Raw genomic sequence first — 115,343 nt, forward strand, 5'->3', positions numbered from 1 at the left:
AGGGCGTGTGCAACAAGAACGGCGAGCTGCTGATCCTGGTCGAGCTGGACAAGATGATGACCGAGGAAGAGTGGTCCGAGCTGGAGAACATCTGAGTTGATCTTCGAGGTTGCTGTCATCTTCCTGGCGCTGCTGTGGGCGCTGAGCCTGTGGTTCTTCCTCAACTACAGCAAGCGCCAGCGCGAGCTGGCCGCCCAGCAGGCCCAGGGCGATGCGCTGCGTGACCAGCGCATCAAGGACCTCGCCAAACGCCTGGATGACTACCAGAACGGCACCGTGCGCATGGGCGAAGCGATCCATGAACTGCGCGCAGTGGTGGCGCCGCTGCCCGAGAAGCTCCAGCAACTCGAGCAGCGCGACCCCAACAGCGTCACTTTCGCCCAGGCCGCCAAGCTGGTGGGCATGGGCGCCAGCGTCGAGGAGCTGACCCAGACCTGCGGGTTGACCCAGGCCGAGGCGCAGTTGATGAGCAAGCTGCACCGCGGGGAATGATGAACCGGGCGACGTAAGTCGCCCGGCTTGTATCAGGGTTTCGCCCACGAGTTGTTGTTGCCTACAGTTACAAGGTCTCTCAGTGTCTGGTCGCTGCGCAGCGCCTCGGAAATGGCGGCGCGGGCCGGGCTTGTGAGGAATGTGAAGTCTTTCTGAGGAACTGACTCCAGTTTGGTGATTTGTCGCAAGATGCGCAGCCTGGATAGATCCTCGTAGTCTTCATCGTCAATCACGTCGTTGAGGACGCCAGGTCCGGTCATATCGTTCAGTTTCTTGGCGTAGATCTCATGGTCGGGGGCGCCATACAACGGTCTGGTGTCATAAAAGTTCGGGTTGTCTTCGAAGCGTTTGAGTATCTCATCGGAGATAGCGTCCAGCGTATCGTTCCCCGCATGGCTGCCAATCAAGCTGTTCGAGTAGGCGCAATGCATGCCCAGGCGCGAATTGTCCATCGGGGCGCCCAGCACAAGGCCATTTTGCGTCGCTTTCAATGGAGTCGACGCGATCATTGCATCGGCATCCGGATGATTACCCAGTGTGCGTAGGGTGTCGTCGATGTCTATGTAAACGCCGCCTTCGCTGTTGAGTAATTGGTAGCGGAGTACGTCGCAGGCCGAAGCATAATTTCCACCTTTGATGGCCTTCTCGTATTGTTCGAAGTAAGGACTGCTCTGGAAGTCATCGTAGAACGCCTGATCTTCCAGCGGCAGTATCTGCAGATTTTCAGCATGCTTGAGTAGCGCGGCATGGTTGGTGCGGTATACATCCGAATCGGCATTGGATAGATATAGCCGGTAAGGGATTCTGGAGCGCAGCAAACCCCTGGCGTTGGCTTCCACGGTCTTCAGCAGATTGTCGGGGATGACTTTGTCACCGACCCAGATATTCAGGATCTGCTTGGGAAGTTCGAACATTTCGCTGGTGGGCGTGGGAATTTCGATGGGTAGTTGCAGGTCGACGCCAAGCCCACGCAATGTCCTCATGCGCAAGCCGTCAGTGACTGTGCGGTTGCTGACATCGATGATTTCCAGGCCGTTGCTTTGGTCGGAAACCTGATAGTACGTTGGCGATGCATCCTTGCTATTCGGCCTGACGAATGCATCGTGTTCACTGTCATAGCGTACTTCGAACCTCGCGTCTTCCAGGGTTGCCTCCATATGCTTCACGCCATTGCTATCAATGAATCGGGCGATCCAGTTGACTAGATGGCTATCTTGCGCAAGTGCTATTGGCTCTGGGGGTGGGGCGAAGAATTGCGCGACCCCCTCTTCGGGGAGCTTGGGCGGATCCATGGGGCTCAAGGGATAGCCCAACTGATCGTTCACTCGCGTTGGCATGATGAAGCGTGGGTCTTTGCCAGGGAACAGGACTTTCATGCGAATCGCTGCCCGCAGGAGCAGGGGGGCGGCATTTAGCAGGCCGAACTCGATGTTGCCCACACCGTTGGCCTTGTCCTCCAGCGTCTTGCCGTTGATTGCCTGGTCGATCCCCAGGCCAAACTGCGCGATGCCACCAACTGCCAGCAGTGGTATGAGTTCAGGAACCACCAGCGCCAAGGGCGCCAGCAGATTGATCGAAGTCACCAGGTAGTCACGCCAGCGGGCCTTGGTCACTTGCGTCTTGCTGGTGATGAGGAAGTCGGCGTCGGCATAACTGCGTTTGCGCTGGCGCAAGGTGAGGGCTTCGAACAAGTCGCCTTCTATCAACGCGCTGTACTTGTGAGCCTTGTAGTTGACGTAGTCCCTGGGCGGCCAGGGACCATCGACGGTAAAGCCAGGTCGATTGGGCGACCGGGTATGGAAGCGCGGGTAGGTGCCAAGGCCGTCCAGCGCGGTATCCAGCCCGCTGAAGTCCAGGCCGTCGGGAGTGTCGGCCAGTTTGAAATACTGACGCAGGCGCTGGCGTTTTTCGCTGTCGCTGCACTGTTCGCCGAACCAGTCCTTCATTGCCTCCATGCCGTCGAACTCATGGAAGGGGGATGAATTGCCCGGTAGGTACAGCAGTACTTGCTGATGTGCTGGGTCAGTAACTTGGATGATATCGGTGGCGGCATAGCCATAGACGTTCAAGGGCCTGATTTCCAGGCCGGAAGCTCTCTGCATGAGACCCGCCGCTTGCCAGGCTAACTGACGGCCAGTGTCGCTCAACGAGCCTTCCTGGACCTGTTTGTTGCAGGCGGCGATGTAGCTGATTTGCTGGGACTGGCAATGAGTGTCTTGGGCCTTGCTCCAGTAATCGTCCAGCATGGCGGTGAAGCGCGTGTGGAAGTCCAGGCCCCAGATGAACCGCTGCATGGCCTCGACATCGATTGGCAGATGTGTGGTGCTGTCGTAGCGGGCTGGAGTAGATCTGCGGAACAGGCCGTTGAACACGGAGAAACGGGCGCTGTTGTCGAACACACCAGGTTCAGGCAGATGTTCGACGATAGTCAGCGGGCCATTTGGCAACGTGCCTGCCCAATGCCCGGGGAGCAACTGGCCGATCAGATTCTTGTTGGTTTCGCCTTGCCAGTTCGAGAGTACCGCCTGGGAGAGTGGAAGGCGTTGGACGATGACTGCCTCATTGCCACGGTAATGCAGGGTGACGACGTCGGTCTGGTCGGGATCGAGGTCATGCCCTTGTCGTTGGACCCATTTGCGAATGGCGCCGCAGGCATATCGGTCAGGACGGGGAATTTGTTGCAGGTGGCCGCGGATGAACTGTTCGCCCGCCTCGTTCACGAAAGTGGAAGCCATGGAGTTCTACCTGTTTGTACAAATGAGACGTCAAAGTAGCGAGGTAGATCGCGCTCGAGGCTGTATAGGGTTACTACCTTGCGCGGTTCATTCGCGATACAAGGCCGCTGAATGACCGCGCAAGGTTTATTGCTGCACGGTGGGGTTACTTATTTGCTCCATGAGTGATTGCCGCCGACCTTGGCGAAGCGATTGAGCGGCAGCAGGGTGCGCACGGCGTCCTTGCCACGCTGCAGGTCGAGGAATCGGTAGGCGTTGATCCGCGGTATGGCGTACAGGTTGATGATCTGGCGCAAGGTGCGCAGCGCCGGCAGGTGGCGGTCGACCACATCGCTGAGCAAGGCTGGGCCGGTCATGCGGCTGAGGCGGTTGGCATAGCGATAGAAGTTGGCCGGATCTTCGGCCAGGCTGGGCTTGCTGTCGTAGAAGTCCGGATTGGTCTGGAAGCGGGCATGCATTTCTTCGGAAATGGCCTCGAGGGTGGGGTTGCCGGCGTGGCTGCCAATCAGGCTGGTGTTGTAAAGGCAGTTCATGCCCATCTTTTCGTTGGACATCGGCGGCGCCAGCAGCAGGCCATCGGATGTAGTGCTCAGTTCAACCTGGTCGATGGCTTCGGTGGGACTATTTGCCGGTTGCCCATCAATAAGCTGCGGATGTTCCCCTTGGCTCAGCAGGGTATCGTCCACATCCATGTACAAGCCCCCTTCGTGATGCAGCATAGGGTAGCGCAACACGTCGGATGCCGAGGCGTAGTTGCTGGCGACACCGCCATTGCCATCCAGCGCTGCATCATATTGGGCGTAGTATCTGCTCTGCCGAAATACTCTGAAGAAGGCCTGCTCTTCCAGCGGAAGAACCTGCAGGCCTGGTGCCTGCGCAGCGAGCAGCCACTGGTTTTCGGCATAGACGTCGGGGTTGGCGCGCGAAAGGAACAGGCGCAGAGAATAGTCGCTGTCCTTGAGCCGCGCAGCATTCTTGCCCAGGTTGGTCAGCAGTTCAGGGTTGATCACCTTGTCGCCTACCCAGAGGCAATTGACCGTCTTGGGGATGGGGTAGCTGTCAGCGGCTTGCGTGGGCACTTCCACCGGCAATGGAAGATCGACCCCTAGCGCACGCAGGCTCCGGGTGCGCATGGCGTTGGTGACTAGGCGGGTGGTGGGTGCTGGCACCAGGTCCCTTCTTCCAGCCTGGGCTATGTAGCCGACTGGATTTACTTCGTTGAGGTCCTCCTCACGAATAAACACATCGCGCTCTACGTCATAAACGACATGATCGTTGTAGCCAGCGATGCTCACCCCTAGGTGGTCGGGATCGCCATTGTAGAGCGGCACTCGAACAACGGAATCGGCGATGGCCTGGTCGCCATCCGGTAGGGGATGGATCGACTCGGGCGTGTGGAAATAGCGCGCACCCTCAGGTTCCGGAAAGCGGGGTGGGGTGCTCGGGCTCAATGGGTAACCGATCTGTTCATTCAGACGCGTGGGCGGTACGAAACCCTCGCTTTTGAACTCGAACAGCACCTTGGCTCCACGGGCGCCAGCGATTGCCAATGGCACGGCATTGAGCAGACCCCAGGTGATGTTTCCGACTCCGGCTTCCTTTTCTTCAAGTGTTCGACCGTTGATCGCCTGGTCGAGCCCCAGCCCCAGCTGTACGACGCCGCCCAGGGCCAGCAAGGGGGCAAGTCCCGGTACCACGAGACACAGCGGTGCCAGCAGGTTGAGTGTGGTGGTCAGGTAGCCGATCCAGCGGGCTTTGCTGACCTGGCTGTCGCGGGTGATGAGAAAGTCGGCATCGTCATAACTGCGTTGGCGCTGACGCTCGGCCAGTGCCTGGAAAAGGTCGCCTTCAAGCCTTGGGTTGTATTCGCCGGGCCGATAGTCGACATAGGTTCGTGGTGGCCAGGTACCGTCATCATTGAAGTAGCCGTGCTCAGGGGGCAGCGGGTGGCGGGCCGGGTAGTCGGCCAGGCCGTCGAGGGCTGTTTCCAGGCCGCTGAAGTCGACACCTTGCGGGCGGTCGGCCAGTCGGAAGTACTGTTTCAAGTCGCGGCGCTTTGCCGGGTCCTGGCACTGGCGGCCAACCCAGTCCTGCATAAGCGTCTTGCTGTTGAACTCCAGCAATGGCGAGCTGTTACCGGGCATATAGAGTACGGTCAGGTCGTTGGCAGGGTCGTTCAGATACAACAGGTCGGTAGCGGCGTAGCCGTAGATGTTCAGCGTACTCCTGTGCAACTGTCTGCCGCAGGGCATCAACCCGGCGGCTTGCCAGATGAGCCGCCTGGCCGCCTCACTGAGGCTGCCTTCACTGACCTGTTTGTTACAGGCCGCTATGAAATTGAGCTTGCAGGCAAGTCTGTGGTCTTGCAGGTGTTCGCTCCAGTAGTGGTCCAGCTGGGCTTTGAAGGGTGTATGGAAGTCCAGGTCTTCTATGAAGCGTTGGAAGGCATCTGCGGCTATCGGCAGAAGAGTAGAGCTGTCATAGCGTTGTGGCGTGGTACGACGGAACAAACCGTTGAACACCTCGAAGGCGGCACCGTTGTGATTGAAGCCGGGGGCTGGCAGTGTTTCCACCAGGCGTAGCGGGCGATCAGGCATGGTGCCGGCCCAGGGGGTGCGAAACAGGCTGCCGAACAGGTTGTTGTTGGATTCACCTTGCCAGTTGCTCAGTACCGCCTGGGGCAGACTCATGCGCTGGGTAACCGCGGCAAGATAGCGATTCGGTCCATCGGGGCGGTAGTGCAGGGTGACGACGTCGATCTGCTCAGCGGCCAGGTCATGGCCCTGTTGTGCCAGCCATTGCTGGATTGCCCGGCTGGCTTCGAGATCCGGGCGCGGTATGTGGCTCAGGTGGTCGACGACGTACTGAACGCCGGCGGTATTGATGCGGCTTGTAGACATGTTGTTCACCTTGCTCATTTGTGGGAATGGCAAGGCTGAATGGCTTTTGCAGGCTGGGGGCGGTAGCTAATTACCCGTTGCCGCCCGGTGGCAGTAGTGCGGCTACCGGTGTCACGTCCCGTGGTGCGCTGGGCTCATCGCTGAACCCCGCCGGTACCTTGCCACGTAGCTGCCAGGCAAAGGCGATGATTTCGGCGATGGTCAGGTACAGCGCTTCGGGGATCTGCTCGCCCAGTTCCAGGCGCGCCAGCAGGCGCACCAGCTCGGCGTTCTCGTAGATCGGCACTTCGTGCTCGCGGGCCAGGGCGAGGATGGCTTCGGCCAGTTCGTCGTCACCTTTGGCGCTCAGGGTTGGAGCCTGCTGGCCATCGTAGCTCAGGGCAATGGCCTGGCGCGGTTGCTTGCTGCTCATGCGTTCTCGTCCACCCAGCGTTGTTCCAGGCGCGTGCGCGGGCCTTGGGGCGGCGTGCCGGGGTGGCATTCCAGGTCGCCGACGTCGAGGCCGCGGGCCACCAGGCGTTCGCGCAAGGCACCCAACTGGCTGTCGATCAGGCGCGCGGTTTGTTCCTGCTGTGCCCACAGCTGGCCGGACAGTCGGCCCTGAGCCAGTTGCGCCTGGACCTGCAGCGGGCCGAGCGGCGACAGGTCGAAAGCCAGCTCGATGCGCCACAAAGCTTTCATCGGATCATCCTGTTCGCGTTCACGGTCGGCCTGTTGTTCAGGGAGTTCTTCGCGTTGCAGCTTCACTTGCAGGGGAATGAACTCCTGGCCATGGCGAACAGGGATCTCGGTCTGCCAGGTAGTCTGCTGGTTACCGTTGTCGAGTGTGCCGCTCTGCTGCAGGCTGGACAGCGAATGGCTCTGCAGCCGGGAGATCGCCGCGGCGGCCAGGCGCAGCAGTTGCTGCAGGTCGCCTTCGCTTTCCAGCTTCTGCAGCAGCCGCGAGGGCAGGGGGAAAGCGCTCGGCAGCGGTCGTGGGCTGACCTGGCCGAGCATGCCCAGAGCGCTGCGCGCCAGGCCTGGCAGGGCCTGGGCGAGGGTGCCGGTGGCCAGCGCGGTGGCCAGCGGTGGATGGCCGGGCACGCTGGGCAGCGCCTGGGCCACCAGCTTGACCAGTTGTGCCTTGAGGTCGGGTGCGATGCCGCTGGCCAGCCCGCCCAGCAGCTTGGATTCGAAGAACGTGCCGCTGTTGTTCAGTGCCTGGGCCAGGCTCTTCGCATCGCCTAGTTGCCGTGCTTCCGGCAGGCTGGCGAGCAGACGCTCGGCACTGGCGCGCAGCTCCGGGGCTGCATCGGGGCTGCTGGCGATCTGCTGCAGGCTGTTGAGCACACCCGGCAAGGAGGCCTGGAGGCTTTGCTGGGTCGACAGGTGCTGGGTAACGGCCAACTGGTCCTGACGGCCGCTCAGGGGCACGAAGCGCAGCGCCTGTTCGCCCTGCACCAGCGCGCTGAGCAGGCTGCCCACGGGAAGCCTGCGCGGGCTGTCGATGGCCAGGGTGGCGCCCGCCTGGCTGCTGTTGAGCAGGCTCACCAGCGAGCGGAAGGTGACGGCTGAGCCAGGGCTTTGCGGCAGTGCCTGGCTGGTCAGCACCTTGGCCTGCAGCAGGGTGCCGACCGGGAGCTGCCGGGTATCCAGTTGAGTCAAGGTGGCGATGTTGCCGGCACTGGCCTGCTGCACCATCACCGCCAGGCGGCTGCTCTCGGGCTGGGTGACGGTGATCAAACTGCCGGGGGGCATCGGCTGGCTGGCGGTGGTCAATACCTGGATCTGGTTGCCATTGGCCTGGGTGAGCCGCAGCAGCATCTGGAATTCCTGGCCGATCTGGCGCAGGGTGACGACCTCGGCTTCGGCGGTTTCTCCAGGCGGCAGCAGACCGGGCTGGGCCTGCAGCAGGCGCAGCAGCTCGCCGGTCATCGCAACCCTTGTCGCTTGGGCGCTTACCGCGGTTTGTGTGCTGAGACTATTGATTTCAGTCATGATTGTATACAACCTGTCGAACCAGCCCTCTTGGCAGCGCCGTGGCGCGTGCAATAATGCCGCTCGCTCGCCATTGCCAGTATAACGGCAGGGGTTGGAGCGACTTGAGACACAGACTGCATAAGGCGATACCGTGACCCTTCACCTCCAAGCCGCGGGCCTGGCCTGCGAGCGCGACTGGCGGCTGCTGTTCGAGCACCTGCACTTCGAGCTGCACCCCGGTGACATGCTGCAGATCGCCGGCCCCAACGGTAGTGGCAAGACCAGCCTGCTGCGCCTGCTGGCCGGGCTCATGCAACCCACCGCCGGGCAGATCCTGCTGGGGGGCCAGCCGTTGGCCGAACAACGCCATGCCCTGGCCAGCATCCTGCTGTGGATCGGCCATGCCGCCGGGATCAAGGACCTGCTCACCGCCGAAGAGAACCTTGCCTGGCTCTGCGCGTTGCACCGCCCGGCCAACCGCGAGGCGATCTGGAAGGCGCTGGAGGCTGTCGGCCTGCGCGGTTTCGAGGACGTGCCCTGCCATACCCTGTCCGCAGGCCAGCAGCGCCGAGTGGCCCTGGCCCGGCTGTACCTGGACAGCCCGCCGCTGTGGATCCTCGACGAGCCTTTCACCGCCCTCGACAAGCAGGGCGTGGCGCAACTCGAAGCGCATCTTGCAGCACACTGCGAGCAGGGTGGTACCGTGGTGCTGACCACCCACCATACGCTCGAACGCAAGCCATCCGGCTATCGCGAGCTGAACCTGGGGCAATGGGCGGCATGAGCGTATTCCTCCTTCTGTTGCGTCGCGAGGCGCGGCTGTTGTTCCGCCGCCCGGCGGAGCTCGCCAACCCGCTGGTGTTCTTCGCCATCGTCGTCGCCCTGTTCCCGCTGGCAGTAGGGCCAGAGACGCAATTGTTGCAAACCTTGTCGCCAGGACTGGTCTGGGTCGCGGCCTTGCTGGCGGTATTGTTGTCGCTGGACGGGTTGTTCCGCAGTGATTTCGAGGATGGCTCGCTCGAGCAGTGGGTGCTTTCGCCGCATCCGCTGGCCATGCTGGTGCTGGCCAAGGTGCTGGCGCACTGGATCTTTTCCGGTTTGGCGCTGGTATTGTTGGCACCATTGCTGGCGCTGATGCTGGGCCTGCCGCCCAGTTGCCTGCCGGTGCTGCTCGCCTCCTTGCTGCTGGGTACGCCGGTGCTGAGCCTGCTGGGCGCGGTGGGGGCGGCGCTGACGGTCGGTCTCAAGCGCGGTGGCCTGCTGCTGGCGTTGCTGATTCTGCCGTTGTATATCCCTGTATTGATCCTGGGCAGTGGTGCGTTGCAGGCGGCGTTGCAGAATATGCCCGCCACTGGCCATCTGCTCTGGCTTGCCAGCCTGACGGCGCTGGCGGTGACACTGGCACCCTTTGCGATCGCGGCCGGGCTGAAGATCAGCGTCGGCGAATAACGAGTGCCGGGCATTGCAGCCCGGCCAACACCCTGGATGTACCCTGATGAAAATAAGCTGGACGTGGTTCCACAAGCTGGGCTCCCCAAAATGGTTCTATGCCATCAGCGGCCGCATGCTGCCGTGGCTGACCGTTTGCGCCATCGTGCTGTTGCTGGTCGGCATCACCTGGGGCCTGGCCTTCGCCCCCCAGGACTACCAGCAGGGCAACAGCTTCCGCATCATCTATATCCATGTGCCGACCGCCATGCTGGCGCAGTCGTGCTATGTGATGCTCGCCGTGGCGGGCGTGGTGGGGCTGGTGTGGAAGATGAAACTGGCCGATGTCGCGCTGCAGTGCGCGGCGCCCATCGGCGCCTGGATGACCGCGGTGGCGCTGGTCACCGGGGCGATCTGGGGCAAGCCCACCTGGGGCAGTTGGTGGGTCTGGGATGCGCGCCTGACGTCCATGCTTATCCTGCTGTTCCTGTACTTCGGCATCATTGCCCTGGGCCAGGCCATCAGCAACCGTGACAGCGCGGCCAAGGCCTGCGCGGTACTGGCGATCGTTGGCGTGATCAACATCCCGATCATCAAGTACTCGGTGGAGTGGTGGAACACCCTGCACCAGGGCGCCACCTTCACCCTCACCGAAAAGCCGGCAATGCCGGTGGAAATGTGGGCGCCGCTGCTGATCACCGCGTTGGGCTTCTATTGTTTCTTCGGCGCTGTGCTGCTGCTGCGCATGCGTCTGGAAGTGCTCAAGCGCGAGGCGCGGGCCAGTTGGGTCAAGGATGAAGTGCTGAGCCAGCTTGGCCGGGAGGCGGCACGATGAGCTTTGCCTCCTTCAGTGATTTCCTCGCCATGGGCCACCATGGCCTGTACGTCTGGTCGGCCTACGGCATCTGCCTGGCGGTGCTGGCGCTGAATGTCGCCGCGCCCCTGCTGGCCCGCCGTCGCTACCTGCAAGAAGAGGCGCGTCGTCTGCGCCGGGAGAACAAACCGTGAATCCGCAGCGCAAGAAACGCCTGTTCATCATCCTCGGCCTGCTTGCCGGTGTCGGCGTCGCCGTGGGCTTTGCCCTGAGCGCGCTGCAGCAGAACATCAACCTGTTCTACACCCCGACGCAGATCGCCAACGGCGAGGCGCCGCTGGACACCCGCATCCGCGCTGGCGGCATGGTCGAGAAAGGCTCGGTGCAGCGCTCGGCCGACTCGCTCGACGTGCGCTTCGTGGTCACCGACTACAGCAAGTCGGTACCGATCACCTATCGCGGCATCCTCCCCGACCTGTTCCGCGAAGGGCAGGGCATTGTCGCCCTCGGCAAGCTCAATGCCGACGGCGTGGTGGTGGCCGATGAGGTATTGGCCAAGCACGATGAGAAATACATGCCGCCGGAAGTCACCAAAGCCCTGAAGGAAAGCGGCCAGGCCGCCAGCGATGCGGGGGCCAAGCCATGAACGCGGCCCTGGTGATCCCCGAACTGGGCCAATTGGCGATGATCCTGGCCATCTGCTTCGCCGCCGTGCAGGCCAGCGTGCCGCTGCTCGGCGCCTGGCGCGGCGACAGCCTGTGGATGGGCCTGGCGCGGCCGGCGGCCTGGGGGCAGTTCGCCTTCCTGGCCTTCGCCTTTGCCTGTCTCACCCACGCCTTCATGACCGACAACTTCTCGGTCGCCTATGTGGCCAGCAACTCCAACAGCGCCTTGCCCTGGTACTACAAGTTCAGTGCGGTGTGGGGCGCCCACGAAGGCTCGCTGCTGCTGTGGGCGTTGATCCTCGGCGGCTGGACCTTCGCCGTGTCGATCTTCTCGCGCCAGTTGCCCCAGGTGATGCTGGCCCGGGTACTGGCGGTCATGGGCATGATCAGCGTGGGCTTCCTGAGTTTCCTGATCATCACCTCCAACCCGTTCCAGCGTCTGCTGCCGCAGGTGCCGGGCGACGGTCGCGACCTCAACCCGTTGCTGCAGGACTTCGGCCTGATCGTCCACCCGCCGATGCTGTACATGGGCTACGTGGGCTTCTCGGTGGCTTTCGCCTTCGCCATCGCCGCGTTGCTCGGCGGGCGTCTTGACGCGGCCTGGGCGCGCTGGTCGCGGCCCTGGACCATCGTCGCCTGGGCCTTCCTCGGCGTCGGCATCACCCTCGGCTCGTGGTGGGCCTACTATGAACTGGGCTGGGGCGGCTGGTGGTTCTGGGACCCGGTCGAAAACGCTTCGTTCATGCCCTGGCTGGTGGGTACGGCGCTGATCCACTCGCTGGCGGTCACCGAAAAGCGCGGGGTGTTCAAGAGCTGGACCGTGCTGCTGGCCATCGCCGCGTTCTCCCTGAGCCTGCTGGGTACATTCCTGGTGCGTTCCGGTGTACTGACCTCGGTGCACGCGTTCGCCGCCGACCCTTCGCGCGGCATCTTCATCCTGTTCTTCCTGCTGTTCGTGGTCGGCGGCTCGCTGACCCTGTTCGCCCTGCGCGCCCCGGTGGTCAAGAGCCAGGTGGGCTTTGCCCTGTGGTCCCGTGAAACCCTGTTGCTGGCCAACAACCTGGTGCTGGTGGTGGCGGCGTCGATGATCCTGCTCGGCACGCTGTACCCGCTGGTGCTCGATGCCCTGACCGGGGCCAAGCTGTCGGTCGGCCCGCCGTACTTCGACGCCTTGTTCCTGCCGCTGATGGCGCTGCTGATGGTGGTGCTGGGTATCGGTGTGGTGGTGCGCTGGAAGGACACCCCCGGCAAGTGGCTGGCCGGCATGCTGACCCCGGTGCTGATCGGCAGCGCGGTGCTGGCGCCGGTCGCCGGGCTGATCGTCGATGATTTCGACTGGCCGGCCCTCAGCGTGTTCGCCCTGGCCGCCTGGGTGGTGCTGGCTGGCGTGCGCGACATCCTCGACAAGACCCGTCACAAGGGGCTGGTCAAAGGCCTGGCTGGGCTCAACCGCAGCTATTGGGGCATGCACCTGGCGCACCTGGGGCTGGTGGTCTGCGCCCTGGGCGTGGTGCTGTCGAGCAACAACAGCGCCGAGCGCGACCTGCGCATGGCGCCGGGCGAGAGCGTCGAGCTGGGCGGTTACCACTTCCTGTTCGAGGGCGCCAAGCACTTCGAAGGCCCGAACTTCATTTCTGACAAGGGCACTATTCGCGTTTCGCGCGACGGCCGCGAAGTGTCCGTGCTGCACCCGGAAAAACGCCTGTACACCGTGCAGCAGTCGATGATGACCGAGGCCGGCATCGACGCCGGTTTCACCCGCGACCTGTATGTCGCCTTGGGCGAGCCGCTGGAAAACGGCGCCTGGGCGGTGCGGGTGCATATCAAACCCTATGTTCGCTGGATCTGGCTGGGCGGTCTGCTGACCGGCCTGGGCGGCTTGCTGGCGGCCTTCGACCGGCGCTACCGCGTCAAGGTCAAGACCCGGGTGCGTGAGGCCCTGGGCGTGTCTGGAGCAACTGCATGAAGCGTTGGATCATGGTGGTGCCCCTGGCGGTGTTCCTGCTGGTGGCGGTCTTTCTCTACAAGGGGTTGTTCCTCAAGCCCGACGAACTGCCTTCGGCAATGATTGGCAAGCCATTCCCGGCGTTCTCCCTGGCGTCGGTGCAGAATGACCGCACCCTGACCCAGGCCGACCTGCTCGGGCACCCGGCGCTGGTCAACGTGTGGGGCACCTGGTGTCCGTCCTGCAAGGTCGAGCACCCCTACCTGAACCAGCTGGCCGAGCAGGGCGTGGTGATCCACGGGGTCAACTACAAGGACGACAATGCCGCCGCGCTGAAGTGGCTGGCCGAGTTCCACAACCCTTACCAGCTGAACATCGCCGACCAGCAAGGCACACTGGGCCTGGACCTGGGCGTGTATGGCGCGCCGGAAACCTTCCTGATCGACGCCAAGGGCATCATCCGCTACAAGCATGTCGGTGTGGTCGATGCCACGGTGTGGCGCGAGCAGCTGGCGCCGCTGTACCAGGGCCTGGTCGACGAGGCCAGGCCATGAAGCGCTGGCTTACTGCTGCCGTGCTTGGCCTGAGCCTGGCCGGGGTGGCCAAGGCCGCCATCGACACCTACCAGTTCCGCGACGACGCCGAGCGCGAACGCTACCAGCAACTGACCAAGGAACTGCGCTGCCCCAAGTGCCAGAACCAGGACATCGCTGATTCCAACGCACCGATCGCCGCCGACCTGCGCCGCGAGATCTTCCGCATGCTGGGTGAAGGCAAGAACAACCAGCAGATCGTCGATTTCATGGTCGATCGCTACGGCGACTTCGTGCGCTACAAACCGGCGCTCAGCGGGCGCACCTGGCTGCTCTGGTTCGGCCCGGGGATCCTCCTGGCCGGTGGTTTCGTGGTGTTGGCGGTGATCGTCCGCCGTCGCCGCGGGCAGGCTGTGGCCGGCAACACCGAACTGTCCGCCGACGAACGCGAGCGTCTGGCCAAACTGCTGGATAAAGAACGTACCCATGACTGAATTCTGGCTTAGCGCGGGCCTGCTGCTGCTCGCCGCCCTGGCTTTCCTGCTGCTGCCGATCCTGCGTGGCCACCGCCGCCAGCAGGCCGAACAAGACCGTACCGCCCTCAATGTGGCGCTCTACGAGGAGCGCGTCGCCGAACTGGCCGCCCAGCAGGCGGCCGGGGTGCTCGACGACCGGCAATTGGCCACGGGCCGTGACGAAGCCGCCCGCGAGCTGCTGGCCGACACCGAACGCGACGATGCGGTGCGCCAGGGCCGGCTGGGCAAGGCCATCCCACTGCTGGCAGCGGTGCTGGTACCGGTGATGGCCCTGGGGCTCTACCTGCACTTCGGCGCAGCCGACAAAGTCGAGTTGACCCAGGAGTTCGCCAGCGCGCCGCAGTCGATGAGCGAAATGACCACACGCCTGGAGCGCGCGGTGCAGGCCCAGCCGGATTCGGCCGAGGGCCTGTACTTCCTTGGCCGGGCCTATATGGCCGAGCAACGGCCGGCCGACGCGGCCAAGGCCTTCGAGCGTGCCGTGGCCCTTGCCGGGCGCCAACCCGAGCTGCTCGGGCAATGGGCCCAGGCGCTGTACTTCGCCGCCGACAAACAATGGTCGGCGCAACTGCAAGCGCTCACCGATGAAGCGCTGAAAGCGGACCCACGGGAAGTCACCAGCCTTGGCCTGCGTGGCATCGCTGCATTCGAGGGCGAACGCTTCCAGGAAGCCATCGACTTCTGGCAGCGCCTGTTGGCGCAACTGCCGGAGGGCGATGCCTCCCGTGCCGCGTTGCAGGGTGGCATCGATCGTGCCGCCGACAAGCTCAAGGCCGGCGGCGGCAAGGTCGCCGAGGCTGCGCGCCTGAAAGTGCGGGTCGAGCTGGGCGCGGCGCTCAAGGACAAGGTGCGCCCGGATGACACCGTGTTCATCTTCGCCCGCGCCAGCAATGGCCCGCCCATGCCGCTGGCGGCCAAGCGGGTGACGGTGGCGCAGTTGCCGATCGAAGTGGAGCTGTCGGATGCCGACGCGATGATGCCGCAGATGAAACTGTCGGACTTCACCGAAGTCCAACTGGTTGCCCGAGTCTCGCGCGCCGGCGTGCCGACCCGTGGCGAGTGGAAGGGCCAGAGTGCGCCACTGGCCACCACCACCCAGGCCACCCAGCACCTGACCATCGACAGCCCCGATTCGTAAGAGAGCAACCGTCATGAACAGCACCGTCCGCCTGACCCTGATCACCCTGGCCCTGGGTCTTTCCGCGTGTACGGTGCACCAGCCGGGCGAGCGTGAACCGCTGCCGCCGATCGAGACCACGCCGCCACCGCACCAGGGGCCGGTGGTCAAGCCACTGCCAGGTGGCCAGCCCGGTACCCAGCCGAACAAGCCGGCGGCGATTCCCAAGCCCATGCCCCGCACTTCTGCCAGCTTCGCGCCGCCGCCTGGTGGCGCCAGCCATTGGGATCCGAAGCTGGGGGTCTATGTGCTGGAGAAACAACCCAACACCTTCTACCGTCAGCGCACCTATTATCGCTGGAACAATGGCTGGAGCTGGTCGCTCAGCCCTAGCGGGCCTTGGCAGGAAACCGACAGCAGTGGCGTGCCGGGCGGCCTGGGCAGAGCGTTCGCGCAGTAGCGATTGTCTGGCGGGCTGGCATAATCCCCCTTCGCATACAACCGGAGGGTGGCATGAGCAAGACAGTCCTGGTGCTGGTGGAAACCGTCGATGACTACCTGCCGCTATTGGAGCAGGCGGGCTACCGCCTGATTCGCGCACCGTCGCCGCAGATGCGCGCCGACGCCATCGCCCGCCATGCCGGCGAGATCGACGCCGTGCTCACCCGCGGCCCGTTGGGCCTCACGGCCGACGAAATTGCCACTTTGACCCAACTCCAGATCATCTGCGTGATTGGCGCCGGCTACGAGCAGGTCGATCTCGAGGCCGCCGCAGCGCGCGGTATTACCGTTACCAATGGCGCTGGGGCAAACGCCGGTGCCGTCGCCGACCACGCCATGGCGCTGCTGCTGGCGCTGTTGCGCGATATCCCGCGTGCCGATGCCAGTACCCGGCGCGGCGAATGGAACCGGGTGATCAGCCCCTCGGTCAGCGGCAAGCGCCTGGGCATCATCGGCTTGGGCGCGGTCGGCCAGGCCATCGCCCGCCGTGCGAGCCAGGGGTTCGACATGAATGTCAGCTACCACAGCCGCACACCCCGCCGTGACCAAACGTACACCTGGTACGACAGCCCGTTGCACCTGGCCGCTGCCGTGGACATTCTGGTGGTCGCCACGCCCGGCGGCGCTGCTACCCGGCATCTGGTCGATGCTCCGGTGCTGGCGGCCCTGGGCGCCGACGGCTACCTGGTGAATATCGCGCGCGCCAGCGTCGTGGACACCCCGGCATTGGTCGCGGCGTTGGAGCAGCGCGTGATCGCGGGGGCCGCGCTGGATGTGTTCGATGATGAACCGGCAGTGCCCGCTGCGCTGAAGGCGCTGGGCAACACGGTGCTGACCCCGCATGTGGCCGGGCAGTCGCCGGAAGCCGCGCGCGACACCGTGACCCTGGTGCTGCGCAACCTGCAGGCGTTCTTTGCCGGCGAGCCGGTGCTGACCCCGGTTCGCGGTTGAATCCTTTTCGAGTCCGCCCGGCACTGCGCCGGGCTTGAGGAGCCTTTGCATGCAACTAGAGATCTTCCAGGTCGATGCCTTTTCGTCCACGCCTTTTGGCGGCAACCCTGCGGCGGTGATTCCCCTGCAACAGTGGCTGGCCGACGACGTTCTGCAGCGCATCGCCGAAGAGAACAACCTGTCCGAAACGGCTTACTTCGTGCGAAATGGCGAAGCGTTCGACCTGCGCTGGTTCACCCCTGCGGTGGAAGTCGACCTGTGTGGGCATGCGACATTGGCCGCGGCCTGGGTGCTGTTCGAGCAACTGGGGGAGCAGGCCGAGGTGCTGCGCTTCAATACCCGCAGCGGGGAGTTGCGGGTGAGCCGCAATGCCGATGGTCTGCTGGCGATGGATTTCCCGGCCAAGCAGCCGGTTGCCGTCGAGATTGCGCCGGGGTTGCTCGAGGCGTTGGGGTTGAGTGAGGCCCGGGCGTTGTACCGGACGGACGATTATGTGCTGGTGATCGACGATGCTTCGTTGATCGAAGGGCTCAAGCCGGATTTCGTTGCCTTGTCGTCATTCGATGTGCGGGGGATTGCAGTGACGGCGGCGGGACGGGGGTTCGATTTCGTCACGCGGTGGTTCGGGCCCAGGGTGGGCGTCAATGAGGACCCGGTGACCGGGTCGGCCCACACTTCGCTGGCGCCTTATTGGGCTGAGCGGCTGGGCAAAAACAGCTTGCGCTGCGAACAGGGTGGGGCGCGCAAGGGGCAGTTGCAGTGTGATGTGCCGGGGAATGGGCGAGTGATCATCAGTGGGCGAGGGGCGCTGTATCTGCGGGGTGTGATTTTTATTTGAGTGCCGCTGGCGGGCGGCCAATCGGCCTCCCGCTTTTTCCGCGAATTGGCCGTTTGCCCTTGGTGAGTCCGGGCTTAACCTGCAGGCAGATCCCTACAGGAGAAGCCCCATGCGATTTGTCCATTTCCCCGCGGCCCTGCTGACGCTCGGCCTGCTCGCCCCACTGTCGCTGGCCTGGGCCCATGGCGAAAAGCCTGATCAGGTCAGGATCCTCCAGGAGCAGCTCCCCACCAATTCCCCCGGCAACAAAGCCGTGATGCTCACGGTGAGCTATGCCCCTGGCGAGGCATCGCCCGGCCACTGGCATCCGGGTGCGGTCATGGCCTATGTGCTGGAAGGCGCGGTGACATCCAAGCTCAATGACGAACCGGAGAAGACCTACAAGGCTGGCGAATTCTGGTACGAGGCCCCGGGGACGGTGCACAGCGTCTCACGCAATGCCAGTAAAAACGCGCCAGCCAAGCTTCTGGTATGGAGCCTGGTAGAGGAGGGCAAACCGGTGACCGAGCCGTTGCCCAAGCGCTGAATCGCAGACAATAAAAAACCTCCACTGCTTGCGCATCTGGAGGTTTTCAGTGTTTGGCTCCGCGACCTGGACTCGAACCAGGGACCCAATGATTAACAGTCATTTGCTCTACCGACTGAGCTATCGCGGAATCTGCGCGTATCTTACTGCGTGTCTCGGGGAAGTCAAGCTTCCCCTAGACAATCAAGCAGTTACAGCACTTCTACGATGGCCTTGGTGACCACGTGGATGTTGCTCTGGTTCAGCGCGGCGACCGCGATGCGGCCAGTGTCCAGCGCGTAGATGCCGAACTCGTTCTTCAGGCGTGCCACTTGCTCAACGGTCAGGCCCGAGTAGGAGAACATGCCGCACTGGCGGCCGACAAAGCTGAAGTCACGCTTGGCGCCGTACTCGGCCAGCAGCTCGACCATCTGCTTGCGCATGCCGTGGATACGCTCGCGCATCTCGGCCAGCTCGGTTTCCCACATCTGGCGCAGCTCGGGGCTGTTGAGCACCGCGGCAACGATGCTGGCGCCGTGGGTCGGCGGGTTGGAGTAGGTGGTGCGGATAACCCGCTTGACCTGCGACAGCACGCGGGTGCTTTCGTCCTTCGAGGCGGTGACGATCGACAGCGCGCCGACACGCTCGCCGTACAGCGAGAACGACTTGGAGAACGAGCTGGAGACGAAGAACTCCAGGCCCGATTCGGCGAACAGGCGCACGGCGAAGGCGTCTTCGTCGATGCCGGCACCGAAGCCTTGGTAGGCCATGTCGAGGAACGGGATGTGGCCTTTGGCCTTGACCACTTCCAGCACGTTCTTCCAGTCGTCCAGCGACAGGTCGACGCCGGTCGGGTTGTGGCAACAGGCGTGCAGCACGATGACCGAGCCCGATGGCAGGCTGTTCAGGTCTTCGAGCATGCCGGCGCGGTTGACGTCTTGGCTGGCGGCATCGTAGTAGCGGTAGGTCTGTACCGGGAAACCGGCGCTCTCGAACAGGGCGCGGTGGTTTTCCCAGCTCGGGTCGCTGATGGCGACCACGGCACCCGGCTGCAGGCGCTTGAGGAAGTCAGCGCCGATCTTCAGCGCGCCGGTACCGCCGACGGCCTGCACGGTGACCACGCGGCCTGCGGCCAGCAACGGCGATTCGGCGCCGAAGATCAGCTTCTGCACGGCCTGGTCGTACTGGGCGATGCCGTCGATCGGCAGGTAGCCGCGGGAGGCGTGCTGGGCGGCACGGGCGGTCTCGGCCTCGATAACCGCGCGCAGCAGCGGGATGCGGCCTTCCTCATTGCAGTAGACGCCCACGCCCAGGTTCACCTTGTCGGTGCGTGGGTCGGCGTTGAATGCTTCGTTGAGGCCCAGGATAGGGTCGCGGGGTGCCAGCTCGACAGCGGAAAACAGGCTCATTGTTACCTTGGCTCTGAATAGGAGAGTGATAGGGTCGCCACGCTCCAGCCGAAGGCACTGAAGCGGTGCGCAAACGGGGAGTCAGTATAGTGATACCCACCGGTCACTGCGACAGTCTGGCGCAGCTTTTCCGGCTGTTTGCGCAAATATTTTTCGACCATTGGTCGAATTGCCCGGTCCATTGCCTTGAAGGGGCGAGGGTAGCACTTGAATCTGGCGCCCCGGGGGCGCATTTGGGTATAGACTACTGGCTAAATTTACAGTTGCCGCGACATCCACGAGGTCCGTCATGTCCGAGTTCCAGCTCGTCACCCGCTTCCAGCCGGCCGGCGATCAGCCCGAGGCCATCCGCCAGATGGTCGAGGGCATCGACGCCGGCCTTTCGCACCAGACCCTGCTCGGGGTGACCGGCTCGGGCAAGACCTTCAGTATCGCCAACGTCATCCAGCAGGTGCAGCGCCCGACCATGGTGCTGGCGCCGAACAAGACCCTGGCCGCGCAGCTGTACGGCGAGTTCAAGGCATTCTTCCCGAACAACGCCGTCGAATACTTCGTCTCCTATTACGACTACTACCAGCCGGAAGCCTACGTGCCGTCGTCGGACACCTTCATCGAGAAGGACGCCTCGATCAACGACCATATCGAACAGATGCGCCTGTCGGCGACCAAGGCGCTGCTGGAACGGCGCGACGCGATCATCGTCACCACCGTGTCGTGCATCTACGGCCTGGGCAGCCCCGAGACATACCTGAAGATGGTCCTGCACGTCGATCGTGGCGACAAGCTCGACCAGCGCGCCCTGTTGCGCCGCCTGGCCGACCTGCAATACACCCGCAACGAGATGGATTTTGCCCGCGCCACCTTCCGTGTGCGCGGCGACGTGATCGACATCTTCCCGGCCGAATCGGACCTCGAGGCCATCCGCATCGAGCTGTTCGACGACGAAGTGGAGAACATCGCCGCCTTCGACCCCCTCACCGGCGAGGTCATCCGCAAGCTGCCGCGTTTCACCTTCTACCCCAAGAGCCACTACGTGACCCCGCGGGAAACCCTGGTCGAGGCAGTGGACGGCATCAAGGAAGAGCTCAAGCAGCGCCTCGAGTACCTGCACGCGAGCAACAAGCTGGTCGAGGCCCAACGCCTGGAGCAGCGCACCCGCTTCGATCTGGAGATGATCCTCGAGCTGGGCTACTGCAACGGCATCGAGAACTACTCGCGCTACCTCTCCGGCCGTCCGGCCGGCGCGCCGCCGCCCACGCTCTACGACTACCTGCCGGATGACGCGCTGCTGGTGATCGACGAATCCCACGTCAGCGTTCCGCAGGTCGGCGCCATGTACAAGGGCGACCGTTCGCGCAAGGAAACCCTGGTGGAGTACGGCTTCCGCCTGCCGTCGGCACTCGACAACCGGCCCATGCGTTTCGATGAATGGGAGGCGGTCAGCCCGCAGACCATCTTCGTCTCGGCTACCCCCGGCCCCTACGAGGCCGAGCACGCCGGGCGGGTGGTGGAGCAGGTGGTGCGGCCGACCGGCCTGGTCGACCCGCAGGTCGAGGTGCGCCCGGCACTGACCCAGGTCGACGACCTGCTGTCGGAGATCGGCAAGCGCGTCGCCCTGGGCGAGCGGGTGCTGGCCACCACGCTGACCAAGCGCATGGCCGAGGACCTCACCGACTACCTGGCCGACCACGATGTGCGGGTGCGCTACCTGCACTCGGACATCGACACCGTCGAGCGCGTGGAGATCATCCGCGACCTGCGCCTGGGTACCTTCGACGTGCTGGTGGGGATCAACCTGCTGCGCGAGGGCCTGGACATGCCCGAGGTGTCGCTGGTGGCGATCCTCGACGCCGACAAGGAAGGCTTCCTGCGCTCGGAGCGCTCGCTGATCCAGACCATCGGCCGCGCCGCGCGTAACCTCAACGGCAGGGCGATTCTCTACGCCGACAACATCACCGGCTCCATGCAGCGCGCCATCGACGAGACCGAGCGGCGCCGCGAGAAGCAGGTCGCCTTCAACCAGGCCAACGGCATCGTGCCCAAGGGCGTGGTCAAGGACATCACCGATATCCTCGAAGGCGCCACCGTGCCTGGAGCCCGCAGCAAGAAGCGCAAGGGCATGGCCAAGGCGGCGGAGGAGGCCGGGCGCTACGAGGTCGAGCTGCAGACCCCGGCGCAGATCACCAAGCGCATCAAGCAACTGGAAGAGAAGATGTTCCAGTTCGCCCGCGACCTGGAGTTCGAAGCCGCGGCGCAATTGCGCGACGAGATCGGACAGTTGCGCGAGCGCTTGCTGGCCAGTTGATGGATCAGGGTGTTACTTCTGTGGGAGACAGGGGCCGCTTCGCAGCCCATTCGCCGGCAAGCCGGCTCCCACAGGGTTTGCGCAAGTTTGGGTAAATACCTTGAAATCGACGCGGTCGGTGTGGGAACCGGCTTGCCGACGATGGGGCGGGTAGCGCCCCCTCAATGTGCTTCGCCGGCCTTCAACCCCTGCGGCAGCTTGCGCGTCAACAGCACCGCCAGCATGCTCACCACCAGGCCGATGCCGACGAAGTGGAAGGCATCGTTGTAGGCCATGATCAGGGCCTGCTGGTGGGTGATCTCCGACAGCTTGCCCAGTGCCGCATTGTCGCTGCCCAAGCGTTCGGCCAGTTGCGCCAGGCGTTCGGCGACCTGCGGATTGTTCGGCACCACCGCCTCGCGCAAATAGTCGAAATACACTTTGGTCCGCGCATCCAGCAGCGTCGCCAGCAGGGCGATGCCGATGGCGCCGCCAAGGTTGCGCAGGATATTGAACAGGCTCGACGCCGACCCCGCGTCCTGCGGCTGGATATAAGCGGTGGCGATCAGCGAGATGGTCACCATGATCATCGGCTGGCCGAGGGCGCGGATTACCTGGATCTGGTTGAACTGCGGGCCGGCAAAATCCGGGTTGAGCACGCCGGAGCCGAAACTGGCGGCGCCGAACAGGCAGAAGCCCAGGGCGCACAGCACCTTGGGCGGGATCACCTTCATCAGCTGCGGCACCAGCGGGATCAGGAACAGCTGCGGTACGCCCATCCACATGATCACCTTGCCGATCTGCAGGGCGTTGTAGCCCTGCACCTGCGCCAGATAGAGCGGCAGCAGGTAGATCGAACCATACAGGCCGACGCCCATGCCCAGGCTGGCGATGCTCGACAGGCCGAAGTTACGGTTGCCGAGGATGCGCAGGTTGATCAACGGGTGCGGCCGGGAGAACTGCAGGATCACGAACAGGATCAGGGCGAGCAGGGCGACGGTGCCCAGACTGACGATCAGGCTCGACTCCAGCCAGTCCTTGCGATGGCCTTCCTCGAGAAACACCTGCAGGCAGCCCAGGCCCAGGCCGAGGGTGACGATGCCGGCGTAGTCGGTGCTCTTGAGCAGTTCCCAGTGCGCTTCCTTCTTCTCCAGCCCGTAGAGCAGCCCGGCGATCATCAGCAGCCCCGGCGGGATGTTGATGTAGAAGATGTATTCCCAGCCCCAGTTCTCGGTCAGCCAGCCGCCCAGAGCCGGGCCGATGGATGGGGCAAAGGTGGCGGTCATGGCGAACATGGCCATGCCCTTGGCGCGGTGGTGCTCGGGTAGCTTGATGAGCGTCAGGGTGAAGGCCAGCGGGATCAGCGCGCCGCCGGTGAAACCCTGCAGGGCGCGGAACACGATCATGCTCTCGAGGTTCCAGGCCATCGAGCACAACAGCGACGACAACAGGAAGCCCAGCGACACCCACACCGCCAGGCGTCGGGCCGAGAGCAACTGCACCAGCCAGGCGGTCAGCGGGATCATGATGATCTCGGCCACCAGGTAGGAGGTGGAGATCCACGAGCCTTCCTCCAGGGTCGCCGACAGCGCGCCCTGGATGTCCTTGAGCGAGGAATTGGTGATCTGGATGTCCAGCACCGCCATGAACGCGCCGAGCATCACGCTCATCACCGCGATCCAGTCGCGGCGGGTCGGCTCGGCGGTGGGGCGCAGCAGCGCGTCACCGGCCATGCTGGTCGTCGTCTTCGCCACGCAGGTCGACGGTAACGGTAACCGACATGCCTGGGCGGATGCGGCCGTGCAGCGGGTTGTCCGCGGCGAAGGTCAGCTTGACCGGCAGGCGCTGCACGACCTTGGTGAAGTTGCCGGTGGCGTTGTCCGGCGGCAGCAGGCTGAACTGCGCGCCGGAGGCGGCGAACAGGCTGTCGACACGGCCTTCGATCGGGGTGTCGGGGTAGCTGTCGAACACCAGCTCGGCGCGTTGGCCGGGGTGCATCCTGCCGATCTGGGTTTCCTTGAAGTTGGCCTGTACCCAGATGTCCTCGTCGGGGACGATCGACAGAAAGTAGGCACCGGCCTGCACCACCTGACCGTTGCGTGCGTTGCGCTGGCCGATGGTGCCGCTGATCGGCGCGTGGATCTCGCAGCGGGTCAGGTTCAGCTCGGCCTGGGCCAGGTCGGCGCGGGCATTGGCGATCTGCGCGTCGAGGCGCTTGAGTTCGGCGGCCAGGGCGTCGACCTGCTGGCGCTGGCCCTTGAGGTCGGCCTGGGCCTTGTCCACCTGGGAGCGGGCGACATGGCTTTCGGCCGACAGGGTTGTCACTCGCTCTTCGGAGACGAACCCAGGTTTGCGCAGGGCCTGGGCGCGGTTCAGGTCCAGTTGCGAGCGGTCGAGAGTGGCCTGGTTGGCGGCAACCTGGGCCTGGCCCGCCGCGATCAGGCTGCCTTGCTGGGTCAGGCGGCTGCGCGCCTGGGCGAGTTCGGCTTCCCGGCTGGCCAGGGCGGCGCGGGCACGTTCGACGGCCAGCTCGAAGTCGGCGGCTTCCAGGCGCACCAGCACGTCGCCTTTGCTCACGTGCTGGTTGTCCTCGACCCGCACCTCGTCGATACGCGCCCCCAGCTGGCTGGAGATACGCGTGATCTCGCCCTGCACATAGGCGTTGTCGGTGCTTTCGTAGAAGCGTCCCTTGAAGTACCAGTGGGCCAGGAAGGCGAGGCCGACCAGCAGCACCAGGGTGATGAAGATCAGCAAGCGACGTTTGAGTGGGCTAGGCATGGGGGCATTCGTTGCAAAAGTGTAAGCAAATTTAACAGCGGCCGACGGCAAGGTCACAAGTGACGATAGCGCCATTGCTGGAGCCCGATGCCCGCTCCCTGCTAACATCGCGCCTTTGTTTCTCTTCGTTCGAGACTCTCAATGACCACCGTTCGCACGCGTATTGCGCCATCGCCCACCGGCGACCCCCATGTCGGCACCGCCTACATCGCCCTGTTCAACTACTGCTTCGCCAAGCAGCACGGCGGTGAGTTCATCCTGCGTATCGAAGACACCGACCAGTTGCGCTCCACCCGCGAGTCGGAGCAGCAGATCTTCGACGCACTGCGCTGGCTCGGCATCGAATGGAACGAGGGCCCGGACGTCGGCGGCCCGCACGGCCCGTACCGGCAGAGCGAGCGCGGCGAGATCTACGCCAGATATGCCAAGGAACTGGTTGATGCCGGCCACGCCTTCTACTGCTTCTGCACCGCCGAAGAGCTGGAACAGATGCGTGCCGAGCAGATGGCCCGCGGCGAAACCCCGCGCTATGACGGCCGCGCCCTGTTGCTGAGCGACGAGGAAGTGCAGCGCCGCCTGGCCGCTGGCGAGCCCCACGTGATCCGCATGAAGGTGCCGAGCGAAGGCATCTGCGTGGTCCCGGACATGCTGCGTGGCGATGTCGAGATTCCATGGGATCGCATGGACATGCAGGTGCTGATGAAGAACGACGGCCTGCCGACGTACTTCCTGGCCAACGTGGTCGACGACCACCTGATGGGCATCACCCATGTGCTGCGTGGTGAAGAGTGGCTGCCATCGGCGCCCAAGCTGATCAAGCTGTACGAGTACTTCGGCTGGGAGCAGCCCAAGCTGTGCTACATGCCGCTGCTGCGCAACCCGGACAAGAGCAAGCTGTCCAAGCGCAAGAACCCGACCTCGGTGACCTTCTACGAGCGCATGGGTTTCATGCCCGAAGCCATGCTCAACTACCTGGGCCGCATGGGCTGGTCGATGCCGGACGAGCGCGAGAAGTTCTCGCTGGCCGAGATGGTCGAGCACTTCGACCTGTCGCGCATCTCCCTGGGCGGGCCGATTTTCGACATCGAGAAGCTGTCGTGGCTCAACGGCCAGTGGCTGCGTGAACTGCCGGTGCAAGAGTTCGCCGCGCGCGTGCAGAAGTGGGCGTTCAACAGCGACTACATGATGAAGATCGCCCCGCACGTCCAGGGCCGGGTCGAAACCTTCAGCCAGGTCGCCCCGCTGGGTGGCTTCTTCTTCGAAGGCGCGCTGAAGCTCGACGCCAAACTGTTCGAGAGCAAGAAACTGTCGGCCGACCAGGTGCGCCAGGTGATGCAGCTGATCCTGTGGAAGCTGGAAAGCCTGCGTCAGTGGGAAAAGGACCGCATCACCGCCTGCATCCAGGCCGTGGTCGAGTCGCTTGAGCTCAAGTTGCGCGACGCCATGCCGCTGATGTTCGCTGCCATCACCGGCCAGGCCAGCTCGGTGTCGGTGCTCGACGCCATGGAAATCCTCGGCCCCGACCTGACCCGCTACCGTCTGCGCCAGGCCATCGACCTGCTCGGCGGCGTGTCGAAGAAGGAAAACAAGGAGTGGGAAAAGCTGCTGGCGAACATCGCCTGATCCAGGCTTTTCCAGCCATGTGAGAGCGAGCTTGCCCCGCGATTGCGATGTCGGATTCATGACCGCCATCGCGGGACAAGCCCGCTCCCACGGGCCGCACTCCTCGCAGAGGGGCAGGGCAGGGCGGTAAGTGATTGTTATCTGTGAAAAAATTTTTGAATATTTTCGAAAATTCGTTTGACAGCCTTGCAATCCGATCTTAATATGCGCCCCGTCCACAGCGATGAACGAAAACGAAACGCCAGGCACCCAGCCAGCGCTTCGGTTCAAAGCGACATTGTGGGGCTATAGCTCAGCTGGGAGAGCGCCTGCATGGCATGCAGGAGGTCAGCGGTTCGATCCCGCTTAGCTCCACCAAATTCCGCTTGATGGCCAAGGCCGTCAGGCAAGACCGGTTCCAGCGAACGGGTCTTGAAGGTAAGAAGGTTCGTCCCCTTCGTCTAGTGGCCTAGGACACCGCCCTTTCACGGCGGTAACAGGGGTTCGAGTCCCCTAGGGGACGCCAGTTTTGCACAAGCGATGTTGCATGATGTCGCTGGGCCGAGAGGCTAGAAATCCGGGGCTATAGCTCAGCTGGGAGAGCGCCTGCATGGCATGCAGGAGGTCAGCGGTTCGATCCCGCTTAGCTCCACCAATTTTGCCGCGATTCGCGAAAGCGGGTCGGCACGAAGGTTACGTCCCCTTCGTCTAGTGGCCTAGGACACCGCCCTTTCACGGCGGTAACAGGGGTTCGAGTCCCCTAGGGGACGCCACTTTTACCCGCGTTTTGCGGGAGTTGAAAGGCTCATCATCCAGATCGGTGAGTCTTTTGTTTTACTCGGGGCTATAGCTCAGCTGGGAGAGCGCCTGCATGGCATGCAGGAGGTCAGCGGTTCGATCCCGCTTAGCTCCACCAATTCGCCACGATTCGCAACAGCGGGTCGGTACGAAGGTTAAAGTCCCCTTCGTCTAGTGGCCTAGGACACCGCCCTTTCACGGCGGTAACAGGGGTTCGAGTCCCCTAGGGGACGCCAATTTTTTACCTGCGTTTTGCAGGACTTATAAGGCTCATTCGCTTATTGAATGGGCCTTTTGTTTTTTCTGCCTTCCAAAAAATCCAGCTGTGCCGATCAATGGTCACAGATTCTGCTTGCCAGGAAATATTATGAGCATAATATGTCGATCATAATATTTAGAGGTGGGCCATGAGCGACAAGAAGAGCAAGACCCGCCAACGCATCCTCGATGCGGCGCGCAGCGCACTGGTCCAGCAGGGTCCGGCCGATCCGAGCGTAAGCCAGGTCATGGGCGCCGCGGGGCTGACGGTCGGCGGCTTCTATGCCCACTTCGACAGCAAGGACGAGCTCATGCTCGAAGCCTTCAGCCAGCTGCTCGCCGAACGCCGTGCCTTGCTCGCCCAGCTCGATCCAGCCCTTGACGGTGCCGAGCGTAGGGCCTTGGTCGCGGCCTTCTACCTGTCGCGCAAGCACCGCGATACCGAGGTGCAGGCCTGCCCGATTCCCAATGCGCTGAGCGAAATGCAGCGCTTGCCCGACGCCTTCCGTGACGTGCTGGCCGAACACATCGAGCTGATGACCGCGCAAATGGTCGATCGTCCCGAGGACATCGACAAGGCGCTCGCCGATTTCGCCCTGATGGTTGGCGGCCTCGCCGTGGCCCGCGCCCTGGGCGACGGCGAGTTGTCCGACCGGATACTGCGTGCCGCCAAGTCGGCGGTGATCTGAGCAACCTGACCCTGGAGCAAGGCGATGACTACCCTGAGCTGGATTCGTGGCGTCAATGGCACCCTCGGCCACCTGGCCCCTGAACATGTCGCCGGCAAGATGCGCCGCGCCTTCATGACCCCGCGCAACCTGCCGCCCAAACCGTGGGAGCTGCCGCTGCTGGCCAGGGCCGAGCGCATCACCTTGCGCTTCGGTTTGTCGGCGTTGCGCTGGGGGCAGGGGCCGACGGTATTGCTGATGCATGGCTGGGAAGGGCGCCCCACCCAGTTCGCGGCGCTGATCGAGCGGCTGGTGGACAGCGGCCTTACCGTGGTGTCGCTGGAAGGGCCAGCACACGGGCGCTCGCCCGGCGAGCAGGCGCATGTGGTGGCGTTTGCCCGCGCGTTGCTCGAGGCTGCCGCCGAACTGCCGCCGCTGCGCGCGGTGATCGGACACTCGATGGGCGGCGCCAGCCTGTTGCTGGCGCTGCAGTGGGGGCTGCGCACCGATGCGGCGGTGAGTATTGCCGCCCCGGCCCGTTTGCTCGGCGTGCTGCGGGGTTTTGCCCGGCGACTGGGCTTGCCGGCCCGGGCCCGGGCCGCGTTCATCCGCCAGGTGGAGCGCGATGTTGGCGTGCAGGTAGCGCGCCTGGATGTCAGTGCCTATCAACTGGATGTGCCGGGCCTGGTGGTGCATGCCGAGGACGATCCCGTAGTGCCTGCCAGCGAGGCACCGCTGATTCATCAGGCCTGGTTCGACAGCCGCCTGCTGCTGCTGGAGGAGGGCGGTCATCAGCGGGTGCTGGCCGATCCGCGCCTGGGCCAGGCGGTGATCGAGCTGCTCGCACGCTCCACCGAGCGGGCGCGGCAAAGCGCCTGAGCATCCGGTACACTCTGCCCGTTCACTGAAAACCAGGAGCAGGCATGAGCTGGGATCTGGCGGCACCATTCATCATCGACCTTCGCGTCGGCAGCGAGGATATCGACGGCCTCGGCCACGCCAACAACGCCGTCTACGTCACCTGGCTGGAGCGCTGCGCCTGGCGCCATTCCCAGCGTCTGGGGCTGGACCTGGCCGAGTATCGTCGGCTGGACCGGGCCATGGCGGTGGTCCGCCATGAAATCGACTACCTCGCCGCCGCCTATGAGGACGACGAGCTACAACTGGCCACCTGGATCATCGATTGGGACCAGCGCCTGCGCATGACCCGGCGCTTCCAGCTCAAGCGCCCGAGCGACGGCGTGACCTTGCTGCGGGCACAGACCACCTTTGCCTGCATCGAGCTGTCCAGCGGCAAGCCCAGGCGCATGCCGGCGGAATTCATCGACGGCTACGGCCCGGCGCTGACCGGCAGCTGACGGCTGGCGGAAGTTTGCTAGACTGCCGCCTTTTTCGTGGCGAGACCCTGAAATGCAAATTGCCCTGGCCCCCATGGAGGGGCTGGTCGACAACATCCTGCGCGACGTCCTGACCCGTGTGGGCGGTATCGATTGGTGCGTCACCGAGTTCATCCGCGTCTGCGACCGCCTGCTGCCGGCCTCTTCGTTCGACAAGCTGGCGCCGGAGTTGCGCCAGGGTGCCCGTACCGCCGCTGGCGTGCCGATGCGTGTGCAATTGCTCGGCTCCGACCCGGTATGCCTGGCTGAAAACGCGGCGCTGGCCTGCGAGCTGGGCGCGCCGGTGATCGACCTGAACTTCGGTTGCCCGGCCAAGACCGTCAACAAGTCGCGGGGCGGGGCGGTGCTGCTCAAGGAGCCGGAGCTGTTGCATGCCATCGTCCGTGAAGTGCGCCGGGCGGTGCCGGCACATATCCCGGTGACCGCGAAGATGCGCCTGGGCTACGACAGCCCCGATGGTGCCCTGGACTGCGCCACGGCGCTGGCCGAGGGCGGCTCGGCGCATCTGGTGGTGCATGCGCGGACCAAGGTCGAGGGCTACAAGCCGCCGGCCCACTGGGAATGGGTGGCGCGGGTGCAGGATGTGGTCAAGGTGCCGGTGTTCGCCAATGGCGAGATCTGGACTGTCGACGACTGGCGGCGTTGCCGCGAGGTCAGCGGTGCGCAAGACATCATGCTGGGGCGCGGGCTGGTGTCGCGCCCGGACCTGGCCCTGCAGATCGCAGCGGCCCGCGATGGCGTCGAGTACCAGCCGATGAACTGGGAGGAGCTGCTGCCGCTGCTGCGCGAGTTCTGGCGCCAGGCCCAGGACAAGCTGTCGCCACGCTACGCCCCGGGGCGGATGAAGCAGTGGCTGGCGATGCTGACCCGCGGTTATCCCGAGGCGGTGGCATTGTTCGCCGAGTTGCGTCGGGAGGATGACTGCCAGCGCATCAGCGGCTTGCTGGGGATGCAGTTGCAGGACGTGGAGGCCTGTGTCGCCTGAGCCGGCCCCGCGCTGAGACCCAGCGCAGCGCAAATTTTTTCATGCCAGCCCTTGAAAGCATTTCGCCCGGACATATCTCTTGAGTACGCGATGCCGAAGTCGGGTCGCGTAGTGACTTAACTTGCTGAATCTCAGGAGTTCATGACCATGACTACCGCTTTCTCTCTCGCACCACTTTTCCGCAACTCCGTCGGTTTCGACCGCTTCAACGACCTGTTCGAAGCCGCCGCCCGTAATGAGGCGGGTAGCAGCTACCCACCCTACAACGTGGAAAAGCATGGCGATGACCACTACCGCATCGTGGTCGCCGCCGCCGGCTTCCAGGAGCAGGACCTCGACCTGCAGGTCGAAAAAGGCGTCCTCACCGTGACCGGTGGCAAGCGCGACAATGCCAGCGAAGGCGTCACCTTCCTGCACCAGGGCATCGCCCAGCGCGCCTTCAAGCTGTCGTTCCGCCTCGCCGACCACATCGAGGTCAAGGGCGCGGGCCTGGCCAACGGCCTGCTCAGCATCGAACTGCTGCGCATCGTGCCGGAAGAAGCCAAGGCCAAGCGTATCCCGATCAACGGCGACAAGCCGGCGCTGAACTGACTTCAGCGCAGTGAAGAAAGGGCACCTTCGGGTGCCCTTTTTGCGTTCTGCGGCGCATCCAGCCCTCAGTAATCCGCCGGTGCCTCCAGCAGGATCTGACGAAACTCCGGCAGCGGCAGTGGTCGGCTGTGCAGGTAGCCCTGGTACAGATGGCAGCCCTGGCGCTCGAGGAACTCCAGCTGCTCGGTCAGTTCCACGCCCTCGGCAATCACCGCGAGCTCCAGGCTGCGGGCCATGGCGACGATCGCGCGGACGATCTCGGCGTCGTTGGGGTCGACCGGCGCGTCGCGTACGAAGGTCTGGTCGATCTTCAAGGCATCCACCGGCAGACGCTTGAGGTAGGTGAGCGACGAATAGCCCGTGCCAAAGTCGTCCATGGCGAAGCTCACGCCATGGTGCTTGAGTTCGCGCATCTTGCTGATGGTGTCCTCCAGGTTCTGGATGACGATGCCTTCTGTGATCTCCAGCGTGAGCATGCGCCGGGGCAGGCGGTAGTCGTCGAGGCTGCGCAGCACCCGCTCGACGAAATCGTTCTGGCGGAACTGCCGTGGGCTGATGTTGACGCACAGGCTGAAGTCGTCGGCGTCGATCAGGCCGTCGGCGAGCATGCGCGCGCAGGCGTCGCAGGCTTCGTCAAGGATCCAGCTGCCAACCTCGAGGATCAAGCCGCTTTCTTCGAGAACCTGGATGAACTGCGCCGGAGGCTGCTGGCCCAGTTGCGGGTGGTGCCAGCGCAGCAGTACCTCGGCACCGACGATACGGTTGTCGCGGGCATCGACCTGGGGCTGGAAGTGCAGGGCCAGTTCACCCCGGGCCAGGGCCAGGCGCAGGTCGCTCTCCATGCGCAGGCGCTCGCTGGCGGCCTTCTGCATGGTGGTGTGGAACAACTGCGTGGTATTGCGCCCGGAGTCCTTGGCGCGGTACAGGGCGATGTCGGCACGCTTGAGCAGGTCGGCGGGGGTGGCGCCATGGTCGGGGATCAGCGCCACGCCGATGCTCGGCGTGACCTGCAGGCGCTGGCCGTCCAGCGACATCGGTTCGGCCAGCAGTTCGCGCAGGGTGTCAGCCAGTTCGCGCACCTTGTTTTCCACCTGCTCGCGGCTGCCTTCCAGGCCGCTGAGCAGCACCACGAATTCGTCGCCGCCCAGCCGCGCCACGGTGTCTTCCAGACGCACGCTGGCCTCGAGACGGGCGGTGATGATCTTCAGCACCGTGTCGCCCACCGGATGGCCGAGGGAGTCGTTGATGTGCTTGAAGTGGTCGAGGTCGAGGAACAGCAGGGCGCCACGCAGGTTGTGGCGCTTGAGCAGGGCGATCTGCTGGCTCAGGCGGTCCATCAGCAGGGCGCGGTTGGGCAGGTTGGTCAGCGGGTCGTGGTAAGCCAGGTGGCGGATCTGCGCCTGGGCGTTCTTCAGCAGGCTGACGTCGCGGGCGTTGATCAGCAGGCAATCGGTCTCGTTGAGGCTGATCGGCTCCACCGACACTTCCACGGTGAGGATGTCGCCGCGCTTGTTGCGCCCGAGCATCTCCCGGTGGTGCACCCGGCCGCGCTCGCGCAGCTCGTTGAGCAGGGCGGCGCGCTGCTTCTCGTCGGCCCAGATGCCGATTTCGTAGACCGTGCGGCCCACCACCTCCTCGGGGCTGTAGCCGGTCAGCCGGCTGAAACCGTCGTTGACCTCCACATAGCGCCCGCTGTGGCGCTCGGTGATGGTGATGGCGTCGGGGCTGGAGTGAAATGCCTTGGCGAACTTCTCCTCGCTGGCCTTGAGCGCCGCCTCGGCGCGCTGCTGCTGGGTGATGTCGCGCAGGGTGGTGACGCTGCACGGCTGGCTGTCGACGCTGATCAGGCGGCTGGAGATGACGCAGGTCAGCGGCGTGCCGTTGCGGTGATTGACCACCACCGCCACATTGCTCAGGGCCTGGTCGCGGATCACCCGTTCGATGCGCTGGGCGCGTTCGGCCGACTCGGCCCACAGGCCGATTTCCTCGGCGGTGTGGCCGAGGATCTGCTCCGGGGCCCAGCCGAAGGTCTGGCTGAAGGCCGGGTTGATCTCGATGAACTGGCCACTGTCCTGGCGGGTCACGCAGATCGGGTCGGGGCTGACCTGGAACAGGCTGGCGAATTTTTCCTCCGAGGCCGTCAGGCGCTGTTCACGCTCCACCTGGTCGGTGATGTCGAGCAGGGTGCCGGCCATGCGCAACGGGTTGCCCTGGTCGTCGCGGTACAGGCGGGCGCGGCTTTCGATATAGCGCGAGCTACCGTTGTCGAGCTGTACGCGGTAGGTGATCTGGTAATTGCCGGCCGGCCCTTCGCGCAGGCTGCGATAGGCCTGGCGCATGACGCTGCGTTCGTGCTCGGGGACGCCTTCGAAGAAGGCCTCGAACGATTCGTGGAAGGGCACCGGGTCCAGCCCGTGCAGTTGTGCCGCGCGGGCCGAGCCGTAGAGCATGCCGCTGGGGATGTGCCAGTCCCAGGTGCCCAGCTGGGCCGAGTCCAGGGCCAGGTCGAGCCGCTCCTGGCTGTCCTTGAGCGCCTGTTCGGCGCGTTTGCGCTCGGTGGTGTCGACGAAGGTACTGATCAGGTAGGTGACACCTTCGAGTTCGATGCCCTGGGTGCAGAGAATGCCATCGTGAATCTTGCCGTTGGTGGCGCGGAACTGCACTTCGAGGGTCAACGGGCCGCTACCGGCGCGGGTGGCCTCCAGCACCTGGTGACGTTGCTCGGGGTTTACCCATAGGCCCAGTTCCACACTGGTCTTGCCGACCACCTGGGCGCCCGGCCAGCCGAACATGTGCTCGAAGTGCTGGTTGACCTCGATGATCAGGCCGTCGTGGCGGCGGGTCAGGAGAATGGCGTTGGGGCTGAGATGGAACAGGGTGGCGAAGCGCTTCTCCGAATTGATCAGCGCGGTTTCGCGCTCGCGCTGGCGGCTGATCTCGCGGATCACCCCGATCATCTGCGGGCGACCATGGGGGTCGTGGGTCAGGCTGCCGTTGATCTCCAGCCAGTGCACGCTGCCATCGGGCCAGCGGATGCGATGGCGCATGGCCTGCTCGACCGGTTCGCCGTTGACCACGGCCTGGAACGCCTGGCGCGTACGGGCTCGGTCCTCCTCGGGCAGCAGGTCGAGGTAGTCGACGTCGTTGGGCAGCGGGCGTTGCGGGTCGAAGCCGAACAGCGCCTGGGTCCCCCGCGACCAGCTCACCCGGCCACTCTCGATGTCCCACAGCCAGGCGCCCAGGCGCGCGGCATTGAGCGCGGCCAGCAACTGGGGAGCGTTCTGCCAGGCCTGTTCCGACTCCTGGGGGTCGGCCGCGGGAATACGGGGCAGGCGCGGAAAGCGGTTTGCTGATTTGGGCATCGATACCAGACCTTTGGCGGAAAACGCGTCCTTGTGGAGAGAAATGCCTTGCCTGCGACCGGTCAGGCAACCCCGGCGTGGCTGTCGAGCAGTGCCATGAAGGCCCTGGCCGCATTCGATAGCGTGCGCTCCGTGTGCAATATGTAGCCTAGCTGGCGTGACAGCTGTATGCCGGGCAGGGCGATGGGCGCAACCTGCTCATCGAGCATAGTACGTGGCAGCACACTCCAGGCCAGGCCGATCGACACCATCATCTTGATGGTTTCCAGGTAGTTGGTGCTCATGGCGATGTTCGGCACCAGGCCCTGGCTTTCGAACAGGCGCTGGACGATGTGGTGGGTGAAGGTGTTGCCGCCGGGGAACACCGCCGGGTGGCGCGCCACGTCGGCCAGGCTGACCATGCCGTTGCTGGCCAGTGGGTGCTCGGGCGAGGCGACGAAGTCCAGGGCGTCGTTCCACACCGGCACCGCCCGCACCAGGTGGTGCGGTTCGGGTGCCAGGGTGATCACGGCGATTTCGGCACGACCATGCAGGACCTCGTCGTAGGCCGCCTCCGAGTCGAGGAACTGGATATCCAGGGCAACCGCGGGGTACTGGCGGGTGAAGGCGCGCAGCAGCGGCGGCAGGCGGTGCAGGCCGATGTGATGGCTGGTGGCCAGGGTCAGACGACCGCTCACCGCCCCGGTGAGGTTGGTCAGCGCGCGGCGGGTATCATCCAGTACATTGAGGATCTGGTAGGCACGAGGCAACAGGGCGCGGCCGGCCTCGGTCAGGGTGACCTCCCGGCCCAGACGGTCGAATAGACGCACGTCCAGTTGCTGCTCCAGGCCGGCAATTCGCTTGCTGATGGCCGGCTGGGTCAGGTGCAGGCGTTCGCCGGCCCCGGAAAAACTGCCGGTTTCGGCGATGGCGATGAAGGCGCTGAGATTGGCGAGGTCCATTCAGTTCGAATTCCTGATGGTTATGCAAAGTATAAAAATTATGAATTTGAGTTATTCAATCTATCGCCATAGCATCGTCCGTACAAGCCAAGGGGTCTTTGGCATAGAAAGACGCTGATGAGGAACAGTCTGATGGCTGGCAAAACGCTCTACGACAAACTCTGGGAAGCTCATGAGGTCAAGCGCCGCGATGACGGCTCGTCCTTGATCTACATCGACCGCCATATCATCCACGAAGTGACCTCGCCCCAGGCTTTTGAAGGCCTGCGCCTGGCCAGCCGCAAGCCGTGGCGCATCGATGCCAACATTGCCACCCCTGACCACAACGTACCGACCACGCCGGAGCGCAAGGGCGGTATCGAGGCCATCGCCGACCAGGTGTCGCGCCTTCAGGTGCAGACCCTCGATGAGAACTGTGACGAATATGGCATCGTCGAATTCAAGATGAATGACGAGCGTCAGGGTATCGTGCACGTGATCAGCCCGGAGCAGGGCGCGACCTTGCCCGGCATGACCGTGGTCTGCGGCGACTCGCACACCTCCACCCATGGCGCATTCGGCGCCCTGGCCCATGGCATCGGCACTTCCGAGGTCGAGCACGTGCTCGCCACCCAGTGCCTGGTGGCCAAGAAGATGAAGAACATGCTGGTGCGCGTCGAAGGCCAATTGCCCGCTGGCGTCACTGCCAAGGACATCGTCCTCGCCGTGATCGGCAAGATCGGCACCGCCGGCGGTAACGGCCACGCCATGGAGTTCGCCGGCAGCGCCATCCGCGAGCTGTCGATGGAAGGCCGCATGACCATCTGCAACATGTCCATCGAAGCCGGTGCCCGTGTGGGGCTGGTGGCTGTCGACGGCACCACCGTCGCCTATGTCGAAGGCCGTCCGTACGCGCCGAAGGGCGAGCAGTGGACGCAGGCCGTCGAGGCCTGGAAAGGCCTGGTGTCCGACGCCGACGCCGTGTTCGACACCGTGGTCGAGCTCGACGCCGCGCAGATCAAGCCGCAGGTCAGCTGGGGCACTTCGCCGGAGATGGTCCTGGCCGTCGACCAGCGCGTGCCGGACCCGGCAGCCGAGCCCGACCTGATCAAGCGCGGCTCGATCGAGCGCGCCCTCAAGTACATGGGCCTGGCTGCCAACCAGGCGATCACCGACATCCAGCTCGACCGCGTGTTCATCGGCTCGTGTACCAACTCGCGCATCGAAGACCTGCGCGCCGCCGCCGAGATCGCCAAGGGTCGCAAGGTCGCCGCCAACGTCAAGCAGGCGCTGGTGGTGCCGGGCTCGGGCCTGGTCAAGGCCCAGGCCGAGCGCGAAGGGCTGGACAAGATTTTCCTCGAGGCCGGCTTCGAGTGGCGTGAACCGGGCTGCTCGATGTGCCTGGCGATGAACCCGGACCGCCTGGAAAGCGGCGAGCACTGCGCGTCCACCTCCAACCGCAACTTCGAAGGTCGCCAAGGCGCCGGTGGCCGTACCCACCTGGTCAGCCCGGCCATGGCCGCCGCCGCCGCGGTGACCGGCCACTTCATCGATGTCCGCGAGTTGATCCAAGGGAGCGCAGCATGAAAGCCTTTACCCAGCACACCGGCCTCGTCGCGCCATTGGATCGTGCCAACGTCGACACCGACCAGATCATCCCCAAGCAGTTTCTCAAGTCGATCAAGCGCACCGGCTTCGGCCCCAACCTGTTCGACGAGTGGCGCTACCTGGACGTCGGCCAGCCTTACCAGGACAACAGCAAGCGCCCGTTGAACCAGGACTTCGTGCTCAACCATGCGCGCTACCAAGGTGCCAGCGTGCTGCTGGCGCGGGAGAACTTCGGTTGCGGCTCGAGCCGCGAGCATGCCCCGTGGGCACTCGACGAGTACGGTTTCCGCAGCGTGATCGCGCCGAGCTTCGCCGACATCTTCTTCAACAACAGCTTCAAGAATGGCCTGTTGCCGATCATTCTCGACGCCGCCGAGGTCGACGAGCTGTTCAAGCAGGTCGAGGCCAACCCGGGCTACCAGTTGACCATCGACCTCGACGCCCAGGCCGTGACCCGTCCGGACGGCAAAGTGCTGAAGTTCGAGATCGACGCGTTCCGCAAGCACTGCCTGCTCAACGGCCTGGACGATATCGGCCTGACCCTGCAGGACAGCGACGCGATCAAGGTGTTCGAGGGCAAGCACCGCGCCAGCCAGCCGTGGTTGTTCCGCGATTGATCGAAGGCCTCATCACCACGCGTGGAAGCGGGCTTGCCCCGCGATGAGGCCCGTTGGACACTGAGTTTATCGGCGCGCCGACAGGGCGCGCCGCTTGATTGGATAGAGGAAAGCATGAGCAAGCAGATTCTGATTCTCCCAGGTGATGGCATCGGTCCGGAAATCATGGCCGAGGCGGTCAAGGTGCTGGAACTGGCCAACGACAAGTTCCAGCTCGGCTTCAGCCTCACCCACGACGTGATCGGTGGCGCGGCCATCGACAAGCACGGCGTGCCGCTGGCCGACGAGACCCTGGAGCGTGCGCGCCAGGCTGACGCCGTGCTGCTGGGCGCCGTGGGTGGCCCGAAGTGGGACAAGATCGAGCGTGACATCCGCCCGGAGCGCGGCTTGCTGAAGATCCGTTCGCAACTGGGCCTGTTCGCCAACCTGCGTCCGGCCATCCTCTATCCGCAACTGGCCGATGCCTCGTCGCTCAAGCCAGAGATCGTCGCCGGCCTGGACATCCTTATCGTCCGCGAGCTGACCGGCGGCATCTACTTCGGCGCGCCACGCGGCCAGCGTGAGCTGGAAGGCGGCGAGCGCCAGGCGTACGACACCCTGCCGTACAGCGAAAGCGAAGTGCGCCGCATCGCCCGCGTCGGCTTCGACATGGCCCGTGTACGCGGCAAGAAACTGTGCTCGGTGGATAAGGCCAACGTCCTGGCCTCCAGCCAGCTGTGGCGTGAAGTGGTCGAGGAAGTGGCCAAGGACTACCCGGACGTCGAGCTGAGCCACATGTACGTCGACAACGCCGCCATGCAGCTGGTGCGCGCGCCCAAGCAGTTCGACGTGGTGGTGACCGACAACATGTTCGGCGACATCCTGTCGGATGAAGCTTCCATGCTCACCGGTTCCATCGGCATGCTGCCGTCGGCGTCGCTGGATGCCGACAACAAGGGCATGTACGAGCCGTGCCACGGTTCGGCGCCGGACATCGCCGGGCAGGGTATCGCCAACCCGCTGGCGACCATTCTCTCGGTGTCGATGATGCTGCGCTACAGCTTCAACCAGACGGCCGCTGCCGAGGCGATCGAGCAGGCGGTGAGCCTGGTGCTTGACCAGGGCCTGCGCACCGGTGACATCTTCTCCGAAGGTTGCCGCAAGGTCGGTACGCAGGAAATGGGCGACGCAGTAGTCGCAGCGCTGCGGAATCTGTAATCTCTCTGGCCCGCCACCCAAAACTCCCGGTGGCGGCCCACTTTTAGCAAAGGTGTAGTTGCGATGAAACGTGTAGGTCTGATCGGTTGGCGTGGAATGGTCGGTTCCGTGCTCATGCAGCGGATGCTCGAAGAGCAGGACTTCGACCTGATCGAGCCGGTGTTCTTCACCACCTCCAATGTCGGTGGCCAAGGCCCGGCGGTGGGCAAGGACATTGCGCCGCTCAAGGATGCCTACAACATCGAAGAGCTCAAGACCCTCGACGTCATCCTGACCTGCCAGGGCGGCGACTACACCAACGAAGTATTCCCCAAGCTGCGCGAAGCCGGCTGGCAGGGCTACTGGATCGACGCGGCCTCGTCCCTGCGCATGCAGGACGACGCGGTGATCATCCTTGATCCGGTCAACCGCAAGGTCATCGACCAGCAGCTGGATGCGGGCACCAAGAACTACATCGGCGGCAACTGCACCGTCAGCCTGATGCTGATGGGGCTGGGCGGCCTGTTCGAAGCCGGCCTGGTCGAGTGGATGAGTGCCATGACCTATCAGGCGGCTTCCGGTGCCGGCGCGCAGAACATGCGTGAGCTGATCAAGCAGATGGGCGGTATTCACGCGGCGGTCGCCGACGACCTGGCCAACCCGGCCAGCGCCATCCTCGACATCGACCGCAAGGTGGCCGAGGCCATGCGTGGCGAAGGCTTCCCGACCGACAACTTCGGCGTGCCGCTCGCCGGCAGCCTGATCCCGTGGATCGACAAGGAGCTGCCGAACGGCCAGAGCCGCGAAGAGTGGAAGGCCCAGGCCGAGACCAACAAGATCCTCGGTCGCTTCAAGAGCCCGATTCCGGTCGACGGCATCTGCGTGCGGATTGGCGCCATGCGTTGCCACAGCCAGGCGCTGACCATCAAGCTGAACAAAGACGTGCCGCTGGCGGATATCGAAGGCATGATCAGCCAGCACAATCCTTGGGTGAAGCTGGTGCCGAATCAGCGTGAGATCAGCATGCAGGAGCTGAGCCCTACCCAGGTGACCGGGACCCTGAACGTGCCGGTCGGGCGTTTGCGCAAGCTGAACATGGGGTCGCAGTATCTCGGGGCCTTTACCGTTGGTGACCAGTTGCTGTGGGGGGCTGCGGAGCCGCTGCGGCGGATGTTGCGGATTCTGCTGGAGCGGTGATCTGGGTGGTTTGAGTTTGGATTTTGAAGGACCCGTGTTGCGAGAGTGATGCGGGTTTTTTTATTGGTGCTAGATTGGTTGTTGGTTGTTGGTTGTTGGTTGTTGGTTGTTGGTTGTTGGTTGTTGGTTGTTGGTTGTTGGTTGTTGGTTGTTTTGATTTTTTTATGCGCATTCATTTGCGATGTCGACGCATAGTCACCTTTCCGCCCTTACGGCGGCTTACTTTGGTCGTGGTGTATGGACCGGACACATGGTGGACACGTGTGCGGAGACATGGTTGACACTTTTCGGCAAGCAATCTGCCGGGAATACGACCATGCCTTGGAACGCGAGAGATGCCATGAGCTTAAGAGAAGAGTTCGTTAGCCTGGCCAATCACCCGGACGCCAACATGAGGGAGCTATGCCGTCGGTTCGGCATTAGCCCTCAGACGGGTTACAAATGGCTCAATCGATTTCGACAGGACGGCTTGCTCGGCTTGCAGGAGCGCTCTCGAAAGCCGGCCGTCAGCCCTCGCAAGACTCAGCCTGGGCTAGAAGAGGAAGTGATTGCCATCCGTAAGGAGCACTCCACGTGGGGTGGTCGAAAGATTAGTCACCTGCTTGATCAGCGCATCTGTGCCAGTACCGTAACCAATGTCCTGCATCGGCATGGATTGATCACCGCGGAGGCTTCCGAGGCTGCTAAACCATGGACACGCTTTGAGCGCGAAGCCCCGAATGATCTGTGGCAGATCGATTTTAAAGGTTTCTTCCAAACGGCTCAGGGACCTTGTTATCCGCTGACGCTGATTGATGACCACTCACGCTTTAACCTTGTGATACAGGCCTGCGCACATCAGCGCACAGGGTTGGTCATGGAGCACCTGACCGATCTGTTCAGCCGGTATGGGCTGCCCGTGCAGATCAACGCGGATAATGGCTCGCCCTGGGGGGCGCCAAGAAATCCCGGAGAACTCACACCGCTAGGTATCTGGTTGGTTCGCCTGGGAATTCGACTGACTTTCAGCAGGCCAGGCCACCCACAAACCAATGGTAAGGATGAGCGATTCCACCGGACGCTCAAGGCCGAGGTACTAACCGGGCGCAGTTTTCGGGATCTGCGAGAAGCGCAGGAAGCTTTCGACCTCTGGCGGGGCATTTACAACTACAAGCGTCCTCATCAGCAACTGGGCTACAAAGTACCGGCAGATCGCTATCAGATGAGCAGGCGGGCTTTCCCAAGCCGTCTACCGTCCGTTGAATACGGTCCCGATGATATTTTGGTGAAACCCTACAGCAGTCAGTTCCGCTTCAAGAAACGCTCATTTCGGATAGCCAAGGCGCTAGCAGGCTATGTGTTGGCGCTCCGCCGCAGCGATCAAGGGCCTGACCATTTTGATGTTTACTTCTGCCAGCACAAGCTGCGAACCATCGACTTCAACAACCCCGACGGTAAGCGATAATGTGTCCACCATGTCCCCGCACATGTGTCAGCGATGTCTCAAGTCCATACACCACGAGAAAAGTAGGCCGCCGTAAGGGCGGAAGGGTGATAATGCGTCGACATCGCCAATGAATGCGCATAAATAAATCAAAACCCACACTCTTGAACCCGAACCCGAACCCGAACCCGAACCCGAACCCGAACCCGAACCCGAACCCGAACCCGAACCCGAACCCGAACCCGAACCCGAACCCGCCCCTACCTCCCACCCCACAATCCAAGTAAAGTGCCGCTCCCCCGCCGTACCCCTGGAAAAGGAACCGATCTCATGACCCCCAACGCCCTGGACATAGCCGTAATCGGCGCCACCGGCACAGTAGGTGAATCCCTCGTCCAGATCCTCGAGGAAGTGGCCTTCCCGGTCTCCACCCTGCACCTGCTGGCCAGCATGGAATCCGCCGGCAGCAGCGTCATGTTCGCGGGCAAGAAACTGAAGGTCCGCGAAGTGGACAGTTTCGATTTCTCCCAGGTCAGGCTGGTCTTCTTCGCCGCCAGCCCCGCCGTAAGCCGCAGTTTCGCGCCCAAGGCCATCGCCGCCGGTTGCGCGGTGATCGACCTGTCCGGCGCCCTGGACGGCACCACCGCGCTGGTCCCGGAAGCCAACGGCGAGCGCATTGCCGAACTGTCGCAGCCCGCCCTGATCACCAGCCCGAGCGCCGGCGCAGTGGCCCTGGCCGTGGCGCTGGCGCCGCTCAAGGGTTTGCTCGATATCGAGCGCGTGCAGGTCAATGCCTGCCTGGCAGTTTCGGAGCAGGGCAGGGAGGCCGTCAGCGAGCTTGCCCGGCAGACCGCCGAACTGCTCAACGCACGCCCCCTGGAGCCGCGCTTCTTCGATCGCCAGGTCGCCTTCAACCTGCTCCCCCAGGTCGGTACACCCGATGAACAGGGCCACACCAATGTAGAACGCCGCCTGGTCAATGAACTGCGTCAGGTATTGGACCTGCCGCAACTGAAGATTTCCGTGACCTGCATTCAAGTCCCGGTGTTTTTCGGCGATAGCTTCAGTGTCGCCGTGCAAAGCCGTAATCCGGTCGACCTGATGGCCGTCAACGCCGCGCTGGAGGCTGCCGACGGCATCGAGCTGGTCGAGCCGGGTGATTATCCGACGCCTGTAGGTGACGCGGTGGGCCAGGACGTGGTCTATGTTGGACGTGTACGCCACGGTGTCGATGAAGACCAGCAGCTCAACCTCTGGCTGACCACCGACAATGTGCGCAAGGGCGCGGCGCTCAACGCCGTGCAGGCGGCACAATTGTTGATAAAACACATGGCGTAAAAGATACTGCGAGCTATTTTGTCCTGCACCGCACCAGGGTTTTCGGGACGTTTCATACAAGGGAAGAGTTCATGCTTCGAATTCGCAAACTGGTTCTGGCCATCGCGGCAGCCTCGGCGCTGTCGTCCGGGGTGGCGAACGCTCTGGGGTTGGGTGAGCTGACCCTCAAGTCGGCGCAGAACCAGCCGCTGGATGCCGAGATCGAACTGCTCGACGTGCGCGACCTCTCCGCGGCGGAAATGGCGCCAAGCCTGGCGTCGCCGGAAGAGTTCGCCAAGGCCGGGGTGGCCTTCCCGCCTTACCTCGAAGACCTCACCTTCACGCCGGTGATCAACCCCAACGGCAAGAGCGTGCTGCGGGTTACTTCCAGCAAGGCGCTGCCGGAGCCGGTGGTCAAGTTCCTGGTCCAGGTCATGTGGCCCCAGGGCCGCCTGCTGCGCGACTACAGCGTGCTGCTCGACCAGGCCCAGGCCCAGGGTAGCCAACCGGCCCCGGCTGGCATCAACCCGGCTGTCAGTGCGGGCAGCTACACCACCAAGCGCCGTGACACCCTCTGGCAGATCGCCGCGCGCAACACCAATGGTGGCTCGATCCAGCAGACCATGCTGGCCATCCAGGCACTGAACCCGGATGCCTTCATCGGCAACAACATCAACCAGCTCAAGACCGGCCAGGTGCTGCGCCTGCCCGATCAGCAGCAGGTGCAGAGCATTCCCCAGGCCCAGGCCAACCGCGAAGTCGCCGAGCAGTACGCCGCCTGGCGCGAAGGCCGCCGCCTCGGCCCGCGTGCACGGCAGCTGGATGCCACCCGCCGTGGCGAGGCTGGCGCGGCCCCCGCGCGCATCGCCCAGGGCGACAACCTGCGCCTGGTGGCGCCGGGCGGCAAGGGCGCGGCCGGCGAGGCCAAGGCGCTGGGCGACAAGCTGGCCGTGGCCCAGGAAAGCCTCGACACCAGCCGCCGCGACAACGATGAACTCAAGAGCCGCATGGTCGACCTGCAGAGCCAGCTGGACAAGCTGCAGCGCCTGATCGAGCTGAAGAACGACCAGCTGGCGCGTCTGGAGGCCCAGGGCGCCGCGGCCCCACAGCCACCGGCAGCGGCGCTGCCGGGCGAGCCGGCTCCGGCGCAACCTGCGGTGAACGCGCAATTGACCCCTGCCGAGCCCGTGGTCGCCCCGGCGCCTGCCGCGGCCGACACCGCGCCACAGGACGCGGCAGCCGAGGCGCCGGCCAGCGAAGAGCCCGGCATGCTCGACCAGCTGCTGGGCAACCCGCTGCTGTTGGGCTTGATTGCCGGTTCCGCATTCCTGGTGCTGCTGTTGTTGTTGCTGCTTCTGGCCCGCAAGCGCAAGGCCCAGCAGGAAGCTGAAAAGCACCTGCGCATGGCCCGTGCCCTGGCCGAGGATGGCGAGCGTGGCCCGGACCTGGACCTGCCGCCGAGCAGTTTTGAAGGTCTGGATGTGTCGGCGCCAAGCGTGACCCTGTCGCCTGCGGTAGTCGCGGCTTCGGCCGCTGCGGCCGTTGCGGCGGAGAAGCCTGCGGTGCCTGCCGACGTCGTCGCCCCGGCGGCTGATCCGCGCGCGGCTTTGCTGGCCGAGGTGGATGAAAGCCTGGCCCGTGGTCGCCTCAACCACGCCGCCGACCTGCTCGAAGCGGCGGTGGCCTCCGAGCCGCAGCGCAGCGATCTGCGCCTTAAACTGATGGAAGTCTACGCACGTCAGGGCGACCAGGACGCGTTCGCTGGCCAGGAGCGCAAGCTGGCGGTCAACGACGCGAACCAGGCCGAGGTCGCCGCGCTCAAGGAGCGCTTCCCGGCCATGCTGGGTGTCGCGGCGGTGGCGGCAGGCGCTGCCGGGGCCGCGGCCCTGGCAGCCGAGCTGGATGAGCAGTATGTCCAGGACCTGCTGCAGGACAAGGAGCTGGAGCTGGGTGAAAGCGCGCCGGAGCTCGTCGTGGAGCCGGTCGTGGCGGCCGAGCCAGAACCTGAGCCAGAGCCTGTGGTCGAAGAGGCCGACCTGGACAGCGCCTTCGACCTGAGTCTGGGCGATGATCTGCCGGCAGATGACCACTTCGACATGGCCGGTCTCGAGGACCTGGTCGTCGAGGCGCCCGAGGTCGAGGCTGCGCCCGCCGTTGCCGAAACCGATGCCGACGACGACTTCGAGGCATTGCTCGCCCAGGCGCAGGCGACACCGCAAAATGTCGACGACTTGGCCGAATTCGACCTGGATGTCGCCGAAGACCCGGTGGCTCCGACCGGCAGCGAGGAAGCCCCGGTGGACGTGGCGGCCGAGCTGGCGGCCTTCGAGGCGATTCCGGAGTTCGATCCGATCTCCGAGCTGGAGCTGCCCGAGGACTTCGACCTGTCGCTGTCGCTGGACGACGACTCGCCGGCGGCGAAGAACTTCGCCTCGGAGCTGGACGACGTCAACGCCGAGCTCGACAAGCTGTCGCAGAACCTCGAGACCCCATCGGTTGCGCAGCCATCGTTCACCGCCGAGGATGCGGCGCTGGAGCCTGAGCCGCTGGACGACCTGGACTTCGACTTCTTCTCCGGCGCCGACGAGGTGGCCACCAAGCTCGACCTGGCCCGTGCCTACATCGACATGGGCGACCATCAGGGCGCCCGTGACATCCTCGACGAAGTGGTCAAGGACGGCGACGACAGCCAACGCCAGGAAGCCAACGAGATGCTCTCGCGCCTGGTCTGACGCAAAGCTGTACATCGCGGGGCAAGCCTGCCTTCACGCAAGACGTGGGGGCGGGCTTGCCCCGCGATCATTTCGGCCCCTGCACGGTTTGCCGGTATACTCCCGCCTTTCGTTTCATCATCAGGTTTGCCGCTCTTGGACATCATCGACACCGCCGCCGCCGAATCGGCTGCCGAAGGCTACACCCGCATCGCTTTGGGCGTGGAATACAAGGGCTCGCGCTATCGCGGCTGGCAACGCCAGGCCAGCGGCGTGCCGAGTGTCCAGCAGGCCCTGGAACAGGCGCTGTCGACGGTGGCCAACGAACCTATCTCGGTGATCTGCGCCGGGCGCACCGATGCCGGCGTCCATGGCTGCGGGCAGATCGTGCATTTCGACACCCGCGCCGTGCGCGACGAGCGCGCCTGGACCCTGGGCACCAACTTCAACCTGCCCCACGACATCAGTGTGGTCTGGTCGGCGCCCATGCCTGCGCATTTCCATGCCCGCTTCAAGGCCACCGCGCGGCGCTACCGCTACGTGATCTACAACGACCCGATCCGCCCGGCGCACCTGGCCGAGGAAGTCACCTGGAACCACCGCCCGCTGGATGTCGAGCGCATGGCCGAGGCTGCGCAGTACCTGCTGGGCACCCATGACTTCAGCGCCTTCCGCGCCAGCCAGTGCCAGGCCAAGTCGCCGATCAAGCACATCCATCACCTGCGTGTGACCCGGCATGGGCGGATGATCGTGCTGGATGTGCGTGCCACCGCGTTCCTGCACCACATGGTGCGCAACATTGCCGGCGTGCTGATGACCATCGGTGCCGGCGAGCGTCCGGTGGAGTGGGCCCGTGAGGTGCTGGAGGGGCGCAACCGCCGTGACGGCGGGGTGACCGCGCACCCTTACGGTCTTTACCTGGTGCAGGTGGAGTACCCGGAAGAATACGCGTTGCCGCAGCGTTACATCGGCCCACACTTTCTTACTGGCTACGAGGCGCTGGCGGACTGACGGAGCACAGGTCATTTGCTACCATCGGCGCTTTCCCGATCACTCAAGGTTCGCTGTCCATGAGCAATGTTCGCAGCAAGATCTGCGGGATTACCCGCATCGAGGATGCCCTGGCCGCGGTCGAGGCCGGCGCCGACGCCCTCGGTTTCGTCTTCTATGCGAAAAGCCCGCGGGCGGTGGATGTGCGTCAGGCGCGGGCGATCATCGACGCGCTGCCGCCGTTCGTGACCACCGTGGGGCTGTTCGTCAACGCCTCGCGCTGCGAGCTCAACGAGATCCTCGAAGTGGTTTCCCTGGACCTGCTACAGTTCCACGGCGATGAAACCCCGGCCGATTGCGAGGGCTACCACCGCCCCTGGATCAAGGCCCTGCGGGTGCGCCCGGGGGATGACCTGGAGGCCGCCTGCCGGCACTACGCTGGCGCTCGCGGCATCCTGCTGGATGCCTATGTACCAGGCGTGCCGGGAGGAACCGGCGAGGCGTTCGACTGGTCACTGATTCCGCAACGCCTGAGCAAGCCGATCATCCTTGCCGGTGGCCTGTCGGCCGACAACGTCGCCGAGGCCATTCGCCAGGTGCGCCCGTACGCGGTGGATGTCAGCGGCGGCGTGGAGCAGGCCAAGGGCATCAAGGATGCGGCGAAGATCGAAGCCTTCATGCAGGCGGTCAAGCACGCGTGAACGCGGATGTGACGGCTGGCCGCGCGCCATCGTCCATAGCTTTCGCAGCCCGGTGCTGCCAGGCCGCGCCAGAGCGCGGGGCATGCCGGGGAAGAATTGGAGGTGGGGCGGCCCGAGGTCGGCCCATCGTCGCTTTACAGAAGAATTTGAGCTCAAGGGCAGGGCGGGGCCGAGAAGGTCTCCCCGGCCAATACTGGAGAAAGCAAGCATGAGCAACTGGTTGGTAGACAAACTGATCCCTTCGATCATGCGTTCCGAGGTGAAGAAGAGCTCGGTGCCGGAAGGGCTGTGGCACAAGTGCCCGTCCTGCGAAGCCGTGCTGTATCGCCCGGAGCTGGAAAAGACCCTCGACGTCTGCCCTAAGTGCAACCACCACATGCGTATCGGCGCCCGCGCGCGCATCGATATCTTCCTCGATCCAGAAGGTCGCGCCGAACTGGGCGCCGACCTGGAGCCGGTCGACCGCCTGAAGTTCCGTGACGGCAAGAAGTACAAGGACCGCCTGACCGCCGCGCAGAAGCAGACCGGCGAGAAGGACGCGCTGATCTCCATGAGCGGCACCCTGATGGGCATGCCGATCGTGGTCAGTGCCTTCGAGTTCTCCTTCATGGGCGGCTCGATGGGCGCCATCGTCGGCGAGCGTTTCGTGCGCGCTGCCAACTACGCCCTGGAAAACCGCTGCCCGATGGTCTGCTTCTCCGCTTCCGGCGGCGCGCGCATGCAGGAAGCGCTGATCTCGCTGATGCAGATGGCCAAGACCTCCGCCGTGCTGGCGCGCCTGCGCGAAGAAGGCATCCCGTTCATCTCGGTGCTGACCGACCCGGTCTACGGCGGCGTTTCCGCCAGCCTGGCGATGCTTGGCGACGTGATCGTCGGCGAGCCGAAGGCGCTGATCGGCTTTGCCGGCCCGCGGGTTATCGAGCAGACCGTGCGCGAGAAGCTGCCGGAAGGCTTCCAGCGCAGCGAGTTCCTGCTGGAGCACGGTGCCATCGACCTGATCATTTCCCGTGACGAGCTGCGTCCGCGCCTGGCCCGCCTGCTGGCGCAGATGACCGGCCAGCCGACCCCGGAAGCGGCCAAAGAGGTCGCCGCGGTCGCGTGATGAACCAGCGCAGCCTGGGCGACTGGCTCGCCTACCTCGAACAGTTGCACCCCTCGGCCATCGACATGGGCCTGGAGCGCTCGCAACAGGTGCTTGCGCGCCTGGGGCTGGGCACGCTGGCGCCCCGTGTGGTCACGGTGACCGGCACCAACGGCAAGGGCTCGACCTGCGCCTTCATGGCCGCGTTGCTGCGCTCGCAGGGGCTAAGGGTCGGGGTGTACAGTTCGCCGCATCTGCTGCGTTACAACGAACGGGTGCTGATCGATGGCCAGGAGGTCAGCGATGAGCGCCTGTGTGAAGCGTTCGCTGCGGTGGAGGCGGCGCGTGGCGACATCTCGCTGACCTATTTCGAGATGGGCACCCTGGCGGCGTTCTGGTTGTTCAAGCACTCCGCGTTGGACGCGGTGGTGCTTGAGGTCGGCCTGGGTGGTCGGCTGGATGCAGTCAACCTGGTGGATGCCGACGTGTCGCTGGTCACCAGCATTGGCGTCGACCACGTCGATTACCTGGGCGATAGCCGCGAGTCGGTAGCCTTCGAGAAGGCGGGAATCTTCCGTCGGGGTAAACCGGCGCTGTGCGGTGACCTTGATCCGCCGCAGCCTTTGCTGGACAAGGTGCGCGAGCTGGATTGCCCGTTCTTCCTGCGTGGACGTGATTTCGACCTGGATAGCAGCGTTGATCACTGGCATTGGCGTGGTCGCCAGCTCGACGGTTCGCCCGTTGAACTGCGTGACCTGCCGTTGCTCGACCTGCCCATGGAGAATGCCGCCCTGGCCTTGCAGGCCTTCCTGCTGATGGGGCTGCCGTGGGATGCCGGCAAGGTTCGTCAGGCTTTGCTGGATACCCGTATCACCGGTCGCCTTGACCGGCGTGGGCTGTCATTCCAGGGTAAGCGTGTCGAGCTGTTGCTGGACGTCGGTCACAATCCGCACGCCGCCGAGTACCTGGCCCGCCGCCTGGCGGCGCGCCCGGTGAAGGGGCGACGCCTGGCGGTCTTCGGCCTGTTGGCCGACAAGGACCTGGCCGGCGTGCTTGCGCCGCTGCGCGGTCAGGTCGCCGACTGGGCGGTGGCGCCGCTGGACACGCCACGCAGCCGCCCGGCCGCGGAGCTGGCGGATGCCTTGACGAACCTCGGTGCGACGGTGAAGTCTTACGCCAGTGTTGCGGCTGCCCTCGAAGGGCAGTGCGCCCAGGCGACGGCGGATGACCAGATCCTGCTGTTCGGTTCGTTTTTCTGCGTCGGCGAGGCCCTGGCCTGGCTTGAGCGGCAGGTTTCCGAGGATGGAGTAGATGGCAGTGCTGGATAAAGGGATGAAGCAGCGCATGGTCGGTGCGCTGGTGCTGGTGGCGCTGGCGGTGATCTTCCTGCCGATGCTGTTCACTCGCGAGGACGAGATGCGCCAGGTGCGTGTCGAGGCGCCCGAAGCGCCGGCCATGCCCAATCTGCCCCAGGTGCAGGTGGAGCCTGTGCAGGTACCGGAGCCGCAACCGCTGCCGGAGCAGAACGACCAGCCGGTAGTGGTGGTCGACGAGTCCACGTCGCCGGTGACGGCGCCAAGCCAGCCCATCGCGCCGGTAACGACCGTGGCGCAGCCCAAGCCGCAGACGCCAGTGCCGACGCCGCCGGTCTCCAAGGTGGAGCCCCGTCCGGCGCCTGCACCGAGCGCGGCGCCTGCCGCTCCTGCGGCCAAGCCTGCTGCGCCTTCGAAGATCGACGTCAACGGCCTGCCGGTGAGCTGGTCGATCCAGCTGGCCAGCCTGTCCAACCGGGCCGGTGCCGAGAACCTGCAGAAGACCCTGCGCAGCCAGGGCTACAACGCCTATATCCGTTCGGCGGATGGCATGAACCGGGTATTCGTCGGGCCGTTGATCGAGCGGGCAGAAGCCGAGCGCCTGCGTGACGTGATCAATCGCCAGCAGAACCTGAAAGGTATCGTCGTGCGTTTCCAGCCGGAGCGTGGTTGACATCCGTCGCGGGGCAAACCGGCTCCCGCCTGTCGCGTGGGGTGGGCTTGCCCCGCGATGGTTTCAATCCTGTAAAGCTGTCCCCAGAGTCAGCCTGCAGCCCTTCAAACACCTGACATTCCGCTTACCTCAAGCCCCCTTGCTCTGGTAAAATGCGCCGCCTCAAACGTCGGCAGGCAACACCGTGGCATTTACCTGGGTTGATTGGGCGATCATCGCGATCATCGCCATTTCCTCACTGATCAGTCTCAAGCGCGGCTTCGTCAAGGAAGCCTTGTCCCTGCTCATCTGGATTGTCGCCGGCGCGGTGGCCTGGATGTTCGGCGGCTCGCTTGCGCAGTATCTTGAAAGCTATATCCAGATGCCGTCCGCACGGGTCATTGCCGGCTGCGCCATTCTTTTCGTCGCCACGCTGCTGGTCGGGGCGATGCTCAATTTCCTCATCGGCGAGCTGATCCGCGTGACCGGGTTGTCCGGCACCGATCGCTTCCTCGGCATGGCCTTCGGCGCCGCGCGCGGGGGCCTGCTGGTGGTGGTGGCGGTCGGGCTGTTGAGCCTGGGGCCGGTGCAACAGGATCCGTGGTGGCAGGAATCGCGCCTGATACCACAATTTCTATTGGTAGCCGATTGGTCGAAGAACCTCATACTCGGGTTCAGCGGCCAGTGGATGTCCAGTGGGGTCAGCGCACCCGTTGACCTTCCGTTCAAGGAGCAGTTGCTCGGGCCGACCAAGCCCTGAGCGCGCTTCACTCAAGTTTCATCAAAGTAGGGGTTGCGTCGCATGTGTGGCATCGTCGGTATCGTCGGTAAGTCGAACGTCAATCAGGCGCTGTATGACGCGCTAACCGTGCTTCAGCACCGCGGCCAGGACGCTGCCGGTATCGTGACCAGCCACGACGGCCGGTTGTTCCTGCGCAAGGATAACGGCCTGGTGCGCGACGTCTTCCAGCAGCGCCACATGCAGCGCCTGGTGGGCAGCATCGGTATCGGCCATGTGCGCTACCCGACCGCCGGCAGCTCCACCTCGGCCGAGGCCCAGCCGTTCTACGTCAACTCGCCGTACGGCATTACCCTGGCGCACAACGGCAACCTGACCAACGTCGAACAGTTGGCCAAGGAGATCTACGAGTCCGACCTGCGCCACGTCAACACCAACTCCGACTCCGAAGTGCTGCTGAACGTGTTCGCCCACGAGCTGGCCGTGCGCGGCAAGCTGCAGCCGACCGAGGAAGACGTGTTCGCCGCCGTTTCCCACGTGCACAGCCGCTGCGTCGGTGGCTACGCGGTGGTGGCGATGATCACCGGCTACGGCATCGTCGGCTTCCGTGACCCCAACGGCATCCGCCCGGTGGTGTTCGGCCAGCGCCACACCGACGAAGGCGTCGAGTACATGATCGCCTCGGAAAGCGTGGCCCTGGACGTGCTCGGCTTCACCCTGATACGCGACCTGGCGCCGGGCGAGGCGGTGTACATCACCGAAGGCGGCCAGATGTTCACCAAGCAGTGTGCCGAAAACCCGAAACTCCAGCCGTGCATCTTCGAGCACGTCTACCTGGCTCGTCCGGATTCGATCATCGACGGTGTCTCGGTGTACAAGGCGCGCCTGCGCATGGGCGAGAAGCTGGCCGAGAAGATCCAGCGCGAGCGCCCGGACCACGACATCGACGTGGTCATCCCGATCCCCGACACCAGCCGCACCGCAGCGCTGGAACTGGCCAACCACCTGGGCGTCAAGTTCCGCGAAGGCTTCGTCAAGAACCGCTACATCGGCCGTACCTTCATCATGCCCGGCCAGGCCGCGCGCAAGAAATCGGTGCGCCAGAAGCTCAACGCCATCGAGCTGGAATTCCGCGGCAAGAACGTGATGCTGGTGGACGACTCGATCGTGCGCGGCACCACCTGCAAGCAGATCATCCAGATGGCCCGCGAAGCCGGCGCCAAGAACGTCTACTTCTGCTCCGCAGCCCCTGCGGTACGCTACCCCAACGTCTACGGCATCGACATGCCGAGCGCTCACGAACTGATCGCCCACAACCGTACCACCGAACAGGTGGCCGAGTTGATCGGCGCCGACTGGCTGATCTATCAGGACCTGCCGGACCTGATCGAATCGGTCGGTGGCGGCAAGATCAAGATCGAGCATTTCGATTGCGCGGTGTTCAACGGTGAGTATGTCACCGGCGATATCGACGAAGCCTACCTCGACCGCATCGAGCAGGCCCGTAATGACCTGGCCAAGGTGAAGACCCAGGCTGTCAGCGCGATCATCGACCTGTACAACAACTGATTTGGGAGCGACGGCATGACCGAACAATGGGATGCCGGTCGACTGGACAGTGACCTCGAGGGTGTCGGTTTCGACACCCTGGCGGTGCGCGCCGGTCAGAACCGTACACCGGAGGCCGAGCACAGTGAAGCGCTGTTCCTGACCTCCAGCTATGTCTTCCGCACGGCCGCCGACGCTGCCGCGCGCTTTGCCGGCGAAACGCCGGGCAACGTCTATTCGCGCTACACCAACCCGACCGTGCGTGCCTTCGAGGAGCGCCTGGCGGCCATGGAAGGCGCCGAGCAGGCCGTGGCCACCTCCACCGGCATGGCGGCGATCCTCGCCGTGGTCATGTCGCTGTGCAGTGCCGGCGACCATGTGCTGGTGTCGCAGAGCGTGTTCGGCTCGACCATCAGCCTGTTCGAGAAGTACTTCAAGCGTTTCGGCGTGCAGGTGGACTACGTGCCGCTGGTCGACCTGAACGGCTGGGAAAAGGCCATCAAGGCCAACACCAAGCTGCTGGTCGTCGAGTCGCCGTCCAACCCGCTGGCCGAGCTGGTCGATATCAGCGCCCTGGCCGAAATCGCCCACGCCCGTGGCGCGCTGCTGGTGGTGGACAACTGCTTCAGCACCCCGGCCTTGCAGCAACCGCTCAAGCTCGGTGCCGATATCGTGTTCCACTCGGCGACCAAGTTCATCGACGGCCAGGGCCGTTGCATGGGCGGCGTGGTGGCCGGTCGCAGCGAGCAGATGAAGGAAGTCGTGGGCTTCCTGCGCACCGCCGGCCCGACCCTCAGCCCGTTCAACGCCTGGGTCTTCACCAAGGGCCTGGAGACCCTCAAGCTGCGCATGCGCGCCCACTGCGAGAGCGCCCAGGCGCTGGCCGAGTGGCTCGAGCAGCAGGACGGCATCGAGAAGGTCCACTACGCCGGCCTGCCGAGCCATCCGCAGCATGAACTGGCCAAGCGCCAGATGAGCGGCTTCGGCGCGGTGGTCAGTTTCGAGGTGAAGGGCGGCAAGGAAGGCGCCTGGCGCTTCATCGACGCCACCCGAGTGATCTCGATCACCACCAACCTCGGTGACAGCAAGACCACCATCGCCCACCCGGCCACCACCTCCCACGGCCGTCTGACGCCGCAGGAACGTGAAGCGGCGGGTATCCGCGACAGCCTGGTGCGCGTGGCGGTCGGGCTGGAAGATGTGGCTGACCTGCAAGCCGATCTGGCCCGCGGCCTGGCGGCGCTGTGATCGACTGGAAGGGTGGCGAGCCCGGCCATAATGGTCGGGTGGCCCTGGTGACCGGTGCCGCCCGCGGCATCGGCCTGGGCATCGCCGCCTGGTTGATCTGCGAAGGCTGGCAGGTGGTGCTCAGCGACCTGGACCGCCCGCGTGGCGCCAAGGTCGCCAAGGCTCTGGGTGACAATGCCTGGTTCATCACCATGGATGTGGCCGACGAGGCCCAGGTCAGTGCCGGAGTGTCCGAGGTGCTCGGGCAGTTTGGCCGGCTGGACGCGCTGGTGTGCAACGCGGCGATCGCCAACCCGCACAACCAGACCTTGGAGAGCCTGTCCCTGGCCCAATGGAACCGGGTGCTGGCGGTCAACCTCAATGGCCCGATGCTGCTGGCCAAGCATTGCGCACCTTACCTGCGCGCCCATGGTGGGGCGATCGTCAACCTGGCTTCCACCCGTGCCCGGCAATCCGAGCCGGACACCGAGGCCTATGCCGCCAGCAAAGGCGGGCTGGTCGCCTTGACCCATGCCTTGGCCATGAGCCTGGCGCCGGAGATCCGCGTGAATGCCGTGAGCCCGGGCTGGATCGATGCCCGTGATCCCTCGCAGCGACGTGCCGAGCCTCTGAGCGAGGCTGACCATGCCCAGCATCCGGCTGGCCGGGTAGGGACGGTGGAGGACGTCGCGGCGCTGGTGGCGTGGCTGCTTTCGCGCCAGGCGGGGTTCGTCACCGGCCAGGAGTTCGTGGTCGATGGCGGGATGACCCGCAAGATGATCTACGCCTGAGCGGCAAGCTATAAGCCTCAAGCTGCAAGAGGGGACCGTGAGGTCCCCTTTGTCTTTATCTGGGTCGAATACAGTAGTGAGGGCAGCTTCAAGCTTGCAGCTGCTTTTTTGCCCTTTTTGAAAAAAACTTCAATGGGGGTATTGACTTAGCATCGGTACCTGCGTAAATTTCGCGGCCTCAGCGAAGCAAACGCAACAAGCAACATCGCGGGGGTGATTAGCTCAGCCGGGAGAGCATCTGCCTTACAAGCAGAGGGTCGGCGGTTCGATCCCGTCATCACCCACCACTTCCTGAGAACGTTTCTGGTCCAAGGTGCTTTGCAAGAAGCGCTCTGGCAGAGAGAAACAGGACGCAAGTCCAGCACTGCGCGGCGGTAGTTCAGTCGGTTAGAATACCGGCCTGTCACGCCGGGGGTCGCGGGTTCGAGTCCCGTCCGCCGCGCCATTTTATTCCAGATGGGTGCTTGCACCGGTCTGAGGCCGAAAGGCCAGATCCCAGTTTCAATCAGGCGCAAGCCTGAACGATACGCAGCGGTAGTTCAGTCGGTTAGAATACCGGCCTGTCACGCCGGGGGTCGCGGGTTCGAGTCCCGTCCGCTGCGCCATCTTTCGCCAAGAGCCCCATGAACGCTCGAGGCAAGCAGAAAAGGCGATTATAAGTCGCCTTTTTTGTTCCTGGCTTTCGCGCTGTAGCGCTTGAAAGCTCAGATCCCAGTTTCAATCGGGTGCAAGCCCGAACGATACGCAGCGGTAGTTCAGTCGGTTAGAATACCGGCCTGTCACGCCGGGGGTCGCGGGTTCGAGTCCCGTCCGCTGCGCCATCTTCGCCTCGAGGCCCTTTGAACACCTCGAAGCAACGGAAAAGCGACCTTAGGGTCGCTTTTTTCGTTTCAGCAACTTGCCCGACCATGGGCAAGAATTTCCAACAAAGCTGACAGACTCTTCACCGATCAAAGGTTTCAGCCGCTGATCGATGTGATGCACAATACGCCCCATTCGTTTCTTCCCGGAATTGGCAATGTCTAGATCAACCGTCTATGGCGCGCTCGGGCTGGCCCTCGTGCTGGCGGGCGTGTCCGGCTGTTCCTCGAAAAAGGCCGCCGTCTACGAGCATGAGAACTTCGATGACTCGGGCACCTTTTCCCGCACCTTCGCCACCAGCGAGGCGGGCTCCTGCGAGGCGGCGCGTCGTGCGCTGCTCAGCCAGGGCTACATCATCACCAGCAGCGATGCCAACCAGGTGGCCGGCAACAAGAGCTTCCAGCAGAACGCCGAGAACCACCTGCAGATCAGCTTCAACATCACCTGCGTTTCGGACATGAGCGACAAACATCGCTCGACCATGTTCGCCAACGCCCTGCAGGACCGCTATGCCCTGAAAAAGTCCAACACTTCCGCCAGCCTCGGCGTGGGCGTGCTGGGCTCGGTGTCGATGCCGATCGGCTCAACCGACGACTCCATGGTCAAGGTAGCCAGCGAGACGGTCACCGCTGCGCAGTTCTACGATCGTTACTTCGCCCTGGTGGAGAGCTACCTGCCGAAACCGAAGAAGCCGGAGAAGTCCGAGCCTGCCGCCGAGCCGAAGGTGGAAAAACCTGCCGCTGACCTGGGCCTGCCGGAGCCTGCGCCCGCAGCCCTCGCGCCCGTACCGCAGTCGGCCACGCCGGTAGCCGAAAGCGTGGCAGAGACACCGGCCCCGGTTACGACACCGGTTGCTGCCGCAGCGTCTGCACCGGTTGCCGCCCCAGCGCCTCCCGTGCCGTCCAGCGAGGCCCCGGCCGCGCCGGTGGTGGATGACAGCAAGGGTTCGCAACCCATCGCGCCGCCTGTCGAGCCAGCGCCGATCCAGATCCAGCAGGAAGCCCCGGCGGCCGAGCAGGCGCCGGCACCACTCTGACTCGTCGATAACTTCCTGGGTGCCTGCTACGTTTATCGTTCATAGGGCTGTAATCATTCTGTCATTACGCTGGCTTAGGTTGGCGCAATGACAGAAGAACGACGAATGAGGGGCGTGAAGATGGACGATTACCAGGAAGAACTGCTTGAGTTCCAGGCCTATGAGCTGGACCTGCCGGAGCCGGCCGACGACGCCACCGAGCTCTAGCCGACTTGCCGCTGATGGCGGCGAAATTCCCCCGGGGTCAGCCCCGTCCAGCGCTTGAACGCGCGCTGGAACGCCTCTGCCGAGGCGAATCCCAACAGATAGGCGATCTCGCCGAAGGCCAGTTCCGTATCGCGGATATAGGTCTCGGCCAGGTCGCGCCGTGTGTCGTTGAGCAGGTTGCGAAAGCGCGTGCCTTCCTCGGCCAGCTTGCGGCGCAACGTCCAGGTCGGCAGTTGCAGGTGCCGCGCCACTTCCTCCAGGTCCGGTTCGTGCCCGCCATTGAGCAGTGGGCCCAGCAGATGGGTGATGCGCTCGCCCAGGCTGCGCACACGGGTGCGCTGGGCCAGTTCCGCTTCGCATAGCTGCAGCAGGTGCTGCCAGGTACTGGGGCAGTGCTGCGGGTTGGGTAGGTCCAGGGTGGCCCGGCTCAGGCGCAGTTGGTTGGCCGTGCCACCGAAATGCACGGTGCCCGTACACAGGCCTTGGTACTGCGCGGCGTAGGCGGGAGTGTCGAATTCGATTTCAAGACGTTCGGCATGCACCGGCCTGGCGGTGAGGGCGCCGAGCTGCGCCAGCCAGCCCGCGAGCATCGAGTCGACCACGAAGTGGTTGTAGCTGTTGTAGGGGCTGATGGAATAGAACCTCAGCCAAGCGCCCTGGGTGTCTTCGTGGAAACTCGACCGGCCCCGGTAGTTGGCGGCATACAACGGTTCGAAGCGCAGCAGGGTGCGGGCGGCTTCGCCGAGGGTGGGTGCCTGCGCGGCAGTCACCCCGGCCAGCCCGGCCTGGGCCAGGCGGCTCAGGCGCCCCATGTGCAGGCCCAGGGCAGGTTCGGCGGACAAGGCGATCGCCGCATGGCCCAGGTGCATGTAGCGCGGAATCGACAGGCGCGCGCCTGGCTCGGCCAGGCGCCTGGCGTCGAGGCCGTAGCGCAGCAGCAGCGGCTGCGGATCGTGGCCGAGCATGCTCAGTGCTTCGGCCAGAGGCTGGACGAAACCTACCGACAGATCACCCAGGCGCACGCGGGGGCGGGGCATGGTGTCACAGCCACAGGTTGAGCAGGCGCGCACCGTGGCTGTCGTTGCCGACCCACAGTGTGCCGCTTTGGCTGGCAAAGCCCTGGCCGTCGCTGCCCAGCTCCCAGAACTGGCCACGCATGAACACGCTTATGCTCGGGGTGCTGTCATTGGCGGCCAATGGTAGTTGCTGCCAGGCACGCTGCTCGCTGACCTCGCCGCGTTGCAGTGGCAGGTCGGCGGCCTGTGCCTGATGGCGGTTGCCGCGCCAGGGCGCCTGCCAGCTCTGTTTGCCGCTGAGGAACACCGGGTTGGCAATCAGCTGCACCGACTGCGCGGCCAGTTGTCGGTGGTTGGCCGGGTACCAGCTGTCGCTGCCGATCAGCACGCCCAGGCGCCCGGCGGGGGTCTCCAGCACTTGCAGGGGGTGTTGCTGGCCGCCCTGGATGTAGCGCCGGCTTTCGCTGTCGGGGTACTGCTGGTGCTGAGGCTGGCCGAGCACCGAGCCGTCGCTGGCGAACACCAGGCTGCTGTTGTAAAGCGGGCCGTTGCCGGTGCGCAGCACGCCGTTCTCGACGTAGGGTGCGGGCAGGACGATGGAGCCCGCCACCAGGGTGACGCCGAACTCGCGGGCCAGGTTGCCGAACAGCTGCTGGTAGTCGGCGGCCATCTGCGCGGCCTTCATGCGCAGGTGGGCGTCCGAGCGGCGGTCGTCGCCGCTGGCGGCGAGCATCGCCAGGCCGTAGCGCAGCGGGTTGCTCAACTCCAGCCACTGCCAGGCCTCGCTGCGCTGGGTCACCTGGTACAGCTCGCGCTTTTCGCCACGGGCCCACAGCCAGGTGCCGATATGCTCGGGCAGTACCACCACGGTGCGCGAGTTGACCAGCCCCTGGGCACGGGCCTGCTCCAGGTAGGCCGAGAGCTTGCGGTGCAGGCGCGTCAAGTTCTGGTAGTCGCCCGGATACAACAGCGGCTCGACCCCCAGCAGGTTGCCGTGCTCGCCTGGCACGCCCTGGTTGAGGGCCAGCTCGATGCGCAGGTCGGACAGGTAATGGCCTTCCGGACGCTGCAGGGTCCAGAAGCCGTAGCCACAGAGGGCGGCGAGGGTGACCAGCGCCAAGGCGCCGGCTAGCAGTTTGCGCATGGAACGGTCCAGCGTTGTGCGGTAGAGGTGCCTTAGGGTAGACCTGCTGTGCAGCAGGATCAATAAGTTGTCAGTTTCGATCATTGAGCGAGTTCAAACGCCTGTTTAATGTCGGCCTCAGACAACCGACGGGCCCCGCGAGCTTGTGTAGACAGCGGTAGAGGCGCCCGCATTCCGTGATCATGCCAACTGTGGAGTCCATCCATGGCTACCGACCGTTACCCGCACCTGCTGGCCCCCCTCGACCTGGGCTTCACCACCTTGCGCAACCGCACCCTGATGGGTTCGATGCACACAGGCCTCGAAGAGCGCCCCGGCGGCTTCGAACGCATGGCCGCGTACTTCGCCGAGCGTGCCCGTGGAGGCGTCGGCCTGATGGTCACCGGTGGCATCGCGCCCAACGATGAAGGCGGCGTGTACTCCGGCGCGGCCAAGCTCAGCACCGAGGAAGAGGCCGCCAAGCACCGGGTCGTCACCGAGGCGGTGCATGCCGCCGGTGGCAAGATCTGCCTGCAGATCCTCCACGCCGGGCGCTATGCCTACAGCCCGAAGCAAGTGGCGCCCAGCGCCATCCAGGCACCGATCAACCCGTTCAAGCCCAAGGAGCTGGACGAGGAAGGCATCGAGAAGCAGATCCGCGATTTCGTCACCTGCGCAAGCCTGGCCCAGCGCGCCGGCTACGACGGCGTCGAGATCATGGGTTCGGAAGGCTACTTCATCAACCAGTTCCTCGCCGCCCACACCAACCACCGCAACGACCGCTGGGGTGGTAGCTATGAGAACCGCATGCGCCTGGCCGTGGAAATCGTGCAGCGGGTGCGCGAGGCGGTGGGGCCGAACTTCATCATCATCTTCCGCCTGTCGATGCTCGACCTGGTCGAGGGCGGCAGCACCTGGGACGAGATCGAGCTGCTGGCCAAGGCCATCGAGCAGGCCGGCGCCACGCTGATCAACACTGGCATCGGCTGGCACGAGGCGCGCATCCCGACCATCGCCACCAAGGTGCCGCGCGCGGCGTTCAGCAAGGTCACCGCCAAGCTGCGTGGTGTGGTGAAGATCCCGTTGATCACCACCAACCGCATCAATACCCCGGAAGTGGCCGAGGCGGTGCTGGCCGAGGGTGATGCCGACATGGTCTCCATGGCCCGGCCGTTCCTGGCCGACCCCGATTTCGTCAACAAGGCCGCCGAAGGCCGTGGCGACGAGATCAACACCTGCATCGGCTGCAACCAGGCGTGCCTGGACCACACTTTCGGCGGCAAGCTGACCAGCTGCCTGGTCAACCCGCGTGCCTGCCATGAGACGGAGCTCAACTACCTGCCTGTGCAGGCGGTCAAGCGCATCGCCGTGGTCGGCGCCGGACCGGCGGGCCTGGCGGCCGCCACCGTGGCTGCCGAGCGCGGCCATGCAGTGACGCTGTTCGATGCTGCCGGCGAGATCGGCGGGCAGTTCAATGTGGCCAAGCGGGTGCCGGGCAAGGAGGAGTTCTACGAGACCCTGCGCTACTTCCGTAACAAGGTGAAGTCCACGGGGGTCGAACTGCGCCTGAATACCCGTGTCGACGTAGCTGCACTGGTGGCCGGCGAATACGACGAAGTCATCCTGGCCACCGGTATCGCACCGCGCACGCCGGCCATTCCCGGCATCGACAATGCCAAGGTGCTGAACTACCTGGACGTACTGCTCGAGCGCAAGCCGGTGGGCGAGCGGGTGGCGGTGATCGGTGCTGGTGGTATCGGTTTCGATGTGTCCGAGTACCTGGTGCACAAGGGCGTGGCCACCAGCCAGGACCGTGAGGCGTTCTGGAAGGAGTGGGGCATCGATACGCAGTTGGAAGCCCGTGGTGGTGTGGCCGGGGTGAAGGCAGAGCCTCATGCGCCGGCGCGCCAGGTGTACCTGTTGCAACGCAAGAAGACCAAGGTTGGCGACGGCCTGGGCAAGACCACCGGCTGGATTCATCGCACAGGGCTGAAGAACAAGCAGGTGCAGATGCTCAACAGCGTCGAGTACCTCGGCGTGGACGATGCCGGCCTGCATGTGCGCATCGGCGAGGGCGAGCCGCAGGTGCTGGCGGTGGACAACATCGTTGTCTGCGCGGGGCAGGAGCCGCTGCGCGAGTTGCATGATGGCCTTGTGGCGGCCGGGCAATCGGTGCACTTGATTGGTGGCGCTGATGTGGCGGCTGAGCTTGATGCCAAGCGGGCGATTAACCAAGGGTCGAGATTGGCGGCCGAGTTGTAATTGTGTGAACTGGTGATGAGCCAACTTTCACAGGTGAGGTGGTAATACACTTTTCCTTTGGGAGTTGGTTTGTCAGCGAGTAGTTGTAACTAGAAACGCTGCGTCTTCATATGCTCCATGCATCTTGCTCTTGCTCTTGCTCTTGCTCTTGCTCTGCTTTTGCTTCTAAGTGCGCGATAGTTCAGGCGACACAAATTGCGACTTCAGGAGGCCGAACGGAGGTCCTCCTGAAGTCGCGAAGTTACGGGCGGCGCCTGGGATGACGCAGCTGTCGCTAGTGGAATTTGGGATAAACTCTCGATCGGCAACGGCAACGGCAACGGCAACGGCAACGGCAACGGCAACGAGCAACACGCCCACATCTGGGCAATCAGATAAACTGCCTTCATGTCTGATTTTTCTCTCCCCCAAGCCCCCCTGCAACGCCTCGACCTATCTTGGTTACGCCACGCGGGAATCGAAGCCGCGGTCCTGCGCCTGGACCTGATCGACCCGCTGATCAGCGGCAATAAATGGTTCAAGCTGCGTCATCACCTGCTCCAGGCCCGCAAGGCCGATGCACCGGGCCTGATCAGCCTGGGTGGCAACCATTCCAACCATCTCCACGCCCTGGCCGCCGCCGGCAAGCGCTTCGGCTTTGCTACCGCCGGGCTATTGCGTGGCCACCCCCAGGAAACACCGACGGTACAGGACCTGCGAGCCCTGGGCATGGAACTGCACTGGCTCGGTTTCGGCGGCTACCGCGCCCGCCATGAAACCGGCTTCTGGGAGCCCTGGCAGGCCCGCTACCCGGGGTGGCACTGCATCCCTGAAGGCGGTGGCGGACAAGCTGGCGCGCAGGGCTGCGGGTTGATCGTCGCGCAATGCCGAGCGCAATTGGCAACGCTCGGCTGGACGGACTACGACGCCTGGTGGCTGGCGGCAGGCACCGGCACGACCCTGGCGGGGCTGGTACTGGAGGAGGCAGGCAGGCATGTGGTCCATGGCGCCCTAGCCGTCCCCCTCGACCACGGTGTACCGGAAACCGTCGCGGCGCTGGCGGGTGCGCACGGCTATCAGCTACACGACGCCAGCCGTGGCGGCTTTGCCCGTATCGATGACGCACTGCTGGCGTTTATCGCCGACACCGAACGGCAAACCGGCATGCCGCTGGAGGCGCTCTATACCGGCAAGGCCCTGCTGGCCCTGCGCGACCAGGTCGAGGCCGGGTGTTTTGCCCCCGGCACCCGCCTGGTATTCCTGCACACCGGAGGCCTGCAGGGACGACGCGGTTACTTGTAGGGCAGCATGCGCAGCAGCGTGTTGTCGCGCCGCACATAGTGGTGATAGAGCCCGGCCAGTGCGTGCAGGCCGATCAGCCAGTACCCCCAGCTGCCAATGCGTTCATGCCAGCCCTTGATGAACTTGCTCAGGTCCGGGTCGGGGGCGACGATCGCCGGCAGCTCCAGGCCATAGAACGGGATCGGCTTGTCGGCGGCACTGAGTATTGCCCAACCGGCCAGCGGCAGGCCGATCATCATCAGGTACAGCAGCAGGTGTACCAGGTGCGACAGACCCGTCTGCCAGGCCGGTGGCCTGGGCACGATCGGCGGAGTGGGGCGCGACAGGCGCATGGCCAGGCGCAGCCAGACCAGCACGAACACCGTCAGCCCGAGCATGAAGTGCAGGTCTTTCATCAGGTCACGTTCGGCGCTGCCCTTGGGGAACAGGCCGCGCAGTTCGATGCAGGCGTAGACGGCGGCCAGCAGCACCAGCATCAGCCAGTGCAGGGCAATCGACAGCCGCGCGTAATGGGTCGCGGGAGTGGATGAAACCATGGTGGGTCCTCGTCATCAGGTCGGAAAGGGCGCTCTTGCCGGCGCCTGGCTGTCATCGTACGGGGGCGGTGTAAAAATTGTGTTGATATGGGCAGGCAAGAATGTTTCGTGCAGGTTGGTCTGCTCCGTCACCCCTGCGGAAGATGTGGCCACCTGTCTGCCACCAGAAACACCCGCTCGGCTTCCTGCCAGGCGCCGTCTTCATCCTCTTCAAGCCTGACCAGCAACTGCGCCGGGGCCACCTCATCCAGTGCTTGCAACCAGCGGTCGAACTGCTCGGCTGCCCAGCAACTGCCTGCTTCGACCCGCGCCGGCGCCAGCCACCCATGTCGGGGCAGCGGCTGCCAACGTCCGGGAGGGCAGTGCGCGAGGTAGTCCGCCCAGTCCCGACGATGCAGCCAGTGCCCGCGCAAATGTGCCGGATGGGCGCCGGCAGGCGCTTCGGCATGTCCGGGCCAGGGGTAGAACAGATAGCCGCCGAGCCACAGCTGGGCCTCGACTTCGGCGATTCCCAGCCCGGCCAGCGCGGTGCGACTATGAGGCTGGCCGGAGATGGTCAACTGATGCCCGGTCAGGTGCGCCAGCTTGGTCCCGAGGCGGTCATGGCAGCCGGGGCCTAGCCAGTTTGCCGGGTCCTGCCCGTCGTCGGCAGGCGGTCCCAGGTAGAGCTTGATGGCCAGCTCCAGATGATGATCGCCCTCGCGGTCGCGGAGCAGAATGTCCAGCTCGCCCAAAGTATGCCCGCCGTCACGGATCGCCAGGTTGGCCGCCAGCAGTTCGATGCCCGGTGCCTGGTGCAGGGCGAACTGCCACAGGCTTTCGTAGTAGAGCCCCAGCCGTCGGCTGTTCAGGCGTGCCAGCCAGGCCAGCAGCGACCCGGGGGCCTGGTCGAGGCTGACGAGCCAGCTGCCCAGGGCCTGCGGATCGTCAGCCCAGGCGCTGCCCTTGAGCGGGTGGCGCTGGGCGCAGGCGGCGTCCTCCAGCAGCGGCGGTGACAGCAGCGCCCAGGCCAGGTCGCGCACCGCAGGGTGACGCAGTTGGCGGGGCAGGGGTTCGAGGTCGGCGAAGGGCGTCATCCTGCGAGCATAGCCGGTTTGCCGCTGGCCGGTCCTTTCGCCCATAATCCCGGCATTGTCACCCCGCCGCAGAGCCTTGCAGGAGCACCATGGAGCAATTTCGCAATATCGGTATCATCGGACGCCTTGGCAGCTCCCAGGTGCTCGACACTATTCGCCGACTGAAAAAATTCCTCCTCGAGCGCCACCTGCACGTGATCCTCGAGGACACCATCGCCGAAGTCCTGCCGGGCCACGGCCTGCAGACCTCGACGCGCAAACTGCTGGGCGAGGTCTGCGACCTGGTCATCGTGGTTGGTGGTGACGGCAGCCTGCTTGGCGCTGCCCGCGCCCTGGCCCGCCACAACATCCCGGTGCTGGGGATCAACCGCGGCAACCTGGGTTTCCTCACCGATATCCGCCCTGACGAGCTGGAGGAGAAGGTCGCCGAGGTGCTCGACGGCCATTACCTGGTGGAGAACCGCTTCCTGCTGCAGGCCGAGGTGCGCCGTCACAACGAGGCCATAGGCCAGGGCGATGCGCTCAACGACGTGGTGCTGCACCCGGGCAAGTCGACGCGGATGATCGAGTTCGAGATCTACATCGACGGCCAGTTCGTCTGCAGCCAGAAGGCCGACGGCCTGATCGTCGCCACTCCGACCGGCTCCACCGCCTACGCGCTGTCCGCCGGCGGCCCGATCATGCACCCCAAGCTGGACGCCATCGTCATCGTGCCGATGTACCCGCATACCTTGTCCGGCCGGCCGATCGTGGTCGACGGCAACAGCGAGCTGAAGATCGTCGTGTCCAAGGACCTGCAGATTTACCCGCAGGTCTCCTGCGACGGCCAGAACCACTTCACCTGTGCCCCCGGCGACACCATCACGGTGAGCAAGAAACCGCAGAAACTGCGCCTGATCCATCCGCTGGATCATAACTACTACGAGGTCTGCCGCACCAAGCTCGGCTGGGGCAGCCGCCTGGGCGGCAGGGACGACTGATGCTCGATCCGGCGCGCAGTTTCGACATCATCGGTGACGTGCACGGTTGCGCGCTCACCCTCGAACGCTTGCTCGACGCCCTCGGCTACAAGCGCATCGGCGGGGTGTGGCGGCACCCGCGGCGCCAGGCGTTGTTCCTGGGCGACATCGTCGACCGCGGCCCGCGCATCCGCGAGGCGCTGCACATCGTTCATGACATGGTCGAGGCCGGCCAGGCGTTCTGCATCATGGGCAACCATGAGTACAACGCCCTGGGCTGGGTCACCCCGGCGTTGCCGGGCAGTGGCAAGGCCCATGTGCGCGAGCACACCCCACGCCATGCCCGGCTGATCGACGAGACCCTCACCCAGTTCGCCCAGCACCCCGGCGACTGGCACGATTTCATCCAGTGGTTCTACCAACTGCCGCTGTTCATCGACGCCGGGCGCTTCCGCCTGGTGCATGCCTGCTGGGACCCACGGCTGATCGAGCCGTTGCGCCTGCAGTACCCCACGGGCTGCATCGACGAGCACTTCGTGCAGGCCTCGGCAGTGTCCGGCAGCTTCGCCTCGACAGTGTGCAACCGCCTGCTGCGCGGCACCGACATGCGCCTGCCGGACGGCCTGACCCTGACCGGCGGCGACGGTCTGACCCGCGCCTTCTTCCGCACCAAGTTCTGGGAAGAGGACCCGCAGACCTACGGCGACATCGTCTTCCAGCCTGACGCACTGCCCGACGAAGTGGCCCGCACGCCGCTCAGCCACAGCCAGAAGAACGCCCTGCTGCGCTATGCCGAGGACGAACCGCTGCTGTTCGTCGGCCATTACTGGCGCAGTGGCCGACCGGCGCCGATCCGTGACAACCTGGCCTGCCTGGACTACAGCGCCGTGCTCTACGGCAAGCTCGCGGCCTACCGTCTGGACGACGAGACCCGCATCGATCCGCACAAGTTCGTCTGGGTCGATGTCGACCGCCCGCAGGCCAGCCAATGAATGTGATCGAAGTGCTGCGCCTGCCGCTGGCGGTCGATCTCAGCGGTTTCGTCGCCCTGCTGCGCCGTCTGCAGGTGCCGCACCGGGTAGTGGAGGAGGGCGACGAACAGGTGCTCTGGGCGCCGCCGGCCATGGCCCAGGACGTACTGGAACTCTATCGGCGCTTCCCTGAGGGCAATGCCGACCTAGAAGCGATGCCCGAACCTGTGGACGCTGGCATGCCGACCGCTCCGGCGGCGCCTTCGCTGAAGGAGCAGGCCATGGCCTGCAAGGTCACCGCCGCGGTACTGATCCTGAGCCTGGTGGTCGCCGGGGTGACCGGCCTGGGTGACAACCTCTCGACCATCGGCTGGTTCACCTTCCTGTCGTTCAAGGTGCAGGGCGACTACCTGTACTTCACCCCCTTGCTCCAGGGCCTCGCCGAAGGCCAGTGGTGGCGACTGGTGTCGCCGATGCTGCTGCACTTCGGCGTGCTGCACCTGGCCATGAACGGCCTGTGGTATTGGGAGCTGGGCAAGCGCATTGAGCTGCGCCAGGGCCCGTGGATGTTGCTGGGGCTGACGCTGCTGTTCAGCCTGGTATCCAACCTGGCCCAGCATTTCACTAGCGGGCCGAGCCTGTTCGGCGGGCTGTCCGGCGTGCTCTACGGCTTGCTCGGGCATGTCTGGTTGTACCAGTGGCTGGCGCCGAACCCGCAGTTCAACCTGCCCAAGGGCGTGCTGGTGATGATGCTGATCTGGCTGGTGATCTGCCTGAGCGGCGTGGTCGGCCAGCTCGGCTTCGGCCAGATCGCCAACGCCGCCCATGTCGGCGGGTTGCTCATCGGATGCCTGACGGGGCTCTTGGGTGGCGCGCTGGCGAGGCGTAAACTGACGGCCTGACTGAGGAGACAGCATGTCCACATTCGCGCAAATGATCGAAAACATCACCCCCGAGATCTACGAGAGCCTGAAGACGGCCGTTGAAATCGGCAAATGGTCTGATGGCCGCAAACTGACCGCCGAACAGAAAGAGCTGTCGCTGCAGGCGGTGATCGCCTGGGAGATGAAGAACCTCCCCGAAGAGCAACGCACTGGCTACATGGGCCCGCAGGAATGCGCCTCGAAGTCGGCGCCGATCGCCAACATCCTGTTCAAGTCGGACTCGGTACATTGATCGAACTCGCTCGTGGCTCTCTGAGCAAGATGGCGGTGCGCCTGGACGCACCGGTCGTTCAATACAGTTTCCGCCTGGATGACACCGAGGTGCCGGTCAATCCGCTGATCGGCCAGTCGATCCGCCTCGAGTACCTCGGCGCGATTCACTGCAGCCACTGCGGCAAACGCACCAAGACCAGCTTCAGCCAGGGCTACTGCTACCCGTGCATGACCAAGCTGGCCCAGTGCGACGTGTGCATCATGGCCCCCGAACGCTGCCACTACGACGCCGGCACCTGCCGCGAGCCGTCATGGGGCGAGCAGTTCTGCATGACCGACCACGTGGTGTACCTGGCCAACTCGTCGGGCATCAAGGTCGGCATCACCCGCGCCACCCAGCTGCCCACCCGCTGGCTCGACCAGGGCGCCAGCCAGGCGCTGCCGATCATGCGCGTGGCCACCCGCCAGCAATCCGGGCTGGTCGAAGACGTGCTGCGCAGCCAGGTACCGGACCGCACCAACTGGCGCGCGCTGCTCAAGGGCGACGCCGAGGTGCTCGACCTGCCGGCCATCCGCGAACAGATCTTCGACGCCTGCGCCGACGGCATCCGCGCCTTGCAGGAGCGCTTCGGCCTGCAGGCCATCCAGCCGCTGCCCGACGCTGAGGTGGTGCAGATGCGCTACCCGGTCGAGGCCTACCCGAAAAAGATCGTCAGCTTCAACCTCGACAAGGATCCCGTCGTGGAAGGCACGCTGCTGGGCATCAAGGGCCAGTACCTGATCTTCGACACCGGCGTGATCAACATTCGCAAGTACACGGCCTACCAGCTGGCCGTGCTCCAGTAAAAGGATCGTCACCATGCGTACCGAACAACCGCAAGTGATCTACCTCAAGGACTATCAGGCCCCCGAGTACCTGATCGACGAGACCCACCTGACCTTCGAACTGTTCGAGGACCACAGCCTGGTCCATGCGCAGCTGGTCATGCGCCGCAACCCCGAGCGCGGCGCCGGCCTGCCGCCGCTGGTGCTCGATGGCCAGCACCTGGAGCTGCTGAGCGTGCAGCTGGACGACCAGGCGCTTGCTGCCGGCGACTACCAGCTCGATGACGACAGCCTCACCGTGCATCCCAAGGCCGAACGCTTCACCCTGGATACCAGCGTCAAGATCCACCCGGAAAGCAACACCGCGCTGGAAGGCCTGTACAAGTCCGGCAAGATGTTCTGCACCCAGTGCGAGGCCGAGGGCTTCCGCAAGATCACCTACTACCTCGACCGCCCGGACGTGATGAGCACCTTCACCACCACGGTGATCGCCGAGCAGCACCGCTATCCGGTGCTGCTGTCCAACGGCAACCCCACGGGCAGTGGCCCGGCGGATGACGGCCGCCACTGGGCGACCTGGGAAGACCCGTTCAAGAAGCCGGCCTACCTGTTTGCCCTGGTAGCCGGTGACTTGTGGTGCATCGAGAGCGAGTTCACCCGCCAGTCCGGCCGCGACGTGACCCTGCGTATCTATGTCGAGGAAGAAAACCTCGACAAGTGCGACCACGCCATGGTCAGCCTGAAGAAGTCCATGCGCTGGGACGAGGAAGTCTACGGTCGTGAATATGACCTGGACATCTTCATGATCGTCGCGGTCAACGACTTCAACATGGGCGCCATGGAAAACAAGGGCCTGAACATCTTCAACTCCAGCTGTGTGCTGGCCCGCGCCGAGACCGCCACCGACGCCGCCCACCAGCGGGTCGAGGGTGTGGTGGCCCACGAGTACTTCCACAACTGGTCGGGCAACCGCGTGACGTGCCGCGACTGGTTCCAGCTGTCGCTCAAGGAAGGCTTCACGGTGTACCGCGACGCCGAGTTCAGCGCCGACATGAACTCGCGCACGGTCAAGCGCATCGAGGATGTCGCCTACCTGCGCACCCATCAGTTCGCCGAAGACGCCGGCCCCATGGCCCACCCGATCCGCCCGGACAGCTTCATCGAGATCTCCAACTTCTACACCCTGACGGTGTACGAGAAGGGCGCCGAGGTGGTCGGCATGGTCCACACCCTGCTGGGGGCCGAGGGCTTCCGCAAGGGTAGCGACCTGTACTTCGAGCGCCATGATGGCCAGGCGGTTACCACCGACGATTTCATCAAGGCCATGGAAGACGCCAACGGCGTCGACCTGACCCAGTTCAAGCGCTGGTACACCCAGGCCGGCACCCCGCGCCTGGAGGTCAGCGAGGCCTATGACGCTGCCGCGCAGCGCTACAGCCTGACCTTCCGCCAGAGCTGCCCGCCCACACCGGGGCAGGTCGAGAAACTGCCGTTCGTGATCCCGGTGGCGCTGGGCCTGCTGGATGCCCAAGGCAACGACCTGCCGTTGCGCCTGGCCGGCGAAAGCGCCGCCGCTGGCACCAGCCGCGTGCTGTCGGTGACCGAAGCCGAGCAGACCTTCACCTTCGAAGGTATTGCCAGCCAGCCGCTGCCGTCGCTGCTGCGCGGCTTCAGCGCACCGGTCAAGCTGAGCTTCCCCTACGACCGCGACCAGCTGATGTTCCTCATGCAACACGACAGCGACGGCTTCAACCGCTGGGAAGCGGGGCAGCAGTTGGCCGTGCAGGTGCTCCAGGAGCTGATCGGCCAGCACCAGCGTGGCGAAGCACTGTCCCTCGACCAGCGCCTGATCACCGCACTGGGCGCTGTGGTTGGCAATGAGTCGCTGGACCCGGCCATGGTCGCCGAGATGCTCTCGCTGCCGGGCGAGGCCTACCTCACCGAGATCAGCCAGGTGGCCGACGTGGATGCCATCCACGCCGCCCGCGAGTTCGCCCGCCGGCAGATCGCCGAGCAGCTGTTCAATGCGCTGTGGGCGCGTTACCAGGCCAACCGCGAGGTCTCGCGCAAGACCGCCTACGTGGCCTCGGCCGAGCACTTCGCCCGCCGTAGCCTGCAGAACATCGCCCTGTCGTACCTGATGCTCAGCGGCAAGCCGCAGGTGCTCGAGGCGACCCTGGAGCAGTACGAGCACTGCGACAACATGACCGAGCGTCTCACCGCCCTGGCGGTGCTGGTCAACTCGCCGTTCGAGGCCGAGCGCGCCAAGGCCCTGGATGCCTTCGCCGAGCACTTCAAGGACAACCCGCTGGTCATGGACCAGTGGTTCAGCGTGCAGGCGGCCAGCACCCTGCCGGGCGGCTTGGCGCGGGTCAAGGCATTGATGCAGCACCCGGCCTTCACCCTGAAGAACCCGAACAAGGTGCGTGCGCTGATCGGTGGTTTTGCCGGGCAGAACCTGGTCAACTTCCATGCCGCTGACGGTTCGGGGTATCGCTTCCTGGCGGACCTGGTGATCGAGCTCAATGCGCTGAACCCGCAGATCGCCTCGCGTCAACTCGCCCCGCTGACCCGCTGGCGCAAGTATGACGACCAGCGTCAGGCGCTGATGAAGGGCGAGCTGGAGCGAATTCTCGCTTCCGGTGCGCTGTCCAGCGATGTGTACGAGGTGGTGAGCAAGAGCCTGGCGTAAGCCATTGGAAAGTTGGGCCATTCCCACAGGTATCGCGCAGGCTTGAGCCTCACGCGGTCCCTGTGGGCTCGCTGCAACGCCGCGATGTTTTTCACAAGGACGCTGGCCACTCACGTTTTTGCGTGACCCTGCGTACACGTTGAAAACACTTGGCAGCCGCACGCCAGTTCTGCTGGCTCGAAGATCAGCGGTTGCCCCTCGAACAGCACGCTCCGGTCGCCGCCGCTGACCAGCGGATAAATCCCCGCATGCAGCGGGCACTGCGCCCTGTCGCCCATTACGCACTGCGCTTGACCGTCGATCATCACGCCATTGGCTTCTATCATCGCTCCCCCGCCCGAATGCGTGTCACCCAGGCGAATGGCTCCATGCCCGGGCATGTTCAGTACTCCGTCCAAGTCTTCACCACCGCTTCATACAAACCCTCCGGTACTGCCTCGGGGTTGAGCTTGCAGGCGGCTTGGAGAAAGTTATCCAGCAGTTCGTCGCGCTCGAGCCGGGTATTGGGTGGGAGCGTTAGCGCGGCATAAGGGGTTGTCATCAAGGGGTGGTTGATGAAGGGGGTCGTTAACCCCAGCGTGCGGCGCAGGTTGATGATGGCAAGGATTTCGGCGGGGTACACCGCTTCGAAAGTGGAGCCGAATTCAAACTTTCCCGAGTCGACCTCCCGTGGCCATGAAGTCGAAGTCGGTTTCACCGGCCTGCACACAGAACTCACGCACCTGATGTTCGCGGCTGGCGTGTACATCGAAGTAAAGGATGCCTTGGCGCTTGAGCATCAGTTCGAGGATCTGCGGCACGGTTTTGTGCTGGAAGATGCGCCAGTTCGAGCGCAGCCTGGCGCGGGCCAGCTGCGGCTCCACCAGGGCGCTGTAACGTGTTCGACGAAAACCGCTGTCGCCTTGGGTGAGGGTGCTGATAAGACCGTGCACACGGCGCACCGCGTGATCACCATCCCACAGCGTGAACAGTGCTGGCTTATCCAGCAGCTTGCCGAAGTCGACATCGTCGGCGTCGCTGGCAAGTTCCAGTTCGAGGGTGAACGGTGCGCTGAGCGCCTCCGTAAGTTTGAACGTCACCACATCGAATTCGGCGTCGCTGCTCAGCGGCTCGAAGCTGTAGCGCAGATTTGCTTGGTGATGCATTGACCGCTCCTTGTCCAGATTACAGCGAGCGCGAGACCACGCATGGGCGCTCGTTTAAACATCGGAGAAGGACGGTAAATACGAATAGATAGGAAGTATTGCCGGGAAAATCCGATGTGGCCGTAGGAAACTTCCTTGGATGAGGGCGGGTATCGGGCTGACTCGCTGAATGTGCTGGCGGTTAACAAAACATAACGTCCCGCTCGTTGTTTTCTGTCGGACAAGCCCGATACGATGGCCAGAAGCTATTCCAGGCCTCTGGACCAGGGGTTTCGGCAGTGCCTGGCAATAGATTGACCCACCACAAGAACACAACAGGGGGCAGTCATGAGAGAGCGGATTACGCCACGCCGCAGGCTGGCGGCAGGTGCGATGCTGGCACTGGTGCTGGGCATCGGCGCCGGCAATGCCGAGGCGGCGGTGGCCGCCGAGGAATACTCGGTGGAGTCGGCCAAGGCCAGCCAGAGCCTGTTGATCGGCGCCACCCACGCCGGCCAGCGCCTGGTGGTGGTCGGCGATCGCGGCCATATCCTGTTCTCCGACGACCAGGGCAAGACCTGGACCCAAGCCCGGGTGCCCACCCGGCAACTGCTTACCGCAGTGTTCTTCCTCGACGACAAGCGCGGCTGGGCGGTCGGCCATGATGCCCAGATCCTCGCCAGCAACGACGGCGGCGCGACCTGGAGCAAGCAGTTCGAAGACCTGTCCCGCGAAGCACCCTTGCTCGACGTGCGTTTCGTCGATGCTCAACATGGCTTTGCCGTCGGCGCCTATGGCGCGCTGCTGGAGACCACCGATGGCGGCCAGCACTGGCAGGACGTCGCCGAGCGCCTGGACAACCCCGATCAGCTCCACCTCAACGCCATCACCCAGGTGAAGGACGCCGGCCTGTTCATCGTCGGCGAGCAGGGCAGCATGTTCCGCTCCAGCGATGCCGGTCAGAGCTGGACGACGGTGCAAGGCCCCTACGAGGGCTCACTGTTCGGTGTAATCGGCACCGCTCAGCCCAACACCCTGTTGGCCTACGGCCTGCGCGGCAACCTGTTCCGCTCCACCGATTTCGGCGACAGCTGGCAGCCGATTGAGCTCAAGGCCGAACGCGGCCCGCTCGAATTCGGCCTGGCAAGCGCTACGCTTCTCGAGGACGGCAGCCTGGTGCTGGTCGGCAATGGCGGCAGCGTGCTGCGCAGCCATGACGACGGCCAGACCTTCAGCGTGCGCAACCGCGCCGACCGTATCGCCCTGTCGGGTGTCAGCGGCCTGGGCGGTGGCGGCCTGTTGCTGGTCGGGCAAGGGGGCGTGCACCTGGCCTCGGCCGACGGTACCCAGGAGGCGCGTCCATGACCAGCCGGGAGAGCTTCGACATGCAGCACAAGGACAAGGCCACCCTGCTGGAACGCCTGATCTTCAATAATCGCCCCGTGGTCATCGGCATCTGCCTGCTGGTGAGCGTGTTCCTGTTCTGGCAGGCCACGCAGATCCGCCCGTCCACCAGCTTCGAGAAGATGATCCCGCTGCAGCATCCGTTCATCGAGCAGATGATGGAGCACCGCAACGACCTGGCCAACCTCGGCAACACCGTGCGCGTCTCGGTGGAGGCGGTCAACGGCGACATCTTCGACAAGGACTACATGGAGACGCTGCGCCAGATCCATGACGAGGTGTTCTACATCCCCGGCGTCGACCGCGCCGGGCTGAAATCGCTGTGGAGCCCGAGCGTGCGCTGGAGCGAGGTCACCGAAGAGGGCTTCTCCGGCGGCGAAGTGATCCCCAATACCTACAATGGCTCCCAGGACAGCCTCGACACCCTGCGCGACAACGTGCTCAAGTCGGGCCAGGTGGGGCGCCTGGTGGCCAACAACTTCAAATCCAGCATCATCGATATCCCGCTGCTGGAGAACCATCCCGACCCGCAGGACCCAGGGCGCCAGGTCAAGCTCGACTACCAGCAGTTCTCCCACCAGCTGGAAGAGAAGATCCGCGACAAGTTCCAGGCGCAGAACCCGAACGTGAAGATTCACATCGTCGGTTTCGCCAAGAAGGTCGGTGACCTGATCGATGGCCTGGTGATGGTGGCGATGTTCTTCGGCGTGGCGCTGGTGATCACCTGGGCGCTGCTGTACTGGTTCACCTGGTGCATCCGCAGCACCATCGCCGTGCTCATCACCACCCTGGTGGCGGTGGTCTGGCAGCTGGGGCTGATGCATGCGGTGGGCTTCGGCCTGGACCCGTACTCGATGCTGGTACCGTTCCTGATCTTCGCCATCGGCATTTCCCACGGGGTGCAGAAGATCAACGGCATCGCCCTGCAATCCAGTGACGCCGACAACGCCCTGACCGCGGCCCGGCGCACCTTCCGCCAGCTATTCCTGCCGGGGATGATCGCCATCCTCGCCGATGCCGTGGGCTTCATCACCCTGCTGATCATCGACATCGGCGTAATCCGCGAGCTGGCCATCGGCGCCTCGATCGGCGTGGCGGTGATCGTGTTCACCAACCTGATCCTGCTGCCGGTGGCGATCAGCTACGTCGGCATCAGCCAGAAGGCCATCGCCCGCAGCAAGAAGGATGCGACCCGCGAGCATCCGTTCTGGCGCCTGCTGTCCAACTTCGCCAGCCCCAAGGTGGCGCCGGTATCGGTGGTGCTGGCGCTGCTGGCCTTCGGTGGCGGCCTCTGGTACAGCCAGAACCTGAAGATCGGCGACCTTGACCAGGGCGCCCCGGAGTTGCGCCCGGACTCGCGCTACAACCAGGACAACAGCTTCATCATCAGCAACTACTCGACCAGTTCCGATGTGCTGGTGATCATGGTCAAGACCCCGGCCGAGAGCTGCTCGATCCACTCGACCATGGCGCCGATCGACGAGCTGATGTGGACCATGGACAACACCCCCGGGGTGCAGTCGACCATCTCCCTGGTGACCGTGTCCAAGCAGGTCATCAAGGGCATGAACGAGGGCAGCCTGAAATGGGAAACCCTGTCGCGCAACCCGGATATCCTCAACAACTCCATCGCCCGTGCCGACGGCCTGTACAACGCCGACTGTTCGCTGGCGCCAGTGCTGGTGTTCCTCAACGACCACAAGGCCGAGACCCTGGAGCGGGTCACCGCCGCGGCCAAGGCTTTCGCCGACAGCCACAGCAAGGAAGGCCTGCAGTTCCTCCTGGCGGCGGGTAATGCCGGCATCGAGGCGGCCACCAACGAAGTGATCAAGTCGGCCGAGCTGACCATCCTGATCCTCGTGTACATCTGCGTGGCGGTGATGTGCATGATCACCTTCCGCTCGTTCGCCGCGACCCTGTGCATTGTCCTGCCGCTGGTGCTGACCTCGGTACTGGGCAACGCGCTGATGGCCTTCATGGGCATTGGCGTGAAGGTCGCCACGCTGCCGGTGGTGGCGCTGGGCGTGGGCATCGGCGTGGACTACGGCATCTACATCTACAGCCGCCTGGAAAGCTTCCTGCGCGCTGGCCTGCCGTTGCAGGAGGCCTATTACGAGACCCTGCGCTCCACCGGCAAGGCGGTGCTGTTCACCGGCCTGTGCCTGGCCATCGGCGTGTGCACCTGGATCTTCTCGGCGATCAAGTTCCAGGCCGACATGGGCCTGATGCTGACCTTCATGCTGCTGTGGAACATGTTCGGCGCCCTGTGGCTGCTGCCGGCGCTGGCGCGGTTCCTGATCAAGCCAGAGAAATTGGCGGGCAAGGAGGGCGGGTCGATCTTCGCCCATTGAGTGACGCCATTATCGCGGGTCAAGTCGCATCGGCGCACCGCCGACGCGACTTGACCCGCGATTGCGTATAATGGCGGCCTTTGTCTGAAATGGTATTACCATGACCACCCTCGCCACTGCCCTCGCAGCCTGCGACATGCTCCTGATCGACGGCCTGCACGCCTTCGACTTTACCCTCGACGAATCCGGCCTCACCATCGAATGCATGGACGGCCGTCAACTGCGCCGCTGGACCTTCACCCCCGAGCAGATCGCTGCCGCCAATGGCGCGGGCGACGACTGGAGCCTGGCCACTGATGAAGGCGAGCATCGTCTAGTCTGTATGAGTGCTTTTCGTGCCCCGGATGAAGAAGACGATGAACAGGAAATGGACTCGCCTGCTGACCGCTAGCCTCATGGCTTTGTCAGTCAACGCCCAGGCCGCCACGTTGCTGGTGGGCAGCTACACCGACAACGGCAGCGAAGGGATCTACCGCTACGACTTCAACGCTCGCACTGGCCAGATCGACGCCAAGCCTCGGCAGGTGGTCAAAAGCGTCAGTCCCTCGTGGCTGGTGCTGTCTGCCGACCAGCGCCAGCTGTTCGCGGTCAATGAAACGCCCAAGGGCAATGTCAGCAGCTTCTCGCTAAGCAGCAAGGGCGAGATCAAGCTGCTGAACCAGGTGCCCAGCCAGGGCGACGAGCCGACCCACGCCAGCCTGAGCCATGACCAGCGCTACCTGTTCGTCGCCAACTACGCCGTCGCTCCCGACCCCGGTGGCAGCCTGGTGGTGATCCCGGTGGCCAGGGACGGCAAGCTCAAACCGGTGGTGCAGCAGGCTAGGCACACGCCAAGCAAGGTCAACCCCGAGCGCCAGGCCGGTGCCCATGTGCATTCGCTGGTGCTGTCGCCCGATGGCCGCCACCTGTATGCCAGCGACCTGGGCGCGGACAAGGTGTTCATCTACCGCTACGATGGCGCCAGCCCCGAGCATCCGCTGAGCCCGGCGATTCCGCCGTCGGTGGCGTTGCCACCGGGCAGTGGCCCGCGTCATCTGCTGTTCGACGCCAAGGGCCGGCACGCCTACCTGACGCTGGAGATGAGCGCCGAGGTGGTGGTATTCGATGTGCAGGACGGTGCTCTGACCGAGCGCCAGCGCGTGCCGCTGACCGACACCAAGGATGCAGCGGCCAGGGCCGCGGGCGGGTTGCACCTGTCGGCCGATGGCCGCTTCCTCTATGTCAGCAATCGCGGCACCGCCAACGAGATCGTGGTGTATGCGGTAGGCAAGGATGACGGCCAACTGAGACTGCTGCAGCGCCGGTCGGTCGAGGGCGACCATCCCCGCGAGTTTGCCCTCGACCCCAGTGGCAACTACCTGCTGGTGGCGAACCAGAAGAGCAACCAGATCGTGGTCATGCGCCGCGATCCGCGCAGCGGCAAGCTGGGGGACACCGTGCAGAAGTTGGCGCAGCAGGCGCCTTCGGACCTCAAGTTCCTCGAATAATGGTAGGGGCTGAAACCTCCGGCGTGGGAGCGGGCTTGCCCCGCGATGAGGCCGGCCCTGCGATCGCGGGGCAAGCCCGCTCCCACGTGGTTGCCCCCACGCCTTAATTATCAATGGCCATGATAATGGCTACTGCCGCAATGAATTTTTACAGGCGGACCCATCGGCGTAAGTTTTGACCCAAGGCCCACGACGGGCCAACGTCAACCACCGAAGTCGAGGTCTGCCAGCATGAACTTCAATCTCTTCCCACTCATCGCCGCCTCCGCCATCTCTGCCTCCGTCGTTCTGCCAGCCCACGCCCAGGCGGAGCAGGGTGCCAAGGCCTCGAGCACCCACAGCTACACCCAGAAGTACCTGCAACAGAGCGCGCATTTCCATGCCGCCTTGAGCAAGCACTCCAATTGAGTGTGTAAAGCCATTGGTAATAGCACAAAGCCATGTGATTTAATTTGACGCTAAATTTTTGACTCGCCAAAGGGGCAGAGCATGATGTGGCGTATCACGGCGGTAGTGCTGTTGCTGATGTCCGCGCCGATTCTGGCGTTGTGAGTAGCGGACCGCAGGAAAAAACGCAGGACGAACGACGCTTTTTCCTGCGGTCTGCAGGGTGTCGCGTGGGGCACTATGGCTTTGCCATGACGGCCTTGAACAGAGATGACCCCAGCCAGCCCTGAAGCCAGCTCCGCAGCTGCGGATAAGCAGCCTCGGCGAACCATTGCGGTTCGACCCCGGCAAACTGGCGCATCAAGGGCAGCAAGGCGGCGTCGACCAGGCTCGGGTGCTCGGCGAGTAGCCAGGGCCTGCCTTCGAGCAGGCTTTCCAGCTCGGCCAGCCAGGGCTCGGCCTGGGCGCGGTAGTGGGCCCGGGAATACTCCGGATAGCGTTCGGCATACTTGTACAGGTTCACCTGCGCCTTGAACGCGCTGTCGTTGCGGGCGATCAGCGCGTCGGCGTGGCGCGCGGCCGCCGGGTCGGCCAGCAGGCGCCAGTCTTCGGGGTCGTGCCGGTCGAGCGCCCAGCGCATGATGTCGAGGCTTTCCTCCAGCACGCCATTCCCGGTATCGAGCACCGGCACCGTACCCTTGGGCGACAGTGCCAGCAGTTCGGCGGGCTTTTCCTTCATCATTACCTCTACCACCTGCACGTCGCACCCGGCGTAGCGCAGCGCCAGGCGTGCGCGCATGGCCCAGGGGCAGCGGCGGAACGAGTAGAGAATCACCCGCACACCTCGACATCGCTCAGGCCATTGCCCTGACGGCGCACCTGGATCTGCACCGGGATGCGTTCGTGCATCTCCTGCACGTGGGAGATCACCGCCACCTTGCGGCCCTGGGCCTGCAGGCCGTCGAGGGCGTCCATGGCCAGTTGCAGCGACTCGGGGTCGAGGCTGCCAAAGCCTTCGTCGATGAACAGCGATTCGATGCGCAGGGTGCTGGAGGCCATCGACGCCAGGCCCAGGGCCAGCGCCAGGGAGACTAGGAAGGTCTCGCCGCCCGACAGCGAGTGCACCGAGCGCAGCTCGTCGCCCATCTCGGTGTCCAGCACCAGCAGGCCCAGCGCGCTGCCGCCGCGCTTGAGGCGGTAGCGTTTGGCCAACTGGCGCAGCTGGCTGTTGGCGTGGTGCAGCAGCAGGTCGAGGTTGTAGCCCTGGGCGATCTTGCGGAACACATCGCCCGAGGCCGAGCCGATCAGCGCATTCAGGCGCGCCCAGCGCTGCCATTGCTGGTAGGCCTGCTCGATCTGCTCGGCCAGGGCCTGGCTGGCCTGCTGGCGGCGCTGGTCGTCGGCCTGGCGCGCGCGTAGTTCGGCGCAGCCTTGTTCTTGAGCGGCCAGCTGCTGCTGGAGCTCGCTGAGTGCTTGTTCCAGTTCCTCCGCCGGCAATTCGCCGTGGGCCAGGCTGGCATGTTGCTGCAGGCGTTGTTCACGTTCCTGAAGCAGCACGCGGCCCTGTTCGATGGCCTTCTCCGCGCTTTGCAGGCGCTGACGCAATTCACCGAGCTGGGCATCGTCGATGGCCAGCAGGCGGTCAAGGCCGGCATCGTCCAACTCAGGGTGCGCGCTGCGCCAGTGGGCAATCTCGCCCTGCAACTGTTGATGCTCCTGTTCCAGGGCCTGTTGGCGCTGCTGGTTGGCCTTGAGGTCGGCGGCCAGCTGCACGCTTTGGGTGTGCAGCGCTTGCAGCTTCTGGGCGCAGTCGGCCTCGGTGCTGCGCGCCTGTTCCAGCTGGGTGTCCATGTACTGTTGCCAGGCTTCGGCGCTGGGCTGTTCACCGAGCAGCTCGCCCAGGGTGGCGCGGGCCTGCTGGTGTTGCGCGTCGAGTGCGGCGAGTTTCTGTTGCAGTTGCTGCTGCCCTTGCAGGCGTGCCTGTTGCTGGTCGCGCAGCTTGTCGAGCTGGACTTGACGGGCCTGTTGCTCTTCCTGCTCGTCCTTGCGCAGGTCGAGTTGTTGGCGGCGCTGGGCGATCTGCTGGTCGAGGCCGAGGAAGGCGTTGGCCGGGTCGTCGCGCAGGGCCTGGAGAATGTCCTGGGGCAGCACGCTGCCCAGGTCGTCGAGGCTTTGCTGCAGTTGCTGAGCGTCGGCGGCCAGGGCCTGGTGCTGCTGGTCGAGGTGACGCTGCGCCTGTTGCTGGGCTTCGCCTGCGGCCTGCAATTGCTGGGTAAGGCGAGCGGCATCCTTCTGCAGGGCGAGCAGGGCGCCTTGGCGCTTCTCGTCGCGGTCGATCTCCTCGCCGAGGCGGCGTAACTGGCCGTCGAGCCACTTGCCGCGGGCCGCGTCGTCCTGCGGGGCAAGCGCCGGCCACAGGGCATGGGCCTGGAGCTGTTCGGTCACAGGCTGCAACTGCTCGCCGAGCTGCTGCTGTTGTTGCTGGTAATCCTTGAGCTGGGCATTGACCACGCCCAGTTCGGTGCGCAGTTCCACCAGCTTGCCATTGAGCTGCTCGACTTGCTTGTGCGCCGCCTCTTCCTCGGCCTGGTCGTGCCGACCAAGGCTGTGCAGCAGCGCTTCGGGCTGGTGGAACGGGTGTTCGGCGCTACCGCAGACCGGGCAGGGCTCGCCATCGCGCAGTTGCGCGCGCAGCTCCTCGACGCTGGTGTTGCGCGCCAGGCGCTGGCGCTCGAGCAATTGACGGGTGAGGGTCAGCGCTTGCTCGGCGCTTTCCAGCTCGGCCTTGGCCGCGGTGCCTTCGCCGATCAGTTGCTGGCGCCGCTGCATGGCTTGCTGCTGGCGTTCACGCAGGGCGGCGATGACCTGGCGCAGTTCCTGCTCGCGACCATGCAGGCGGCTCAGCTCTTCGACGGCGCGCTGTTGCTTGCGGTTGTCCTGAAGCATGGCGCCGAGCAGATCGACCTGCTCGACCAACGCATCGGGTTCGGCACCGGCTTCGCGGAACAGCAGTTCGAAATGCTCGCGTTGCGCTTGCAGTTGGGCGTTGGCCTGGCTGGCCTGGGCCTGCAGCCCGGGCAGCTCTTCGCGGCCCTTGGCCAGGCGGCCGCCGATCAGCATGACCTGCTTGAGTTGCGGCAGATAGGCCTGCCAGGCGTCGGCGAGGCCGCCCAGGTGCTGGCTTTCGGCCAGGGCGGCATCCATCTGCGACAGCTGCTGTTGGCTGCGCTGCTGATGGTCCTCCAGCTGTTGCAGCTGCTGCTGGCCCGCGCTGGCCTCCTGCTCGACCTGGTTACAGGCTTCGCGCTGTTCAGCCAGGTCCTTGTCCAGGCGTGCGATGTCGCCTTGAGCGGCGAAGGCCTGGCGCAGGCGTGGAGCGTTTTCGCCTTGCAGGGCTTGCTGTTGGCCCAGGTGCTGGCGGGCGGCCTCGAGGGACTGCTGCAGTGCGTCGATATGTTGCTGCAGGTCGCTTTGCTGGCGTTGTTGCTGGTCGATATCCGCCTGCACCGGGGCCAGTTGCGCGGCCAGGTGCTGTTGGCGATGGAACTGGTGGCGCTGGGGCGCCAGGCGGTCCAGGCGTTGCAGGTCGACGCGCTGCTCGGCCAGTTGCTGCCACGCCTGCTCGGCGGCTTGCAGGGCAGTGCCGGCCTCATGGTGCTGGGCCTGCAGGCGCTGCTGTTCTTCGAACCAGGTGCGCTGTTGCTCGAGCAGGCGCTGGCGCGACTGGTCGGCCTTGAACTGTTGCTGGGCCAGTTCCAGTTCCTGGTCGAGGGCAGTGCGGGCTTCGGCGTCCATTGGCAGCAGGTGCTCGGCCTGCTTCTTCAGGTCGTTGTGAACCTCGCCGGTTTCCCGAGCCTTGCTGAAAGCGCGCTGGCCGAGGCGGGTGTAGATCGCCGTGTTGGTGAGCTTTTCCAGCAACTCGCTGCGCTCGCGGTCGTCGGCCTTGAGGAAGGCGCCGAACTCGCTCTGGGCCAGCATCACCGCGCGGGTGAACTGCTCGAAATTCAGGCCCAGTCGGGCCTCGACCAGCTGCTTGTATTCGTTCTTGCCGCTACCCAGCAACTGCTCGCTGTCCAGGTCGTAGAGGCTTTGGCGGCTGTTCTGCAGCTTGCCGGTGGCTTTCTCGCGGGCGCGATTGGCTTCCCAGCGGGCACGGTAGCGGCAGCCATCGATGCCGATGAAATCCACCTCGGCAAAGCCGCTGCCGGTGCCACGGCGCAGCAGGTTGCGTGGGTCGGAGGTGGGGATCTCGCCGTCGGCATCCGGCACCTTGGCTTCCCGGGCGATATCGTTCAGGCGTGGCACGCTGCCGAACAGGGCCAGGCACAGGGCGTCGAGCAGTGTGCTCTTGCCGGCCCCGGTCGGCCCGGTGATGGCGAACAGGCCGGCGCTGGCCAGGGGCTCGGCGGTGAAGTCGATGTCGATGGGGCCGGCAAGGGAGGCCAGGTTCTTCAGGCGGATGGCGAGAATCTTCATGGTCGTTCCTCTTCTTGCAGCACGTCCTGCAGCAGCTCGGCAAAGTCGGCCAGGGCCTGCTCGTCGGCGGGGTTGCCGTACTGTTGCTGCCAGGCACGGCCGAACAGGTCCTGCGGGGTCAGCTGCGCCAGTTCGACAAAGGCTTGTTCATCCTCCTCCAGGCGCCCGGCGCCGGCATACTCGGCGCTGATGCGCACCAGGCGCACAGCCTTGCCTTGCAGGGCGGTCTCGATCTGCTGGCGCAGGTCGGGCTGCGGCTCGTCCAGGCGCACCCGCACCTCCAGCCAGGGTTGGCGGTTGGGGTCTTCGAGCAGGTCGATCACCGGCAACTGGCCCAGTTGTTCGAGCAACTCGCCCAGCGGTGCCGGGCCGACCCGCTGCAGGGCCACGGCACGCGGCACCGGGCGCGGCTCGACGCTGACCAGTTCGGCGCCCTCCAGCTCCACTTCCAGCACCTGGTGCGGGTAGTTGATTTCAGCGAAGGAGAGCGGGATCGGCGCGCCGCTGTAGCGGATGCGATCCTCGCGGTTGACCTTCTGCGGCTTGTGCAGATGGCCCAGGGCGACATAGCTGATGGCCTTGTCGAACAGCCGCGCCGGCAGCGCCTCGGCATTGCCGATGATCAGGCTGCGTTCGGAGTCTTCCGAGATGCTGCCGCCGGCCATGTGCGCATGGCTGATGGCGACCAGCGCCTGGTCCTTCTTGCGTTTCTTCTGTGCCGCCGCGATCAACTGCTCGTGGACCTGGGTGATGCCCTGCAGGTAGTCGTCACCCAGCGCCGGCCCGGTGACTTCGGCGGGACGCAGGAAGGGCAGGGCCAGGCACCAGGCGCCGACCTTGCCACGGGCGTTGGTCAGCGGGATCAGCAGGCGCTCGGCGTCCAGCTGGCCCTCGTCGAGCCAGTGCACGCGGCCCAGGGCGTGGGTGCGCAGGCGGCGCATCAATGGCGCCGGCAGCTCGATGCGCGAGCCGGAGTCGTGGTTGCCGGCGATCATCACGATGTCCAGCTTGGGCTGTTGCTCGTGAGCCTGGACGATGAAGTCGTAGAGGCGCTCCTGGGCTTTGACCGGCGGATTGACGGTGTCGAAGATGTCGCCGGCGATCAGCAGCGCATCGGGCTGGCGCAGGCGCAGCTGGCCGAGCAGCCAGTCGAGGAAGCAGGCGTGTTCGAAGTCGCGTTCCTGGCCATGCAGGCTCTGGCCCAGGTGCCAGTCGGAGGTGTGAAACAGACGCATGGAAGATCCGTAGGGTGAGCGGCAGGGGGCGTTTGGATTTGGGCGGTATGGTAACTCATCGCGGACTTGTGGGAGCGGGCTTGGCCCGCGATGAGGCTACTTGGGATACAGCGGTGGCAGGCTACTGGCCTCGCCCGTCGGCGCCAGCACCTGCTCGGCCGGTGGTATGGCGCCGATGGCGCGCCACAGCTCGTCGCCATGCCAGTACTGGCCGCTTTCGCTGTACAACGCACCGTTCAACCCATCCAGCGCATCGGACAACGGCACGAAGCGCGCCGCCATCTCGGCCAGGGTTTCCGGCTGCTGTCGCGCCCAGGCGTCCAGCGCCTGGCGAGTGGCCTGCGGATCGTTGGCCTGGCAGGCGCGCTTGAGGTCGTCGAGCAGCGTGCGCGGGCTCGGGCCAGTCTGTGCCGCCCGCAGTACCGCCGGTTGCGAACGGGCCCGCCACCACAGGGTGAAACCGAGCAGGGTGGTCAGCGCCAGTACCAGCGTAGCCAGCTGCCAGGGCCAGAGCAGGCTGGGGGCCATGTTGCTGTCGCCGACCGGGGTGTCGGCGCTGAGCGCCGGATTGTCCTGCACGTTCAGGGTGCGTGCCGGCAGGCTGCTGTGCTCCAGGTGGTCCTCGCGGGTGTTCCACCAGGTCACCTCCAGCGCCGGCAGGGCCAGCTCGCCGGCGTGGGTCGGCACCAGCGCCTCGCGCTCCTCACGGTTGGCGACCATGCCGCGCTCGCCGATCTCGTTGCGCAGCAACGGCTGGTCGGGGTAACGGCGCAAGCCGGCGGCCTCGGTGGCCGGCAGCGGCGGCAGCTGGGTGCTTGAAAGGCCCTCGGCGCGCACACTGATGTTGCGCGTCAGCGAGTCGCCGATCTGCGTCGGCTGGCTGTTCGGGTCGGGGTTCCAGTGTTCTTCCAGGGTCAGGCTGCGTGCCGGCAGCCAGGGGCGGTCGGCCGGGTAGCCGGCCGGGATCGGCTTGACGGTCAGGCGCAACGGCAGCGAACTGACCTGCACCTGGCGGCCGACCCTTGGCGTGCCGGCGGGTTGCTCGCCATTACCGGCGGCGGTGGCGGTGAAGCGCAGCGGCGGCACGTCAAGGTTGCCGCTTTGCTGCGGGTAGATGGCGTAGCGGGTCTCGATCACCCCATGGCGCACGCCGTTGATTTCTTTCTCGTAGGTGCGCGACTCGCCCAGCGGGTCGACCTTGGCGTTCTCCAGTTGCAGCGGGCTGAGGTTGCTGTCGTCGTACAGCGCCACCGAATGGTAGATGCGCAGGGTCAGCACTGCCTGGGCCTGGACATAGACTGCGCTGCTGTCCAGGGTGGCCTCGACGAACACTTGCGAGGCTGCGTCCGGGCGCTGGCTGTCGGCCTGCTGCACCTGCAGCTCGATGGCCTGGCTGTGCGACTGACCCAGTTGCAGCTCGGGGATGCGCAGGCTGCCGCTGCGTCGGGGCAGCAGGGTGATGATCCAGCGGGTGCTGGCGCGGGTTTCGCCGTCGAGGGTGTGCAGGCTGTTGAGCTGGCGCGTGCCGCGGACCTCGAAATCCGGCTCGAGAGTGCGCAGGTCGGGCTTGCCGAACTGGGTCACGTCCTGGCTCTCGAGGGTGAGTTCCAGGGTTTCGCCGGCCTCGAGGCGCGTGCGGTCGACACTGGCCTGCAGGGTCGGTTCGGCCTGGGCCGCGAGGCTCCACAACAGGCCTAGGAGAAAGACGCCGAAGCGACTCATCGTGGGGTTTCCTGATGCAATTGCTGTTCATACCAGAATTTGCGCCGCAGCAGTTCCGCCGGATTGTCGGGGATCTCCCGCAGCCACTGTTCCAGGGCCTGGCGCTGCTCGGCGTCGAGGGCGGTGGAGAGCGGCCGCTGGGGCGGCTGGGTGATGCTGTCGTCATCGCCGCCGGCAGTACCGGACGGAGCCTGGGAATTGCCCTGGCTGTCGCCGTTCTGCTGGCCTTGTGCCGGGTTGTCGCTGTCCGGAGCGCCCTGGGCCTGGCTGCTGGTCGAGCTGCTGTTGCCTTCGGTCTCGTTGCCGGGCGTGTCCCGGGCATCGGCGTTGTTCGGCTGTTCCTCGGCCTTGGCCTGGCGCTGTTGCAACAGTTGCTGGACCAGCGCCTGGTTGTCCAGCGCGGCTTTCAGGTCGGGTTGGCGCTCCAGTGCCTGTTCGTAGGCGTCCAGCGCCGCTTCCAGTTCGCCGGCGCGGGCCAGGGCGTTACCACGATTGTAGTGGGCGGCTGCCGTGCCGGCTTGGGCGAACGCGGCGGCGGCGCCTTCGAAGTCGCCGGCCTGGTACAGGGCCATGCCGCGCCACTGGCTGTCGGCGAAGTACCGGGCGGCCTCGGCGGGGCGTTGCCGTTCCAGCAGGCGCTGGCCTTGCTGGTCGGGGCGCAGCCACAGGTCGTTGAACTCGAAGGCCTGGCTCGGCTGCGGCAGGGCCAGCAGCAGGGGGAGGCAGAACAGCCAGCCACGCCGGCCGGCGCAGGCGGCGAGCAGCAGCAGGGGCAGTAGCAGCCAGTAACCCTCATCAGCCCAGCTGTCCAGTTGCAGGGTCTGGCCATCGTTGTGCAGCAGGCGCGGGTTGTCGAACAGGCCCAGGCCGCGCAGGTCGAGGTCGTCGATGCGGGCATGGCGATAGCGGCCGCCGGTCGAGCCGATGAAGGTCTTCAGCGAGGCGCTGTCCAGGCGTGGCAAAAGGATGCCGCCTTGTTCGTCCTTGAGGTATTCGCCATTGGCCTGGCGCACCGGCGCGCCCTCGGCACTGCCGACACCCAGCATCAGCAGGCTCGGGCCCTGGCGGCCCAGGGCCTGGCGTATGCCTTCGCGTTCAAGCTCGCTCAGCGACGAGCCGATCAACAGCAGGCGGCCCTGGCCCAGGCCGCTCTGCGCCAGCAGCGCCAGGCCCTTGCGCACGGCCAGGTCGGCGCGCTGGCCGGGCTGCGGCATGATCGATGGATCGACGGCCTCGAGCAGGTTGCGCGTGGTGCCCAGATCATCCGACAACGGCACCAGGGTGTGGGCGCTGCCAGCGTAGACGATCAGTGCGGTCTGGCTGTCGCGACGATGCTCGAGCAGGTCGAGCACCTTGCGTCGGGCCTGCTCCAGGCGGTTCGGCGCGCTGTCCTCGGCGAGCATCTGCGGCGTCAGTTCGAGCAGGATCACCAGCGGGTCGGCCGGGCGCTGACGGGTTTCTTCGAGGCGTTGCCAGCTGGGGCCGAGCAGGGCCAGGACGATCAGCAGCCAGGCCAGGCCCAGGGCGATCCACGGCAGCTTGCTGGTGCTGCCGCTGCCGCCGCCGAGCAGTACCGCGTGGAACGGTTGCGGCAGGATCAACTGCCAGCGTCCGGCGCGTTTGCGTCGGTGCCAGAGCTTGAACAGCAGCCAGCCAAGCAGCGGCAGTACCAGCAGCCAGAGCGGGCGTAGCCATTGCGGCCAGAGTTCGATCATCGCCGCCTCCTCAGGCGCAGGCGCTTGAGGCGCTGGCGCCATTCCGGGTGGGGCTGCAGGAAGCGCGGTTTGCGCAGCAGGCGTTGCAGCAGGTTGTCCGGCCACTGCACGGCCACCACCAGCAGCACGCTGAGCAACAGCGCCAGTGCCAGTGGCCAGGCGTACAGCTCATGGGCGGTGCGTGCCTGGGTCGGCTGCTGGGCCACCGGTTCCAGTTGGTCGAGGGTGTCGCCGATGGCGTCGAGTTCGGCGCCGTCGTGGGCGCGGAAGTAGCTGCCATGGGTGATTTCGGCGATCTCCTTGAGCGCGGCCTCGTCCAGGTCCAGGCTCGGATTCAGGCCCAGCAGCCCCGGCGTGCCGCTGGCCTCGGGGTTGGCGCCGATGCCGATGGTGTAGATGCGCACGCCTTCCTGGGCGGCCAGGCGCGCGGCGGTCAGCGGGTGGATCTGCCCGCCGTTGTTGGCGCCGTCGGTGATCAGGATCAGTACCCGGCTCTGCGCCGGGCGCTGGCGCAGGCGTTTGACGGCCAGGCCAATGGCGTCGCCGATGGCGGTGTTCTTGCCGGCGATGCCGATCTGCGCTTCGTCGAGGAAGGTGCGCACGGTGCGCCGGTCGAAGGTCAGCGGGGCCTGCAGGTAGGCCTGGCTGCCGAACAGGATCAGGCCGACGCGGTCGCCCTGGCGGTCCTGCAGGAAGTCGCCCATCAATGCCTTGACCAGGTCCAGGCGGCTGATCTCGTCGTCCTTCCACTGCATGTCGGGGAAGTCCATGGAGCCCGACACGTCCACCGCCACCAGCAGGTCGCGGCCACTGGCCGAGACCGGCAGCGGATCGCCCAGCCACTGTGGGCGGGCGGCGGCCAGCAACAGCAGCAGCCAGATCAGGATGAACGGCGCCTGCTGGCGCCAGGTCGGCAGGTTGAGGCGGGCACGGCGCCCGGCCAGGCCCTCGAGTTCGTCAAGGAAGCCGACCTTGAGCACCGGTTCGCCGCTGTCCGCGGCCGGCAGCAGCAGGCGCGCCAGCCAGGGCAGCGGCAACAGCAGGAAGATCCACGGCCAGGCCAGTTCAAACATGCTTGCGGATCCAGGTTTCGACCGCCTGGGCGAGCCCGGCGATGGCCTTGTCATCGAGCTTGCACTCGGGCTTGTAGGCGCCTTCGACCAGCACCATCCAGCGGGTCAGGCCGGCGGCCGGGCAGCGGTTGTCGAGAAACGCCAGCCATTGCCGGCCATTGAGGGTATGGCTGTTGGCCCCCGGGTAGTGATTACGGCACAGGCGCTTGAGCAGGGCATTGATCTGCTGCAGCCAGGCCCCGGCGGGCGCGCCGTCATAGGGACGCGGCAGGCGTGCCAGTTCGGCCAGGGCCTCGACGCGGATCGGGTCCAGCGGCAGTTCGGCGCGTACCACCTTGCGCTTGCCCGGGCGCCAGTGGCGCAGGCGCCAGGCGCCCCAGCCGAGCAGGGGCAGCATGGCCAGCAGCAACCACCAGCCGGGCGCGGGCGGCCACAGGCCGATGGCGGGTGGCGCGATCAGCGGCTGCAGCTGGTCCAGCGGGTTCATTTCGCGCCTCCAGGGCGCTGTGCATTCAGGTATTCACGCAACTGCTCGATCATCTCGCTCTGGGTGCTCAGCGGCATCAGCACCACGCGCAGTTTCTGCGCCAGCAACTCCCAGCGCTCGATGCGTGCCTCGGCTTGCTGGCGGTAGGCCTGGCGCAGGCTGGCGTCGAGGGTGTCGAGTTCCAGCTGCGCGCCGCGCTGGGCGAAGCGCAGCAGGCCGGCGGCGGGCAGGGCGTGGTCGAGCGGGTCGCTGACCGGCATCAGCAGCACGTCGCAGTGCCGTGACAGCATGGCCAGGTGCTGCTCGACGCTGGCGCTGAGGGCGCGTTCGTCGCAGATGACGATGGCCAGGCTGCCCGGGCGCAATACCTCCCGTGCCCGGCGCAGGGCAAGGCCCAGGCTGTCGGCCTGGGGCTGGGCCTCGGTGTGCAGGGCCTGGTTGATCTTGGCCAGGCGGTTGAGCAGTTGCAGCAGGCTCTGCTTGCTGCGCCTGGGCTTGACCTCATGGTGCTCGTTGTCGCCGAACACCAGCCCGCCGATACGGTCGTTATGGCCCAGCGCGGCCCAGCCGAACAGCGCAGCGGCCTGGGCGGCAAGCACCGACTTGAACATCAGCCCGGAGCCGAAGAACAGCCGCTGGCTCTGCTCGACCATGATGAAGATCGGCCGTTCGCGCTCTTCATGGAACAGCTTGGTGTGCGGCTCCTGGGTGCGGGCGGTGACACGCCAGTCGATGTTGCGCACATCGTCGCCGGCCTGGTAGACCCGCACCTGGTCGAAGTCCACCCCGCGGCCACGCAGTTTCGAGTGGTGCAGGCCCACCAGCGGGCTGCGTTGGCCGGGCCGGGAGAACAGCTGGATCTCGCGCACGCGATGGCGCATGTCGATCAGGTCGGCCAGGCCGATGCGGATGCCGGGTTCGGCCAGCTGCGTGGTGGGCATGGGATCAGGCGACGGCGACGACGTCGAGGATGCGCTGGACCACGCGGTCCTGGTCGACCCCCGCCGCCTCGGCCTCGAACGACAGGATGATGCGGTGGCGCAGCACGTCGAACAGCACCGCCTGGATATCCTCGGGGCTGACGAAGTCGCGCCCGGCCAGCCAGGCGTGGGCGCGGGCGCAGCGGTCGAGGGCGATCGAACCACGGGGGCTGGCGCCGTAGGCGATCCAGTCGGCCAGTTCGCTGTCGAACTTGGCTGGGGTGCGGGTGGCCATCACCAGTTGCACCAGGTATTCCTCTACCGCATCGGCCATGTACAGGCCGAGGATTTCCTTGCGCGCGGCGAAGATCGCCTGCTGGCTGACCCGCCGCTCGGGCTTCACCTCGCCGCCCAGGGCCTCGCCCCGCGCTTGCAGGAGGATGCGCCGCTCGACGGCGGCATCGGGGAAGCCGATCTTCACGTGCATCAGGAAACGGTCGAGCTGGGCTTCGGGCAGCGGGTAGGTGCCTTCCTGCTCGATCGGGTTCTGCGTGGCCATCACCAGGAACAGCGGCGACAGCTCGTAGGTGCTGCGCCCGACGCTGACCTGGCGCTCGGCCATGGCCTCGAGCAGGGCCGACTGCACCTTGGCGGGTGCGCGGTTGATTTCGTCGGCCAGTACCAGGTTGTGGAAGATCGGGCCTTGCTGGAACACGAAACTGCCGGTTTCCGGGCGGTAGATCTCGGTGCCGGTGATGTCGGCCGGGAGCAGGTCGGGGGTGAACTGGATGCGATGGAACTGGGCCTCGATACCCTCGGCGAGCTCCTTGATGGCCTTGGTCTTGGCCAGGCCCGGGGCCCCCTCGACCAGCATGTGGCCGTCGGCCAGGAGCACGATCAGCAGGCGCTCGACCAGTTTTTCCTGGCCGAGGATCTGGGAAGAGAGAAAGGTGCGCAGCGCGATCAGCGCCTCACGGTGTTCCATCGTTGACGGTTCCTGGGGATGGGCCCTGGCGCGCTGGGAGCGGATGCCGGGCGAGGGGGGATACTTTAATCCATCCGGGGGGGCGGGGACCAATGGGGGTTTGCAAAAATCGTGTAAAGGATGGGTTGGGGGAGCAAGACTGTCCCGATCCCGATCCCGATCCCGATCCCGATCCCGATCCCGATCCCGATCCCGATCCCGATCCCGATCCCGCTCTTGCCGTTGCCGTTGCCCTTGCTTTTGCTTTTGCTTCTAAGCGCGCGATAGTTCAGGCGACACAAATTGCGACTTCAGGAGGCCGAACGGAGGGCTTGCGCAGGGAGGTGACGGGCATGGATGCCCGTCAAGCGCCGATCAGGCCATGGATGGCCCGTCGGCGCGTCCTCCCGGAGCAAGCCCGGAGTGAGGGGACCCCGGAGCGAAGCGTAGGGGCCGGATGATGGAGCGAGGATTTTTTGGTTCCTTTTTGATCCTTTGTATGGACCGGACACATGGTGGACACGTGTGCGGGGACATGGTTGACACTTTTCGGCAAGCAATCTGCCGGGAATACGACCATGCCTTGGAACGCGAGAGACGCCATGAGCTTAAGAGAAGAGTTCGTTAGCCTGGCCAATCACCCGGACGCCAACATGAGGGAGCTATGCCGTCGGTTCGGCATTAGCCCTCAGACGGGTTACAAATGGCTCAATCGATTTCGACAGGACGGCTTGCTCGGCTTGCAGGAGCGCTCTCGAAAGCCGGCCGTCAGCCCTCGCAAGACTCAGCCTGGGCTAGAAGAGGAAGTGATTGCCATCCGTAAGGAGCACTCCACGTGGGGTGGTCGAAAGATTAGTCACCTGCTTGATCAGCGCATCTGTGCCAGTACCGTAACCAATGTCCTGCATCGGCATGGATTGATCACCGCGGAGGCTTCCGAGGCTGCTAAACCATGGACACGCTTTGAGCGCGAAGCCCCGAATGATCTGTGGCAGATCGATTTTAAAGGTTTCTTCCAAACGGCTCAGGGACCTTGTTATCCGCTGACGCTGATTGATGACCACTCACGCTTTAACCTTGTGATACAGGCCTGCGCACATCAGCGCACAGGGTTGGTCATGGAGCACCTGACCGATCTGTTCAGCCGGTATGGGCTGCCCGTGCAGATCAACGCGGATAATGGCTCGCCCTGGGGGGCGCCAAGAAATCCCGGAGAACTCACACCGCTAGGTATCTGGTTGGTTCGCCTGGGAATTCGACTGACTTTCAGCAGGCCAGGCCACCCACAAACCAATGGTAAGGATGAGCGATTCCACCGGACGCTCAAGGCCGAGGTACTAACCGGGCGCAGTTTTCGGGATCTGCGAGAAGCGCAGGAAGCTTTCGACCTCTGGCGGGGCATTTACAACTACAAGCGTCCTCATCAGCAACTGGGCTACAAAGTACCGGCAGATCGCTATCAGATGAGCAGGCGGGCTTTCCCAAGCCGTCTACCGTCCGTTGAATACGGTCCCGATGATATTTTGGTGAAACCCTACAGCAGTCAGTTCCGCTTCAAGAAACGCTCATTTCGGATAGCCAAGGCGCTAGCAGGCTATGTGTTGGCGCTCCGCCGCAGCGATCAAGGGCCTGACCATTTTGATGTTTACTTCTGCCAGCACAAGCTGCGAACCATCGACTTCAACAACCCCGACGGTAAGCGATAATGTGTCCACCATGTCCCCGCACATGTGTCAGCGATGTCTCAAGTCCATACAATCCTTCAAAAGGGACCCGCCGTAAGGGCGGAAAGGTGACTATGCGTCGACATGGCGAATGAATGCGCATATAACTTTCAAGACACACGCTGTGTAAGTCAAAGTCAAAGTCAAAGTCAAAGTCAAATGCGATTGGTGCGGGTTTTCACAGTTGTAAGCGCATTCATTAGCTGTACTGACGCATAGTCACCTTTTCGCCCTTACGTGAACTGACCCCCGAAAGTTGGACACCTTATCCCCAACCGGAGGGTGTTCCATGACGAAATACAACCTGGCACTCAAGCAGGCACTCATCGAAGAGTGCCTTTCTGCCCGCAGTGTTCATGAGGTGGCGCTCAAGCATGACCTGAGTCCATCGCTGTTACGCCGCTGGGTAAAGGGCTACGAGCAACACGGTGCAGCCGGTTTGATTGCCAAGTACAGCCACTACGACGCGCAGTTCAAATTGAAGGTTTTGCAGTGCATTGAGCAAGACGGACTGTCCGCCCAGCAAGCTTGCGTGCAGTTTGATATCCGCGGCCCGAGTAGCATCAGGCAATGGAAAAGGTTGTACGATAAAGGCGGAGTAGAAGCCCTTCACCCGCGCCGTACCCGAGAGTTCAGCATGCCCCGCAAGCCATCAAAACAGTCCAGCACAAGCCCGCCCACCCCAGCGGACAGCGAGCTGACACCAAAGCAAATGCTCGAAGAGCTGGAATACCTGCGCGCGGAGAATGCTTATCTAAAAAAGCTCGATGCCTTGATCCAAGCGGACCCTCGAACTGCGCAGGCAAGAAAACGCAGGCTATCCAAGGATTGAGGCGCGGGCATCGACTTGCTCTGCTGCTACGTGCTGCAGGGCTGGCACGCAGTACCTTTTATTACCAAAGCAAAGTGCTGGTGGCTGACAAGCATGCTGCTCTCAAAGAGCGCATCAACAGCCTCTATCACGGACATAAGGGGCGGTACGGCTATCGTCGTATCACTGCGGTCCTCGGGCACAATGGCGAGGTGGTCAACCACAAGAAGGTGCAGCGACTGATGCAGTTGATGGACCTCAAATCTCTGGTCAAAGTTAAGAAATATCGCTCGTACCGAGGCTCCGAGGGGGTTGTTGCATCTGATCTACTCAAACGCAAATTCAAGGCAGAAGCCCCCAATCAGAAATGGGCAACCGACGTGACAGAGTTCAAGGTAAAGGGGCAGAAGCTGTTTCTCTCGCCTGTGATGGACCTGTACAACGGCGAGATCCTTGCTTATCAGATCAACCGGCGTCCTGAGTTCAAGATGGTTTCGACAATGCTGGAGCAAGCCTTCGAGCGGCTGAATCCAGGTGACAAACCGATACTGCATTCCGATCAAGGCTGGCAATATCAACAGCCAACTTACCGGCATATGCTGGCTGGGAAGAATATCGAGCAGAGCATGTCACGTAAGGGCAATTGCCTGGACAACGCCGCCATGGAAAGCTTTTTCGGCACGCTCAAGAGCGAGTTTTTTTACCTGGAATCGTTTGAAAGTGTTGAGCAACTGGCATCAGGGCTAGAGGATTACATCGCCTACTACAACCAAGAACGCATCAGTCTCAGACTGAATGGCTTGAGTCCGGTAGAATTCCGAACCCAAGCGCTGGCCGCATAGCGCTACCTGTCCAACTTTCGGGGGTCAGTTCAACGGCGAGTCACTTTTTGTCAAACGCGACAAAAAGTAACCAAAAAACGCTGCGGGTATGACTCACCCACATGGGTTACAAATCAGTTCACGCACATAGGTAACAGTCTTTAACTGGCAGGGTCGGTTTTCGAGGATCTGACCATGCCTTGGCGAGAGCTGAAACCTATGGACCTTAAAATGCTTTTCATCGCGGATTACCTGCAGGGGCCGCCCAGCTTCAGCGCCCTGTGCCAGGCCTACGAGATCAGCCGAAAGACCGGCTACAAATGGGTCGAGCGATATGAGAAAGAGGGGCCTTCGGGGCTGGAAGAACGCAGCCGCCGCCGGTTGAACCAGGATTGGGTCGTACCCGCCGCAGTTCGCGAAGCCATCATCGAATTGCGCAGTCGAGGCGAAACGGAACCGGGGCCGAAAAAGATCCAGGCTGCGCTGCAGGAGCGTTTCCCTGATCAGGCGCCGCCCTCGAAGACAGCGATCTACAACATCCTCAAGAAAGCCGAATTGGTCAAACCACGCCGCTTACGTCAGCGTGTAGCGGTCTATCCCAAGCCCCTGGAGAAGGCCGAGTCGCCTAACCAGCTGTTCAGTGCGGACTACAAAGGTCAATTCCTGACAGGTGCAGGCGTCTGGTGCTATCCGCTGACGATCATGGATCACGCCAGTCGTTTCCTGCTCGCCTGTCACAGCATGCCCAATACCAACCTGCTGGAAACCCAGGCCGTTTTCACCCAAGTGTTCCGAGAGAATGGCTTGCCTGAGCGGATTCGTACCGATAACGGTGTGCCGTTTGCCAGTAAGGGGCGTGCGGGACTTTCTCAGCTGTCGATCTGGTGGCTGCGTCTAGGCATCATTCCCGAGCGTATTGCGCCTGGTCGGCCTGAACAAAATGGCCGCCACGAGCGCATGCATCGAACGCTCAAAAGCACGCTCCCATCGCCGCCGGCAGTGGCCTGGGAGGCTCAACAACGGCACTTTGATCGCTTTCGGCAGCACTACAATCATGAGCGCTTGCATGAAGCGCTGAAGCAGAAAACACCGGCGTCTTGCTACCAGCCATCTCCACGCCCATTCCCTGAAAAGCTCCCCGAAATGACCTATCCCAGTCATATCGAGAGCTTGCCGGCTGATAGCTCCGGCATCATCAATCGCCGGGGCTTGAGGATCTACGTAGGTTATGTGCTCAAGCACCAGACCATTGGACTGGAGCAGGTTGGGGATGGCATCTGGGATGTTATTTTCGGCCCCATCATCCTTGGCAGGGTCGATGTGCGGGATGCCACTGATGGTTATGTAACACTCAAGGTGTTGTCACCTATGTGAGTGAACTTTTGTGTAACCCATGTGGGTGATCCGTACATCGCTCCATTCATCCGGCCCTCCGCTTCGCTCCGGGTTCCCTCACTCCGGCCTTGCTCCCGGGAGGACCGCGCTGAACGCCCCATCCTGGGGCGCAGCGCTTGACGGGCATCCATGCCCGTCACCTCCCTCCGCAAGACCTCCGTTCGGCCTCCTGAAGTCGCGAAGTTACGGGCGGCGCCTGCACTAACGCAGCTAGTCGCTAGGGACTACGCAGTTAATCTTGCGATCAAGATCAAGATCAAGATCAAGATCAAGATCGGATCGCGGCTTCGTTTAGTTCTTCGCCTTCGAATGCCGCCACCCTTGGTCAAAGAACGCAAACACCACCACCAGCACTCCGGCCACCGCCAGAATCATCGCCACGCCATCGGTTGAATGAGTCGCCGAACCTGCCACCAGCGCCAGCCCGCCCAACGGCGCCAGGCCGCCGGCCACCGCGGTACCGACCTCTCGCCCGGTGCCGAACCCGGACGAGCGCGTCTGCGTGGGGAACTGCCGGCTGAGGAACGACCCCTGCGGGGCGAACATCATCGGCGCCAGGATCCCGGTGCCCACGGCGATGGCCAAATAGATCATCATCGGCTCGCCAGTCGACAGCAGTTGCAGGAACGGGAAGGCGAACAGAGCCGACAGCACGCCACCGAGCATCAGCACGGTCTTGCTGCTCCATTTGTCGCACAGCCAGCCGAAGAACGGCACGGCGAAGATCGCCACCAGGCTGGCCAGGGTCACCGACAGCGAGGTGACATGCGCCTCGACGCCCTTGAACTGGGTCAGGTAGGCCAGCGAGAAGGTCTTGAAGATATAGCTCAGGGCGTTGTAGCCCACCGCCACGAAGAACACCACGGCCAGGCCCTTGAGGTCGTTCCTGAACAGCAGCTTCAGCGGCGACACCTGCGGTTTGTCATCGGCCTTGTCCAGCTCCTTGAAGTCCGGGGTCTCGGGGATGCTCTTGCGCACCCACAGGCCCACCGCTACCAGGGCGATACTGGCGATGAACGGGATGCGCCAGCCGCCGGCCAGCAGGAATTCGTTGCCGTTCATGGTCAGCAGGTACACGGTCAGCGACGACAGCAGCAGGCCCAGGTTCAGCCCCAGCGCCGGCCAGGCACCCTGGCTGCCGCGCTTGCCTTCGCTGGCGTGCTCGTAGGAGGTCACTGCCGCGCCGGAAAGTTCGGCCCCAGCGCCCAGGCCCTGGATGATGCGGATGATCACCAGCAGGATCGGCGCCCAGATGCCAATGGTTGCGTAGCCGGGGATCAGGCCGATCAGCATGGTGCACAGGCCCATCATGCAAAAGGTGATCACCAGCACATGCTTGCGCCCGAAACGGTCACCCAGGTAGCCGAACAGCACACCGCCGAACGGGCGGGCGATGAAACCGATGGCGAAGGTGGAAAATGCCAGCAGCGAGGCCACCGCCGGGTTGCTCGGGTCGAAGAAGATCTTCGAGAAGACGATCGCGGCCATGGTCGCGTAGAGGTAGAAGTCATACCACTCCAGCATCGAGCCGAAGATGGTCGCTGCCGCCACCTTGCGCAGGCGCTTGCGTTGCTGTTCGGGGGTTTCCGGCGCGGCCGGGGCCGTCTCGTATACCGACATCTGAGGTTTCCTTGTTGTCTTTGTAGTTGTGGATGCAGCAGGTGCTTCAGCGGGCCTCGAGGATCTTTTCGGCGATCATCTGGCCGATGGGGATGGCCGAGGTGGCGGCCGGCGACGGTGCGTTGCACACGTGCACCATGCGCGGCGTCTCGGCGAACAGGAAGTCGTGCACCAGGGAGCCGTCGCGCATCACCGCCTGGGCGCGGATGCCGGCCTCATAGGGCAGCAGATCCTCGACTTGGAGCGACGGGCAGTACTTGCGGCACTGCTCCAGGTAGCCACGCTTGAACAGCGAGTTCTTCATCTCGGCGGTGCCGGAACCGAGGTTGTTCCAGATGGTTTTCCAGAAGCCGGGGAAGCGTGCGTACTCGGCGACGTCGCGCCAGTTCACCGAGAACTTGCGGTAGTTTTCCCGGCCAAAGCCGAGCACCGCGTTGGGGCCGACGGTGACGCTGCCGTCGATCATCCGCGTCAGGTGCACGCCAAGGAACGGCAGCTCCGGATCGGGGATCGGGTAGATGAGGTGGTTGACGATCTGATTCTTGCTCGCCGGCAAGCGGTAGTACTCGCCGCGGAAGGGGATGATCTGGTGGTCGATCTTCACCCCGGCCAGGCGCGCCAGGCGGTCGGACTGCAGGCCGGCGCAGGCCACCAGTTGGCGGGCGCGCCAGGTGTTGCCGTCGGTGCTGACCGCGACATGATCGGCATGCTCCTGGATGGCGTGCACGGCGGTGGACAGGCGCACTTCGCCCCCGGCCTGGCGAATCACCTTGGCCATGGCGTCGCATACCTGCTGGTAGTCGACGATACCGGTGGCATCGAGGAACAGCGCGCCCTTGCCGACGATGTTCGGCTCGCGTTCACGCAGGGCGCCGGCGTCCAGGCGCTCGACCTTCAGGCCGTTCTGTTGCGAACGCTCGTACAGCGCCTGCATGCGCTGCACCTCCAGGTCGTTGGAGGCCACCAGCAGCTTGCCGCAGACCTCGAAGGCGATGCCGTGCTCGGCGCAGAAGTCCTTGGTGGCCTGGGCGCCGCGCTTGCACAGGTCGGCCTTGAGGCTGCCGGGGGCATAGTAGATACCGGCATGGATCACACCGCTGTTGTGGCCGGTCTGGTGGCGGCCGAGGCTGGCTTCCTTTTCCAGGATCAGCAGCGAGGCGCCGGGGCGACGGGTGAGCAGGGCCATCGCGGTGGCGAGGCCGACGATGCCGCCGCCGATGATGCAGTAGTCGTAGGTCATGCAGGGTACCTTGGAATTCTTGTCGGTGAATCTGCTTATCAGGTTGTCAGACTAAGTAGTGCGCGTAAAAAACTCGCCAGGTCGCGATAGGGTTCTCCGGGGTCAGTCGAGGTCGGGGAGGTCGAGTTTCAGGCGCTTGGCCGAGGCGCGCAGGTGGGCTTCGGCGCAGGCGGCGGCCGCATGGCGGTCACCGTCGGCAATGGCCTGGTACAACGCCCGGTGCTCACGCAGGGCGTCAGCCGAGCCGCCTACCGCTGGCGTGGCGGAGTTTTCCCAGGCGGTGCGGCGTGCGGCGGCCAGCTGGCCACCGAGGAAATCGTGGAAGGCGACGAAATAGTCGTTCTTGCCAGCGTCGGCGATGGCACGGTGAAAGGCCACGTCGGCGGCCGCGGCGGTGGCGAAGTCGCTGCGCGGGTCTTCCATGGTGCCTAGGGCCGCGGCCATGCGCTGCAGGTCGTCGGCGTCGCGGCGGCGGGCGGCGATGGCGGCGGCCTGGGTCTCGATCCACAGGCGCATCTCGAACATCTGCACCAGGTCCGGCTTGCGCCCGTTGCTGCCGGGGAAGCGGAACACCGTGCCATTGGGGGTCTGCGAGATGTACGAACCGAGCCCGCGGCGAGCGATCAGCACGCCGTCGGCCTTGAGCTGCGCCACCGCCTCGCGCACCACCGAGCGGCTGACATTGAGCTGTTCGGCCAGTTGCTGTTCGGTAGGCAGGCGCGACTCGGCGGCCAGGCGACCGGCATCGATCTCGGCGCGGATGGCGCTGACGACGCGTTCAACGAGGGTGTCGGGGCGCTGGAGCTCTAGCATGGACGTGCGGGTGCCTATTGGTCAGGTTGTCAGACAATGCCTGCTCGCGCCTTCGGCTGTCAATGGTGTTGTGCCTTCATCGCGGAAGACTCAAGCCCCCGCGAGGAGGCCCGAATGACCGGTCTAGACCTCGGACACGAAGGTCCCGGTGCCGTCGAGGATGTTGCGCAAGGTCAGCGCGACTTCTTCCAGGTCGCTGCCCGAGGTAGTCAGGATGATCTCCAGTTCCTCGTCGCCCTTCAGCGCGTCGCGATCCCCGGCCGCCACTTCGATCAGCAGGCGGGTGGCGCTCAAGGTCACCTTCAGCCCGTCCAGTGTCGATGGCTCGTCGTCCAGGGTCAGGTCGACGGTGTCCTCGTCCGGGTAGCGGGTCAGCAGGAACATCTGGCCCTTGTCGCTGTGGCAGCACAGGGTCGCCATGTTGTCTTCCTCGTCGTCGCAGGGGGTGGCGAAGAGCAGGGCGGTTTTCAATTGCATGGCGCACTCGGATCAATGGATATGAAAAGGAATTCTGACAGCCTTGCGCACACTGATAAACGTAAAGTTACCGCGCATTGACCGAAATTGTCGCAGCGCTGCAAGCCCAAGTGACCGTTCAGTCGTTAAGCTGCCCTGTCGATGGGTTCCCGTAAAGGCACAGCCACCTGGCAGTCGCTTTTGCAGGCACCCAACGCTTCTGTCTTGCCACGGGTTGGCTATGGTTGATCCGTACAAGGCGCATGTACGCGACGCTTCACCTATAACAAAGCCCAAGCGGAGTACCACAGATGGCGTTCTTCACCGCAGCCAGCAAAGCCGACTTCCAGCATCAACTGCAAGCGGCCCTGGCGCAGCACATCAACGAACAGTCCCTGCCACAAGTGGCACTGTTCGCTGAACAGTTCTTCGGCATCATCTCTCTGGACGAACTCACTCAGCGCAGGCTGTCGGACCTGGCCGGCTGCACGCTGTCCGCCTGGCGCATCATCGAGCGCTTCGACGCCACGCACCCGCAGGTGCGGGTCTACAACCCCGATTACGAACGCCACGGCTGGCAGTCCACGCACACCGTGGTCGAGGTGCTGCACCACGACCTGCCATTCCTGGTCGATTCGGTACGCACCGAGCTCAACCGCCGCGGCTACAGCATCCACACCCTGCAGACCACCGTGCTCAGCGTGCGCCGTGGCGCCAAGGGTGAGTTGGTCGAGCTGCTGCCCAAAGGCACCCTGGGCGAGGGCGTCAACCATGAATCGCTGATGTACCTGGAGATCGACCGCTGTTCCAACACCGCCGAGCTCAACACCCTGGCCATGGAGCTGGAGCAGGTGCTGGCCGAGGTGCGCGGCGTGGTCGCTGATTTCGAGCCGATGAAAGCCAAGATCCGCGAGCTGCTGGACCTGGTGGAGCAGAACGCCTTCGGCCCCGCGCAGAGCGACAAGGCCGAGGTGAAGAGCTTCCTGTCGTGGCTGCTGGACAACCATTTCACCTTCCTCGGCTACGAGGAGTTCACCGTCGAGTCCGACGCCGACGGCGGTCACCTGGTCTATGACGACACCTCGTTCCTGGGCCTGGCCCGCCTGCTGCGTGCAGGCCTGGGCGCCGATGACCTGCGCATCGAGGACTACGCCGTCGCCTACCTGCGCGAACCGCGCCTGCTGTCGTTCGCCAAGGCCTCGCAGCCAAGCCGCGTGCACCGCCCGGCCTACCCGGACTACGTGTCGATCCGCCAGATCGACCAGGACGGCAAGGTGGTCAAGGAATGCCGCTTCATGGGCCTGTACACCTCGTCGGTGTACGGCGAGAGCGTGCACACCATCCCCTACATCCGTGGCAAGGTTGCCGAAGTCGAGCGCCGCTCGCACTTCGACCCGAAGGCGCACCTGGGCAAGGAACTGGCCCAGGTCCTGGAAGTGCTGCCCCGCGACGACCTGTTCCAGACCCCGGTGGACGAGCTGTTCAGCACCGCCATGTCGATTGTGCAGATCCAGGAACGCAACAAGATCCGCGTGTTCCTGCGCAAGGACCCGTACGGCCGCTTCTGCTACTGCCTGGCCTACGTGCCGCGCGAGATCTACTCCACCGAGGTGCGGCAGAAGATCCAGCAGGTGCTGATGGAGCGTCTGAAAGCCACCGACTGCGAGTTCTGGACCTTCTTCTCCGAGTCGGTGCTGGCCCGCGTGCAATTGATCCTGAGGGTCGACCCGAAGAACCGCATCGAGATCGACCCGCAGCAGCTGGAGAACGAAGTGATCCAGGCCTGCCGTTCGTGGCAGGACGACTTCTCGGCGCTGGTGGTGGAAAACTTCGGCGAAGCCCACGGCACCAATATCCTCGCCGACTTCCCGAAAGGCTTCCCGGCCGGCTACCGCGAGCGCTTCGCCGCGCATTCGGCGGTGGTCGACATGCAACATGTGCTCAACCTGTCCGAGGCCAAGCCGCTGGCCATGAGCTTCTACCAGCCGCTGACGCAGCTCGGTGAGCGCACGCTGCACTGCAAGCTCTACCACGCCGATACGCCGCTGGCACTGTCGGACGTGCTGCCGATCCTGGAAAACCTCGGCCTGCGCGTGCTCGGTGAGTTCCCTTACCGCCTGCGCCACGCCAGCGGCCGCGAGTTCTGGATCCACGACTTCGCCTTCACCTACAGCGAAGGCCTCAACCTCGACATCCAGCAGCTCAACGACACCTTCCAGGACGCCTTCGTCCATATCGTCAAGGGCGACGCCGAGAACGATGCGTTCAACCGCCTGGTGCTGACCGCCGGCCTGCCATGGCGCGACGTCGCGCTGCTGCGTGCCTACGCCCGCTACCTCAAGCAGATCCGCCTGGGCTTCGACCTGGGCTACATCGCCAGCACCCTGAACAACCACACCGATATCGCCCGCGAGCTGACCCGGTTGTTCAAGACCCGCTTCTACCTGGCGCGCAAGCTCACCAACGAAGACCTCGACGACAAGCAGCAACGCCTGGAACAGGCGATCCTCACCGCCCTGGACGATGTCCAGGTGCTCAACGAGGACCGCATCCTGCGGCGCTACCTGGACCTGATCAAGGCCACCCTGCGCACCAACTTCTACCAACCGGACGCCAACGGCCAGAACAAGTCGTACTTCAGCTTCAAGTTCAACCCCAAGCTGATCCCCGAGCTGCCCAAGCCGGTGCCGAAGTTCGAGATATTCGTCTATTCGCCTCGGGTCGAGGGCGTGCACCTGCGCTTTGGCAACGTCGCCCGCGGCGGCCTGCGCTGGTCGGACCGCGAGGAAGACTTCCGTACTGAAGTGCTCGGCCTGGTCAAGGCCCAGCAGGTGAAGAACTCGGTGATCGTGCCGGTCGGCGCCAAGGGCGGCTTCCTGCCGCGTCGCCTGCCGCTGGGCGGCAGCCGTGACGAGATCGCCGCCGAGGGCGTGGCGTGCTACCGCATCTTCATCTCTGGCCTGCTCGACATCACCGACAACCTCAAGGACGGTGGCGTGGTGCCGCCGGCCAACGTGGTGCGCCATGATGACGATGATCCGTACCTGGTAGTGGCGGCCGACAAAGGCACCGCGACCTTCTCCGACATCGCCAACGGCATCGCCATCGACTACGGCTTCTGGCTGGGCGATGCGTTCGCCTCGGGCGGCTCGGCCGGCTATGACCACAAGAAGATGGGCATCACCGCCCGTGGCGCGTGGGTGGGCGTACAGCGCCACTTCCGCGAGCGCGGCATCAACGTGCAGGAAGACCCGATCACCGTGGTCGGTGTCGGCGACATGGCCGGCGACGTGTTCGGCAACGGCCTGCTGATGTCCGACAAGCTGCAACTGGTGGCGGCGTTCAACCACCTGCACATCTTCATCGACCCGAATCCGGACCCGGCCACCAGCTTCGCCGAGCGCAAGCGCCTGTTCGACCTGCCGCGCTCGGCCTGGAGCGACTACGACACCGGCATCATGTCCGAAGGCGGCGGGATCTTCCCGCGTAGCGCCAAGAGCATCGCCATCAGCCCGCAGATGAAGGAACGCTTCGCCATCGAGGCCGACCGTCTGACCCCGACCGAACTGCTGCATGCACTGCTGCAGGCACCGGTGGACCTGCTGTGGAACGGTGGTATCGGCACCTACGTCAAGGCCAGCAGCGAAAGCCACGCCGATGTCGGCGACAAGGCCAACGACGCCCTGCGCGTCAATGGCAACGAGCTGCGCTGCAAGGTGGTGGGCGAGGGCGGCAACCTGGGCATGACCCAGCTCGGCCGTGTCGAGTTCGGCCTGAACGGCGGCGCCACCAACACCGACTTCATCGACAACGCCGGTGGCGTCGACTGCTCCGACCACGAGGTCAACATCAAGATCCTGCTCAACGAAGTGGTGCAGGGTGGCGACATGACCGAGAAGCAGCGCAACCAGCTGCTGGGCAGCATGACCGACGAAGTCGCCGGGCTGGTGCTGGGCAACAACTACAAGCAGACGCAAGCGCTGTCGCTGGCGGCCCGCCGTGCCCGCGAGCGCATCGCCGAGTACAAGCGCCTGATGGCCGACCTGGAGGCACGTGGCAAGCTGGACCGCGCCATCGAGTTCCTGCCCAGCGAGGAGCAGCTGGCCGAACGCCTGGCGGCGGGGCAGGGCCTGACCCGCGCCGAGCTGTCGGTACTGATCTCGTACAGCAAGATCGACCTCAAGGAGCAGTTGCTCAAGTCGCTGGTGCCGGACGACGACTACCTGACCCGCGACATGGAGACCGCGTTCCCGCCGTCGCTGGTCAGCAAGTTCGCCGACTCCATGCGCCGCCACCGCCTGAAGCGCGAGATCGTCAGCACCCAGATCGCCAACGACCTGGTCAACAACATGGGCATCACCTTCGTGCAGCGCCTGAAGGAGTCCACCGGCATGAGCCCGGCCAACGTGGCGGGCGCTTATGTGATCGTGCGCGACATCTTCCACCTGCCGCACTGGTTCCGCCAGATCGAGGCCCTGGACTATCAGGTCCCGGCCGAGATCCAGCTGACCCTGATGGACGAGCTGATGCGCCTGGGCCGTCGGGCCACCCGCTGGTTCCTGCGCAGCCGTCGCAACGAGCAGGACGCTGGTCGCGATGTTGCTCACTTCGGGCCGGTGCTCGCGCAGTTGGGGCTCAAGCTCGACGAACTGCTGGAAGGCCCGACCCGCGAGCGCTGGATGAACCGCTACCAGGGCTTTGTCGACGCCGGTGTGCCGGAGTTGCTGGCGCGCATGGTCGCCGGTACCACCCACCTGTACACCCTGTTGCCGATCATCGAGGCTTCGGACGTCACCGGGCACGATCCGGCGCAGGTGGCCAAGGCGTTCTTCGCCGTGGGCAGCTCGCTGGACCTGACCTGGTACCTGCAGGAGATCAGCAACCTGCCGGTGGAGAACAACTGGCAGGCCCTGGCCCGCGAGGCGTTCCGCGACGACATCGACCTGCAGCAGCGGGCGATCACCATCTCCGTGCTGCAGATGGCCGACGCGCCGGAAGACATGGACGCCCGCGTGGCCCTGTGGTGCGAGCAGCACCGGGTGATGGTCGAGCGCTGGCGCGCCATGCTCGACGACCTGCGCAACGCCACCGGCACCGACTATGCGATGTACGCGGTGGCCAACCGCGAGCTGGTCGACCTGGCGATGAGCGGTCAGGCGGCGGTGATTCCGTCCTGAGCCTTGCGCTGAAGTGAAAAAAAGCCCCGGCAGTGATGCCGGGGCTTTTCATTTTGTGGCGTGTCATTTGCCTGGGAACGGCGCACCGCCGTTCCACGGTGTACTACTTGAACCGTCGCTCCACGCCTTTCTCCACCAGGATCTTCGCCGAAATCTCCTCCACCGAGAAATGCGTGGAATTGATGTTGGGAATGTTCTCCCGACGGAACAGGTTCTCCACTTCGCGCACCTCGAACTCGCACTGGGCGAAGCTTGCGTAGCGGCTGTTGGGTTTGCGTTCGTGGCGGATCGCGGTCAGGCGGTCGGGGTCGATGGTCAGGCCGAACAGCTTGTTGTGGTGCTTCTTGAGCACCGCCGGCAGCTGCAGGCGTTCCATGTCGTCCTCGGTCAGCGGGTAGTTGGCGGCGCGGATGCCGAACTGCATGGCCATGTACAGGCAGGTCGGGGTCTTGCCGCAACGCGACACGCCCACCAGGATCAGGTCGGCCTTGTCGTAGTAGTGGGTGCGCGCGCCGTCGTCGTTGTCCAGGGCGAAGTTGACCGCCTCGATACGCTCCATGTAGTTGGAATTGCCACCGATCGAGTGGGATTTGCCCACGGAATACGACGAATGGGCGGTCAATTCCTGCTCGAGCGGGGATAAAAACGTCGAGAAGATGTCGATCATGAAGCCATTGGACGTGGCCATGACCTCACGGATGTCCTGGTTGACGATGGTGTCGAAAATGATCGGACGCACCCCGTCGCGCTCGGCCGCGGCGTTGATTTGCTGGACCATGGCCCGGGCCTTTTCCAGCGTGTCGATGTAGGGGCGCGTGAATTTATTGAACGGAATGCTCTCGAATTGTGCGAGCAGGCTCTGGCCCAGCGTTTCTGCAGTGATGCCGGTACCGTCGGAGATGAAGAACGCGGTTCGTTTCATTTGCACCTGGGGGCCTTAAGCTGCCGAAGATTTCTGGATATGATAGGTTCGGTTTGCCGAACGCGGTTGCACGGCATTCTCACTTATTTTCCAGGTCCAGGCCACAAGCGTCCGGCCCAGTCATTCAGGCAGGCGGGCGCCCTTGAGCTTTTCCAATACAGTTAGTGGAGAGATCACCTTGGTAGAGTACGTAGTTTCCCTCGATAAGCTCGGCGTCCATGATGTGGAGCATGTGGGGGGCAAGAACGCATCCCTGGGCGAGATGATCAGTAACCTCGCAGGTGCCGGTGTCTCGGTGCCGGGCGGCTTTGCCACTACGGCTCAGGCGTACCGCGATTTTCTCGAGCAAAGTGGCCTCAACGACCGCATCCATGCGGCGCTCGACGCGCTGGATGTCGACGATGTCAACGCCCTGGCCAAGACCGGCGCGCAGATCCGCCAGTGGGTGATGGAAGCCGATTTCCCGGCGCGCCTCGATTCGGAAATCCGAACCGCCTTCGCCGAAATGTCCCAGGGGAATGACAACATGGCCGTGGCCGTGCGCTCCTCGGCCACCGCTGAAGACCTGCCGGACGCCTCCTTCGCCGGCCAGCAGGAGACCTTCCTCAACATCCGTGGTGTCGACAACGTGATCCGCGCGGCCAAGGAAGTGTTCGCCTCGCTGTTCAACGACCGCGCCATTTCCTACCGCGTGCACCAGGGCTTCGACCACAAGCTGGTCGCCCTGTCCGCTGGCGTGCAGCGCATGGTCCGCTCCGAGACCGGTACCGCGGGCGTGATGTTCACCCTGGACACCGAATCGGGCTTCCGCGACGTGGTGTTCATCACCGGTGCCTATGGCCTGGGTGAAACCGTGGTCCAGGGGGCGGTCAACCCGGACGAGTTCTACGTGCACAAGAACACCTTGCAGGCCGGTCGCCCGGCGATCCTGCGCCGCAACCTGGGCAGCAAGGCGATCAAGATGGTCTATGGCGACGAAGCCAAGGCCGGTCGTTCGGTCAAGACTGTCGAGGTTGATCGCGCCGAGCGTGCGCGCTTCTGCCTGAGCGACGACGAAGTCAATGAACTGGCCAAACAGGCCATGATCATCGAACAGCACTACCAGCGCCCGATGGACATCGAGTGGGCCAAGGACGGTGACGACGGCAAGCTGTACATCGTCCAGGCCCGTCCCGAGACCGTGAAGAGCCGCGCCAGCGCCAATGTCATGGAGCGCTACCTGCTGAAAGAGAAGGGCACCGTACTGGTCGAGGGCCGTGCCATCGGCCAGCGCATCGGCGCCGGCAAGGTCCGCGTGATCAACGACGTGTCCGAGATGGACAAGGTCCAGCCAGGCGATGTGCTGGTCTCGGACATGACCGACCCGGACTGGGAGCCGGTGATGAAGCGCGCCAGCGCCATCGTCACCAACCGTGGCGGGCGTACCTGCCACGCGGCGATCATCGCCCGTGAACTGGGCATCCCGGCCGTCGTCGGCTGCGGCAACGCCACCCAGGTCCTGAAAGATGGCCAGGGCGTCACCGTTTCCTGCGCCGAAGGCGACACCGGCTTCATCTTCGAAGGTGAGCTGGGCTTCGACATCAAGCAGAACTCGGTCGATGCCATGCCGGAGCTGCCGTTCAAGATCATGATGAACGTCGGCAACCCGGACCGCGCCTTCGACTTCGCCCAGTTGCCCAATGCCGGTGTCGGCCTGGCGCGCCTGGAGTTCATCATCAACCGCATGATCGGCGTGCACCCCAAGGCGCTGCTCAACTACGCCGGCCTGCCGCCGGAGCTGAAAGAGAGCGTCGACAAGCGCATTGCCGGCTACAACGACCCGGTCGGCTTCTATGTCGAGAAGCTGGTCGAGGGCATCAGCACCCTGGCAGCGGCCTTCTACCCGAAAAAGGTCATCGTGCGCCTGTCGGACTTCAAGTCCAACGAATACGCCAACCTGATCGGCGGCAAGCTCTACGAGCCGGAAGAAGAAAACCCGATGTTGGGCTTCCGTGGCGCCTCGCGCTACATCAGCGAGTCGTTCCGTGACTGCTTCGAGCTCGAGTGCCGTGCGCTGAAGCGCGTGCGCAACGAGATGGGCCTGACCAACGTCGAGATCATGGTGCCGTTCGTGCGTACCCTGGGCGAGGCCAGCCAGGTCGTCGACCTGCTCGCCGAAAACGGCCTGGCCCGCGGCGACAACGGCCTGCGCGTGATCATGATGTGCGAGCTGCCGTCCAACGCCATCCTGGCCGAAGAGTTCCTCGAGTACTTCGACGGCTTCTCCATCGGCTCCAACGACCTGACCCAGCTCACCCTGGGCCTGGACCGCGATTCCGGCATCATCGCCCACCTGTTCGATGAGCGAAATCCTGCCGTGAAGAAACTGCTGGCCAATGCCATCGCCGCGTGCAACAAGGCCGGCAAGTACATCGGCATCTGCGGCCAGGGCCCGTCGGACCACCCTGACCTGGCCAAGTGGCTGATGGAGCAGGGCATCGAAAGCGTGTCGCTGAACCCGGACTCGGTGCTCGAGACCTGGTTCTTCCTGGCCGAAGGCCAGGGCGCGGCCTGATGCGCTGAAGGCAACACACTGTGGGAGCGGGCTTGCCCCGCGATAGCGCCAGATGGGACAGCAGTGTCTGTAGGTCTGGTTCAATCGCGGGGCAAGCCCGCTCCCACGTTCATATCCTCTGTTTGTTTGTGAACCCATGCAAAGCAGCTCCACCCAATTCCCCGTCGCGTTGCTCAGTGCCGAGCGCCGCGGTGACCTCAGCGAAGACGTCTACCGGATCAAGGCCGGCAACAGCCCGGATGCGAGCGTAGAGCTGGCCGTCACCCGCCTGGGCCTGGCCGATCAGGACCGCGTCCAGGGCATGCCGGTCATTCTCCTGCACGGCAGCTTCTCCAACCGGCGCTTCTGGTATTCGCCCAAGGGCATCGGCCTGGGCGCCTACCTGGCACGTGCCGGTTTCGATGTGTGGATCCCGGAGATGCGCGGCCACGGCCTGTCGCCGCGTAACCGCGACTGGCGGCAGAACCGCGTGGCCGACTATGCGCGCTACGACCTGCCGGTGATCGGCGCCTTCGTACATGAAAAAGCCGGGCAGGTACCGCGCTGGATCGGCCACTCGCTGGGCGGCACCACGTTGGCGGCGGCGCTGGGCAGCGGTTACCTGGACGCCGGGCTGGTGGCCGGTGCGGCGCTGTTCGGCACCCAGGTCAGCCGGGTCTACTGGCCGTTGAAAGTGCCACCGGTGGAGTGGGGCGCGCGCATGCTGCTCAAGCGCTTTGCGCAGATTTCCGGTTCGCGCCTCAAGCGTGGCCCGGAAGACGAACCCATCGGCCTGGCCCTGGAGAGCCTGCGCTGGAATGGCCTGTTCGGCCGCTTCGGCGACAAGGAGAAGGACTGGTGGTCGGGGCTGGCCGAAGTCGAGGTGCCGCTGCTGGCGGTGGCCGGAGCCGGTGACTTCCAGGATCCGGTGTGGGCCTGCCGCAAGCTGTTCGAGCAGTTTGGCGGTGATGCCAGGCAGTTCCTGCGCCTGGGCCGCGAGGAGGGCTTCGAGGCCTTCGGGCATGTCGACATGCTGGTCAGCAAGGCGGCGCAGACCCAGGTGTGGCCGTTGGTGGAGCGCTGGCTGCGCGACCCCCTGGTAGCGGTGCATGCCTCGACGGTGGTGATGGAGCCTGTGGCTGCCAGTTGAAACATCGGCCGGTGCGGCGATGGTTCAACTGACTGCTCGGTCCCGGATGACTGCCGGCCCTTCCAAGGTGTAGCCTTGGCCGACACCCGCTTTCGTTGTGACTGACAGGAGTTTCCCATGCAGCATTACGTAACGCCCGACCTGTGCGACGCCTATCCGGACCTGGTCCAGGTGCTCGAACCCATGTTCAGCAACTTTGGCGGCCACGACTCGTTCGGCGGCCAGATCGTCACCATCAAGTGCTTCGAAGACAACTCCCTGGTCAAGGAGCAGGTCGAGCTCGATGGCAAGGGCAAGGTCCTGGTGGTCGATGGCGGTGGCTCGCTGCGCCGGGCGCTGCTGGGCGACATGCTTGCCGAAAAGGCCGCGAAGAATGGCTGGGAAGGCCTGCTGATCTACGGCTGCGTGCGTGACGTGGACGTGCTGGCGCAGACCGATGTCGGTATCCAGGCCCTGGCCAGCCACCCGATGAAGACCGACAAGCGCGGCATTGGCGACCTCAACGTCGCGGTGACCTTTGCCGGCGTGACCTTCCGCCCGGGCGAATATGTATACGCCGACAACAACGGCGTGCTGGTCTCGCCAAGCCCGCTGAAGATGCCCGAGTGATCCGCCGCACACCCATGGAGCTTTGATGTTCGAGGAAGACAACGCGCAATGGGGCCTGGTGCATGCCCTGGTGCTCGATGGCAAGGGTGGCGCGCGTTCGATCGCCCGCACCGAGCTGGACGACCTGCAGTTGCAGCCCCAGGAGAGCCTGTGGCTGCACTGGGACCGCAGTCATCCGCAGACCCGCACCTGGTTGCTGCACGACAGCGGTCTGAGCGAGTTCGCCTGCGACCTGTTGCTTGAGGAGAACACCCGCCCGCGCCTGTTGCAGATGGCCGGCGAGCAGATGCTGCTGTTCCTGCGCGGGGTCAACCTCAACCCGGGTGCCGAACCCGAGGACATGGTTTCGGTACGTATCTTCGCCGAGGCGCGGCGGGTCATCTCGTTGCGTTTGCGGCCGCTGCGCGCCAGCGACGAGGTGCTCCAGCAGCTGGACGAGGGCAGGGGGCCGAAAACGGCTTCCGAACTGTTGTTGCTGATGGGCGAACTGCTGACCGAGAAGGTCCAGGCGCTCGTCAGCGACCTGTCCGAAGCGGTCGATCTGGAAGAGGAAAAGGCAGAATCCGACGAACGGTATTCTCCAGCCCAGGGCAGCCTGCAGCAGATCCGCCGTCGTGCCGCCGGCCTGCGCCGTTTCCTCGCTCCACAGCGCGATATCTATGCCCAGCTTTCGCGCAATAAATGCAGCTGGTTCGCCGACGCCGACGGGGATTACTGGAACGAGCTGAACAACAGCCTGATCCGCTACCTCGAGGAGCTGGAACTGGCCCGCGAGCGAGCCGCCCTGGTGCTGGAAAGCGAGGATCGGCGCCGCAGCGAGCGGATGAACCGGACCATGTACCGGTTTGGCATCATCACCTGCATCTTCTTGCCCATGAGCTTTATCACCGGATTGCTGGGCATCAACGTCGGCGGTATTCCGGGCTCCGACAGCCCCTATGGATTCCTGTTCGCCAGCCTGATCGTGCTGGGGTTGGCGGTAGGGCAGTGGCTGCTGTTCCGGCGGTTGCGGTGGGTCTGAAATGAGGCATTTTGAAACATTCGTCCCAGTGGCAGGTGTGACCCATCGCTTGGCACCCACGTCTTTGACTGACATTGCGCGAGGTGCCCATGCACGATCCGTTTGAAGAATCCCTGCGCGACCTGCTCAAGGCGTCGCCGTCCGGCCAGGACCGTGACGACGCCGCGTGCCTGGGTCGCGTGCTCAAGACCGCCAACCGCCAGGTCGGCGCGGGCGATCTGTTCAGCCTGCTTGGCCGCTGGAGCCAGGCGCTGCTGATCGCCGTGAACAATGGCTCGGCGCATGTCGCGCCGGTGCGCCGCAACTCTACCCGCAACCCTGCCGCAGGCAGCCCTGCAGATAAGGCCGATTGAATATGGAACTCGATCTCTGGACCCAGAGCCTGGTCACCGCCATGACTGCCCTTTGGACCAAGGTGGCGAACTTCATCCCCAACCTGTTCGGCGCGCTGGTCGTGGTGCTGCTCGGTTTCGTCGTGGCCAAGCTGCTCGACACCTTGCTGTCGAAGGTGCTGGCCAAGTTCGGCCTGGACCGCCTGATGAGTGGTACCGGCCTGACCAAGATGCTCGCCCGGATTGGTATCCAGGTACCGATTTCGACGCTGATCGGCAAGATCGTCTATTGGTTCGTGCTGTTGATCTTCCTGGTTTCGGCGGCTGAATCGCTGGGCCTGGAGCGGGTCTCGGCGACCCTGGACATGCTGGCGCTGTACCTGCCCAAGGTATTCGGCGCGGCGCTGGTGATGCTGGCCGGCGTGCTGTTGGCGCAACTGGCCAACGGCCTTGTGCGCGGCGCCGCCGAGGGCATCGGCCTGGAGTACGCCGCTGGCGTCGGGCGTATCGTCCAGGGGCTGGTGATCATCATCAGTATTTCGGTGGCCATCAGCCAGCTGGAGGTCAAGACCGACCTGCTCAACCACGTGATCGTCATCGGGCTGATTACCGTTGGTCTGGCAATTGCCCTGGCGATGGGCCTGGGCAGCCGTGAAATTGCCGGGCAGATCCTGGCCGGCATCTATGTGCGTGAGCTCTATCAGGTCGGCCAGCACGTGCGCATTGGCGAGGTCGAAGGGCACATCGAGGAGATCGGCACGGTCAAGACGACCCTGCTGACCGATGATGGCGAACTGGTGTCGTTGTCTAATCGCGAGCTGCTCGAGCAGCGCGTGAATAGCCGCTAACCGAACAAAAGCTGTTAATGTATGCCGCCGCAAAAATCGGCCCACGGGGCCGAGCGGCGACATTGACCTGACTGTCGGCCAGATCCGTTTTGAATAAAGTTCATTCGCCGCCCATGCGCTATGACCCCCGCGAGCTCACCGACGAGGAGTTGGTGGCGCGTTCGCATGAGGAGCTGTTTCATGTCACTCGCGCCTATGAGGAACTCATGCGGCGCTACCAGCGCACGCTGTTCAACGTCTGTGCGCGCTACCTGGGGAACGATCGGGATGCCGACGATGTCTGTCAGGAGGTGATGCTCAAGGTGCTCTACGGGTTGAAGAACTTCGAGGGCAAGTCCAAGTTCAAGACCTGGCTCTACAGCATCACCTACAACGAATGCATCACCCAGTACCGCAAGGAGCGTCGCAAGCGCCGGCTGATGGATGCGCTGAGCCTGGACCCTGTCGAAGAGGCGTCCGAGGACAAGGCACCGAAGCCGGAAGAAAAAGGCGGGCTGGACAAATGGCTGGTACATGTGAACCCGATCGACCGGGAAATCCTGGTGCTGCGATTTGTCGCGGAGCTGGAATTCCAGGAGATCGCCGACATCATGCACATGGGCCTGAGCGCCACGAAAATGCGCTACAAGCGTGCGCTCGACAAGCTTAGAGAGAAATTTGCAGGCGTGGCTGAAACTTAGTGGCCTGCAAATACCTCTAACCAACCGGCAAGTTCTGCTAGACTTGCCGTCGAGTTGTCCCCCGGATGTTGGTGGGACTGCTTAACTATCACCAGATGGGGATTTAACGGATGAAATTGAAAAACACCTTGGGCTTGGCCATTGGCTCGCTCGTAGCCGTGACTTCGCTCGGCGCTCTGGCTCAAGGCCAAGGCGCAGTCGAAATCGAAGGTAACGTTACCAAGCAGTTCTACGACAGCGAACGTAACTTCAAGAACACCGGCACCAATCCAGGTGTTCGCCTCGGTTACTTCCTGACCGACGACGTCTCCCTGGACCTGGGCTACAACGAGACCCACAACGCTCGTGGTGAAGTCTTCAACAAAGACATCAAAGGCTCCAAGACCAAGCTCGACGCTACCTACCACTTCGGTACCGTAGGCGATGCACTGCGTCCGTACGTTTCCGCCGGTTTCGCTCACGAGAGCCTGGGCCAGGCCACTCGTAGCGGCCGTGACCACTCCACCTTCGCCAACGTTGGCGCTGGCGCCAAGTGGTACATCACCGACATGTTCTTCGCCCGTGCCGGCGTCGAAGCCATGTACAACATCGACAACGGCAACACCGAGTGGGGTCCGACCGTTGGTCTGGGTCTGAACTTCGGTGGCAGCGGTGGCCAGAAAGCCGCTCCTGCGCCTGCTCCAGTTGCCGAAGTCTGCTCCGACAGCGACAACGATGGCGTCTGCGACAACGTCGACAAGTGCCCAGACACCCCAGCCAACGTTACCGTTGACGCTGATGGCTGCCCGGCTGTTGCCGAAGTCGTTCGCGTTGAGCTGGACGTCAAGTTCGACTTCGACAAGTCGGTCGTCAAGCCAAACAGCTACGGCGACATCAAGAACCTGGCTGACTTCATGAAGCAGTACCCACAGACCACCACCACCGTGGAAGGTCACACTGACTCCGTCGGCCCAGACGCTTACAACCAGAAGCTGTCCGAGCGTCGTGCCAGCGCTGTCAAGCAGGTCCTGACCCAGCAGTACGGTGTTGAATCGAGCCGTGTTGACTCGGTTGGCTACGGTGAGACCCGTCCGGTCGCCGACAACGCCACCGAAGCTGGCCGCGCCGTCAACCGTCGCGTAGAAGCTCAGGTAGAAGCCCAGGCCAAGTAATTGGTTTGACGCTTCACGAAAAACCCGGCCTCGGCCGGGTTTTTCTTTGTCTGCGATTTTTTGGGGCGATGGGGCGTGGATGGTCGCGTGCTCAGTGCTTGAGCAGAACCAGCAACAGCACCACGTTCAACAGTAGCGACAGCAAGCCAATCGTGCGCCATACCTTCAGTGGCTCACGTTCCAGCAGTGGCCGTGGTCGCTCGTCCAGTTCCTGGAGGTCCCCCCGTTCCAGCAACAGCAACCACTGTTCGGCGGTCTCGAAGCGCTGCGCCGGATCTGCCGCCACCGCCTGCAACAGGTTGTGCTGAAGCCACTCCGGCACATCCGGGCGGTAGCGCGCCGGGTTTACTGGCGTACCGAAGCGTGGCCGTTGGAACGCCTCGACTTCGCCGTAGGGGTAGTGGCCGGTAAGCAGCTGGTAAAGCGTCACGCCCGCGGCATAGAGGTCCTGACGCGGCGCAGGCGGCAGGCCGTCGTAGGCTTCCGGGGCAAGGAACGAAGGCGTGCCTGGCAAGGCGTGGGGCGGGTCTTCGGAAAGCCCCGGGCAGTACGCCAGCCCGAAGTCGAGCAGGCGCAACTGGCCATCCTCGCCCAAGTGCAGGTTTTCCGGCTTGATGTCACGGTGCAGCAGGTTGCGCCGGTGCAGCGCACCGACAGCCTGCAGCAGCTGGCGCGCCATTTCCAGCCATTGCGCCAGGGGCAGCGGGCCGCTCGCCACGAGCAGGCTGGCGAGGGTCGTGCCCGGGTATTCGCGCATCAGGTAGTACAGGTGCAGGCGCTGGCTGGCCGGGTGCACCTCAGGGAAGTGGCGGCCGGCGACCCGGCGCAGGAACCACTCTTCCATGAGCAAGGTCTGGGCGGCCCCGGGCTCGTTGTCGCGGGCCGGGGGCAGGGTCTTGAGCAACCAGGGCCGGCCTTGCGGATCACGGGTGCGGTAGAGCAGCGCTTGCCTGCTCTGGGCCAGCAAACCGTCGATCTGCCAGCCATCGATCATCTGGCCTGCACGCAAAGCGGCTGGCAGCGGCCACTGCTTGAGCTGCGCCAGGGTGTCGCCCAGGTTGCTCGCGCCCAGCTGGTCGACTCGTACCAGCAAGGCGCTGGCATTGTCCTGGCTGCCGCAGTGATGGGCGCTGGCCACGAGGGTATCGGCGGCTTCCTGCAGGTCGCGGTGTTCGCGCAGGATCGACTGGATATGCGCATCGCCCAGACTGGCCCACACGCCGTCGCTGAGCAGCACGAAGCACTCGCCTTCATGCAGATCGCCCTCCAGATAGTCCACCAGCAACTGCTGGTCCAGCCCCAGCGCGCGCTTGAGCACATGCTGCATGCCGGGCTGGTCCCACACATGGTCTTCACTCAGGCATTGCAACTGGTCGTCCTGCCAGCGGTATACCCGGCAGTCGCCGACGTGGGCGAGGGTGAAGCGTCGCCCGCGCAGCACCAGGGCGCTGAGGGTGGTGAGCAGCGGCTGGCCATTGCCTTGGGCGCGCAGCCAGCGGTTTTGCGCTACCAGCAGACGGTCCAGGGCCTGGGCCACGCTCCAGGTGGCGGGCGTGGCGTAGTAGTCCAGGGCCAGGGCCTGCAAGCTGGCGCGCGCTGCCAGGCCGCCGTCGGCACACTGGCTGACGCCGTCGGCCAGCGCGCACAGGTAGCCCTTGCTGGCCGCCAGCTCGGCTGCAGGGGTGACCAGGCGCAGGGCATCCTGGTTTTCCGTGCGCGGGCCTGTGGCGCTGGCCTGGGCGAAGCTCAGTAGCAGGCTCATGACGGCGCCTCAGACCCGCGCCGCGGTGACTGCGGCCGAGCCCCAGGTGGTGCGCCAGCGCTGCTTGACGCCATGCAGGCCGAACCAGGCCAGCAGGCCGAGGCTGGCGAACAGCCACAGGCCGAGCTGGTAATCGCCGGTGTGCTGCTTGATGGTGCCAAGGCCCGCAGCGAGGAGGAAACCGCCGATGCCGCCGGCCATGCCGATCAGCCCGGTCATCACGCCGATCTCCTGGCGGAAGCGCTGCGGCACCAGCTGGAACACCGCGCCATTGCCCGCACCCAGCCCGAGCATGGCGCTGACGAACAACGCCAGGGCCGCCGCCGCGCTGGGCAGGTTGAAGCCCACCGCCGCGATGCACACGGCGGCCACGCTGTACATCGCCAGCAGGGTGCGGATGCCACCGAAGCGATCGGCCAGGGCGCCGCCGAGCGGGCGCATGAGGCTGCCGGCGAACACACAGGCGGCGGTGTAGTAGCCAGCGGTCACCGGGCTCAGGCCGTACTGGTCGCTGAAATAGCCGGGCAGGGCGCTGGCCAGGCCGATGAAGCCGCCGAAGGTGACACTGTAGAAGAACATGAACCACCAGCTGTCGCGGTCGCCGAGGGCCTTGAGGTAGTCGGCCATGGCCTTGGGCTTGGGCCGTTGCGGGGCATTGCGGGCCAGCCAGGCGAACAGCACCAGGGTCAGCAGCAGCGGCAGCAGGGCAAAGCCGAACACATTGTTCCAGCCAAAGGCGGCGGCCAGCGCTGGCGCCAGCAGCGCGGCGAACACCGTGCCGGAGTTGCCGGCACCGGCGATGCCCATGGCCTTGCCCTGGTGCTGCGGCGGGTACCACTGCGAGGCCAGCGGCAGAGACACGGCGAACG

At 64.4% G+C, this 115,343-nt stretch carries 95 protein-coding genes, 11 tRNA genes and 1 pseudogene (2 of these 107 cut by a window edge); 74 read left to right on the forward strand and 33 right to left on the reverse strand.

Translation table 11 applies throughout. The features are described from left to right. Positions 1-95: the 3' end of a chemotaxis protein CheW gene (locus AAHK21_RS21465; RefSeq protein ID WP_023630607.1), read on the forward strand. Its footprint begins 385 nt before the window's first position; the window shows 95 of its 480 coding nt (coding positions 386-480); its start codon lies beyond the left edge, outside the window; the stop codon is at positions 93-95. A gap of 1 nt (position 96) precedes the next feature. Continuing rightward, positions 97-492, forward strand: a complete 396-nt coding sequence (locus AAHK21_RS21470) for a DUF2802 domain-containing protein (protein WP_023630608.1) — start codon at positions 97-99, stop codon at positions 490-492. 32 nt (positions 493-524) lie between these two features. Here the strand turns inward: AAHK21_RS21470 and AAHK21_RS21475 are convergent, their stop codons facing one another. The 4 genes from AAHK21_RS21475 to AAHK21_RS21490 all read right to left on the reverse strand — a co-directional run bounded on the left by AAHK21_RS21475 (position 525) and on the right by AAHK21_RS21490 (position 8,104). Beyond that, positions 525-3,227, reverse strand: coding sequence for a DUF6543 domain-containing protein (locus AAHK21_RS21475; RefSeq protein WP_367858275.1), 2,703 nt, complete (start codon positions 3,225-3,227; stop codon positions 525-527). Between the two features lie 149 nt (positions 3,228-3,376). Beyond that, complete coding sequence (locus AAHK21_RS21480; RefSeq protein ID WP_367858276.1) at positions 3,377-6,127, reverse strand: DUF6543 domain-containing protein; 2,751 nt, start codon at positions 6,125-6,127, stop codon at positions 3,377-3,379. Between the two features lie 70 nt (positions 6,128-6,197). Further along, positions 6,198-6,539: an EscU/YscU/HrcU family type III secretion system export apparatus switch protein gene (locus AAHK21_RS21485; RefSeq protein WP_110704118.1), complete on the reverse strand. Its 342-nt coding sequence runs from the start codon at positions 6,537-6,539 to the stop codon at positions 6,198-6,200. After that, a complete protein-coding gene (locus AAHK21_RS21490) occupies positions 6,536-8,104 on the reverse strand; it encodes a flagellar hook-length control protein FliK (protein ID WP_367858277.1) in 1,569 nt (522 codons plus the stop codon). The genes AAHK21_RS21485 and AAHK21_RS21490 overlap by 4 nt, the downstream gene beginning before the upstream one ends. Positions 8,105-8,237: 133 nt before the next feature. Between AAHK21_RS21490 and ccmA the strand changes: the two genes are divergently transcribed. From ccmA to AAHK21_RS21555, 13 genes are all read left to right on the forward strand, one after another. Beyond that, the gene (gene ccmA, locus AAHK21_RS21495; protein ID WP_110605664.1) at positions 8,238-8,870 is read left to right on the forward strand and encodes a cytochrome c biogenesis heme-transporting ATPase CcmA; all 633 of its coding nucleotides are present in this window, start codon (positions 8,238-8,240) and stop codon (positions 8,868-8,870) included. Beyond that, positions 8,867-9,535, forward strand: coding sequence for a heme exporter protein CcmB (ccmB, locus tag AAHK21_RS21500; RefSeq protein ID WP_031315999.1), 669 nt, complete (start codon positions 8,867-8,869; stop codon positions 9,533-9,535). Before ccmA ends, ccmB begins: the two co-directional genes overlap by 4 nt. Positions 9,536-9,581: 46 nt before the next feature. Beyond that, complete coding sequence (locus AAHK21_RS21505) at positions 9,582-10,349, forward strand: heme ABC transporter permease (protein WP_023632019.1); 768 nt, start codon at positions 9,582-9,584, stop codon at positions 10,347-10,349. After that, entirely contained in the window at positions 10,346-10,522 is a 177-nt protein-coding gene (gene ccmD / locus AAHK21_RS21510) for a heme exporter protein CcmD (protein WP_046854700.1), read from the forward strand. Before AAHK21_RS21505 ends, ccmD begins: the two co-directional genes overlap by 4 nt. Next, positions 10,519-10,974: a cytochrome c maturation protein CcmE gene (ccmE, locus tag AAHK21_RS21515; protein WP_023632021.1), complete on the forward strand. Its 456-nt coding sequence runs from the start codon at positions 10,519-10,521 to the stop codon at positions 10,972-10,974. The genes ccmD and ccmE overlap by 4 nt, the downstream gene beginning before the upstream one ends. Positions 10,975-10,985: 11 nt before the next feature. Beyond that, positions 10,986-12,959, forward strand: a complete 1,974-nt coding sequence (locus AAHK21_RS21520) for a heme lyase CcmF/NrfE family subunit (protein ID WP_367859017.1) — start codon at positions 10,986-10,988, stop codon at positions 12,957-12,959. Further along, a complete protein-coding gene (locus AAHK21_RS21525) occupies positions 12,956-13,492 on the forward strand; it encodes a DsbE family thiol:disulfide interchange protein (RefSeq protein ID WP_367858278.1) in 537 nt (178 codons plus the stop codon). Before AAHK21_RS21520 ends, AAHK21_RS21525 begins: the two co-directional genes overlap by 4 nt. After that, on the forward strand, positions 13,489-13,965 hold the full coding sequence (locus AAHK21_RS21530) for a cytochrome c-type biogenesis protein (RefSeq protein WP_046854702.1): 477 nt from the start codon (positions 13,489-13,491) through the stop codon (positions 13,963-13,965). Before AAHK21_RS21525 ends, AAHK21_RS21530 begins: the two co-directional genes overlap by 4 nt. Continuing rightward, complete coding sequence (ccmI, locus tag AAHK21_RS21535) at positions 13,958-15,145, forward strand: c-type cytochrome biogenesis protein CcmI (RefSeq protein WP_367858279.1); 1,188 nt, start codon at positions 13,958-13,960, stop codon at positions 15,143-15,145. The genes AAHK21_RS21530 and ccmI overlap by 8 nt, the downstream gene beginning before the upstream one ends. A gap of 13 nt (positions 15,146-15,158) precedes the next feature. Continuing rightward, entirely contained in the window at positions 15,159-15,584 is a 426-nt protein-coding gene (locus AAHK21_RS21540; protein ID WP_367858280.1) for a hypothetical protein, read from the forward strand. Between the two features lie 53 nt (positions 15,585-15,637). Further along, the gene (locus AAHK21_RS21545; protein WP_367858281.1) at positions 15,638-16,576 is read left to right on the forward strand and encodes a 2-hydroxyacid dehydrogenase; all 939 of its coding nucleotides are present in this window, start codon (positions 15,638-15,640) and stop codon (positions 16,574-16,576) included. Between the two features lie 49 nt (positions 16,577-16,625). Then, positions 16,626-17,414 (forward strand): PhzF family phenazine biosynthesis protein, encoded by a 789-nt coding sequence (locus tag AAHK21_RS21550; protein WP_111532663.1) that lies wholly within the window; start codon positions 16,626-16,628, stop codon positions 17,412-17,414. A gap of 109 nt (positions 17,415-17,523) precedes the next feature. Then, positions 17,524-17,940 (forward strand): cupin domain-containing protein, encoded by a 417-nt coding sequence (locus AAHK21_RS21555; protein WP_367858282.1) that lies wholly within the window; start codon positions 17,524-17,526, stop codon positions 17,938-17,940. A gap of 54 nt (positions 17,941-17,994) precedes the next feature. Here the strand turns inward: AAHK21_RS21555 and AAHK21_RS21560 are convergent. Both AAHK21_RS21560 and AAHK21_RS21565 read right to left on the reverse strand, forming a co-directional pair. Further along, positions 17,995-18,070: transfer RNA gene (locus AAHK21_RS21560), tRNA-Asn, on the reverse strand. Positions 18,071-18,131: 61 nt separating this feature from the next. Next, positions 18,132-19,328, reverse strand: coding sequence for an amino acid aminotransferase (locus AAHK21_RS21565; RefSeq protein WP_367858283.1), 1,197 nt, complete (start codon positions 19,326-19,328; stop codon positions 18,132-18,134). 289 nt (positions 19,329-19,617) lie between these two features. Between AAHK21_RS21565 and uvrB the strand changes: the two genes are divergently transcribed. Beyond that, on the forward strand, positions 19,618-21,633 hold the full coding sequence (gene uvrB, locus AAHK21_RS21570) for an excinuclease ABC subunit UvrB (RefSeq protein WP_102685436.1): 2,016 nt from the start codon (positions 19,618-19,620) through the stop codon (positions 21,631-21,633). Between the two features lie 161 nt (positions 21,634-21,794). Here the strand turns inward: uvrB and AAHK21_RS21575 are convergent, their stop codons facing one another. Both AAHK21_RS21575 and AAHK21_RS21580 read right to left on the reverse strand, forming a co-directional pair. Then, complete coding sequence (locus tag AAHK21_RS21575) at positions 21,795-23,285, reverse strand: MDR family MFS transporter (RefSeq protein WP_172670923.1); 1,491 nt, start codon at positions 23,283-23,285, stop codon at positions 21,795-21,797. A 49-nt stretch (positions 23,286-23,334) separates the two neighbouring features. After that, a complete protein-coding gene (locus AAHK21_RS21580; protein WP_367858284.1) occupies positions 23,335-24,390 on the reverse strand; it encodes an HlyD family secretion protein in 1,056 nt (351 codons plus the stop codon). Between the two features lie 141 nt (positions 24,391-24,531). Here AAHK21_RS21580 and gltX point away from each other — a divergent pair, with 141 nt between their 5' ends. The 12 genes from gltX to AAHK21_RS21640 all read left to right on the forward strand — a co-directional run bounded on the left by gltX (position 24,532) and on the right by AAHK21_RS21640 (position 30,689). Continuing rightward, complete coding sequence (gene gltX / locus AAHK21_RS21585; RefSeq protein ID WP_102685439.1) at positions 24,532-26,013, forward strand: glutamate--tRNA ligase; 1,482 nt, start codon at positions 24,532-24,534, stop codon at positions 26,011-26,013. 281 nt (positions 26,014-26,294) lie between these two features. Next, positions 26,295-26,370, forward strand: a tRNA-Ala gene (locus tag AAHK21_RS21590). A gap of 72 nt (positions 26,371-26,442) precedes the next feature. Next, positions 26,443-26,518: transfer RNA gene (locus AAHK21_RS21595), tRNA-Glu, on the forward strand. 53 nt (positions 26,519-26,571) lie between these two features. Beyond that, positions 26,572-26,647, forward strand: a tRNA-Ala gene (locus AAHK21_RS21600). A gap of 42 nt (positions 26,648-26,689) precedes the next feature. Next, positions 26,690-26,765, forward strand: a tRNA-Glu gene (locus AAHK21_RS21605). Between the two features lie 67 nt (positions 26,766-26,832). Beyond that, positions 26,833-26,908 (forward strand) — tRNA-Ala (locus AAHK21_RS21610). Between the two features lie 42 nt (positions 26,909-26,950). Further along, positions 26,951-27,026, forward strand: a tRNA-Glu gene (locus AAHK21_RS21615). 171 nt (positions 27,027-27,197) lie between these two features. Next, a complete protein-coding gene (locus AAHK21_RS21620) occupies positions 27,198-27,737 on the forward strand; it encodes a TetR/AcrR family transcriptional regulator (protein ID WP_367858285.1) in 540 nt (179 codons plus the stop codon). A 24-nt stretch (positions 27,738-27,761) separates the two neighbouring features. Next, on the forward strand, positions 27,762-28,595 hold the full coding sequence (locus AAHK21_RS21625; RefSeq protein ID WP_367858286.1) for an alpha/beta fold hydrolase: 834 nt from the start codon (positions 27,762-27,764) through the stop codon (positions 28,593-28,595). A 44-nt stretch (positions 28,596-28,639) separates the two neighbouring features. Continuing rightward, entirely contained in the window at positions 28,640-29,074 is a 435-nt protein-coding gene (locus AAHK21_RS21630; RefSeq protein WP_023632910.1) for a thioesterase family protein, read from the forward strand. 52 nt (positions 29,075-29,126) lie between these two features. Further along, entirely contained in the window at positions 29,127-30,098 is a 972-nt protein-coding gene (locus AAHK21_RS21635; RefSeq protein ID WP_367858287.1) for a tRNA dihydrouridine synthase, read from the forward strand. 147 nt (positions 30,099-30,245) lie between these two features. Beyond that, entirely contained in the window at positions 30,246-30,689 is a 444-nt protein-coding gene (locus tag AAHK21_RS21640) for an Hsp20 family protein (protein ID WP_046854716.1), read from the forward strand. 65 nt (positions 30,690-30,754) lie between these two features. Here the strand turns inward: AAHK21_RS21640 and AAHK21_RS21645 are convergent, their stop codons facing one another. After that, positions 30,755-34,051, reverse strand: coding sequence for a PAS domain S-box protein (locus AAHK21_RS21645; RefSeq protein ID WP_367858288.1), 3,297 nt, complete (start codon positions 34,049-34,051; stop codon positions 30,755-30,757). Between the two features lie 62 nt (positions 34,052-34,113). Then, positions 34,114-34,992 (reverse strand): LysR family transcriptional regulator, encoded by an 879-nt coding sequence (locus AAHK21_RS21650; protein WP_367858289.1) that lies wholly within the window; start codon positions 34,990-34,992, stop codon positions 34,114-34,116. A gap of 132 nt (positions 34,993-35,124) precedes the next feature. Here AAHK21_RS21650 and leuC point away from each other — a divergent pair, with 132 nt between their 5' ends. From leuC to AAHK21_RS21755, 21 genes are all read left to right on the forward strand, one after another. Beyond that, complete coding sequence (gene leuC, locus AAHK21_RS21655) at positions 35,125-36,558, forward strand: 3-isopropylmalate dehydratase large subunit (RefSeq protein ID WP_046854719.1); 1,434 nt, start codon at positions 35,125-35,127, stop codon at positions 36,556-36,558. After that, entirely contained in the window at positions 36,555-37,196 is a 642-nt protein-coding gene (gene leuD, locus AAHK21_RS21660; protein ID WP_367858290.1) for a 3-isopropylmalate dehydratase small subunit, read from the forward strand. The genes leuC and leuD overlap by 4 nt, the downstream gene beginning before the upstream one ends. A 114-nt stretch (positions 37,197-37,310) precedes the next feature. Beyond that, on the forward strand, positions 37,311-38,393 hold the full coding sequence (gene leuB / locus AAHK21_RS21665; RefSeq protein WP_046854721.1) for a 3-isopropylmalate dehydrogenase: 1,083 nt from the start codon (positions 37,311-37,313) through the stop codon (positions 38,391-38,393). Positions 38,394-38,456: 63 nt separating this feature from the next. Continuing rightward, positions 38,457-39,569 (forward strand): aspartate-semialdehyde dehydrogenase, encoded by a 1,113-nt coding sequence (gene asd / locus AAHK21_RS21670; protein WP_023630514.1) that lies wholly within the window; start codon positions 38,457-38,459, stop codon positions 39,567-39,569. A 316-nt stretch (positions 39,570-39,885) separates the two neighbouring features. Then, positions 39,886-41,013, forward strand: a complete 1,128-nt coding sequence (locus AAHK21_RS21675) for an IS481 family transposase (RefSeq protein WP_367856616.1) — start codon at positions 39,886-39,888, stop codon at positions 41,011-41,013. A 309-nt stretch (positions 41,014-41,322) separates the two neighbouring features. Beyond that, positions 41,323-42,330 carry an aspartate-semialdehyde dehydrogenase gene (locus tag AAHK21_RS21680; RefSeq protein ID WP_367858291.1) on the forward strand — a complete coding sequence of 336 codons (1,008 nt, stop codon included), beginning with the start codon at positions 41,323-41,325 and terminating at the stop codon, positions 42,328-42,330. Between the two features lie 71 nt (positions 42,331-42,401). Next, complete coding sequence (locus tag AAHK21_RS21685) at positions 42,402-45,041, forward strand: FimV/HubP family polar landmark protein (RefSeq protein WP_367858292.1); 2,640 nt, start codon at positions 42,402-42,404, stop codon at positions 45,039-45,041. Between the two features lie 135 nt (positions 45,042-45,176). Beyond that, the gene (gene truA / locus AAHK21_RS21690) at positions 45,177-46,031 is read left to right on the forward strand and encodes a tRNA pseudouridine(38-40) synthase TruA (RefSeq protein ID WP_023632367.1); all 855 of its coding nucleotides are present in this window, start codon (positions 45,177-45,179) and stop codon (positions 46,029-46,031) included. A gap of 59 nt (positions 46,032-46,090) precedes the next feature. Further along, on the forward strand, positions 46,091-46,711 hold the full coding sequence (locus tag AAHK21_RS21695; protein WP_046856435.1) for a phosphoribosylanthranilate isomerase: 621 nt from the start codon (positions 46,091-46,093) through the stop codon (positions 46,709-46,711). Positions 46,712-46,919: 208 nt separating this feature from the next. Then, entirely contained in the window at positions 46,920-47,813 is an 894-nt protein-coding gene (gene accD, locus AAHK21_RS21700) for an acetyl-CoA carboxylase, carboxyltransferase subunit beta (RefSeq protein ID WP_028690439.1), read from the forward strand. Further along, on the forward strand, positions 47,813-49,120 hold the full coding sequence (gene folC, locus AAHK21_RS21705) for a bifunctional tetrahydrofolate synthase/dihydrofolate synthase (RefSeq protein WP_367858293.1): 1,308 nt from the start codon (positions 47,813-47,815) through the stop codon (positions 49,118-49,120). The genes accD and folC overlap by 1 nt, the downstream gene beginning before the upstream one ends. Continuing rightward, on the forward strand, positions 49,104-49,778 hold the full coding sequence (locus AAHK21_RS21710) for an SPOR domain-containing protein (protein ID WP_367858294.1): 675 nt from the start codon (positions 49,104-49,106) through the stop codon (positions 49,776-49,778). Before folC ends, AAHK21_RS21710 begins: the two co-directional genes overlap by 17 nt. A gap of 184 nt (positions 49,779-49,962) precedes the next feature. After that, positions 49,963-50,517, forward strand: coding sequence for a CvpA family protein (locus AAHK21_RS21715; RefSeq protein WP_038706536.1), 555 nt, complete (start codon positions 49,963-49,965; stop codon positions 50,515-50,517). Positions 50,518-50,559: 42 nt separating this feature from the next. Continuing rightward, on the forward strand, positions 50,560-52,065 hold the full coding sequence (purF, locus tag AAHK21_RS21720) for an amidophosphoribosyltransferase (protein WP_023631895.1): 1,506 nt from the start codon (positions 50,560-50,562) through the stop codon (positions 52,063-52,065). A 15-nt stretch (positions 52,066-52,080) separates the two neighbouring features. Beyond that, on the forward strand, positions 52,081-53,292 hold the full coding sequence (locus AAHK21_RS21725; protein ID WP_139669656.1) for an O-succinylhomoserine sulfhydrylase: 1,212 nt from the start codon (positions 52,081-52,083) through the stop codon (positions 53,290-53,292). Beyond that, entirely contained in the window at positions 53,289-54,062 is a 774-nt protein-coding gene (locus AAHK21_RS21730; protein ID WP_367858295.1) for an SDR family oxidoreductase, read from the forward strand. Before AAHK21_RS21725 ends, AAHK21_RS21730 begins: the two co-directional genes overlap by 4 nt. Before the next feature lie 211 nt (positions 54,063-54,273). Then, a tRNA-Val gene (locus tag AAHK21_RS21735) sits at positions 54,274-54,349 on the forward strand. A gap of 81 nt (positions 54,350-54,430) precedes the next feature. Then, positions 54,431-54,507: transfer RNA gene (locus AAHK21_RS21740), tRNA-Asp, on the forward strand. Between the two features lie 83 nt (positions 54,508-54,590). Beyond that, positions 54,591-54,667: transfer RNA gene (locus AAHK21_RS21745), tRNA-Asp, on the forward strand. Between the two features lie 139 nt (positions 54,668-54,806). Continuing rightward, positions 54,807-54,883: transfer RNA gene (locus AAHK21_RS21750), tRNA-Asp, on the forward strand. Between the two features lie 197 nt (positions 54,884-55,080). Then, entirely contained in the window at positions 55,081-55,959 is an 879-nt protein-coding gene (locus AAHK21_RS21755; RefSeq protein WP_367858296.1) for a DUF2242 domain-containing protein, read from the forward strand. A 203-nt stretch (positions 55,960-56,162) separates the two neighbouring features. Here AAHK21_RS21755 and AAHK21_RS21760 read toward each other — a convergent pair whose 3' ends face one another. Beyond that, positions 56,163-57,203: an AraC family transcriptional regulator gene (locus AAHK21_RS21760; RefSeq protein WP_367858297.1), complete on the reverse strand. Its 1,041-nt coding sequence runs from the start codon at positions 57,201-57,203 to the stop codon at positions 56,163-56,165. A 4-nt stretch (positions 57,204-57,207) separates the two neighbouring features. Continuing rightward, positions 57,208-58,326, reverse strand: coding sequence for a carbon-nitrogen hydrolase family protein (locus AAHK21_RS21765; protein WP_046857860.1), 1,119 nt, complete (start codon positions 58,324-58,326; stop codon positions 57,208-57,210). Positions 58,327-58,530: 204 nt separating this feature from the next. Between AAHK21_RS21765 and AAHK21_RS21770 the strand changes: the two genes are divergently transcribed. Both AAHK21_RS21770 and AAHK21_RS21775 read left to right on the forward strand, forming a co-directional pair. Further along, positions 58,531-60,567, forward strand: coding sequence for an FAD-dependent oxidoreductase (locus AAHK21_RS21770; protein WP_367858298.1), 2,037 nt, complete (start codon positions 58,531-58,533; stop codon positions 60,565-60,567). Between the two features lie 387 nt (positions 60,568-60,954). After that, positions 60,955-61,848, forward strand: a complete 894-nt coding sequence (locus tag AAHK21_RS21775) for a 1-aminocyclopropane-1-carboxylate deaminase/D-cysteine desulfhydrase (protein ID WP_367858299.1) — start codon at positions 60,955-60,957, stop codon at positions 61,846-61,848. Here the strand turns inward: AAHK21_RS21775 and AAHK21_RS21780 are convergent. Together AAHK21_RS21780 and AAHK21_RS21785 are read right to left on the reverse strand one after the other, a co-directional pair. After that, the gene (locus AAHK21_RS21780; protein ID WP_134693918.1) at positions 61,839-62,384 is read right to left on the reverse strand and encodes a cytochrome b; all 546 of its coding nucleotides are present in this window, start codon (positions 62,382-62,384) and stop codon (positions 61,839-61,841) included. The two genes, AAHK21_RS21775 and AAHK21_RS21780, sit on opposite strands and share 10 nt — an antisense overlap. Before the next feature lie 128 nt (positions 62,385-62,512). Then, entirely contained in the window at positions 62,513-63,505 is a 993-nt protein-coding gene (locus AAHK21_RS21785) for a DUF1853 family protein (RefSeq protein ID WP_367858300.1), read from the reverse strand. A gap of 44 nt (positions 63,506-63,549) precedes the next feature. Here AAHK21_RS21785 and AAHK21_RS21790 point away from each other — a divergent pair, with 44 nt between their 5' ends. From AAHK21_RS21790 to pepN, 6 genes are read left to right on the forward strand one after another with little or no spacing between them, the layout of a single operon-like run. Continuing rightward, positions 63,550-64,440, forward strand: coding sequence for an NAD(+) kinase (locus AAHK21_RS21790; RefSeq protein WP_011532967.1), 891 nt, complete (start codon positions 63,550-63,552; stop codon positions 64,438-64,440). Then, on the forward strand, positions 64,440-65,411 hold the full coding sequence (locus AAHK21_RS21795) for a metallophosphoesterase (RefSeq protein ID WP_046854725.1): 972 nt from the start codon (positions 64,440-64,442) through the stop codon (positions 65,409-65,411). Before AAHK21_RS21790 ends, AAHK21_RS21795 begins: the two co-directional genes overlap by 1 nt. Continuing rightward, entirely contained in the window at positions 65,408-66,292 is an 885-nt protein-coding gene (locus tag AAHK21_RS21800; RefSeq protein WP_367858301.1) for a rhomboid family intramembrane serine protease, read from the forward strand. Before AAHK21_RS21795 ends, AAHK21_RS21800 begins: the two co-directional genes overlap by 4 nt. 13 nt (positions 66,293-66,305) lie before the next feature. Next, a complete protein-coding gene (locus AAHK21_RS21805) occupies positions 66,306-66,566 on the forward strand; it encodes a YeaC family protein (protein ID WP_011532970.1) in 261 nt (86 codons plus the stop codon). After that, complete coding sequence (locus tag AAHK21_RS21810) at positions 66,563-67,393, forward strand: DUF2797 domain-containing protein (protein WP_046854727.1); 831 nt, start codon at positions 66,563-66,565, stop codon at positions 67,391-67,393. The genes AAHK21_RS21805 and AAHK21_RS21810 overlap by 4 nt, the downstream gene beginning before the upstream one ends. A gap of 13 nt (positions 67,394-67,406) precedes the next feature. Further along, positions 67,407-70,064, forward strand: coding sequence for an aminopeptidase N (gene pepN, locus AAHK21_RS21815; RefSeq protein WP_367858302.1), 2,658 nt, complete (start codon positions 67,407-67,409; stop codon positions 70,062-70,064). Between the two features lie 110 nt (positions 70,065-70,174). Here the strand turns inward: pepN and AAHK21_RS21820 are convergent, their stop codons facing one another. The 3 genes and pseudogenes from AAHK21_RS21820 to AAHK21_RS21830 all read right to left on the reverse strand — a co-directional run. Next, positions 70,175-70,444, reverse strand: a complete 270-nt coding sequence (locus AAHK21_RS21820) for a PAAR domain-containing protein (RefSeq protein WP_367858303.1) — start codon at positions 70,442-70,444, stop codon at positions 70,175-70,177. 2 nt (positions 70,445-70,446) lie between these two features. Beyond that, entirely contained in the window at positions 70,447-70,761 is a 315-nt protein-coding gene (locus AAHK21_RS21825; protein WP_367859044.1) for a hypothetical protein, read from the reverse strand. Further along, positions 70,736-71,209, reverse strand: a pseudogene (locus AAHK21_RS21830) (contractile injection system protein, VgrG/Pvc8 family); the annotation flags it as partial. The gene AAHK21_RS21825 and the pseudogene AAHK21_RS21830, both read right to left, overlap by 26 nt. Positions 71,210-71,536: 327 nt before the next feature. Here AAHK21_RS21830 and AAHK21_RS21835 point away from each other — a divergent pair. From AAHK21_RS21835 to AAHK21_RS21855, 5 genes are all read left to right on the forward strand, one after another. Further along, positions 71,537-72,553: a YCF48-related protein gene (locus AAHK21_RS21835; RefSeq protein WP_046854729.1), complete on the forward strand. Its 1,017-nt coding sequence runs from the start codon at positions 71,537-71,539 to the stop codon at positions 72,551-72,553. Beyond that, entirely contained in the window at positions 72,550-74,943 is a 2,394-nt protein-coding gene (locus AAHK21_RS21840) for an RND family transporter (RefSeq protein WP_094012586.1), read from the forward strand. The genes AAHK21_RS21835 and AAHK21_RS21840 overlap by 4 nt, the downstream gene beginning before the upstream one ends. Before the next feature lie 100 nt (positions 74,944-75,043). Further along, a complete protein-coding gene (locus tag AAHK21_RS21845; RefSeq protein ID WP_367858304.1) occupies positions 75,044-75,334 on the forward strand; it encodes a DUF5629 family protein in 291 nt (96 codons plus the stop codon). Continuing rightward, on the forward strand, positions 75,300-76,430 hold the full coding sequence (locus AAHK21_RS21850) for a lactonase family protein (RefSeq protein WP_367858305.1): 1,131 nt from the start codon (positions 75,300-75,302) through the stop codon (positions 76,428-76,430). Before AAHK21_RS21845 ends, AAHK21_RS21850 begins: the two co-directional genes overlap by 35 nt. 231 nt (positions 76,431-76,661) lie before the next feature. Beyond that, complete coding sequence (locus AAHK21_RS21855) at positions 76,662-76,838, forward strand: hypothetical protein (protein WP_367858306.1); 177 nt, start codon at positions 76,662-76,664, stop codon at positions 76,836-76,838. A gap of 217 nt (positions 76,839-77,055) precedes the next feature. On the opposite strand, the gene AAHK21_RS21860 is transcribed toward AAHK21_RS21855, so the two are convergent. The 9 genes from AAHK21_RS21860 to AAHK21_RS21900 all read right to left on the reverse strand — a co-directional run bounded on the left by AAHK21_RS21860 (position 77,056) and on the right by AAHK21_RS21900 (position 89,430). Then, a complete protein-coding gene (locus tag AAHK21_RS21860; RefSeq protein ID WP_367859018.1) occupies positions 77,056-77,652 on the reverse strand; it encodes a glutathione S-transferase in 597 nt (198 codons plus the stop codon). After that, the gene (locus tag AAHK21_RS21865) at positions 77,649-81,293 is read right to left on the reverse strand and encodes an AAA family ATPase (protein ID WP_367858307.1); all 3,645 of its coding nucleotides are present in this window, start codon (positions 81,291-81,293) and stop codon (positions 77,649-77,651) included. Before AAHK21_RS21865 ends, AAHK21_RS21860 begins: the two co-directional genes overlap by 4 nt. Continuing rightward, positions 81,290-82,528 (reverse strand): exonuclease SbcCD subunit D C-terminal domain-containing protein, encoded by a 1,239-nt coding sequence (locus tag AAHK21_RS21870; RefSeq protein WP_367858308.1) that lies wholly within the window; start codon positions 82,526-82,528, stop codon positions 81,290-81,292. The genes AAHK21_RS21865 and AAHK21_RS21870 overlap by 4 nt, the downstream gene beginning before the upstream one ends. A 96-nt stretch (positions 82,529-82,624) precedes the next feature. Continuing rightward, positions 82,625-84,250 carry a BatD family protein gene (locus AAHK21_RS21875; RefSeq protein ID WP_367858309.1) on the reverse strand — a complete coding sequence of 542 codons (1,626 nt, stop codon included), beginning with the start codon at positions 84,248-84,250 and terminating at the stop codon, positions 82,625-82,627. Beyond that, positions 84,247-85,965, reverse strand: coding sequence for a tetratricopeptide repeat protein (locus AAHK21_RS21880; RefSeq protein WP_367858310.1), 1,719 nt, complete (start codon positions 85,963-85,965; stop codon positions 84,247-84,249). Before AAHK21_RS21880 ends, AAHK21_RS21875 begins: the two co-directional genes overlap by 4 nt. Continuing rightward, entirely contained in the window at positions 85,962-87,038 is a 1,077-nt protein-coding gene (locus tag AAHK21_RS21885) for a VWA domain-containing protein (protein ID WP_046854738.1), read from the reverse strand. The genes AAHK21_RS21880 and AAHK21_RS21885 overlap by 4 nt, the downstream gene beginning before the upstream one ends. Then, complete coding sequence (locus AAHK21_RS21890; protein ID WP_046854739.1) at positions 87,031-87,525, reverse strand: DUF4381 domain-containing protein; 495 nt, start codon at positions 87,523-87,525, stop codon at positions 87,031-87,033. Before AAHK21_RS21890 ends, AAHK21_RS21885 begins: the two co-directional genes overlap by 8 nt. Continuing rightward, entirely contained in the window at positions 87,522-88,466 is a 945-nt protein-coding gene (locus AAHK21_RS21895; protein ID WP_367858311.1) for a DUF58 domain-containing protein, read from the reverse strand. The genes AAHK21_RS21890 and AAHK21_RS21895 overlap by 4 nt, the downstream gene beginning before the upstream one ends. Before the next feature lie 4 nt (positions 88,467-88,470). Beyond that, positions 88,471-89,430: a MoxR family ATPase gene (locus AAHK21_RS21900; protein WP_011532987.1), complete on the reverse strand. Its 960-nt coding sequence runs from the start codon at positions 89,428-89,430 to the stop codon at positions 88,471-88,473. Positions 89,431-89,987: 557 nt separating this feature from the next. Here AAHK21_RS21900 and AAHK21_RS21905 point away from each other — a divergent pair. From AAHK21_RS21905 to AAHK21_RS21915, 3 genes are all read left to right on the forward strand, one after another. Continuing rightward, positions 89,988-91,115, forward strand: coding sequence for an IS481 family transposase (locus AAHK21_RS21905; protein WP_367856616.1), 1,128 nt, complete (start codon positions 89,988-89,990; stop codon positions 91,113-91,115). A gap of 307 nt (positions 91,116-91,422) precedes the next feature. Beyond that, a protein-coding gene (locus AAHK21_RS21910; protein WP_367856463.1) for an IS3 family transposase occupies positions 91,423-92,786 on the forward strand; the annotation gives its coding sequence in 2 pieces (ribosomal slippage) (positions 91,423-91,888 and positions 91,888-92,786; 1,365 coding nt in all). A gap of 174 nt (positions 92,787-92,960) precedes the next feature. Beyond that, on the forward strand, positions 92,961-94,139 hold the full coding sequence (locus AAHK21_RS21915) for an integrase core domain-containing protein (protein WP_367856464.1): 1,179 nt from the start codon (positions 92,961-92,963) through the stop codon (positions 94,137-94,139). A gap of 312 nt (positions 94,140-94,451) precedes the next feature. Here the strand turns inward: AAHK21_RS21915 and AAHK21_RS21920 are convergent, their stop codons facing one another. The 4 genes from AAHK21_RS21920 to AAHK21_RS21935 all read right to left on the reverse strand — a co-directional run bounded on the left by AAHK21_RS21920 (position 94,452) and on the right by AAHK21_RS21935 (position 98,310). Continuing rightward, positions 94,452-95,780 (reverse strand): MFS transporter, encoded by a 1,329-nt coding sequence (locus AAHK21_RS21920; protein WP_046854741.1) that lies wholly within the window; start codon positions 95,778-95,780, stop codon positions 94,452-94,454. Between the two features lie 46 nt (positions 95,781-95,826). After that, positions 95,827-97,020, reverse strand: a complete 1,194-nt coding sequence (gene lhgO / locus AAHK21_RS21925; protein WP_367858312.1) for an L-2-hydroxyglutarate oxidase — start codon at positions 97,018-97,020, stop codon at positions 95,827-95,829. Between the two features lie 102 nt (positions 97,021-97,122). Next, complete coding sequence (locus tag AAHK21_RS21930) at positions 97,123-97,833, reverse strand: FadR/GntR family transcriptional regulator (RefSeq protein ID WP_046854743.1); 711 nt, start codon at positions 97,831-97,833, stop codon at positions 97,123-97,125. Positions 97,834-97,956: 123 nt separating this feature from the next. Next, positions 97,957-98,310, reverse strand: coding sequence for a hypothetical protein (locus AAHK21_RS21935; RefSeq protein WP_046854744.1), 354 nt, complete (start codon positions 98,308-98,310; stop codon positions 97,957-97,959). Between the two features lie 290 nt (positions 98,311-98,600). Here AAHK21_RS21935 and AAHK21_RS21940 point away from each other — a divergent pair, with 290 nt between their 5' ends. Then, positions 98,601-103,466: an NAD-glutamate dehydrogenase gene (locus AAHK21_RS21940; protein WP_367858313.1), complete on the forward strand. Its 4,866-nt coding sequence runs from the start codon at positions 98,601-98,603 to the stop codon at positions 103,464-103,466. Positions 103,467-103,569: 103 nt separating this feature from the next. Here AAHK21_RS21940 and AAHK21_RS21945 read toward each other — a convergent pair whose 3' ends face one another. Next, the gene (locus AAHK21_RS21945; RefSeq protein ID WP_046854746.1) at positions 103,570-104,388 is read right to left on the reverse strand and encodes a pyruvate, water dikinase regulatory protein; all 819 of its coding nucleotides are present in this window, start codon (positions 104,386-104,388) and stop codon (positions 103,570-103,572) included. A 178-nt stretch (positions 104,389-104,566) separates the two neighbouring features. On the opposite strand from AAHK21_RS21945, the gene ppsA reads away from it, so the two are divergent. The 8 genes from ppsA (at position 104,567) to AAHK21_RS21985 (ending at position 112,712) form a co-directional block, all read left to right on the forward strand. After that, complete coding sequence (ppsA, locus tag AAHK21_RS21950; protein WP_102682729.1) at positions 104,567-106,942, forward strand: phosphoenolpyruvate synthase; 2,376 nt, start codon at positions 104,567-104,569, stop codon at positions 106,940-106,942. A 136-nt stretch (positions 106,943-107,078) separates the two neighbouring features. Next, a complete protein-coding gene (locus tag AAHK21_RS21955; RefSeq protein ID WP_367858314.1) occupies positions 107,079-108,071 on the forward strand; it encodes an alpha/beta fold hydrolase in 993 nt (330 codons plus the stop codon). Positions 108,072-108,188: 117 nt separating this feature from the next. Continuing rightward, positions 108,189-108,680 carry a ribonuclease E activity regulator RraA gene (gene rraA / locus AAHK21_RS21960; RefSeq protein ID WP_023630330.1) on the forward strand — a complete coding sequence of 164 codons (492 nt, stop codon included), beginning with the start codon at positions 108,189-108,191 and terminating at the stop codon, positions 108,678-108,680. 25 nt (positions 108,681-108,705) lie between these two features. Further along, positions 108,706-109,701, forward strand: coding sequence for a zinc transporter ZntB (locus AAHK21_RS21965; protein ID WP_046854749.1), 996 nt, complete (start codon positions 108,706-108,708; stop codon positions 109,699-109,701). A gap of 89 nt (positions 109,702-109,790) precedes the next feature. Beyond that, entirely contained in the window at positions 109,791-110,054 is a 264-nt protein-coding gene (locus AAHK21_RS21970) for a hypothetical protein (protein ID WP_038706516.1), read from the forward strand. Positions 110,055-110,056: 2 nt separating this feature from the next. After that, positions 110,057-110,881, forward strand: a complete 825-nt coding sequence (locus AAHK21_RS21975; protein WP_023632140.1) for a mechanosensitive ion channel domain-containing protein — start codon at positions 110,057-110,059, stop codon at positions 110,879-110,881. Between the two features lie 113 nt (positions 110,882-110,994). Further along, positions 110,995-111,561, forward strand: coding sequence for an RNA polymerase sigma factor SigX (sigX, locus tag AAHK21_RS21980; RefSeq protein WP_046854750.1), 567 nt, complete (start codon positions 110,995-110,997; stop codon positions 111,559-111,561). Positions 111,562-111,671: 110 nt separating this feature from the next. Next, entirely contained in the window at positions 111,672-112,712 is a 1,041-nt protein-coding gene (locus tag AAHK21_RS21985; RefSeq protein WP_046854751.1) for an OmpA family protein, read from the forward strand. Positions 112,713-112,803: 91 nt separating this feature from the next. Here the strand turns inward: AAHK21_RS21985 and AAHK21_RS21990 are convergent, their stop codons facing one another. Both AAHK21_RS21990 and AAHK21_RS21995 read right to left on the reverse strand, forming a co-directional pair. After that, the gene (locus AAHK21_RS21990; RefSeq protein ID WP_367858315.1) at positions 112,804-114,474 is read right to left on the reverse strand and encodes a protein kinase; all 1,671 of its coding nucleotides are present in this window, start codon (positions 114,472-114,474) and stop codon (positions 112,804-112,806) included. 9 nt (positions 114,475-114,483) lie between these two features. Then, positions 114,484-115,343, reverse strand: partial view of a NarK/NasA family nitrate transporter gene (locus tag AAHK21_RS21995; protein ID WP_110704511.1) — the 3' portion only. 352 nt of this gene lie beyond the right edge of the window; only the last 860 of its 1,212 coding nucleotides appear in the window; the start codon falls outside the window, past its right edge; the stop codon is at positions 114,484-114,486.

This window comes from Pseudomonas sp. TE50-2, from assembly GCF_040813665.1.
GTDB classification, from domain to species: Bacteria; Pseudomonadota; Gammaproteobacteria; order Pseudomonadales; family Pseudomonadaceae; genus Aquipseudomonas; species Aquipseudomonas soli.

Excerpts from the sequence above, each read along its gene's own strand:
- AAHK21_RS21475 (WP_367858275.1), bottom strand. The coding sequence starts at position 3,227 with ATGGCTTCCACTTTCGTGAACGAGGCGGGCGAACAGTTCATCCGCGGC.
- AAHK21_RS21480 (WP_367858276.1), bottom strand. The coding sequence starts at position 6,127 with ATGTCTACAAGCCGCATCAATACCGCCGGCGTTCAGTACGTCGTCGAC.
- AAHK21_RS21485 (WP_110704118.1), bottom strand. The coding sequence starts at position 6,539 with ATGAGCAGCAAGCAACCGCGCCAGGCCATTGCCCTGAGCTACGATGGC.
- AAHK21_RS21490 (WP_367858277.1), bottom strand. The coding sequence starts at position 8,104 with ATGACTGAAATCAATAGTCTCAGCACACAAACCGCGGTAAGCGCCCAA.
- ccmB (WP_031315999.1), top strand. The coding sequence starts at position 8,867 with ATGAGCGTATTCCTCCTTCTGTTGCGTCGCGAGGCGCGGCTGTTGTTC.
- AAHK21_RS21505 (WP_023632019.1), top strand. The coding sequence starts at position 9,582 with ATGAAAATAAGCTGGACGTGGTTCCACAAGCTGGGCTCCCCAAAATGG.
- ccmD (WP_046854700.1), top strand. The coding sequence starts at position 10,346 with ATGAGCTTTGCCTCCTTCAGTGATTTCCTCGCCATGGGCCACCATGGC.
- AAHK21_RS21525 (WP_367858278.1), top strand. The coding sequence starts at position 12,956 with ATGAAGCGTTGGATCATGGTGGTGCCCCTGGCGGTGTTCCTGCTGGTG.
- AAHK21_RS21530 (WP_046854702.1), top strand. The coding sequence starts at position 13,489 with ATGAAGCGCTGGCTTACTGCTGCCGTGCTTGGCCTGAGCCTGGCCGGG.
- ccmI (WP_367858279.1), top strand. The coding sequence starts at position 13,958 with ATGACTGAATTCTGGCTTAGCGCGGGCCTGCTGCTGCTCGCCGCCCTG.
- AAHK21_RS21540 (WP_367858280.1), top strand. The coding sequence starts at position 15,159 with ATGAACAGCACCGTCCGCCTGACCCTGATCACCCTGGCCCTGGGTCTT.
- AAHK21_RS21545 (WP_367858281.1), top strand. The coding sequence starts at position 15,638 with ATGAGCAAGACAGTCCTGGTGCTGGTGGAAACCGTCGATGACTACCTG.
- AAHK21_RS21550 (WP_111532663.1), top strand. The coding sequence starts at position 16,626 with ATGCAACTAGAGATCTTCCAGGTCGATGCCTTTTCGTCCACGCCTTTT.
- AAHK21_RS21555 (WP_367858282.1), top strand. The coding sequence starts at position 17,524 with ATGCGATTTGTCCATTTCCCCGCGGCCCTGCTGACGCTCGGCCTGCTC.
- AAHK21_RS21565 (WP_367858283.1), bottom strand. The coding sequence starts at position 19,328 with ATGAGCCTGTTTTCCGCTGTCGAGCTGGCACCCCGCGACCCTATCCTG.
- uvrB (WP_102685436.1), top strand. The coding sequence starts at position 19,618 with ATGTCCGAGTTCCAGCTCGTCACCCGCTTCCAGCCGGCCGGCGATCAG.
- AAHK21_RS21580 (WP_367858284.1), bottom strand. The coding sequence starts at position 24,390 with ATGCCTAGCCCACTCAAACGTCGCTTGCTGATCTTCATCACCCTGGTG.
- gltX (WP_102685439.1), top strand. The coding sequence starts at position 24,532 with ATGACCACCGTTCGCACGCGTATTGCGCCATCGCCCACCGGCGACCCC.
- AAHK21_RS21620 (WP_367858285.1), top strand. The coding sequence starts at position 27,198 with ATGAGCGACAAGAAGAGCAAGACCCGCCAACGCATCCTCGATGCGGCG.
- AAHK21_RS21625 (WP_367858286.1), top strand. The coding sequence starts at position 27,762 with ATGACTACCCTGAGCTGGATTCGTGGCGTCAATGGCACCCTCGGCCAC.
- AAHK21_RS21630 (WP_023632910.1), top strand. The coding sequence starts at position 28,640 with ATGAGCTGGGATCTGGCGGCACCATTCATCATCGACCTTCGCGTCGGC.
- AAHK21_RS21635 (WP_367858287.1), top strand. The coding sequence starts at position 29,127 with ATGCAAATTGCCCTGGCCCCCATGGAGGGGCTGGTCGACAACATCCTG.
- AAHK21_RS21640 (WP_046854716.1), top strand. The coding sequence starts at position 30,246 with ATGACTACCGCTTTCTCTCTCGCACCACTTTTCCGCAACTCCGTCGGT.
- AAHK21_RS21645 (WP_367858288.1), bottom strand. The coding sequence starts at position 34,051 with ATGCCCAAATCAGCAAACCGCTTTCCGCGCCTGCCCCGTATTCCCGCG.
- AAHK21_RS21650 (WP_367858289.1), bottom strand. The coding sequence starts at position 34,992 with ATGGACCTCGCCAATCTCAGCGCCTTCATCGCCATCGCCGAAACCGGC.
- leuC (WP_046854719.1), top strand. The coding sequence starts at position 35,125 with ATGGCTGGCAAAACGCTCTACGACAAACTCTGGGAAGCTCATGAGGTC.
- leuD (WP_367858290.1), top strand. The coding sequence starts at position 36,555 with ATGAAAGCCTTTACCCAGCACACCGGCCTCGTCGCGCCATTGGATCGT.
- leuB (WP_046854721.1), top strand. The coding sequence starts at position 37,311 with ATGAGCAAGCAGATTCTGATTCTCCCAGGTGATGGCATCGGTCCGGAA.
- asd (WP_023630514.1), top strand. The coding sequence starts at position 38,457 with ATGAAACGTGTAGGTCTGATCGGTTGGCGTGGAATGGTCGGTTCCGTG.
- AAHK21_RS21675 (WP_367856616.1), top strand. The coding sequence starts at position 39,886 with ATGCCTTGGAACGCGAGAGATGCCATGAGCTTAAGAGAAGAGTTCGTT.
- AAHK21_RS21680 (WP_367858291.1), top strand. The coding sequence starts at position 41,323 with ATGACCCCCAACGCCCTGGACATAGCCGTAATCGGCGCCACCGGCACA.
- AAHK21_RS21685 (WP_367858292.1), top strand. The coding sequence starts at position 42,402 with ATGCTTCGAATTCGCAAACTGGTTCTGGCCATCGCGGCAGCCTCGGCG.
- AAHK21_RS21695 (WP_046856435.1), top strand. The coding sequence starts at position 46,091 with ATGAGCAATGTTCGCAGCAAGATCTGCGGGATTACCCGCATCGAGGAT.
- accD (WP_028690439.1), top strand. The coding sequence starts at position 46,920 with ATGAGCAACTGGTTGGTAGACAAACTGATCCCTTCGATCATGCGTTCC.
- folC (WP_367858293.1), top strand. The coding sequence starts at position 47,813 with ATGAACCAGCGCAGCCTGGGCGACTGGCTCGCCTACCTCGAACAGTTG.
- AAHK21_RS21710 (WP_367858294.1), top strand. The coding sequence starts at position 49,104 with ATGGCAGTGCTGGATAAAGGGATGAAGCAGCGCATGGTCGGTGCGCTG.
- purF (WP_023631895.1), top strand. The coding sequence starts at position 50,560 with ATGTGTGGCATCGTCGGTATCGTCGGTAAGTCGAACGTCAATCAGGCG.
- AAHK21_RS21725 (WP_139669656.1), top strand. The coding sequence starts at position 52,081 with ATGACCGAACAATGGGATGCCGGTCGACTGGACAGTGACCTCGAGGGT.
- AAHK21_RS21755 (WP_367858296.1), top strand. The coding sequence starts at position 55,081 with ATGTCTAGATCAACCGTCTATGGCGCGCTCGGGCTGGCCCTCGTGCTG.
- AAHK21_RS21760 (WP_367858297.1), bottom strand. The coding sequence starts at position 57,203 with ATGCCCCGCCCCCGCGTGCGCCTGGGTGATCTGTCGGTAGGTTTCGTC.
- AAHK21_RS21765 (WP_046857860.1), bottom strand. The coding sequence starts at position 58,326 with ATGCGCAAACTGCTAGCCGGCGCCTTGGCGCTGGTCACCCTCGCCGCC.
- AAHK21_RS21770 (WP_367858298.1), top strand. The coding sequence starts at position 58,531 with ATGGCTACCGACCGTTACCCGCACCTGCTGGCCCCCCTCGACCTGGGC.
- AAHK21_RS21775 (WP_367858299.1), top strand. The coding sequence starts at position 60,955 with ATGTCTGATTTTTCTCTCCCCCAAGCCCCCCTGCAACGCCTCGACCTA.
- AAHK21_RS21780 (WP_134693918.1), bottom strand. The coding sequence starts at position 62,384 with ATGGTTTCATCCACTCCCGCGACCCATTACGCGCGGCTGTCGATTGCC.
- AAHK21_RS21785 (WP_367858300.1), bottom strand. The coding sequence starts at position 63,505 with ATGGGCGAAAGGACCGGCCAGCGGCAAACCGGCTATGCTCGCAGGATG.
- AAHK21_RS21790 (WP_011532967.1), top strand. The coding sequence starts at position 63,550 with ATGGAGCAATTTCGCAATATCGGTATCATCGGACGCCTTGGCAGCTCC.
- AAHK21_RS21795 (WP_046854725.1), top strand. The coding sequence starts at position 64,440 with ATGCTCGATCCGGCGCGCAGTTTCGACATCATCGGTGACGTGCACGGT.
- AAHK21_RS21800 (WP_367858301.1), top strand. The coding sequence starts at position 65,408 with ATGAATGTGATCGAAGTGCTGCGCCTGCCGCTGGCGGTCGATCTCAGC.
- AAHK21_RS21805 (WP_011532970.1), top strand. The coding sequence starts at position 66,306 with ATGTCCACATTCGCGCAAATGATCGAAAACATCACCCCCGAGATCTAC.
- pepN (WP_367858302.1), top strand. The coding sequence starts at position 67,407 with ATGCGTACCGAACAACCGCAAGTGATCTACCTCAAGGACTATCAGGCC.
- AAHK21_RS21820 (WP_367858303.1), bottom strand. The coding sequence starts at position 70,444 with ATGCCCGGGCATGGAGCCATTCGCCTGGGTGACACGCATTCGGGCGGG.
- AAHK21_RS21835 (WP_046854729.1), top strand. The coding sequence starts at position 71,537 with ATGAGAGAGCGGATTACGCCACGCCGCAGGCTGGCGGCAGGTGCGATG.
- AAHK21_RS21840 (WP_094012586.1), top strand. The coding sequence starts at position 72,550 with ATGACCAGCCGGGAGAGCTTCGACATGCAGCACAAGGACAAGGCCACC.
- AAHK21_RS21845 (WP_367858304.1), top strand. The coding sequence starts at position 75,044 with ATGACCACCCTCGCCACTGCCCTCGCAGCCTGCGACATGCTCCTGATC.
- AAHK21_RS21850 (WP_367858305.1), top strand. The coding sequence starts at position 75,300 with ATGAACAGGAAATGGACTCGCCTGCTGACCGCTAGCCTCATGGCTTTG.
- AAHK21_RS21855 (WP_367858306.1), top strand. The coding sequence starts at position 76,662 with ATGAACTTCAATCTCTTCCCACTCATCGCCGCCTCCGCCATCTCTGCC.
- AAHK21_RS21865 (WP_367858307.1), bottom strand. The coding sequence starts at position 81,293 with ATGAAGATTCTCGCCATCCGCCTGAAGAACCTGGCCTCCCTTGCCGGC.
- AAHK21_RS21870 (WP_367858308.1), bottom strand. The coding sequence starts at position 82,528 with ATGCGTCTGTTTCACACCTCCGACTGGCACCTGGGCCAGAGCCTGCAT.
- AAHK21_RS21875 (WP_367858309.1), bottom strand. The coding sequence starts at position 84,250 with ATGAGTCGCTTCGGCGTCTTTCTCCTAGGCCTGTTGTGGAGCCTCGCG.
- AAHK21_RS21880 (WP_367858310.1), bottom strand. The coding sequence starts at position 85,965 with ATGATCGAACTCTGGCCGCAATGGCTACGCCCGCTCTGGCTGCTGGTA.
- AAHK21_RS21885 (WP_046854738.1), bottom strand. The coding sequence starts at position 87,038 with ATGTTTGAACTGGCCTGGCCGTGGATCTTCCTGCTGTTGCCGCTGCCC.
- AAHK21_RS21890 (WP_046854739.1), bottom strand. The coding sequence starts at position 87,525 with ATGAACCCGCTGGACCAGCTGCAGCCGCTGATCGCGCCACCCGCCATC.
- AAHK21_RS21895 (WP_367858311.1), bottom strand. The coding sequence starts at position 88,466 with ATGCCCACCACGCAGCTGGCCGAACCCGGCATCCGCATCGGCCTGGCC.
- AAHK21_RS21900 (WP_011532987.1), bottom strand. The coding sequence starts at position 89,430 with ATGGAACACCGTGAGGCGCTGATCGCGCTGCGCACCTTTCTCTCTTCC.
- AAHK21_RS21905 (WP_367856616.1), top strand. The coding sequence starts at position 89,988 with ATGCCTTGGAACGCGAGAGACGCCATGAGCTTAAGAGAAGAGTTCGTT.
- AAHK21_RS21915 (WP_367856464.1), top strand. The coding sequence starts at position 92,961 with ATGCCTTGGCGAGAGCTGAAACCTATGGACCTTAAAATGCTTTTCATC.
- AAHK21_RS21920 (WP_046854741.1), bottom strand. The coding sequence starts at position 95,780 with ATGTCGGTATACGAGACGGCCCCGGCCGCGCCGGAAACCCCCGAACAG.
- lhgO (WP_367858312.1), bottom strand. The coding sequence starts at position 97,020 with ATGACCTACGACTACTGCATCATCGGCGGCGGCATCGTCGGCCTCGCC.
- AAHK21_RS21930 (WP_046854743.1), bottom strand. The coding sequence starts at position 97,833 with ATGCTAGAGCTCCAGCGCCCCGACACCCTCGTTGAACGCGTCGTCAGC.
- AAHK21_RS21935 (WP_046854744.1), bottom strand. The coding sequence starts at position 98,310 with ATGCAATTGAAAACCGCCCTGCTCTTCGCCACCCCCTGCGACGACGAG.
- AAHK21_RS21940 (WP_367858313.1), top strand. The coding sequence starts at position 98,601 with ATGGCGTTCTTCACCGCAGCCAGCAAAGCCGACTTCCAGCATCAACTG.
- AAHK21_RS21945 (WP_046854746.1), bottom strand. The coding sequence starts at position 104,388 with ATGAAACGAACCGCGTTCTTCATCTCCGACGGTACCGGCATCACTGCA.
- AAHK21_RS21955 (WP_367858314.1), top strand. The coding sequence starts at position 107,079 with ATGCAAAGCAGCTCCACCCAATTCCCCGTCGCGTTGCTCAGTGCCGAG.
- rraA (WP_023630330.1), top strand. The coding sequence starts at position 108,189 with ATGCAGCATTACGTAACGCCCGACCTGTGCGACGCCTATCCGGACCTG.
- AAHK21_RS21965 (WP_046854749.1), top strand. The coding sequence starts at position 108,706 with ATGTTCGAGGAAGACAACGCGCAATGGGGCCTGGTGCATGCCCTGGTG.
- AAHK21_RS21970 (WP_038706516.1), top strand. The coding sequence starts at position 109,791 with ATGCACGATCCGTTTGAAGAATCCCTGCGCGACCTGCTCAAGGCGTCG.
- AAHK21_RS21975 (WP_023632140.1), top strand. The coding sequence starts at position 110,057 with ATGGAACTCGATCTCTGGACCCAGAGCCTGGTCACCGCCATGACTGCC.
- sigX (WP_046854750.1), top strand. The coding sequence starts at position 110,995 with ATGCGCTATGACCCCCGCGAGCTCACCGACGAGGAGTTGGTGGCGCGT.
- AAHK21_RS21985 (WP_046854751.1), top strand. The coding sequence starts at position 111,672 with ATGAAATTGAAAAACACCTTGGGCTTGGCCATTGGCTCGCTCGTAGCC.
- AAHK21_RS21990 (WP_367858315.1), bottom strand. The coding sequence starts at position 114,474 with ATGAGCCTGCTACTGAGCTTCGCCCAGGCCAGCGCCACAGGCCCGCGC.